Annotated in this window: 109 protein-coding genes and 2 tRNA genes (2 of these 111 cut by a window edge); 54 read left to right on the forward strand and 57 right to left on the reverse strand. The window is 57.9% G+C overall.

Annotated elements, in window-relative coordinates; genetic code table 11:
- Nucleotides 1–160: the 5' portion of a lipoprotein gene (locus QZ869_RS06080; protein WP_296017727.1), read on the reverse strand. Its footprint begins 35 nt before the window's first position; the window shows 160 of its 195 coding nt (coding positions 1–160); it begins with the start codon at nucleotides 158–160; its stop codon lies beyond the left edge, outside the window.
- Nucleotides 161–267: 107 nt separating this feature from the next.
- Nucleotides 268–1668 carry an argininosuccinate lyase gene (argH, locus tag QZ869_RS06085; protein ID WP_113273911.1) on the reverse strand — a complete coding sequence of 467 codons (1401 nt, stop codon included), beginning with the start codon at nucleotides 1666–1668 and terminating at the stop codon, nucleotides 268–270.
- Between the two features lie 22 nt (nucleotides 1669–1690).
- On the opposite strand from argH, the gene QZ869_RS06090 reads away from it, so the two are divergent.
- The gene (locus tag QZ869_RS06090) at nucleotides 1691–2359 is read left to right on the forward strand and encodes a TlpA disulfide reductase family protein (RefSeq protein WP_296103257.1); all 669 of its coding nucleotides are present in this window, start codon (nucleotides 1691–1693) and stop codon (nucleotides 2357–2359) included.
- On the opposite strand, the gene QZ869_RS06095 is transcribed toward QZ869_RS06090, so the two are convergent.
- The 7 genes from QZ869_RS06095 to QZ869_RS06125 form a co-directional block, all read right to left on the reverse strand.
- Nucleotides 2360–3241 carry a 3-hydroxybutyryl-CoA dehydrogenase gene (locus tag QZ869_RS06095; RefSeq protein WP_296017721.1) on the reverse strand — a complete coding sequence of 294 codons (882 nt, stop codon included), beginning with the start codon at nucleotides 3239–3241 and terminating at the stop codon, nucleotides 2360–2362.
- 163 nt (nucleotides 3242–3404) lie between these two features.
- Entirely contained in the window at nucleotides 3405–4334 is a 930-nt protein-coding gene (locus QZ869_RS06100) for an electron transfer flavoprotein subunit alpha/FixB family protein (protein WP_296099400.1), read from the reverse strand.
- A 23-nt stretch (nucleotides 4335–4357) separates the two neighbouring features.
- Nucleotides 4358–5104, reverse strand: coding sequence for an electron transfer flavoprotein subunit beta/FixA family protein (locus tag QZ869_RS06105; protein WP_296103259.1), 747 nt, complete (start codon nucleotides 5102–5104; stop codon nucleotides 4358–4360).
- 182 nt (nucleotides 5105–5286) lie between these two features.
- Nucleotides 5287–6063 (reverse strand): rhomboid family intramembrane serine protease, encoded by a 777-nt coding sequence (locus QZ869_RS06110; protein ID WP_296103261.1) that lies wholly within the window; start codon nucleotides 6061–6063, stop codon nucleotides 5287–5289.
- Nucleotides 6064–6092: 29 nt separating this feature from the next.
- The gene (locus QZ869_RS06115; protein WP_296103263.1) at nucleotides 6093–6680 is read right to left on the reverse strand and encodes a cob(I)yrinic acid a,c-diamide adenosyltransferase; all 588 of its coding nucleotides are present in this window, start codon (nucleotides 6678–6680) and stop codon (nucleotides 6093–6095) included.
- Nucleotide 6681: 1 nt separating this feature from the next.
- Nucleotides 6682–6879: a twin transmembrane helix small protein gene (locus tag QZ869_RS06120; protein WP_062423947.1), complete on the reverse strand. Its 198-nt coding sequence runs from the start codon at nucleotides 6877–6879 to the stop codon at nucleotides 6682–6684.
- A 169-nt stretch (nucleotides 6880–7048) separates the two neighbouring features.
- The gene (locus tag QZ869_RS06125; RefSeq protein WP_296103266.1) at nucleotides 7049–7882 is read right to left on the reverse strand and encodes an SDR family oxidoreductase; all 834 of its coding nucleotides are present in this window, start codon (nucleotides 7880–7882) and stop codon (nucleotides 7049–7051) included.
- A gap of 172 nt (nucleotides 7883–8054) precedes the next feature.
- Here QZ869_RS06125 and QZ869_RS06130 point away from each other — a divergent pair, with 172 nt between their 5' ends.
- The gene (locus tag QZ869_RS06130; RefSeq protein ID WP_296022426.1) at nucleotides 8055–8963 is read left to right on the forward strand and encodes a YihY/virulence factor BrkB family protein; all 909 of its coding nucleotides are present in this window, start codon (nucleotides 8055–8057) and stop codon (nucleotides 8961–8963) included.
- On the opposite strand, the gene gluQRS is transcribed toward QZ869_RS06130, so the two are convergent.
- Entirely contained in the window at nucleotides 8934–9815 is an 882-nt protein-coding gene (gene gluQRS, locus QZ869_RS06135; protein WP_296103268.1) for a tRNA glutamyl-Q(34) synthetase GluQRS, read from the reverse strand. The genes QZ869_RS06130 and gluQRS overlap by 30 nt on opposite strands.
- Nucleotides 9816–9869: 54 nt before the next feature.
- Here gluQRS and QZ869_RS06140 point away from each other — a divergent pair, with 54 nt between their 5' ends.
- Nucleotides 9870–10514: a DNA-3-methyladenine glycosylase 2 family protein gene (locus tag QZ869_RS06140; protein ID WP_296103270.1), complete on the forward strand. Its 645-nt coding sequence runs from the start codon at nucleotides 9870–9872 to the stop codon at nucleotides 10512–10514.
- A 99-nt stretch (nucleotides 10515–10613) separates the two neighbouring features.
- Nucleotides 10614–11171, forward strand: a complete 558-nt coding sequence (locus QZ869_RS06145) for an HNH endonuclease (RefSeq protein ID WP_296022431.1) — start codon at nucleotides 10614–10616, stop codon at nucleotides 11169–11171.
- Between the two features lie 24 nt (nucleotides 11172–11195).
- On the opposite strand, the gene QZ869_RS06150 is transcribed toward QZ869_RS06145, so the two are convergent.
- Nucleotides 11196–11714, reverse strand: a complete 519-nt coding sequence (locus QZ869_RS06150) for a disulfide bond formation protein B (RefSeq protein WP_296103272.1) — start codon at nucleotides 11712–11714, stop codon at nucleotides 11196–11198.
- Between the two features lie 229 nt (nucleotides 11715–11943).
- On the opposite strand from QZ869_RS06150, the gene QZ869_RS06155 reads away from it, so the two are divergent.
- Nucleotides 11944–12028 (forward strand) — tRNA-Leu (locus tag QZ869_RS06155).
- A 318-nt stretch (nucleotides 12029–12346) separates the two neighbouring features.
- Here QZ869_RS06155 and QZ869_RS06160 read toward each other — a convergent pair.
- From QZ869_RS06160 to QZ869_RS06185, 6 genes are all read right to left on the reverse strand, one after another.
- Nucleotides 12347–14296 carry an acyltransferase family protein gene (locus QZ869_RS06160; RefSeq protein ID WP_296103274.1) on the reverse strand — a complete coding sequence of 650 codons (1950 nt, stop codon included), beginning with the start codon at nucleotides 14294–14296 and terminating at the stop codon, nucleotides 12347–12349.
- Between the two features lie 421 nt (nucleotides 14297–14717).
- The gene (locus QZ869_RS06165) at nucleotides 14718–15770 is read right to left on the reverse strand and encodes a glycosyltransferase family 10 (protein ID WP_296103276.1); all 1053 of its coding nucleotides are present in this window, start codon (nucleotides 15768–15770) and stop codon (nucleotides 14718–14720) included.
- 235 nt (nucleotides 15771–16005) lie between these two features.
- Complete coding sequence (locus tag QZ869_RS06170; protein ID WP_296103278.1) at nucleotides 16006–16743, reverse strand: YrbL family protein; 738 nt, start codon at nucleotides 16741–16743, stop codon at nucleotides 16006–16008.
- A 173-nt stretch (nucleotides 16744–16916) separates the two neighbouring features.
- Nucleotides 16917–17870, reverse strand: a complete 954-nt coding sequence (locus tag QZ869_RS06175; RefSeq protein WP_296103281.1) for an acetyl-CoA carboxylase carboxyltransferase subunit alpha — start codon at nucleotides 17868–17870, stop codon at nucleotides 16917–16919.
- Nucleotides 17871–17933: 63 nt separating this feature from the next.
- The gene (gene xerD, locus QZ869_RS06180; RefSeq protein ID WP_296103283.1) at nucleotides 17934–18896 is read right to left on the reverse strand and encodes a site-specific tyrosine recombinase XerD; all 963 of its coding nucleotides are present in this window, start codon (nucleotides 18894–18896) and stop codon (nucleotides 17934–17936) included.
- 15 nt (nucleotides 18897–18911) lie between these two features.
- Nucleotides 18912–19064, reverse strand: coding sequence for a hypothetical protein (locus QZ869_RS06185; RefSeq protein WP_296037598.1), 153 nt, complete (start codon nucleotides 19062–19064; stop codon nucleotides 18912–18914).
- Nucleotides 19065–19351: 287 nt separating this feature from the next.
- Here QZ869_RS06185 and QZ869_RS06190 point away from each other — a divergent pair, with 287 nt between their 5' ends.
- Both QZ869_RS06190 and aroB read left to right on the forward strand, forming a co-directional pair.
- Complete coding sequence (locus QZ869_RS06190) at nucleotides 19352–19933, forward strand: shikimate kinase (RefSeq protein ID WP_296103306.1); 582 nt, start codon at nucleotides 19352–19354, stop codon at nucleotides 19931–19933.
- Nucleotides 19934–19937: 4 nt separating this feature from the next.
- Complete coding sequence (gene aroB, locus QZ869_RS06195; RefSeq protein ID WP_296080097.1) at nucleotides 19938–21068, forward strand: 3-dehydroquinate synthase; 1131 nt, start codon at nucleotides 19938–19940, stop codon at nucleotides 21066–21068.
- Nucleotides 21069–21098: 30 nt separating this feature from the next.
- Here the strand turns inward: aroB and QZ869_RS06200 are convergent, their stop codons facing one another.
- The gene (locus tag QZ869_RS06200; protein WP_296018031.1) at nucleotides 21099–21380 is read right to left on the reverse strand and encodes a BolA family transcriptional regulator; all 282 of its coding nucleotides are present in this window, start codon (nucleotides 21378–21380) and stop codon (nucleotides 21099–21101) included.
- A 111-nt stretch (nucleotides 21381–21491) separates the two neighbouring features.
- On the opposite strand from QZ869_RS06200, the gene QZ869_RS06205 reads away from it, so the two are divergent.
- The 4 genes from QZ869_RS06205 (at nucleotide 21492) to QZ869_RS06220 (ending at nucleotide 26266) form a co-directional block, all read left to right on the forward strand.
- Nucleotides 21492–22118, forward strand: coding sequence for a J domain-containing protein (locus tag QZ869_RS06205; RefSeq protein WP_296099438.1), 627 nt, complete (start codon nucleotides 21492–21494; stop codon nucleotides 22116–22118).
- Between the two features lie 63 nt (nucleotides 22119–22181).
- Nucleotides 22182–23171, forward strand: a complete 990-nt coding sequence (gene cobS / locus QZ869_RS06210) for a cobaltochelatase subunit CobS (protein WP_296018036.1) — start codon at nucleotides 22182–22184, stop codon at nucleotides 23169–23171.
- A gap of 157 nt (nucleotides 23172–23328) precedes the next feature.
- Complete coding sequence (gene cobT / locus QZ869_RS06215) at nucleotides 23329–25236, forward strand: cobaltochelatase subunit CobT (RefSeq protein WP_296037607.1); 1908 nt, start codon at nucleotides 23329–23331, stop codon at nucleotides 25234–25236.
- A gap of 58 nt (nucleotides 25237–25294) precedes the next feature.
- Complete coding sequence (locus QZ869_RS06220) at nucleotides 25295–26266, forward strand: esterase-like activity of phytase family protein (protein ID WP_296103631.1); 972 nt, start codon at nucleotides 25295–25297, stop codon at nucleotides 26264–26266.
- Nucleotides 26267–26269: 3 nt separating this feature from the next.
- Here QZ869_RS06220 and QZ869_RS06225 read toward each other — a convergent pair whose 3' ends face one another.
- The 4 genes from QZ869_RS06225 to ftsE all read right to left on the reverse strand — a co-directional run bounded on the left by QZ869_RS06225 (nucleotide 26270) and on the right by ftsE (nucleotide 29600).
- The gene (locus QZ869_RS06225) at nucleotides 26270–27058 is read right to left on the reverse strand and encodes a 1-acyl-sn-glycerol-3-phosphate acyltransferase (protein ID WP_296103307.1); all 789 of its coding nucleotides are present in this window, start codon (nucleotides 27056–27058) and stop codon (nucleotides 26270–26272) included.
- Between the two features lie 137 nt (nucleotides 27059–27195).
- Nucleotides 27196–27849 carry a YdcF family protein gene (locus tag QZ869_RS06230; RefSeq protein ID WP_296018041.1) on the reverse strand — a complete coding sequence of 218 codons (654 nt, stop codon included), beginning with the start codon at nucleotides 27847–27849 and terminating at the stop codon, nucleotides 27196–27198.
- Nucleotides 27850–27946: 97 nt separating this feature from the next.
- Nucleotides 27947–28948 (reverse strand): ABC transporter permease, encoded by a 1002-nt coding sequence (locus QZ869_RS06235; protein WP_296018042.1) that lies wholly within the window; start codon nucleotides 28946–28948, stop codon nucleotides 27947–27949.
- Nucleotides 28941–29600, reverse strand: coding sequence for a cell division ATP-binding protein FtsE (gene ftsE, locus QZ869_RS06240; protein ID WP_296018044.1), 660 nt, complete (start codon nucleotides 29598–29600; stop codon nucleotides 28941–28943). Before ftsE ends, QZ869_RS06235 begins: the two co-directional genes overlap by 8 nt.
- Before the next feature lie 198 nt (nucleotides 29601–29798).
- On the opposite strand from ftsE, the gene QZ869_RS06245 reads away from it, so the two are divergent.
- Both QZ869_RS06245 and hpt read left to right on the forward strand, forming a co-directional pair.
- Entirely contained in the window at nucleotides 29799–30470 is a 672-nt protein-coding gene (locus QZ869_RS06245) for a hypothetical protein (RefSeq protein ID WP_296103634.1), read from the forward strand.
- A 73-nt stretch (nucleotides 30471–30543) separates the two neighbouring features.
- Nucleotides 30544–31089: a hypoxanthine phosphoribosyltransferase gene (gene hpt / locus QZ869_RS06250; RefSeq protein ID WP_296103309.1), complete on the forward strand. Its 546-nt coding sequence runs from the start codon at nucleotides 30544–30546 to the stop codon at nucleotides 31087–31089.
- Nucleotides 31090–31151: 62 nt separating this feature from the next.
- On the opposite strand, the gene clpB is transcribed toward hpt, so the two are convergent.
- Both clpB and QZ869_RS06260 read right to left on the reverse strand, forming a co-directional pair.
- Entirely contained in the window at nucleotides 31152–33770 is a 2619-nt protein-coding gene (gene clpB / locus QZ869_RS06255; protein WP_296103311.1) for an ATP-dependent chaperone ClpB, read from the reverse strand.
- A gap of 301 nt (nucleotides 33771–34071) precedes the next feature.
- Nucleotides 34072–34431: a response regulator gene (locus tag QZ869_RS06260; RefSeq protein WP_062427616.1), complete on the reverse strand. Its 360-nt coding sequence runs from the start codon at nucleotides 34429–34431 to the stop codon at nucleotides 34072–34074.
- Between the two features lie 149 nt (nucleotides 34432–34580).
- On the opposite strand from QZ869_RS06260, the gene QZ869_RS06265 reads away from it, so the two are divergent.
- Both QZ869_RS06265 and QZ869_RS06270 read left to right on the forward strand, forming a co-directional pair.
- Nucleotides 34581–35045: a group III truncated hemoglobin gene (locus tag QZ869_RS06265; protein WP_296018052.1), complete on the forward strand. Its 465-nt coding sequence runs from the start codon at nucleotides 34581–34583 to the stop codon at nucleotides 35043–35045.
- Between the two features lie 145 nt (nucleotides 35046–35190).
- Nucleotides 35191–36294 (forward strand): TRAP transporter substrate-binding protein, encoded by a 1104-nt coding sequence (locus QZ869_RS06270; RefSeq protein ID WP_296018054.1) that lies wholly within the window; start codon nucleotides 35191–35193, stop codon nucleotides 36292–36294.
- 121 nt (nucleotides 36295–36415) lie between these two features.
- On the opposite strand, the gene katG is transcribed toward QZ869_RS06270, so the two are convergent.
- On the reverse strand, nucleotides 36416–38599 hold the full coding sequence (katG, locus tag QZ869_RS06275) for a catalase/peroxidase HPI (protein ID WP_296103314.1): 2184 nt from the start codon (nucleotides 38597–38599) through the stop codon (nucleotides 36416–36418).
- A gap of 388 nt (nucleotides 38600–38987) precedes the next feature.
- Here katG and QZ869_RS06280 point away from each other — a divergent pair, with 388 nt between their 5' ends.
- From QZ869_RS06280 to QZ869_RS06305, 6 genes are all read left to right on the forward strand, one after another.
- Nucleotides 38988–39773, forward strand: coding sequence for an amino acid ABC transporter substrate-binding protein (locus tag QZ869_RS06280; protein WP_296039347.1), 786 nt, complete (start codon nucleotides 38988–38990; stop codon nucleotides 39771–39773).
- Between the two features lie 111 nt (nucleotides 39774–39884).
- On the forward strand, nucleotides 39885–40565 hold the full coding sequence (locus tag QZ869_RS06285; RefSeq protein WP_296018060.1) for an amino acid ABC transporter permease: 681 nt from the start codon (nucleotides 39885–39887) through the stop codon (nucleotides 40563–40565).
- Complete coding sequence (locus QZ869_RS06290; RefSeq protein ID WP_296103317.1) at nucleotides 40562–41320, forward strand: amino acid ABC transporter ATP-binding protein; 759 nt, start codon at nucleotides 40562–40564, stop codon at nucleotides 41318–41320. Before QZ869_RS06285 ends, QZ869_RS06290 begins: the two co-directional genes overlap by 4 nt.
- A 197-nt stretch (nucleotides 41321–41517) precedes the next feature.
- Complete coding sequence (locus QZ869_RS06295; protein ID WP_296018064.1) at nucleotides 41518–42075, forward strand: TetR/AcrR family transcriptional regulator; 558 nt, start codon at nucleotides 41518–41520, stop codon at nucleotides 42073–42075.
- 89 nt (nucleotides 42076–42164) lie between these two features.
- Entirely contained in the window at nucleotides 42165–43298 is a 1134-nt protein-coding gene (locus QZ869_RS06300; RefSeq protein WP_296103636.1) for an efflux RND transporter periplasmic adaptor subunit, read from the forward strand.
- Between the two features lie 9 nt (nucleotides 43299–43307).
- Nucleotides 43308–46463, forward strand: coding sequence for an efflux RND transporter permease subunit (locus tag QZ869_RS06305; protein WP_296103320.1), 3156 nt, complete (start codon nucleotides 43308–43310; stop codon nucleotides 46461–46463).
- Between the two features lie 78 nt (nucleotides 46464–46541).
- On the opposite strand, the gene QZ869_RS06310 is transcribed toward QZ869_RS06305, so the two are convergent.
- Nucleotides 46542–47075, reverse strand: a complete 534-nt coding sequence (locus tag QZ869_RS06310) for a gamma-glutamylcyclotransferase (protein ID WP_112953097.1) — start codon at nucleotides 47073–47075, stop codon at nucleotides 46542–46544.
- Nucleotides 47076–47123: 48 nt separating this feature from the next.
- Between QZ869_RS06310 and QZ869_RS06315 the strand changes: the two genes are divergently transcribed.
- On the forward strand, nucleotides 47124–48125 hold the full coding sequence (locus QZ869_RS06315; RefSeq protein WP_296103323.1) for a DUF2125 domain-containing protein: 1002 nt from the start codon (nucleotides 47124–47126) through the stop codon (nucleotides 48123–48125).
- An 88-nt stretch (nucleotides 48126–48213) separates the two neighbouring features.
- Nucleotides 48214–49518 carry a hypothetical protein gene (locus tag QZ869_RS06320; protein ID WP_296103325.1) on the forward strand — a complete coding sequence of 435 codons (1305 nt, stop codon included), beginning with the start codon at nucleotides 48214–48216 and terminating at the stop codon, nucleotides 49516–49518.
- Nucleotides 49519–49540: 22 nt separating this feature from the next.
- Here QZ869_RS06320 and QZ869_RS06325 read toward each other — a convergent pair whose 3' ends face one another.
- The 6 genes from QZ869_RS06325 to QZ869_RS06350 all read right to left on the reverse strand — a co-directional run bounded on the left by QZ869_RS06325 (nucleotide 49541) and on the right by QZ869_RS06350 (nucleotide 54270).
- The gene (locus tag QZ869_RS06325) at nucleotides 49541–50122 is read right to left on the reverse strand and encodes a hypothetical protein (protein WP_296103327.1); all 582 of its coding nucleotides are present in this window, start codon (nucleotides 50120–50122) and stop codon (nucleotides 49541–49543) included.
- Complete coding sequence (locus QZ869_RS06330; RefSeq protein WP_296103329.1) at nucleotides 50109–50672, reverse strand: hypothetical protein; 564 nt, start codon at nucleotides 50670–50672, stop codon at nucleotides 50109–50111. Before QZ869_RS06330 ends, QZ869_RS06325 begins: the two co-directional genes overlap by 14 nt.
- Nucleotides 50669–51265, reverse strand: a complete 597-nt coding sequence (locus QZ869_RS06335) for a hypothetical protein (protein ID WP_296103330.1) — start codon at nucleotides 51263–51265, stop codon at nucleotides 50669–50671. Before QZ869_RS06335 ends, QZ869_RS06330 begins: the two co-directional genes overlap by 4 nt.
- A gap of 112 nt (nucleotides 51266–51377) precedes the next feature.
- Complete coding sequence (locus QZ869_RS06340) at nucleotides 51378–52307, reverse strand: prephenate/arogenate dehydrogenase family protein (protein WP_296103332.1); 930 nt, start codon at nucleotides 52305–52307, stop codon at nucleotides 51378–51380.
- Nucleotides 52307–53413: a histidinol-phosphate transaminase gene (gene hisC, locus QZ869_RS06345; RefSeq protein WP_296103334.1), complete on the reverse strand. Its 1107-nt coding sequence runs from the start codon at nucleotides 53411–53413 to the stop codon at nucleotides 52307–52309. The genes QZ869_RS06340 and hisC overlap by 1 nt, the downstream gene beginning before the upstream one ends.
- Nucleotides 53414–53496: 83 nt before the next feature.
- Nucleotides 53497–54270, reverse strand: coding sequence for a class I SAM-dependent methyltransferase (locus QZ869_RS06350; protein WP_296018084.1), 774 nt, complete (start codon nucleotides 54268–54270; stop codon nucleotides 53497–53499).
- 101 nt (nucleotides 54271–54371) lie between these two features.
- On the opposite strand from QZ869_RS06350, the gene gloB reads away from it, so the two are divergent.
- Nucleotides 54372–55142 carry a hydroxyacylglutathione hydrolase gene (gene gloB, locus QZ869_RS06355; protein ID WP_296103337.1) on the forward strand — a complete coding sequence of 257 codons (771 nt, stop codon included), beginning with the start codon at nucleotides 54372–54374 and terminating at the stop codon, nucleotides 55140–55142.
- Nucleotides 55142–55573, forward strand: coding sequence for a cupin domain-containing protein (locus QZ869_RS06360; RefSeq protein WP_296103339.1), 432 nt, complete (start codon nucleotides 55142–55144; stop codon nucleotides 55571–55573). The genes gloB and QZ869_RS06360 overlap by 1 nt, the downstream gene beginning before the upstream one ends.
- An 11-nt stretch (nucleotides 55574–55584) precedes the next feature.
- Here QZ869_RS06360 and QZ869_RS06365 read toward each other — a convergent pair whose 3' ends face one another.
- On the reverse strand, nucleotides 55585–56358 hold the full coding sequence (locus tag QZ869_RS06365) for a DUF3108 domain-containing protein (RefSeq protein ID WP_296103341.1): 774 nt from the start codon (nucleotides 56356–56358) through the stop codon (nucleotides 55585–55587).
- A 251-nt stretch (nucleotides 56359–56609) separates the two neighbouring features.
- Between QZ869_RS06365 and rpmB the strand changes: the two genes are divergently transcribed.
- Both rpmB and QZ869_RS06375 read left to right on the forward strand, forming a co-directional pair.
- Entirely contained in the window at nucleotides 56610–56900 is a 291-nt protein-coding gene (gene rpmB, locus QZ869_RS06370) for a 50S ribosomal protein L28 (protein ID WP_296018092.1), read from the forward strand.
- 193 nt (nucleotides 56901–57093) lie between these two features.
- Nucleotides 57094–57729 (forward strand): queuosine precursor transporter, encoded by a 636-nt coding sequence (locus QZ869_RS06375; RefSeq protein ID WP_296018094.1) that lies wholly within the window; start codon nucleotides 57094–57096, stop codon nucleotides 57727–57729.
- 103 nt (nucleotides 57730–57832) lie between these two features.
- Here the strand turns inward: QZ869_RS06375 and QZ869_RS06380 are convergent, their stop codons facing one another.
- Together QZ869_RS06380 and aspS are read right to left on the reverse strand one after the other, a co-directional pair.
- Complete coding sequence (locus QZ869_RS06380) at nucleotides 57833–58309, reverse strand: FUSC family protein (protein ID WP_296080154.1); 477 nt, start codon at nucleotides 58307–58309, stop codon at nucleotides 57833–57835.
- A gap of 5 nt (nucleotides 58310–58314) precedes the next feature.
- Nucleotides 58315–60102: an aspartate--tRNA ligase gene (aspS, locus tag QZ869_RS06385; RefSeq protein WP_296103343.1), complete on the reverse strand. Its 1788-nt coding sequence runs from the start codon at nucleotides 60100–60102 to the stop codon at nucleotides 58315–58317.
- Nucleotides 60103–60388: 286 nt separating this feature from the next.
- Between aspS and rnd the strand changes: the two genes are divergently transcribed.
- The 3 genes from rnd (at nucleotide 60389) to QZ869_RS06400 (ending at nucleotide 64318) form a co-directional block, all read left to right on the forward strand.
- Nucleotides 60389–61558, forward strand: a complete 1170-nt coding sequence (gene rnd / locus QZ869_RS06390; protein ID WP_296103344.1) for a ribonuclease D — start codon at nucleotides 60389–60391, stop codon at nucleotides 61556–61558.
- Between the two features lie 170 nt (nucleotides 61559–61728).
- Nucleotides 61729–62751: an adenylate/guanylate cyclase domain-containing protein gene (locus QZ869_RS06395; protein ID WP_296103346.1), complete on the forward strand. Its 1023-nt coding sequence runs from the start codon at nucleotides 61729–61731 to the stop codon at nucleotides 62749–62751.
- 205 nt (nucleotides 62752–62956) lie between these two features.
- On the forward strand, nucleotides 62957–64318 hold the full coding sequence (locus tag QZ869_RS06400) for an esterase-like activity of phytase family protein (RefSeq protein WP_296103350.1): 1362 nt from the start codon (nucleotides 62957–62959) through the stop codon (nucleotides 64316–64318).
- A gap of 76 nt (nucleotides 64319–64394) precedes the next feature.
- On the opposite strand, the gene ppx is transcribed toward QZ869_RS06400, so the two are convergent.
- The 4 genes from ppx to QZ869_RS06420 all read right to left on the reverse strand — a co-directional run bounded on the left by ppx (nucleotide 64395) and on the right by QZ869_RS06420 (nucleotide 70051).
- Nucleotides 64395–65918, reverse strand: coding sequence for an exopolyphosphatase (gene ppx, locus QZ869_RS06405; protein WP_296103353.1), 1524 nt, complete (start codon nucleotides 65916–65918; stop codon nucleotides 64395–64397).
- The gene (locus QZ869_RS06410) at nucleotides 65915–68119 is read right to left on the reverse strand and encodes an RNA degradosome polyphosphate kinase (protein ID WP_296018106.1); all 2205 of its coding nucleotides are present in this window, start codon (nucleotides 68117–68119) and stop codon (nucleotides 65915–65917) included. The genes ppx and QZ869_RS06410 overlap by 4 nt, the downstream gene beginning before the upstream one ends.
- A gap of 64 nt (nucleotides 68120–68183) precedes the next feature.
- On the reverse strand, nucleotides 68184–68897 hold the full coding sequence (hdaA, locus tag QZ869_RS06415) for a DnaA regulatory inactivator HdaA (RefSeq protein WP_296103357.1): 714 nt from the start codon (nucleotides 68895–68897) through the stop codon (nucleotides 68184–68186).
- Nucleotides 68897–70051 carry an AI-2E family transporter gene (locus tag QZ869_RS06420; RefSeq protein ID WP_296080211.1) on the reverse strand — a complete coding sequence of 385 codons (1155 nt, stop codon included), beginning with the start codon at nucleotides 70049–70051 and terminating at the stop codon, nucleotides 68897–68899. Before QZ869_RS06420 ends, hdaA begins: the two co-directional genes overlap by 1 nt.
- A 234-nt stretch (nucleotides 70052–70285) precedes the next feature.
- Here QZ869_RS06420 and purM point away from each other — a divergent pair, with 234 nt between their 5' ends.
- Both purM and purN read left to right on the forward strand, forming a co-directional pair.
- Nucleotides 70286–71359 (forward strand): phosphoribosylformylglycinamidine cyclo-ligase, encoded by a 1074-nt coding sequence (gene purM / locus QZ869_RS06425; protein WP_296039306.1) that lies wholly within the window; start codon nucleotides 70286–70288, stop codon nucleotides 71357–71359.
- Nucleotides 71356–72015 carry a phosphoribosylglycinamide formyltransferase gene (gene purN, locus QZ869_RS06430; RefSeq protein ID WP_296103361.1) on the forward strand — a complete coding sequence of 220 codons (660 nt, stop codon included), beginning with the start codon at nucleotides 71356–71358 and terminating at the stop codon, nucleotides 72013–72015. The genes purM and purN overlap by 4 nt, the downstream gene beginning before the upstream one ends.
- 67 nt (nucleotides 72016–72082) lie before the next feature.
- Here the strand turns inward: purN and QZ869_RS06435 are convergent, their stop codons facing one another.
- Nucleotides 72083–73021: a phytanoyl-CoA dioxygenase family protein gene (locus tag QZ869_RS06435; RefSeq protein ID WP_296103364.1), complete on the reverse strand. Its 939-nt coding sequence runs from the start codon at nucleotides 73019–73021 to the stop codon at nucleotides 72083–72085.
- A gap of 130 nt (nucleotides 73022–73151) precedes the next feature.
- Here QZ869_RS06435 and QZ869_RS06440 point away from each other — a divergent pair, with 130 nt between their 5' ends.
- Nucleotides 73152–74003 (forward strand): AraC family transcriptional regulator, encoded by an 852-nt coding sequence (locus QZ869_RS06440; protein WP_296099495.1) that lies wholly within the window; start codon nucleotides 73152–73154, stop codon nucleotides 74001–74003.
- Nucleotides 74004–74014: 11 nt separating this feature from the next.
- Here the strand turns inward: QZ869_RS06440 and QZ869_RS06445 are convergent, their stop codons facing one another.
- Both QZ869_RS06445 and QZ869_RS06450 read right to left on the reverse strand, forming a co-directional pair.
- Complete coding sequence (locus QZ869_RS06445) at nucleotides 74015–74632, reverse strand: NUDIX domain-containing protein (protein WP_296103366.1); 618 nt, start codon at nucleotides 74630–74632, stop codon at nucleotides 74015–74017.
- A gap of 12 nt (nucleotides 74633–74644) precedes the next feature.
- Nucleotides 74645–76795 carry a molybdopterin-dependent oxidoreductase gene (locus tag QZ869_RS06450; RefSeq protein ID WP_367115312.1) on the reverse strand — a complete coding sequence of 717 codons (2151 nt, stop codon included), beginning with the start codon at nucleotides 76793–76795 and terminating at the stop codon, nucleotides 74645–74647.
- A gap of 65 nt (nucleotides 76796–76860) precedes the next feature.
- Between QZ869_RS06450 and QZ869_RS06455 the strand changes: the two genes are divergently transcribed.
- Entirely contained in the window at nucleotides 76861–77709 is an 849-nt protein-coding gene (locus QZ869_RS06455) for a 23S rRNA (adenine(2030)-N(6))-methyltransferase RlmJ (RefSeq protein WP_296103371.1), read from the forward strand.
- Nucleotides 77710–77818: 109 nt separating this feature from the next.
- Here the strand turns inward: QZ869_RS06455 and QZ869_RS06460 are convergent, their stop codons facing one another.
- A complete protein-coding gene (locus tag QZ869_RS06460) occupies nucleotides 77819–78775 on the reverse strand; it encodes a lysylphosphatidylglycerol synthase domain-containing protein (RefSeq protein ID WP_296018121.1) in 957 nt (318 codons plus the stop codon).
- Nucleotides 78776–78980: 205 nt separating this feature from the next.
- On the opposite strand from QZ869_RS06460, the gene QZ869_RS06465 reads away from it, so the two are divergent.
- Entirely contained in the window at nucleotides 78981–79709 is a 729-nt protein-coding gene (locus QZ869_RS06465) for a ribonuclease (protein ID WP_296103374.1), read from the forward strand.
- Nucleotides 79710–79727: 18 nt separating this feature from the next.
- Nucleotides 79728–80321, forward strand: a complete 594-nt coding sequence (locus QZ869_RS06470; protein WP_296103376.1) for a glutathione S-transferase family protein — start codon at nucleotides 79728–79730, stop codon at nucleotides 80319–80321.
- Nucleotides 80322–80397: 76 nt separating this feature from the next.
- Here the strand turns inward: QZ869_RS06470 and QZ869_RS06475 are convergent, their stop codons facing one another.
- A complete protein-coding gene (locus QZ869_RS06475; protein WP_296018128.1) occupies nucleotides 80398–81048 on the reverse strand; it encodes an outer membrane protein in 651 nt (216 codons plus the stop codon).
- A 369-nt stretch (nucleotides 81049–81417) separates the two neighbouring features.
- Between QZ869_RS06475 and QZ869_RS06480 the strand changes: the two genes are divergently transcribed.
- The 5 genes from QZ869_RS06480 to QZ869_RS06500 all read left to right on the forward strand — a co-directional run bounded on the left by QZ869_RS06480 (nucleotide 81418) and on the right by QZ869_RS06500 (nucleotide 85633).
- Nucleotides 81418–82185 (forward strand): SDR family oxidoreductase, encoded by a 768-nt coding sequence (locus QZ869_RS06480; RefSeq protein ID WP_296103378.1) that lies wholly within the window; start codon nucleotides 81418–81420, stop codon nucleotides 82183–82185.
- Entirely contained in the window at nucleotides 82182–84224 is a 2043-nt protein-coding gene (gene uvrC, locus QZ869_RS06485) for an excinuclease ABC subunit UvrC (protein WP_296103380.1), read from the forward strand. The genes QZ869_RS06480 and uvrC overlap by 4 nt, the downstream gene beginning before the upstream one ends.
- A 102-nt stretch (nucleotides 84225–84326) precedes the next feature.
- The gene (pgsA, locus tag QZ869_RS06490; RefSeq protein ID WP_296018134.1) at nucleotides 84327–84914 is read left to right on the forward strand and encodes a CDP-diacylglycerol--glycerol-3-phosphate 3-phosphatidyltransferase; all 588 of its coding nucleotides are present in this window, start codon (nucleotides 84327–84329) and stop codon (nucleotides 84912–84914) included.
- Nucleotides 84914–85168 carry a molybdopterin converting factor subunit 1 gene (gene moaD / locus QZ869_RS06495; RefSeq protein ID WP_296039281.1) on the forward strand — a complete coding sequence of 85 codons (255 nt, stop codon included), beginning with the start codon at nucleotides 84914–84916 and terminating at the stop codon, nucleotides 85166–85168. Before pgsA ends, moaD begins: the two co-directional genes overlap by 1 nt.
- A 3-nt stretch (nucleotides 85169–85171) precedes the next feature.
- A complete protein-coding gene (locus QZ869_RS06500; protein WP_296103383.1) occupies nucleotides 85172–85633 on the forward strand; it encodes a molybdenum cofactor biosynthesis protein MoaE in 462 nt (153 codons plus the stop codon).
- A gap of 111 nt (nucleotides 85634–85744) precedes the next feature.
- Here QZ869_RS06500 and QZ869_RS06505 read toward each other — a convergent pair whose 3' ends face one another.
- Nucleotides 85745–88027: a heavy metal translocating P-type ATPase gene (locus QZ869_RS06505; RefSeq protein WP_296103385.1), complete on the reverse strand. Its 2283-nt coding sequence runs from the start codon at nucleotides 88025–88027 to the stop codon at nucleotides 85745–85747.
- A 231-nt stretch (nucleotides 88028–88258) separates the two neighbouring features.
- Here QZ869_RS06505 and QZ869_RS06510 point away from each other — a divergent pair, with 231 nt between their 5' ends.
- Entirely contained in the window at nucleotides 88259–89143 is an 885-nt protein-coding gene (locus tag QZ869_RS06510) for a DMT family transporter (protein WP_296020645.1), read from the forward strand.
- Here the strand turns inward: QZ869_RS06510 and QZ869_RS06515 are convergent.
- The gene (locus tag QZ869_RS06515; protein ID WP_296103387.1) at nucleotides 89138–90226 is read right to left on the reverse strand and encodes an ornithine cyclodeaminase; all 1089 of its coding nucleotides are present in this window, start codon (nucleotides 90224–90226) and stop codon (nucleotides 89138–89140) included. The genes QZ869_RS06510 and QZ869_RS06515 overlap by 6 nt on opposite strands.
- A 13-nt stretch (nucleotides 90227–90239) precedes the next feature.
- On the reverse strand, nucleotides 90240–91160 hold the full coding sequence (gene rocF, locus QZ869_RS06520; protein WP_296103390.1) for an arginase: 921 nt from the start codon (nucleotides 91158–91160) through the stop codon (nucleotides 90240–90242).
- Between the two features lie 132 nt (nucleotides 91161–91292).
- Between rocF and QZ869_RS06525 the strand changes: the two genes are divergently transcribed.
- Together QZ869_RS06525 and QZ869_RS06530 are read left to right on the forward strand one after the other, a co-directional pair.
- A complete protein-coding gene (locus QZ869_RS06525; RefSeq protein ID WP_296103392.1) occupies nucleotides 91293–91730 on the forward strand; it encodes an Lrp/AsnC family transcriptional regulator in 438 nt (145 codons plus the stop codon).
- Nucleotides 91731–91839: 109 nt separating this feature from the next.
- Nucleotides 91840–91913 (forward strand) — tRNA-Gln (locus QZ869_RS06530).
- A 136-nt stretch (nucleotides 91914–92049) separates the two neighbouring features.
- Here the strand turns inward: QZ869_RS06530 and QZ869_RS06535 are convergent.
- The 4 genes from QZ869_RS06535 to QZ869_RS06550 all read right to left on the reverse strand — a co-directional run bounded on the left by QZ869_RS06535 (nucleotide 92050) and on the right by QZ869_RS06550 (nucleotide 94314).
- Nucleotides 92050–92496, reverse strand: coding sequence for a hypothetical protein (locus tag QZ869_RS06535; protein WP_296103395.1), 447 nt, complete (start codon nucleotides 92494–92496; stop codon nucleotides 92050–92052).
- A 28-nt stretch (nucleotides 92497–92524) separates the two neighbouring features.
- Nucleotides 92525–92668, reverse strand: a complete 144-nt coding sequence (locus QZ869_RS06540; RefSeq protein ID WP_296103398.1) for a hypothetical protein — start codon at nucleotides 92666–92668, stop codon at nucleotides 92525–92527.
- Nucleotides 92669–92917: 249 nt separating this feature from the next.
- Nucleotides 92918–93415, reverse strand: a complete 498-nt coding sequence (locus tag QZ869_RS06545; protein ID WP_296103400.1) for a hypothetical protein — start codon at nucleotides 93413–93415, stop codon at nucleotides 92918–92920.
- 137 nt (nucleotides 93416–93552) lie between these two features.
- A complete protein-coding gene (locus QZ869_RS06550) occupies nucleotides 93553–94314 on the reverse strand; it encodes an SDR family NAD(P)-dependent oxidoreductase (RefSeq protein ID WP_296103402.1) in 762 nt (253 codons plus the stop codon).
- Between the two features lie 264 nt (nucleotides 94315–94578).
- Between QZ869_RS06550 and QZ869_RS06555 the strand changes: the two genes are divergently transcribed.
- The 9 genes from QZ869_RS06555 (at nucleotide 94579) to QZ869_RS06595 (ending at nucleotide 103935) form a co-directional block, all read left to right on the forward strand.
- Complete coding sequence (locus QZ869_RS06555; protein WP_296039753.1) at nucleotides 94579–95736, forward strand: transporter substrate-binding domain-containing protein; 1158 nt, start codon at nucleotides 94579–94581, stop codon at nucleotides 95734–95736.
- Entirely contained in the window at nucleotides 95733–96386 is a 654-nt protein-coding gene (locus QZ869_RS06560) for an ANTAR domain-containing response regulator (protein WP_296103404.1), read from the forward strand. Before QZ869_RS06555 ends, QZ869_RS06560 begins: the two co-directional genes overlap by 4 nt.
- Before the next feature lie 48 nt (nucleotides 96387–96434).
- Nucleotides 96435–97646 carry an urea ABC transporter substrate-binding protein gene (locus QZ869_RS06565; protein WP_296039869.1) on the forward strand — a complete coding sequence of 404 codons (1212 nt, stop codon included), beginning with the start codon at nucleotides 96435–96437 and terminating at the stop codon, nucleotides 97644–97646.
- Between the two features lie 80 nt (nucleotides 97647–97726).
- Nucleotides 97727–98599, forward strand: a complete 873-nt coding sequence (locus tag QZ869_RS06570; RefSeq protein ID WP_296039757.1) for a branched-chain amino acid ABC transporter permease — start codon at nucleotides 97727–97729, stop codon at nucleotides 98597–98599.
- 5 nt (nucleotides 98600–98604) lie between these two features.
- On the forward strand, nucleotides 98605–99687 hold the full coding sequence (locus QZ869_RS06575) for a branched-chain amino acid ABC transporter permease (RefSeq protein WP_296103407.1): 1083 nt from the start codon (nucleotides 98605–98607) through the stop codon (nucleotides 99685–99687).
- The gene (locus QZ869_RS06580) at nucleotides 99684–100403 is read left to right on the forward strand and encodes an ABC transporter ATP-binding protein (RefSeq protein WP_296103408.1); all 720 of its coding nucleotides are present in this window, start codon (nucleotides 99684–99686) and stop codon (nucleotides 100401–100403) included. Before QZ869_RS06575 ends, QZ869_RS06580 begins: the two co-directional genes overlap by 4 nt.
- Nucleotides 100396–101112: an ABC transporter ATP-binding protein gene (locus tag QZ869_RS06585; RefSeq protein ID WP_296103410.1), complete on the forward strand. Its 717-nt coding sequence runs from the start codon at nucleotides 100396–100398 to the stop codon at nucleotides 101110–101112. The genes QZ869_RS06580 and QZ869_RS06585 overlap by 8 nt, the downstream gene beginning before the upstream one ends.
- A 41-nt stretch (nucleotides 101113–101153) precedes the next feature.
- Nucleotides 101154–102152 carry an acetamidase/formamidase family protein gene (locus QZ869_RS06590; RefSeq protein WP_296103413.1) on the forward strand — a complete coding sequence of 333 codons (999 nt, stop codon included), beginning with the start codon at nucleotides 101154–101156 and terminating at the stop codon, nucleotides 102150–102152.
- Nucleotides 102153–102189: 37 nt separating this feature from the next.
- On the forward strand, nucleotides 102190–103935 hold the full coding sequence (locus QZ869_RS06595) for a nitrilase-related carbon-nitrogen hydrolase (RefSeq protein ID WP_296039765.1): 1746 nt from the start codon (nucleotides 102190–102192) through the stop codon (nucleotides 103933–103935).
- A gap of 893 nt (nucleotides 103936–104828) precedes the next feature.
- On the opposite strand, the gene QZ869_RS06600 is transcribed toward QZ869_RS06595, so the two are convergent.
- The 6 genes from QZ869_RS06600 to QZ869_RS06625 all read right to left on the reverse strand — a co-directional run bounded on the left by QZ869_RS06600 (nucleotide 104829) and on the right by QZ869_RS06625 (nucleotide 110941).
- Nucleotides 104829–105164, reverse strand: coding sequence for a putative quinol monooxygenase (locus tag QZ869_RS06600; protein ID WP_296103416.1), 336 nt, complete (start codon nucleotides 105162–105164; stop codon nucleotides 104829–104831).
- Nucleotides 105161–106102: an ABC transporter permease gene (locus tag QZ869_RS06605; RefSeq protein ID WP_112953155.1), complete on the reverse strand. Its 942-nt coding sequence runs from the start codon at nucleotides 106100–106102 to the stop codon at nucleotides 105161–105163. The genes QZ869_RS06600 and QZ869_RS06605 overlap by 4 nt, the downstream gene beginning before the upstream one ends.
- Nucleotides 106095–107669 (reverse strand): sugar ABC transporter ATP-binding protein, encoded by a 1575-nt coding sequence (locus tag QZ869_RS06610; protein WP_296039259.1) that lies wholly within the window; start codon nucleotides 107667–107669, stop codon nucleotides 106095–106097. The genes QZ869_RS06605 and QZ869_RS06610 overlap by 8 nt, the downstream gene beginning before the upstream one ends.
- Nucleotides 107666–108832 carry a Gfo/Idh/MocA family oxidoreductase gene (locus tag QZ869_RS06615; protein WP_296039256.1) on the reverse strand — a complete coding sequence of 389 codons (1167 nt, stop codon included), beginning with the start codon at nucleotides 108830–108832 and terminating at the stop codon, nucleotides 107666–107668. Before QZ869_RS06615 ends, QZ869_RS06610 begins: the two co-directional genes overlap by 4 nt.
- 121 nt (nucleotides 108833–108953) lie before the next feature.
- Nucleotides 108954–110075 carry a substrate-binding domain-containing protein gene (locus QZ869_RS06620; RefSeq protein WP_296039253.1) on the reverse strand — a complete coding sequence of 374 codons (1122 nt, stop codon included), beginning with the start codon at nucleotides 110073–110075 and terminating at the stop codon, nucleotides 108954–108956.
- A 38-nt stretch (nucleotides 110076–110113) separates the two neighbouring features.
- Nucleotides 110114–110941: a sugar phosphate isomerase/epimerase gene (locus tag QZ869_RS06625; RefSeq protein WP_112953492.1), complete on the reverse strand. Its 828-nt coding sequence runs from the start codon at nucleotides 110939–110941 to the stop codon at nucleotides 110114–110116.
- Nucleotides 110942–111129: 188 nt separating this feature from the next.
- Here QZ869_RS06625 and QZ869_RS06630 point away from each other — a divergent pair, with 188 nt between their 5' ends.
- A protein-coding gene (locus QZ869_RS06630; RefSeq protein WP_296103418.1) for an ROK family protein crosses the window boundary here: on the forward strand, nucleotides 111130–111938 show its 5' portion. It continues 547 nt past the right edge of the window; only the first 809 of its 1356 coding nucleotides appear in the window; its start codon is at nucleotides 111130–111132; the stop codon falls past the right edge of the window.

A 111938-nucleotide genomic window follows, 5' to 3' on the forward strand; every position in this document is an offset into this window, starting at 1 on the left:
GCGTCGTTTCCACCTTCTTGTCCGAGCGCTGGTTGCGCTGCTCGACTGGCGTGCTCGGCGCATCAAGATCGCCTTTGCGGCCGCAGCTGGAGAGAGCAAGGCCTGCGGCAAGCGCCACGCTGACCGGAATGATGAAACTGCGAGAGGTTTTAAAGAGCATGGACCCGTCCAAAGGAATTCTTTGCATCTCTGATAACGAAAAACAGGGCGCTTGTGCACCCTGTTTCTTGTGATGGTGGTGTAACGCTGGATTGATCGGTCGACCGATCAGTTGCGACCACGCCACCAGGCAATCTGCTTGCGGACCTCGGACGGCGCCGTGCCGCCAAAACTCGTGCGGCTTGCGACCGACGCTTCGACCGACAGCACGTCGAAGACGCTGGCGGTGATCGCAGAATTGATCGCCTGCAATTCCTCAAGCGAAAGGTCGGCCAAATCGCAACCCTTCTTTTCCGCAAGCGCCACGGCATGTCCGGTCACGTGGTGCGCATCACGGAACGGCAAGCCCGCTTCGCGCACCAGCCAGTCGGCCAGATCCGTCGCGGTCGAATAACCGGATCCGGCAGCGGCACGCATACGATCAGCCCTCACCTCCAGATCGCGGATCATGCCGGTCATGGCGGCAATCGCCAGTTCCAGGCTCTCCGCCGCATCGAAAACCTGTTCCTTGTCTTCCTGCATATCCTTGGAATAGGCGAGCGGCAGGCCCTTCATCACCGTCAGCAGCGCGACCAGCGAACCGTTGATGCGACCGGTCTTGGCGCGCACCAGTTCGGCGGCATCCGGGTTCTTCTTCTGTGGCATGATTGAAGAGCCGGTGGAGAAGGCATCAGACAGACGTATGAAGCCGAATTGGGGTGTGGACCAGATGACGATTTCTTCCGCCAGACGCGACAGATGTGTGGCGCAGATGGATGCGATGGAGAGAAACTCCAGCGCAAAATCGCGATCCGACACCGTATCGATGGAGTTGCGCGTCGGCTCGCGGAAGCCGAGGGCGTTGGCCGTCATGTGGCGGTCGATCGGATAACCGGTTCCGGCCAGTGCCGCAGCCCCGATCGGGCTTTCATCCAGATGCTCGATGGCGTGACGAACGCGGGCGCGGTCGCGCCCAAACATTTCGACATAGGCCATGCAGTGATGACCAAACGTAACGGGCTGGGCCGTCTGCAAATGGGTGAAGCCCGGCATGACCGTATCGGCATGTTGTTCGGCGCGGTCGAGAAAGGCTGCGATCAGCGCACTCAACATCGCTTCGGTTTTCTGAAGCTCTTCCTTGACCCAGAGGCGGAAATCGAGCGCCACCTGGTCATTGCGCGAGCGCGCCGTGTGCAGGCGACCGGCAGCCGGACCGATCAGAGTGGCCAGCCGCGCCTCGATATTCATGTGAATGTCTTCGAGCTTGCGCGAAAACTCGAACGCGCCCGCCTCGATTTCTGACAGGATCGTGTTTAGGCCCTCGATGATCTTGTCTTTATCTTCAGCCGAAATAATGCCTTTTGCAGCAAGCATGGTGGCGTGGGCGATGGAGCCACGGATATCCTGAGCGTAAAGCTTCTTGTCGAAGCCAATGGAGGCATTTATCTCTTCCATGATGGCTGAGGGACCGGAAGCAAAGCGTCCGCCCCACATCTGGTTGGAGGATTTCTGTTCTGCGCCGTCAGCCATTGTGCATGCCCTGGAGTATTCGATGACAGAAAAAAGACCTTTCAGACTTCCTTCCGCCAGACTTGTTGCAATTGCCGCCATCGCCGGCATTGTCAGCGGCGGGGGAGTGGTGTTGTTCAGGCATATTGGGTCTGAAGCTGAGGTTCAAGGGGCAGCGGTAGCGGACGCGGCTTTATGTGAGGGTGCCGGCAAGCGCATCGCATCCATAGAGCCGCTGCTGAAAGGCCAACTTGCGGCCATGGCGCCGACCGACAAGCCGCGCGTGATCCCGCTCTCGTTCAAGTCTCCCGAAGGCACGGCGATGACGCAAGCGGATCTCAAAGGCAAAGCAATTCTGCTGAACCTCTGGGCCACATGGTGCGTGCCGTGCCGGGAGGAAATGCCGGCACTGAACGCGCTGGAAAAGGAAGAGGGTAGCGATAAGTTCGAAGTAGTGACGATCAATATCGACACGGGCGAGGATGAAAAGCCGAAGGCCTTCATGAGCGAATACAAAATCGATTCGCTCAAACTTTATCGCGATAGTTCCATGGGCGTGTTCAACGTCCTGAAGAAAGAAGGCCTCGCCTTCGGCCTGCCGGCAACGCTGCTTCTGGATGATGACGGCTGCCTGCTGGCGTCCATGAACGGCCCATCTGCCTGGGACAGCCCCGACGCCAAGGCGCTCGTAATGGCCGTTACGCAGCCTTGATCAACGTGTCGGAACCGGTGTCTCACCACGGTAGTCGTAAAAACCTCGGCCGGATTTGCGGCCAAGCCAGCCGGCTTCGACATATTTGACCAGCAACGGGCAAGGACGATACTTGCTGTCAGCCAGACCATCATGCAGCACCTGCATGATTGAAAGGCAGGTATCAAGACCGATGAAGTCCGCCAATTGCAACGGACCCATCGGGTGGTTGGCGCCGAGCTTCATGGCCGTATCGATGGCCTCGACCGTGCCAACGCCCTCATAGAGCGTATAGATCGCCTCGTTGATCATCGGCAGAAGAATACGGTTGACGATGAAGGCTGGAAAATCTTCCGCAACCGTAATCGCCTTATCCAGCGAGCGGACATAGTCCTTGGCAGTCTCAAAAGTCTTCTCGCCGGTCGCAATACCACGCACCAGTTCGACCAGCTTCATCACCGGCACCGGGTTCATGAAGTGAATGCCCATGAACTGTTCGGGGCGATCGGTCGCAGATGCGAGGCGTGTGATCGATAGGGACGAGGTGTTGGTGGCCAGCAAGGCTTCGGGCTTCAGGACAGGGCAGACCTGCGCGTAAATCTTGCGCTTTACCTCTTCATTTTCCGTGGCGGCCTCGATGACGAGATCCATTGCGGCAAGATCGTTGAGATCGGAGGAGCCGCCGATCAGGCCGAGCGCCGATTTGCGCGTATCGTCCTCCAGTTTGCCGTTGGAGACCTGGCGCGCCAGATTGCCATTGATCGTGGCCAGCCCCGCTTCGATCCTGTCCTTGGAGACGTCGTAGATGTGGACCTTATAACCCGCGAGAGCAGAGACATGCGCGATGCCACAGCCCATCTGACCGGCACCGATAACACCGATATTCTTGATTGGGCCTGTCATGCGTATCTCTCCTGTTGATTTGTCTCAGCGCTGGTCACTTCGAAGCGCGTCTTGGCTCTTGAACCGGACCCGGTGGCGCTTCAGATTTTCGTTGTTGCGCATATTGCCACAAAACGAAAGCGGCGCGTCGGTAAAAACGCGCCGCTTGCTATCATTGCGGTGATCAGATTGCTTTTTCAAGCTCTGGCAGAGCTTCGAAGAGGTCTGCGACCAGACCGTAATCGGCCACCTGGAAGATTGGTGCCTCTTCGTCCTTATTGATGGCGACGATGACCTTGGAGTCTTTCATTCCCGCCAGATGCTGGATGGCACCGGAGATGCCGCAGGCGATGTAAAGCTGCGGAGCGACCACCTTGCCCGTCTGGCCAACCTGCCAGTCGTTCGGCGCGTAACCGGCATCAACGGCAGCGCGCGATGCGCCGACGGCAGCGCCGAGCTTGTCGGCAACCGGCAGGATGACTTCCTTGAACTTCTCCGAAGAACCGAGCGCGCGACCGCCCGAGATGATGATCTTGGCAGACGTCAATTCCGGACGGTCGGACGAAGCAAGCGCGTCCGAAACGAAGGAGGAAACGCCAGGGTTCTCGGCAGCCGAGACGGATTCGACGGAGGCAGAACCGCCAGCCTGAGCCGGAGCAAAGGACGCGGTCCGGACGGTGATGACCTTCTTGGCGTCGGTCGCCTGAACCGTCTGAATGGCGTTACCGGCATAGATCGGACGCTTGAAAGTATCGGCGGACACGACGTCCGTGATTTCGGAAATCTGCGCCACATCAAGAAGAGCGGCCACGCGGGGCAGCACGTTTTTGGCCGAAGCCGTCGCCGGGGCGATGATCACATCATAGGACGCGGCCAGCGAAACGATCAGAGCAGCCAGCGGCTCGGCCAACTGGTTGGCATAGGATGCGTCGTCGGCAAGCAGTACCTTGGAAACGCCGGAAAGCTTCGCAGCTTCATCGGCTGCAGCCTTGGCGCCTGAGCCGGCAACCAGCACATGCACATCGCCGCCAATTTGCGTTGCCGCCGTCAGCGTCTTAGCCGTCTGGTCGGAAAGGGTTGCATTGTCGTGTTCTGCCAGAAGAAGAATGGCCATAGTTTATCTCCCTTTCGCTTTCCTTAGAGGACGCCGTCAGCTTTGAGCTTCGACACCAGTTCGCCAACAGAACCGACCTTGACGCCTGCCTTGCGGCCAGCGGGTTCCTCGGTCTTCAAAACCTTGAGGCGCGGAGCAATATCCACGCCAAAATCGGCTGGCGACTTCTTGTCGAGCGGCTTCTTCTTGGCCTTCATGATGTTCGGCAACGACGCATAACGCGGTTCGTTGAGGCGAAGGTCGGTGGTAACGACTGCCGGAAGCTTGAGATCGACAGTCTGGAGACCGCCATCCACTTCGCGGGTGACAGCAACCTTGCCGTCGGACGGCTCGACCTTGGAGGCGAAGGTGCCCTGGCCCCAACCAAGCAGAGCTGCCAGCATCTGGCCGGTCTGGTTCGAATCATCATCGATCGCCTGCTTGCCGACGATAACGAGGCCGGGATTTTCCGCCTCGACCACGCCCTTCAACAGCTTGGCAACCGATAGCGGCTCTACCGTTTCGTCGGTTTCGATCAGAATCGCCCGGTCGGCGCCCATGGCCAGTGCGGTGCGGAGCGTCTCTTCGGCTTTTGCAGGACCGATCGATACCACGACCACTTCCTCGGCCTTGCCCGCCTCTTTCAGGCGCAACGCTTCTTCCACCGAGATTTCGTCAAAAGGGTTCATCGACATCTTGACGTTGGCAAGATCGACACCTGAACCATCCGCCTTGACGCGGATTTTCACGTTGTAGTCCACCACACGCTTCACTGGGACAAGAATCTTCATCGGCAGCCTTCTTTCAACTCCTGACCATTAAAGCGCGCGCGCCAACGGTCCTCCTGACAATCAAGTTGAGCCATGCATACGCATTTTTCCATCGAGTTCAACGGAACAATGCTCATGACGCCATGCACTGACGAGATACCTTACGTTGACGTCAACGTAAATACTCGCTCTCAGACTAATTTTCACGGAAACCCGTCGGATGGCCGTTCCGTTTGCGACACGCCCGCGTCTTGCTGCCCCCGATTTTTATGCTGAACCGCCCGCGGCGTAACCAGTGTCCGGTCGAACAGTGGAACGCCGCTTCGACGAAAGAAAACGACAAGGATCGCCCCCGTCACGATACCTCCGACATGTGCCGCCCAGGAGACGCTTTCCTCCGGGCTCAAGAGCAGCATGACGAATTGCTGGCCAACCCATAGTGCTAGGGGAATGAAGGCTGGAAGCGGCACCGGAATGCGCATGAAGACCAGCACCCAGACCCTCACACGTGGATGCAGCAGAAGATAGGCGGCCACCACGCCGGAAACCGCACCCGATGCCCCGATCAGCGGACCCTGGGACTGTGGCGCGATAAAGCCGTGAAGTAGCGCACCGGCGGCGGCGCAGGCAAGATAGAAGATCAGGAAGCCGAGATGGCCGAACGCATCTTCCACATTGTCGCCGAATACCCAGAGAAACACCATGTTCGAGGCGAGGTGCCAAAAGCTCAGATGCAGGAACGCATAGGTAAAGATCGTCGCATCCTTCGGCACCAATACCAGCGCAGGGTCGAGCGAAGCATAGTCGAAAAGAACGGCGGGAATGAAACCTAGCCCCAGCACCGCAGCGCTTGCCTGCTGCTCACTTGAAAATGCGCCAACGACCAGCCAGACGAAAATGTTGATGCCGATCAGCGACACCGTCACATATTGCAGTTTGATGTGCTTCAGCGAGTTCGCATCATGCAGCGGGATGAACATGGAATGCAACCTCCGCTCTTGCGCTCAACTCAGCGGTTCTTGCCCGGTACCCAGAGGACATCCGCCTTGATCGCGTCCGCATTATGATTGGCGAAACGCGCGGCAACGAAGAGGAAATCGGACAGGCGGTTGATGTATTTCAATGCCGCTGGGCTGACGATCTCGTCTTCCATCTTCGCAAGCTCCACCATACGGCGCTCCGCCCGTCTCGACACGGTGCGCGCCAGATGCAGATGCGCCGCCGCGGCCGAGCCGCTGGGCAGTACGAAGGAGGTGAGAGCCGACAGCGTGTCGTTCAAAGCATCGATCTCCTTCTCGATGCGGGTGACCTGCGATTCGACGATCCTCAATGGCTCGTAAGACAACGGCTTGCCATCATCGGGCGTGGCCAAATCTGCCCCAAGATCGAAAAGATCGTTCTGAATGCGAAACAGCATCGCATCGAGCTCCGGCAAATCGGCGGTATGTAGCCGCGCCATACCGATGACCGAATTTGTCTCGTCCACGTCACCATAGCTTTCGACGCGCAGATCGTATTTTGCCCGGCGCGGGCCCGAAACCAGCGCGGTCGTACCATCGTCACCGGTGCGAGTATAAATCTTGTTGAGCTTTACCATATCAGCGTCCACCTCCTGTGAGCCACAAGGTCAGCATGATCAAGACGATGGCAACCGCCTGCAAGATCAGCCTCAGCTGCATCAATTGGTTGGAACGGTTGGCGTCGGTGCCCTTGAGCATGTTGAACAGGCCGCGGATGAGAACCAGCACAACCAGCCCCATGACGATGACCGCAAGAACGGTGGTAAAGCTCGACATCTCGTTGCCTCCCTAGAGCATGATCCGCGCAAAACTATTCAGTGGCCTTGCGATAGCGGCATGCGACAAAACAAAATCGAAAGCATGAAGAGAGCGAATCTGCGGATCGCGACACGCTTCGGACTCCAAACCAACTGCTCCGGTTCTAACGGATGAAACGTCGACTTAGCTAGTCGAACTTGCGAAGAAGTCTGTAAAATAGAGAGGCCGGTAGAAGTCGCTTGAGTAACACACCCTGCTTTGCCGGAGCCGTTATGATGTAATGCGGTTTCGGACGGCGAGCCGTCAGCGCATGTCGTAGCTCCTTGTAGACGGCTTCCGGTCCAAGCTTATGCTTGTTAACCGGTCCGCTACCGTCCAACCGGGCGAGCTGTCTTCGGTATTCCTCGGCGTGAAAAGAGCTCTCAAGATCGATATTGGCCCTGATATGCCTCAGGGCGGTAGACGTAAAATTCGAGGCGATCGGTCCGGGCTCGATGAGGCTGACATGAATGCCACTACCCTCAAGCTCCATGCGCAGCGTTATCCCAAGTCCTTCAAGAGCGAATTTCGACGCGGTGTACGCGCCGCGATATCGATAAGGCACCAGACCGAGGATGGAAGAGCAATGGACGATTCGTCCCTTCCCTCGTCTGCGCATGAATGGAATCACACGGCAGGTCAGGTCATGCCAGCCAAAAACGTTGGTTTCGAATTGCTGGCGTAGAACCTCGACCGAAATATCCTCCACCGCGCCGGCCTGCCCATATGCCCCGTTGTTGAACAGCGCATCAATGCGTCCGTCCGTGCGGGATGCGACCTCATCGACCAGGGCTGCAATAGTCTCCGGTCTGGTATAATCCATAAGCAGCGCTTCGATGCCGAGCGCCTCCAGTTGCGCCATATCCTGCGTTCGGCGCACGGTGGCAAAGACCCGCCAGCCATCATGGTGAAGCGCGCCCGCGCAATGAGCGCCGATCCCGGTTGAACATCCGGTGACGATGATGACCGGCTTTTCAGACATGAGTTCCTCGACAATTCACGATGAAGATAAGGAAGTTTGCGTCCCGTTGAATAGCGCACAATTCTTTGCGGTGAAATGGAACCGATGGCCGGTCTCAGGCGCTATACAAATCAAAACCCATTTCCCATATTTCATTGCACCCTACGAATGAAATGCTGATCAAGGAGGTGACATGGCTGCTGCTTTAAGCCTCGCCCGCAAAGTTGCCTTCGACGCTTATATTCATTTTGCCGAGGATGACGGCTGGGCGATGGCAAGCCACGTGGCGCTGTCTGGCCTGCTGGCGCTTTTTCCTTTTCTGATTTTCGGCACTGCATTGGCCAGCTTTCTCGGAGCGGACCAGTTTTCAGAAACAGCCGTCCATCTCATTTTCGATACCTGGCCGGAAGCGATCGCCGGACCTTTGGCGGCGCAGGTACAGCAGGTTTTGACGATACCGCGCGGCGGACTTCTGACCATCTCGGTTCTTGCGGCGGCGTATTTTGCCTCCAATGGCGTGGAGGCGATCCGCATCTCGTTGAACCGGGCCTACCGCGTGACGGAAACACGCTGGTGGTATGTTACCCGTCTGCTCAGCCTCTTCTACGTGGTACTGGCCGTAGTCGTCTTTACCGGCATCAGCATCGTGCTGGTCGCCGTTCCCGTTGCATTGAAATTCGTCGAAACCCGCTCCCCGCTTTTGACCGAAGTTCTGCAGCTGGTGTCCAATCTCGGCCTCTATGGAACGATCGTCGTCCTGACTATGGGCCTCGTTGCCGCTCATCTTTGGCTGCCAGCGGGCCGTCGTAAACTTTGGGACGTACTGCCGGGTATTCTGCTGACGATGATTTTCTGGATCATCGGTGCTGCTATCTTTGCCTACTATCTCGCAACCTTCGCCAATTATGCCGCGACATATGCAGGTCTGGCCTCTGTAATGATCGTGCTGGTATTCCTTTATATGGTCGGGGTCATTTTCATGTTGGGCGCTGAAGTGAATGCGGCGCTGATGAAATACCGTGTGCGCCGGGTGGTGAAGGTCGGCATCCGCACCGGGAGCCTTAGACAAGCGCTAGAGGCCGACGAGGCGGCGGATATCTAACGGCGTATGCCCCTGCTGACGCAGGGTCGATAGCCCCGTGCTGCCTTCGCTTTTGGAAAGCTTGCGTCCATCCGGCCCCACAATAAGGCGATGGTGACTGTAGTCTGGCGCCGGCAGATCGAGAAGCCTCTGGATAAGTCGATGTACCGAGGTGGCGTGAAACAGATCCAGCCCGCGAACCACCTGAGTCACGCCTTGCAGCGCATCGTCGATGACGACAGACAGGTGATAGCTCGACGGCGCATCTGAACGCGACAGCACCACATCTCCCCATGCCCCGGGGTCGGCCTCGATCGTCCTTTCGCTTCCCTGCCCCAGTTCGTTCCAAGTCAACGGCTCACCGACTTTGGCTAGCGCCTTCTCCATATCGAGCCGCCATGCATGTTTCACCCCAGAAGCAAGCAACGCCTCTACCTCGTGTGGAGCCCGGCGCTTGTCCAGTGGCGGATAGAGCGGAGCACCATCCGGATCGCGCAGCCAGGCTGAGCCCGCTCTTTCGTAGTTCACCACGAAAGCCTTGATCTCGCCCCGGCTCATAAAAGCAGGGTAGACCAGACCCATGTGAATGAGCCGGTCGAGCGTTTCGCGATAGTGTGAGAGATGATCTGACTGCCGCCGGACGGGTTGCGGCCATTTCACCCCAAGCCAGGACAGATCCTCGTAGATCCCCTGTTCGAATGCAGGCGTGCAGCGCGTCAGATCGATATCTTCGATCCGCAGCAGGAACTGTTCCCCTTGTGCAAGCGCCATATCATAGTTCAGGAAAGCAGACAGCGCGTGCCCCAGATGCAGAGGCCCGTTGGGACTGGGCGCGAAGCGATAGACGGAATTTTGACGAAGAGGTGAAGTCATGATGCTTTCTGCCATGTTTGCCAGCCTGTTGTCATCGTGAGCTTCGATGACGCGATGAGGATCGTAAGCTCGATGGCGGATATCGAGGAAGGCATCGCAGCACTTCGTCTTGCCGACCCGCGGCTGGAGCCTGTGATTGCATGCGCAGGCGACATTCCTCTCCGCCGCACCGAGGCGGGCTTTTCCGGGCTTGCGCACATCGTGGTTTCCCAGATGGTGTCTCGCGCCAGCGCCGATGCCATCTGGCGCCGAATGAAGGCCGGCATGGCTGACGTCACGGCCGAGCATTTTTTGAGCCTGGATGAAGCAAGACTTTCAAGCTTCGGCCTATCGAATGCCAAGAAAGCGACGCTTCTGTCGCTGGCCGCCACCGTCGCCACGGGTGAACTCGACCTTGCCGGGATCACCCGCTTGGAAGCGTCGATCGCAATGCAGAAATTGACCGCGTTGAAAGGCATCGGTCCATGGACTGCGGAAGTCTATCTGATGTTCTGCGGTGGGCATGCAGACATTTTTCCAACAGGCGACGTCGCGCTTCAGGCCGCCGTGAGGCACGCATTCGCGCTCGATGTCCGTCCTGGAAAGGCAGAACTGACGGAAAGAGCGCGCATCTGGTCTCCGTGGCGGTCGGTCGCAGCGCGTCTTTTCTGGGCATATTACGCATCCGTCACGCGGCGCAATGCCTTGCCGATTGCCTGAAATCCGCCTTTCTTTTGACGCTTCATTTAGAGGCTTCACAATCCTGTAACAACGGACCTAATATACAGATGCAGATGCCGAATCGATCAGGAGAATCCCTTGACGATTGCAGTTTCACCACAGGCCCTGCCGGCGCTCGTACTGAACGCAGACTATAGGCCGCTGAGTTACTATCCCTTGTCGCTCTGGTCCTGGCAGGACGCGATCAAGGCAGTCTTTCTTGACCGTGTGAACATCATCGCGGAATACGATCAGGCGGTATGCTCACCGAGCTTCTCGATGCGGCTGCCGAGCGTCGTCAGCCTCAAGACCTATGTGCAGCCAACGCGAAATCCCGCCTTCACCCGCTTCAACGTGTTTCTTCGCGACAAGTTTGAATGCCAATATTGCGGATCGCGCGATGACCTGACCTTCGACCATGTCATCCCTCGCGCCCATGGCGGAGAGACGACATGGCATAATGTCGTGGCGGCATGCTCGCCCTGCAATCTGAAAAAGGGCAGCAAGCTGCCTAAGCAGGCAGGCATGTTCCCGCATCAGCATCCCTATCAGCCAACGGTTCAGGATCTGCACAATAACGGGCGGCTCTTCCCGCCGAATTATCTGCATGAGAGCTGGGTGGACTATCTCTACTGGGATACCGAGCTGCAGCCCTGATCTTCGAAGGACTGCAATTTCTCCTTATCGCGCGCTCTTACGGCTTGCACCCCAGAAAGCGATGCCCGCAAGCACCGCACTCGCAATCACATTCCATCCTGCGAAGGAAAGCCCCAGAACTCTAAGCGCTGCCTCGTTACAGGACGGCGCTTTGATGGCATTAAGATCACTCAGAAGATTGCCCGCATCTGTGGTGATCGATGGGGCGCCTGTGGCGCATGTTGTCGGGCCAGGCCAGAACCCCCATTCAACGCCGGAATGATACACACCAAGTCCAAGCCCAATCAGCATTGCAACACCGATCAAAACGAGCAGAACCCGCGTCAGCGCCACCGGCAGCTTGAAGACGCTGGCAATAATGGCGAGAATACCCATTGGAATGGCGTAATAATACGGATCACGCTGCAACAGACAAAGGGCGCAGGGCGTGTAGCCGCCAATATGCTGGAAACCGAGCGCCGATCCCACCGTGAAGATCATGCCCGCAGTGACGAGCACCGCCGAAACAGCACGGCTTTTTTCTGCTGAGGCTACATAGGTCATGATCGTCCTTCACAACTTCGGAGATTTTTGAAACCACTTGAACAGGTGGAAAATAAGGCGGGACCACCATCGCTCTAATCCAGTCCGCGCCGGACTGCAATCCTCGGAGCCGCCCAGTTTGAAGAGCCAAAACAAAGTTTCGTGAAACACACTTTTCAGCAAAAACAGGTTGACCAAAGACCCGCGGTTCGTATAGTCCGCCGGATACCAACCGACACGCTTCGGATTTGCCCCTTTGGCGGAATTGGTAGACGCGCCTGACTCAAAATCAGGTTCCGAAAGGAGTGCTGGTTCGATTCCGGCAAGGGGCACCAAACTTTTTTACGTTGCACGACTGAAGCAAGCTGTGAGCTGACGTCTTAGGTTTTCGGTCCACGCTGCCCAGTTGCGCGCGTTGGTTTAACGTTTGTTGCCCTCCCTACAGTCCGGCAGATTTACCCACCCGATAAGCAGAGAGCTCGAAATATATGGCAAAGTATGGAAACTACGGCCGAGGAGCTGAGCTCCGATGCTTTCCTCGACTTTCCTACTCCGCGCGACCGGTCAACATGCACCAAGTGTAAATTTCAAACCGCCGACTTTATCGTCTTCCCGGCCCGCTGACCACCCGGCCTTGAGACTTACGCCCACTGTCATTTTTCAAAAATTATATCGAGTTGGGGACCCAACGCGTTAGCAACAAGGCTGCGCGCCCCGACTTTTGACAAATGACCGTAATCGAAAGTAGTCAGTTCAAGTTGCCCGTCTTCATTCTCTACGTATCTTCGGCATCCAAACGGATTGCAGGAAGCATCGATTGCAGAAACATACTTAGCTCCGGAAGCGGAAACTGAACGGCGGTAATCCTCATCAAACTCGCGTAGTCCTTCCATTAGGCCACGATTAGAGTATTGGGCGAGGCTTGCTAAGTCTCTTGGAAAAACTCCTTGTTCTTGAGTTACAATATCAGGTAAAAACTTCTTCCAAACTGGGACTTGTCCCACGACGACGACATTTTGTCGCTTTGTGAGTTCAGCCAACGATTTAGAAAAGTCGCCAAAATAAGACGAGTAAGACCAACGCTCGTCTGTTGATGATTTCCCGCCGCGGCCGGACCACTCGTACATATATGCCGCCAACACAACGAGATCTGGCTTCCTGTTGTCTATCTCAGCGCGAACGGCTCGATTTATCTGCGCACATCGCTGTGTTGCTGTCTGAGATCTATTTTCGGGGAACTCCGTCACCACAGGCAAACAATATGCTGCTGTCATCCCCTTGAGTTCTACACCCTTGGAGGCCGCCCAGTCTTTCAAAGCTGGATATATCGCCGAAGCATGAGAGTCACCAATCAAAAGAACCTGACGCAATTTCGTATTTGTCGCTAGGTGGCATTTTTCAGCAAATTCGGATGCTTGCACCAGAAAGCACTCGTCTACCAACTGACCGTCGTTTGTATTTCGTGGTGTAATGGACGCTAGACGTTTGTCGTTTATTTGTTGAAGTGACGAAGAAGCAACCAAAAGCAAAACAACTACACTGAGCGCAAAGAGGAAGAATTTCTTTCTCCCGATTATTGTTTTACTTCTAAAGGGTGTCTCGATATAGCGCCAGGATATTAACGAGGCGCCTAACACCCCTACTAATACAAGCGCTTTTTGGATTGGCGTAGAGAATAATCCTGCCTCTTCCGCGATGACGAATGCTGGAAGATGCCACATGTATATACTGTAGCTTAGCAGGCCCGTAAAAACGGCTGCCCGGCAAGACATTATTTTTCCTATAAACGACTGACGATTTAGAGTGAGTGTGAGTGTCGCCGCCGCCAGCGATGGAAGGACTGAGTTTAAGCCGGGGTAAGCTAGCCCTTCATGGTACAAAATGACGCAAAGAATAAGCGTTGCGAAACCGATCCATGAAGTCAGATCCCGCTGTTGATTGCTTAGCTTTCCTAAGAAAGATTCGCCTAGAATAGCAACGCTTGCTCCTAAAAGGATTTCCCATATCCGGGCCCAAATCATATAATATGAACCGCTGGGTGCTGCAACGGTAAGAGCGCCAGAAAGTATTAAAAACAGCAACGTGGCACCCGCTAAAGCGTGGCCGAGCTGCGGTCTCCATTTAGAGTACACAAAACAAAAAATTATCGGAAATACAATATAGTACTTCTCCTCGATCGATAAGCTCCAAGTGTGGAGCAGTGGTCGCGGATAATCTATCGCGTCGAAATAGCCACCGGTTTTGCGGAAATAAACCTCTGCCTTTAATTCGAGTACTTTAGTAATACTAATTGCAAACCGGGAATAATCTCCTGGCGTTAAGATAAAAAAAGCTATTGGGACGCACGTGGCAATCACGCACAGCAGAAGTGGAAGTATCCGGCGCGCGCGGCGTTCGTAGAAGTCCGAAAAACTGAAGCGACCATCGATTAGGTCGGCGTAAATTTTTGCCGTGATCAGATATCCGCTGATTACGAAAAAGACATCAACTCCTACGAAACCTCCAGAAAAGCCTGGCAATTTTGCATGGAAAAACAGCACCGGCAGAACCGCAAGAGCGCGCAGCCCATCTATTTCCGGACGATAGCCTCTCGACATCAGCATGGTCTTCAAAAATCCAAATTAAGTTGCAAATCGCGATAACAATCGCTCTTCGACTAGGCAATCTCCGAATGCCGTAATCGTACCGAAACTTCCTTCAACCGCAGCTCCGCGCTCAGTGAACGACCAGCAAGAAGTTCCACGATGCGGTCACGAATCTCTCTATATGTAGTGGACGACGCCCACGTGCCCGCGCTAAGAGGAACGCCCAAGATCTCGCCTTTGGGAAGGCATTCTTGCTCTCTCAGATTGGACGAACTCAACAACTTGTTGAGGCTTCGCTATCCAAACTAGCGGAGCCGTTTTTAGACAACAAAAGCAGCAGCTGCGTTAATTTGGCGGAAGAAGCTTCTTAGCGTGGGACGTATTTGCCGGAATGGCCAGATCGAATTGGAAATGTTCTTTTTGCGGGTATTGACCAACATCAAAGGCGAAGTCCGCGCTTGAGAAGATTGAAAACCGAATTTGGTAAAAATTTCGAATATCCAGAGCTTCTTAAAAAAGCCTGCCCATGTAAGACGTATGTCCTCCATTCCGCTTCATCCATATTCTCTATAAATGCAAGCATGGCCGAATAAGATGAAAATTTTGTGCGATCAATGAAGCACTCGGGAGGAACTATCTCATTCACGTTAGGCGCACCCCAGTAAATTGGTACACAGCCGGCTCTGAAGGCATCAAATATTTTCTCAGTTATATATCCTGGAAAACCCCGTGCGTTTTCATAACAAAGATTGAACTTATACTTCGACATAATTAATTCTTTATTCGCAACGGGTCCCTTCCAACTTTTATATTGGTCTGACCAGCCGCGCCCATAGTGGTCAAAGTTTTCCAAGCAGGCATTCTCAAAAAACTTAATAGCTTCTATCCTGGCTGAGTAGAGTTCATAAGGATGGCTGGATTTCTTGTTGGCTGAAAAATTGCAAAGTAGCTTTCGTTCATTGAAGGCCATGGTTGGCGATGGCGAATTTGACCAGACCGGTTGTGGAAATACAAACTCCTTATAAGGTGCTCCAATTCCAATAAGATTTTTATTCCATGTGAAGACCGCCGCAAATAGATTTTGCAGTTTCTCATTATAGTTGTATGGTAATACCACCTCTGGTTCGTAAAGAATTACCGCCATTTTTGCTGACAACCCCGCCCTACGGCATTGTTGGTAAAATGACGGCTGTCTGAAAAAGGCTTTGAAGCGTCTTTTGATGCGACGGTCGAAGCTCAAAGGTTTGAATTCGATAGGCATGTTTTGAAAGATGACGAAGCTAACGTCTTTCAAATCACCTTTGTAAGAGGCGGGAGTCGCGAGTTCAAATCCAATTTCTCTAAAACGCGTCTGCACAATGTGCCAAATACTGTCGTCTTGGAGCAAATCTGCGGGCGGCATAAACATGTCGTCCATATCACGTTGCTGGGGATCGTATATTATGTATCTCAGCGTCATCCAGTTTTCCGACTTCGTAATGGTGTGGGTCATGCGGAGGTGCGTCCACAGTAACCAGCGCCAAAGCTAATTCCGCTCTGTTTAGTCTCGCATATTCAACGGGAAGGCAGATTTGTCTAGAAAAATCCGATCAGTAGACTGTGCGCATTACGGAGCGTCGCCATCGACCATCTCAAGATCGAAGTTGGTGCAACGGGCACATCAAGCTGGACCATTTGGACCGCACTTCTAGATTAAGAACGCGGGGGCGCGACGATCGCTTTGGTTCTCATCCATCAATCAACTGGCCATCCGAGATATCGATGCCCAAAACCGTACCTGCGAATACGAAGAGCAGAAGAACAGTCCGGTTGCTTAACGCTGACTTCATAAAGCGGTGCGCCACTTCCGCACGGATCGACTGGGCCAGCCGCTTCTTATAGCTCCTGTTCAGCCAGGAAAACCATGACCGGACGGGAAGGAAGGTCTTGTCTCCGATGCCGTCGATCAGGACGAGTGCACCGTTCTTCTCGTCAACGACGATATTCTTCAGGTGCACGTCCACGGCAACAATCTCGCTCTTGACCAGCCAGTCCAGGAATTCCGAAAGTGCAGCATCCGTCTGCTGGCTGTATTGCCCGCTCTCGATCGCATCCTGAAGGGTCACCGCGAGAGCACCGTTCCTCCGGCGCACAGCCTTCACGAGAATTCCCGTGCCCCTGTCGGTGGAAACGACGCCTGCAAAATGCTGGAGATGGCGCGCGGTTCTGGGGCCTTCCTGTGCGACCCGCTCATACTCCCTCAATTCGCGCCGCAGTGGCACGATGGCCTTATAAAAACGCCGCACTAAATATAGAAGCCGTATGTTCTGGAAGTAGCGGCGTGGCGGTATCTTTGTCTGCACCTTCACGAGCATGTTAGTATCAGGAAGAGCGTAGACCTCACGCGACATGCCGGACGCCAGCGGCTTTTCCAAAAGTCTTAACGGAGATCGGGAATTATCGGTTACCGACGCCGATATCGACATCACTGTCTCCTGTTGTCATAAATATTAAATATTCCTCATATTGCATATTATTGCGAGACAAAAGCTTCGTTTGCGAGAACGAAGGCCTGTCGCGTGGCAGCGTGAACCACAGATAAGCAAAAGGCGCACCGGGAGCGGCGCGCCTTCACAAGCAGAAAACAGGGTCGAGCGAATTACAGGCTGCGGCCGATATCCAGGAACTTCTGACGACGTTCGGCGCGGAGTTGGCTGCCGGTTTGAGCCGTCAGTTCTTTCAACGCAGTCTCAATCGTCTTTCCGGTTGCAGCAATGACACCCGCCGGATCGCGATGCGCGCCGCCGATCGGCTCTTTGATGATGCCGTCAATAACGCCGAGCGCCTTCAGATCATCGGAGGTGATTTTCATGTTGGTTGCGGCTTCCTTGGCGCGGGTCGAGTCGCGCCAAAGAATGGAAGCTGCCCCTTCGGGCGAAATCACTGAATAGATCGCATGCTCGAGCATGTAGACGCGATTTCCTGTGGCAATCGCGATAGCGCCGCCGGAGCCGCCTTCGCCGATGACAACGGATACGATCGGCACCTTGATGTTGAGGCACATTTCGGTCGAACGCGCGATGGCTTCCGCCTGGCCGCGCTCTTCAGCACCTACACCTGGATAGGCACCAGCTGTGTCAATCAAAGTGACAACAGGCAGGGAGAAGCGGTCGGCCAGTTCCAGAACGCGGATTGCCTTGCGGTATCCTTCCGGACGCGGGCTACCGAAATTGTGCTTGAGCCGCGACTTCGTATCGTTGCCCTTTTCCTGGCCGATGATGGCGACTGGCTGACCGTTGAAACGGCCAAGGCCTGCCTGGATGGCGGCATCTTCGGCAAATTTGCGGTCGCCGGCCAACGGCGTGAAGTCGGTGAAGAGCGCGCTCGCATAGTCGATAAAGTGAGGTCGCTGCGGGTGGCGGGCAACTTGCGTCTTCTGCCATGCGTTGAGCTTGGAATAGATATCCTGCATCGCGTCATTGACACGGGATTCCAGGCGCGAAATTTCCTCGGACGTATCTATGCTCTCATCTTCGGTGGCCAGTTTCTTCAGTTCGAGAATCTTGCCTTCCAGGTCCGAAATGGGTTTTTCGAAGTCGAGATAGCTGAGCATGAGATCCGTTTCCGATCGTTTTGCGCAAGGTTTGACCGGGGTCTCCCGGCGGTTCCGGTCGCTCTAATCAAGGTTTTTGCCCTGTTTGGCAAGAGGGTGGTGCGTTTGTACCAGTTCTTGAAGGCGTTCTTCCAGCACATGCGTGTATATTTGTGTCGTGGAAATGTCCGAATGACCAAGCAGTTCCTGCACGGCGCGCAGATCCGCCCCATTCTGCAAAAGATGGCTGGCAAAGGCGTGCCGTAACACGTGCGGCGAGACCGCCGATGGCGTCAAACCGGCACGGATGGCGATATCTTTCAAATCGCGGGCGAACACCTGACGCGGCAGATGCCCCTCCTTGCTGACGGAGGGAAACAGCCAGGGACTTTCTCCCTGCGACTGGTTCTTCGGTGCAAGCGCCTTGCGGCCCGCGTCATATTTTTCCATCGCGTCGATGGCTGCACGCGACAGCAGGACGACGCGATCCTTGTTGCCCTTGCCGCGGATCATCAGAAACCGGCCTTCGTGGCGCAAGACCTTGGCGGGAAGAGAGACAAGCTCGCTCACCCGCATGCCTGTGGCATAGAGAAGTTCCAGCAAAAGATGCATGCGGATGCGTGACAGTTGCCCCGGCCCTTCCTGTTCTGCCTCCTCAGCCGCCTGCGCAAGTAGCGCAGTCACGTTGGCGACGCTCATGGTCTTGGGGAGAGCGCGGCCTTTGCGCGGCGCATCGAGTATTCCCGTCGGATCGTCGCTCCGAACACCTTCCGAATAGAGAAATCTGTAGAATTGGCGAAGCGAGGACAGGCGTCTTGCTTGCGACGAGGCGGCAAAACCCTGGGTGGCGAGATGGGCAAGGTAGGCGGAAAGGTCCCCCGTCGTGGCCTCCGTCAAAGATGCCTGGCGGGAAGAGAGAAACTCCATCACGTCGGCAAGATCGCGCTCATAGGCGGCAAGTGTGTTGGTTGCAGCACCCCGCTCGGCGCTCATCATCTCCAGAAAGCCTTCAAGCCTTGCATGATCCTGGCGAGACATTCCAGCCATCGGGCTACCCGCTCCTCAAGGGGTTGGGGGATTCAAGCGTTCGGATGGAATGCGCACGGTTACTTCCCGCTCACGCGGCTTCACCAGCGTGACGAGCGACACCATGCTTCCGTAAACGATGCCTGCGATGGCCGCCAGGATGAAGATGAAACGGAAAAGGGTGGGCATTGTCACTCCGCTGCGCTTGGTCAGCCTTGCCTCTTAAAACATCTTGGCAAGGACATGGCGTCGCTGGCCTTGCGCATGACAATCGACGTCATCCGGTCAGGCGATTTCTCTCGCCTAAAGCGAGCCGTCATCTTTCAGGTTCGCGCTTTAGGCTTTAGGTACTTGTTTCATCGCATGTCGTTATCGCAAAACCGCTGCACACTTTTGCGCGACATGCTTATAAGGCGCGATTTGGCTTGACGCTTGGTAAACATTTGAAGATACCGAAGCCAAATGGGCCATCATACATGAGCGAAATCAACTTATCCGTTCCCCAGAGCTTAGGCGAGAAAGCACGCGCCGCACTCGGCAGGCGCAATCTCGTCTTTGTCGGGCTGATGGGTGCTGGCAAATCCGCCATCGGCAGGTCGGCGGCACAGCAGATGAGGGTCCCTTTCGTCGATACCGACGATGAGATCGAGCGTGTGTCGCGAATGACGATTTCGGAGCTTTTCGCCACTTATGGTGAGGACGAATTTCGCGCGTTGGAAACGCGGGTCATCAAGCGGCTTTTGCGCGGCGGTCCGAAGGTCGTCTCCACCGGCGGCGGAGCCTTCATCAACGAGAATACCCGCAGGCATATCAAGCGTGGCGGCGTCTCTCTCTGGCTGAAGGCCGATCTCGAAATTCTGTGGGAGCGCGTCAACAAGCGCGATCATCGTCCACTGCTGAAAACCGAGAACCCGAAGGCGACGCTCGCAGCGCTGATGGAGAAGCGGTATCCGATTTATCGCGAAGCCGATATCACCATCGAATCGCGGGATGTCCGCAAGGACATCATCACGACCGAAGTTCTTGAAGCCATCGCCAGCATCACCAGGAAAGCCTGATTCCATGCCCTCTGCCATCCAGACCGACGAGCGCCTTGTTCATGTTCCGCTGGGTGAACGCGCCTATGATATTCTTATCGGGCCAGGCCTGATTGGCCGTGCCGGAGGGGAAATTTCCTCACGGCTGAAGGGTAAGCGGGCCGCCATCATTACTGATGAGCATGTGGCCCCACTCTATCTCGAAACCCTGATGGACGGCCTGCAGACGGATGGTATCGAGGCCGTATCGTTGACGCTACCCGCAGGCGAGAAGACCAAGAGCTTCGAGCATCTCGTAACGGTGTGCGATGCGATCCTTGCCGCGCGGATCGAGCGAAACGATGCCGTCATAGCGCTCGGCGGCGGCGTCATCGGCGACCTGGCTGGCTTCGCCGCCGGCATTGTGCGCCGCGGTGTACGCTTCGTGCAGATTCCGACCTCGCTTCTGGCGCAGGTCGATTCCTCCGTTGGCGGCAAGACCGGCATCAACAGCCGCCATGGCAAGAACCTCGTGGGAGTCTTCCACCAGCCGGATCTGGTTCTGGCCGATACTGCAGTACTCGATACGTTGAGCCCACGCGAATTTCGAGCAGGCTATGCCGAAGTGGTCAAATACGGTCTGATCGACAAGCCGGAATTCTTCGCCTGGCTGGAGAAGAACTGGGCAGAGATCGAGACAGGCGGGCCTGCCCGAATCCAAGCGATCGCCACGAGCTGCCAGGCGAAATCCGACGTGGTGGTGGCGGATGAGAAGGAAAACGGCGTTCGCGCCCTTTTGAACCTCGGCCACACCTTCGGCCACGCTTTGGAAGCGGCAACGGAGTATAACAGCGAGCGCCTGGTCCACGGCGAAGGCGTTGCCATCGGCATGGTGCTGGCACACCAGTTCTCGTCTCGCATGAATCTCGCAAGCCCGGATGATGCAAACCGCGTCGAAGCCCATCTGAAGGCAGTCGGTCTGCCCACATCGATGAAGGATATTCCCGGCCAGCTTCCGCCGGTCGAAACGCTGATGGCGGCGATCGCTCAGGACAAGAAGGTCAAGGGCGGTAAGCTCACCTTCATCCTTACCCGCGGCATCGGCCAGTCTTTTGTGGCGGATGATGTGGCTGCGTCCGAGGTTCAGAGCTTCCTGTCGGAAAAGCATCCCGGCTGACGCCGCAGCGGCGATAGACGCGTTATCCGATCAGAACCGCGTCGGCTCGCCCGGCGCTGCGGCTTCGATGGCAAGTGCGTGCAGGCCGGCATCCAGTTCGGGCTTCAGAAGGCCATTAATTGCACGGTGGCGGTCCACGCGAGACTTGCCGGAAAACTGCTCGGACACTATCTGAATACGCATGTGCGTCTCGCCTGTGCCGGTTATATCCGGCTGGTGCCCGGCATGCATGTGACTTTCATCAATGACATTCAGGCGGTCCGGCGAAAATGCGTCTCGCAGCTTGTTTTCCATGCTTTGGCGCAAGGACATAGCATCCATCTCCTGATTGTCGCGTTGTTGAAGGGGCTCCCTAAAAGCCTGTAACATTCCGCTTTGTCAATTCTTGTTGTGTGCGCTTTTGCGCACCATAATCAGGATATCATGAAACTGGATTCGAAATATTTCGACCGCATCCGTACGCGTCGCAAAAGAGAGCAACCGCCGGAGGCTCAGGCCCCCGTGTGTCAGTGGGACGGATGCGACAAGCCTGGCAATCACCGCGCACCTGTCGGTCGCAATGCCGAAGGTCAATTCTTCATGTTCTGCTTTGAACATGTGAAAGATTACAACAAGGGCTACAACTACTTCTCCGGCCTGTCCGACAGCGAGATTGCCCGCTATCAGAAGGAAGCGATCACCGGCCACCGCCCGACATGGACGGTCGGGGTGAACAAGACCGCACGAGACAGCCCGCTTCACTCCACCCTGCGCTCAGGTGCGGCAAACGCGCGCATCCGGGATCCTTTCGGCTTCGCCAACGGTTTTGGCGAGGGCAAAGCAGGCGGGCAACGCGTCCAGCCAGACAGAAAGCTGAAAACGCTCGAGGCGAAGGCATTCGATACGCTGGGACTTGAGGCTGGCGCAAAGCAGGATGACATAAAACGGCGTTATAAGGAGCTTGTCAAAAAGCACCATCCTGATGCTAATGGTGGCGATCGCGGTTCGGAAGAGCGTTTTCGGGCTGTCATTCAAGCCTACCAATTGTTAAAGCAATCGGGTTTCTGCTAAGCCCTTTTGGTAATTGCCTTATGAAGATGTGGCCGGGTGGTTGCTACCCGCCTTGGAGACGTGATGAGCAAAATTGACCTTGATATTACCAACCTTCCGGATACGACTGTTTCTGTCCGTGAGGTCTTCGGTATCGATACGGATCTGCGGGTCCCGGCTTACAGCCAGGGTGACGCCTATGTGCCCGATCTAGATCCCGACTATCTTTTCGACCGCGATACGACGCTGGCGATCCTTGCAGGCTTTGCTCATAACCGACGTGTCATGGTGTCTGGCTTCCACGGCACGGGTAAATCCACCCATATCGAACAGGTCGCAGCGCGCCTCAATTGGCCCTGCGTGCGCGTCAACCTCGACAGCCATGTCAGCCGTATCGATCTCGTCGGTAAGGACGCCATCGTCTTGAAGGATGGCAAGCAGGTAACCGAATTCAAGGACGGCATTCTGCCCTGGGCCTACCAGCACAATGTCGCGCTCGTCTTCGACGAATACGATGCCGGGCGCCCGGACGTCATGTTCGTGATCCAGCGCGTTCTGGAATCATCCGGTCGCCTGACGCTGCTTGACCAGAGCCGTGTCATCCGCCCTCACCCGGCATTCCGCATTTTCGCAACCGCCAATACGGTTGGCCTCGGCGATACGACTGGCCTTTACCATGGCACGCAGCAGATCAACCAGGCGCAGATGGACCGCTGGTCTATCGTCACCACGCTGAACTACCTGCCGCATGAGCAGGAAGTGAACATCATCGTCGCAAAGGTAAAGAGCCTAGACAACGATAAGGGCCGCGAAACCGCATCGAAGATGGTGCGCGTTGCCGATCTCACGCGCTCGGCCTTCATCAATGGCGATCTCTCCACCGTCATGAGCCCGCGTACCGTTATCACCTGGGCAGAAAACGCAGAAATCTTCGGCGATCTCGCTTTCGCTTTCCGCGTCACCTTCCTCAACAAGTGCGATGAGTTGGAGCGGACGCTGGTGGCAGAACAGTACCAGCGCGCCTTCGGTGTCGAGCTCAAGGAAAGTGCTGCGAACATCGTTCTCAGCGCCTGATCCTTCCAGCGAAAGCCGGGAAGATAGCTGGAGCGGCCTTACGTGAAACCACGCTCGGCTTTGCGTTTGAAGTTGCTCCCAATGCATGAAGACGAAGACGCTTCCGCGCGCAAGGCATAATGCCTGCGCGGAGCGTTCAGAATCGACAGGAAAGACCATGGCAGCGCGCGGCGACAATTCGAGACCCAAATCCGGCACGGTGATCGACACTGAACCGTTGCGTCAGGCCATTACTGGCTGCGTGCGCTCAGTGGCGGGCAGCTCTGAAGTCGAAGTGGTCTTCGCCAATGAGCGCCCGGGTCTTGCCGGCGAGCGGATGCGTCTGCCTGAAATCTCCAAGAAGCCGACGGCGCAGGAAGTGGCGATCACCCGCGGGCTTGGTGATTCCATGGCGCTTCGCCTTGCGTGCCACGATAGCGATGTGCATGCGACGATGTCGCCGCAGGGCGCCGATGCACGGCAGATATTCGACGCCGTCGAACAGGCGCGTGTGGAGTCCATTGGCGCGCTGCGCATGCCCGGCATGGCGAACAATATCCGTGCGATGAACACGGAGAAATATGCCAAGGCCAATTTCGGCACCATCAACACCCAGGAAGACGCGCCGATCGCCGAGGCTGTGGCCCTTCTGGTGCGCGAGAAGCTGACGGGGGAGAAGCCACCGGAAAGTGCTGGCAAAATTCTCGATGTCTGGCGTTCCTTCATCGAAGACAAGGCGTCCGGTGATCTGAAAGACCTGTCCTCCGTCATTGAGGATCAGAAAGCCTTTTCCAAGCTTGTGCGCAAAATGCTGACATCCATGCAGATGGCAGAGGATTTTGGCGACGAGAATGACGAGCCGGAATCGCAGGAGGCCGAATCCGACGAGGACCAGCCGCGCAGCAACGAGCAGCAGGAAGAGCAGGTCGAGGAAGAGGCCGGCTCCGATGCAGCCCCTGCCGAAGAGAGCGAAGCCTCTCAGGAGCAGATGGAAGACGGCGAGATGGATGGCGCAGAGATGTCGGAAGACGAAATGTCCGACGATCTCGACGATGAGTCAGAAACGCCCGGAGAGACCCGCCGTCCCAATAGCCCGTTTGACGATTTCAACGAGAAGGTGGATTACCGCATCTTCACCCAGGAATTCGACGAGGAAATCCACGCCGAAGAGCTTTGCGACGAAGCGGAGCTTGATCGTTTGCGCGCCTTCCTCGACAAGCAGCTGGCGCATCTTCAAGGAGCGGTCGGGCGCTTGGCGAACCGTCTGCAACGCCGCCTGATGGCGCAGCAGAATCGCTCCTGGGATTTCGATCTGGAAGAGGGATACCTCGATCCGGCTCGGCTCGTACGTCTCATCATCGACCCGATGCAGCCGCTTTCTTTCAAGAAGGAACGCGATACGAAATTCCGCGACACGGTCGTTTCGCTCGTCATCGACAATTCCGGCTCGATGCGAGGACGCCCGATCACAGTCGCCGCAACGTGTGCCGATATTCTGGCGCGCACTCTGGAGCGTTCGGGCGTGAAAGTCGAAATCCTCGGCTTCACCACCAAGGCCTGGAAGGGCGGACAGTCGCGCGAGCAGTGGCTGGCTAATGGTAAGCCACCTTCGCCCGGCCGCCTCAACGATCTGCGACACATCATCTACAAGAGCGCCGATGCGCCCTGGCGCCGTGCGCGAAACAATCTCGGTCTGATGATGCGCGAAGGCTTGCTCAAGGAAAACATCGATGGCGAAGCGTTGATGTGGGCGCATAACCGGTTGATCAACAGGCCGGAACAACGCAAGATCATGATGATGATCTCCGATGGTGCGCCGGTGGACGACTCGACCCTTTCTGTCAATCCGGGCAACTATCTGGAGCGGCACCTGCGCGCCGTGATCGAACAGATCGAAACGCGTTCCCCGGTCGAGCTTCTCGCCATCGGCATTGGCCACGACGTCACGCGCTACTATCGTCGCGCCGTGACCATTGTCGACGCGGACGAATTGGCTGGCGCCATGACCGAGCAGCTGGCGGCTCTTTTCGAAGATAAAAGCGCAAGCTCGGCCAAGTCCTCCGGCAGGATGCGCCGTGCGGGATAAGACACGTCTTGGCGGGGGCGTTCGCCCCCGTCGATCTTCGAGGTCGATCCTTGCAGCATTGGGCTTCACACTCGTCGGTCTGACCCCGGCTACAATTGGTGCTTCCGCACCCGATCTACCTGTCACAGCCACACCGATCCGGGATTTCCTTCTTGGATCGACTGAAAAGCGCTTCGGTAAACTGGAATTTCTCGGCGGCATGACACTTCGATCATCCGATTCCCAGTTCGGTGCGATTTCGAGCATCCGCTTCCGGCCCGATCAGCGCAGTTTCGTCGCAGTTTTGGACACCGGCCACTGGATGACCGGAGAAATCCAGCGCGATGTCACAACAGGCGCACTTTCCGGCGTCACGCATCTTCGCATCGACCCGATGCTAAACGAGAGCGGCAACACGGCTCGTAAAAAAGTGGACATGGATGCCGAGGGATTGGCGCTTCGCGGCGACCGGCTCTATGTCAGCTACGAACAATTCCACCGGATTGGCATTTATCCGGATCACGATCTGGCCGAGGCGAAGCCGCGGGGTCGGCTCCCCCACCTCATTCCGAACAGCGAGCTTCGTCGCAATGGCGGACTGGAGACGCTTGCCGCCTCGCCGGAAAACTCACCCCTGAAAGGGGCCCTGGTTGCCGTGGCGGAAGACAGCATGGATCAAGATGGTGACCTCTTCGCTGCTATTCTGGAAGGACCGTTGAAGGGCCTTTTTTCCGTAAAGCGGCATGGGTCTTTTGCCGTGACCGACGGAGCTTTCTTACCCAATGGCGATTTGCTTCTATTGGAGCGACGCTTCAATCTGAGCGAAGGGATCGGTATGCGCATCCGCCGCATTGCTGGCCAGGATATTCGTCCAGGCGCCGTCGTGGATGGCGAAACGTTGACCGAAGCCGGGCCATCCTACCAGATCGACAATATGGAGGGCATGGATGTATTGGTCCAGCAAGATGGATCGACGCACATCATCGTCGTGTCCGATGACAATCGCTCTTTCCTCCAGCGCAACCTGATGCTGGAATTCAAGCTGGACTGATTTTCAGCCCCTAGAAAAACCGAGCTCGGCCAGCCGCTTTTGCGCCGTCGGCGGCATGGGTAGGTCTGGATTGCTGCGCGCCGTCTCGATCAACAACTCGTCGCTTGCCCTCTCCGTGACCTCGATCAATGTCTTGAAAAAGGTATCGGGATCGAGACCAGGCTGGATCGGGGGCAAGATGCGCACCTTGAAATGGCCGGGATAGCGCATGGTGGAGCGGCGCGGCCAGAAGAGGCCTGGATGCATTGCAACGGGCACGACAGGCACTTTAAGATCGCGGTAGAGACGTGCAATACCATAACGATATTCCGGTTCTGCACCGGGAGGACGCCTCGTGCCCTCGGGATAGATGATAAGCTCACGGCCCTTGGCCATCTCCTCCTTGGCACGGTCCATGACCTTCAGCATCGCCTTGCCGCGCGCTGCACGGTTGACGGGTATCATGCGCTGCTTGGCGACATACCAGCCGAACAGAGGAATCCACATCAATTCGCGTTTAAGAATATAGACCGGGTCTTTCAGATTCGGCAGCAGCGCATAGGTGTCCCAGAAAGACTGGTGCTTCGGTGCGAAGATGCAGCCGGTTTGAGGAATGTTTTCAAGGCCATCCACTTCGAATGTCGTTCCGACGATCGTCTTCATCAGCCAGTGGTTGGACCGTGCCCAGTTCTTCGGAATCTCATAGGCGAGCTTGCGCGGTACGATGAAATAGATCGGCGTCAGCACGATCATCCGCACGATCAAATTGAGGTAAAAAAGCGTATTGAACAGAACCGAACGTAGTCTGAGCATGAACCTGGCGTCTCCGGGCGCTCGGGCCGAAGACGGGTGCCTCTTCAGCCAGCGCAGATGGGCAACGCCTACACGAAATTCGTGCTGCGCAGCAAGAGCTATCCGCCGCAACGCCTGAAACATAGCCCATCAGGCCCTCAATCGCGAAGCCCATTGCCCTTGCCGATGCCGGTCAGGTCGCGAAGGGCGGCGACGACGAATTTCGCATATTCATACATCATGGTCCGTAAAACATCCGGATTGGCGAACCAGTTTGTGCGGCTCAAATCAGAGTTGATGACCGGATAGGCGATGAATTCGGTATCGGGACTGGCGCTTCTCAATTCATGCAGGCTGCGATGCATGTGATAATTATTGGTGACGACGACGATGGAAGTATAGCCCTTATCGCGTATCCACCCGGCGGCCTCATTGGCATTGCCGATGGTGTCGATCGCCTTGTAGCCCATGTCGACACAGCAGGCGAAGAGATCGGGAGAACTTTGCGTCATCTTCCTGATCTGCGCGCGCGTCGTCGAAGGGTTGACACCGGAAATGAGGAGCCGCTTGCCTACCTTGTCGCGCAGCAGACCGACCGCCTGATCGATCCGCTGATATCCACCGGTGAGCACGATGATCGCATCGGCCCTTGCGCCTTCCGGCGGACGCATGGTCGCAACGGAATCGGCGAACCAGAGAAAGCCGCCAAACACGGCGCCCGCAGTCACGACAAAAACAAGTATGGCGATACGCACGAAGCGGCGCAGGCGACCGCGCCGCGAAAACAGACGGTTTCGCGGCGAATCATCCATATGATCGTGCCGGTCTATGCGACTCATTTCCATGGGTTACCATATGCACGGACTATGGCAAGGAACAGGCGGTTGTAGCCCGCCTCACCATCAGCGCCTATAAGCCCTCGCTCTTCGACGGGTCTGAGCGGATGCGGTCTATTTCGTCAATCGTGCGGATGACTGTCATCCGCGCCGTTACAGTCGTCAGCAGAGAAATGATGATCATGGTGGCAAGGATACCGAGATAACCTTCGAAGCCGACGGAAAAGGTGCCGAACAAGGCCGTTGCCTGATCGCTTTGCGGCGTGGCGAGCGAACGCGATTGCCAGAAGCCTGCAGCAAGAAACACCAGCGCGGCCACCGCGCTGCCAGCACCCGATCCTTTAAGACTGATCTTGAGAAAATGTTTCTGGAATTCGCGCGCTACGAAGCCGCTCTCCGCGCCGACGAAATGTAGTACTTCAACGATATGCCGATTGCCGGACAGTGCGCCGCGTGTGGCAAAGATCACCGTCAGCACCATGGCGGTAAAGACGAGCACCAGCACACCTACCCCGATCATTACGGTGGTATGGGCCATGGAGACCAGACGATCCACCCAGGTGCGGTGGTCGTCCAGAAAGGCTTGCGGGATCTCGGTTTTCAGCATTGCCCGCATGGCTTCGAAATCCGGCGGATTGTTTTCATCGATGGTGATGATGACAAGACGCGGCACCGGTAATTCGGAAAGATCGAGCCCCGAACCAAGCCATGGCTCCAAAAGCCGGCTTGTCGCGGCATCGTCCATGATCGTGCCTTCGCGCGTGCCGACGAAACCCAGCGCAAGATTACGAGCCTTGTTAAGCGCCGCGTTCATATCGAGCCCCTCTTCAGGCTTGATTTGAATGGTGATCTCACGCGAGATCTGGCTCTGCCAGCTACCCGCGGTGGCGCGTACCATGCTCACGGCACCAAGCGTCAGACAGGCGAGGAATGCCATGATGGCGATGACGACGATCAGCGCATTGCCTTGAATGTTGGACTGCGGAAGAATCGGCGCCATAGGGCGGATGCGCATCTGCGGCGCGCTTTGCGGCGGCGCTTTCGGATTCGGCGTCTTACGGGTCATCTCATTCATAGATGTCTAGCCGCCCTTCGGTCAAAATCATCCGGCGAGCATCGACCTGATCCATCAAAGCGAAATCATGCGTTGCGATGACGACGGCAGTCCCCAGCCTATTGAGTTCGAGAAAGAGGTTGAGGAGCCGCTTGGCCATCGGCGGATCGACGTTACCTGTCGGCTCATCGGCAAGGAGAATTTCCGGCTGGTCCATCAATGCGCGGGCAATGGCCGCACGCTGCTTCTCACCACCGGAGAGAATGGCGGGAAGAACGTTGACGCGCTCTCCAAGTCCAACCCACTTCAACAACTCGATCACATCATTGCGATAGGCGCTCTCATCCTTGCCGCGAACCCGTAAGGGCAACGCAACATTCTCATAGGTCGTGAGGTGGTCGAGAAGACGGAAATCCTGAAAAACGATACCGACACGCCGGCGCAGCATGGGAAGTTCGCTACGCGGTATGCGCGAAATATCCCGGTTGAACATGCGGATGTGACCCCGCGTCGGCTGCAGCGACATCAGCAACAAACGCAGCAGCGTCGTCTTGCCCGCACCCGATGGGCCGGTCAGAAACTGGAAAGAACCTTTGGGAATATCGAAGGTCATGTCCCTTAGAATTTCAGGTCCCATGCCATAACGCAGCCCGACATTTTCGAAATGGATCAACGTTTTTCCAGTCTCTTTCTCTTCCGACCCGGCACCGGCTCCGCCGCTTCTTAGCGCCAACTGCAAACAGCCGGAAGCCCGGCACGATGCAAGCAATCTTTGCGAAGCGTTAACCAATTAAATTTACGACTGGACAAGATTCCTTTCAATGCCTGGTAACACCCGGGCTGAAAACCTGACCAAGGGAACTCCATGGCTATGTTCCGTCCATTCCGCAACCACACGGCACATGATTACGACCTTTTGATGCCGGACATGCCCACCCCTCGCCCGAAGACCGGCAGGAGAGTGCAGCATGAGACGATCGATGCCGAGTTTGTGACGGTAAAGGAAACGCTTTACCGTGACTATGGAAACGATAATCGCCGCGCCGTTTATCAACAAGGCAAGGTAAAGCCGGTCGGCGCGGTCGACACGTTTCAAGCGATGATCGCATGGGTCGATCGCAAGCTTTCCTCACTTTCCGTCGATGGATACTCGGCGGTGGTCGCCGCCGCAGCGGTCGGCATGTTCATACTGTCCGGCGGCTTTTCGGTTGTTCCTACGCAGCATCAAGCCATCGCCGCCTTGCCGGAACCGCTGGCCATCAGCCACGTTAGTATCACGCCACAAGACGCTGGCGGCATGGAAGTGCTTGTCATCAACGGCATCGTCGAAAACAGCACGGCCGACATTCAGGAAATTCCTGCCATCCGAGCCGATCTCTTCGCGGCAAAAGGCGAGAAGGTTGCCAGCATGTTGATCGAGCCTCCCGTGAAAGAAGTCGGCCCCCGCCTCAGCCACGGCTTTTCGGCAAAACTGCGCTATCCCGGTGGAAAAACGCCCGAAATCAAGCTTTCCTTCGTCGAAACGGATGCGTCCGCGCGCTGACTGTGCTACCGCACGCGCTTCATTCCACCCGCCGGCAAACTGTCGCTGGCTGCGAAGCAATGCAGGAGAAGATATGCCCGTCGTCCGTGGAAAAAACATCGAGCCGCTTTACACCGCCGACCAGATCGCCGAGCGCAACCGCGACATGGCAAAGCATATTGCTCAGGGACCAACGAAGGACCTGCTGGTGATCGCGGTGCTGAAGGGCTCCTTCATTTTCGCCGCCGACTTGATCCGCGCACTGCACGACAGCGGCCTTGCCCCGGAAGTCGAGTTCATCACACTGTCCAGCTACGGCACCGGCACGGTTTCGCAGGGCGTGAAGATCGTCAAGGATATCGACAGCGACGTGAAGGATCGCGACGTTCTTCTTATCGACGATATTCTCGAATCCGGCCGCACACTCCGCTTTGCCAAGGAACTGCTTTTCGAGCGTGGCGCTCACAACGTGTCCATCGCAGTGCTGCTGGACAAGAAGGTCAAGCGGAAAGAAGATCTGGAGGCAGATTTCGTCGGCTTCGAATGCCCCGATTACTTCGTCGTCGGCTACGGAATGGATGTGGCTTACGCGTTCCGCGAACTGCCTTTCGTCGGCGTCGTCACTGGCGACGCGGAATAACGCTTTCTCTGTTCAGGGGACAGTGAAACGAAAAAGGGCTCCCGAAGGAGCCCTTAATCATATCAGGCGGCGTCTGCCACGCCATCATGCGCCGAATTTGGCCTGACCTTGAACAGCAGCCTGTCGGTACCGGAGGTCACCTTGACGGTAGAACCATCGGGAACCTCGCCACCCAGGATCATTTCGGCCAGCCTGTCCTGAACGGACTTCTGAATGACGCGCTTCAACGGGCGCGCACCATAGGCGGGATCATAACCCTTGTTGGCGAGCCAGATCCGTGCATCCTCGTCCAGATCGAGCGTGATCTTGCGATCGCTCAGCAACGATACGAGGCGGCGAAGCTGGATATCGACAATCGCACCCATTTCATCGCGATGCAGGCGATGGAAGAGAATGATATCGTCGATACGGTTCAGGAACTCGGGGCGGAAATGACCGCGCACGCGTTCCATCACCATTTCGCGGACAGAGTCGACCGTGTCGCTGTCACCCATCTGTGTCAGGAACTCAGAACCGAGGTTCGAGGTCATGATGATGATGGTGTTCTTGAAATCGACCGTGCGGCCCTGACCATCGGTCAAGCGACCGTCATCCAGCACCTGCAAGAGCACGTTGAAGACGTCCGGATGCGCCTTCTCGATTTCGTCGAACAGAACGACCTGGTACGGACGGCGGCGAACCGCTTCCGTCAATGCGCCACCCTCTTCATAGCCGACGTAGCCGGGAGGCGCACCGATCAGCCGGGCAACGGAGTGCTTCTCCATATATTCCGACATGTCGAGGCGAACCATCGCGGTTTCGTCATCGAAAAGGAAACGTGCCAAAGCCTTCGTCAGCTCCGTCTTACCCACACCCGTTGGGCCGAGGAAGATGAAGGAGCCGATGGGACGGTTCGGGTCTTGTAGGCCGGCACGCGCACGGCGCACTGCCTTCGATACAGCCTGAACCGCTTCACCCTGGCCGACCACGGACTTGCCGAGTTCGTCTTCCATGCGCAGCAGCTTTTCACGCTGACCTTCCAGCATCTTATCGACTGGAATGCCGGTCCAGCGAGAGACGACGTGAGCGATATTGTCCGCGGTCACCACTTCCTGCACCATGGAGGCGGTACCGCTGCCATCGCGCTCTTCCGCCGCAGCCAGTTCCTTTTCCAATCCCGGAATGATGCCGTAGGTCAACTCGCCTGCACGCTGGAACTGACCGTTGCGCTGGGCAATCGCCAATTCGTTGCGAGCTTCGTCAAGTTGCTTCTTCAGATCCGCTGCGTGGCCGAGTTTCTGTTTCTCAGCCTGCCAACGGGCCGTCAGGGCATCGGCCTTCTCTTCAGTGTCGGTCAACTCATCTTCGAGCTTCTTCAACCGATCAGCAGAGGACGCATCCGTCTCATGCTTCAAGGCTTCGCGCTCGATCTTGAGCTGGATGATACGACGATCCAGTTCGTCCAGTTCCTCCGGCTTGGAATCAACCTGCATGCGAAGACGCGATGCGGCTTCGTCCATCAAGTCGATTGCCTTGTCTGGCAGGAAGCGATCGGTGATATAGCGGTTGGAAAGCTGAGCCGCCGCCACCAGAGCCGAATCCGAGATGCGGACCTTATGGTGCTGCTCATATTTTTCCTTCAGACCGCGCAGAATCGAGATCGTATCCTCAACCGTCGGTTCATCGACGATGACAGGCTGAAAGCGCCGGGCAAGGGCCGGATCCTTCTCCACATGCTTGCGATACTCATCCAGCGTGGTTGCGCCGACGCAGTGCAGTTCGCCGCGGGCAAGGGCCGGCTTTAGAAGGTTCGACGCATCCATCGCGCCATCTGCCTTTCCGGCTCCGACCAGCGTGTGCATTTCGTCGATGAAGAGAATAATGCCGCCGGCTTCGGCCTGAACCTCGTTCAGGACAGCCTTCAGACGCTCTTCGAATTCGCCTCGATATTTTGCACCAGCAATCAGCGCGCCCATGTCGAGCGCCATCAGCTTCTTGTCTTTGAGGCTTTCCGGCACGTCACCATTGATGATGCGTAGCGCCAAGCCCTCGGCAATCGCCGTTTTACCGACGCCCGGTTCACCAATCAGAACGGGATTGTTCTTCGTACGGCGCGACAAGACCTGGATCGTGCGCCGAATTTCGTCATCGCGACCAATCACCGGGTCGAGCCTGCCTTCGCGTGCTTCCTCCGTCAGGTCGCGAGCGAACTTCTTCAGCGCGTCGAAGCCCTGTTCGGCATTGGCACTATCTGCCGTTCTACCCTTGCGGATATCGTTGATGACCTGATTGAGCGCGTGCGCCGTGACACCAGCCTTCTTCAACGAAGCGGATGTCGACGCAGAGGTTTCAATGGCGAGAGCCTGAAGCAAGCGCTCGACAGTCACGAAGCTGTCGCCTGCCTTCTTGGACAGATCTTCTGCGGTTGCAAACACCTTTGCGAGCGGCGCCGTCAGCGAAAGACCGCCATTACCGCCGGAAACCTTGGGGAGTTTTGCAAGTGCGGCATCATTGGCAAGCCGTGCTTCCTTGGCGTTACCGCCCGCACGTTCGATCAGCGAGGACGCCATGCCCTGGTCGTCGTCGAGCAGCGCTTTCAGGACATGTTCGGCAGCAAACTGCTGATGGTTCTGCGCCAGCGCATAGGTCTGGGCGGATTGAAGAAATCCGCGCACGCGCTCTGAGTATTTTTCAATGTTCATATCGTAACCTCCTTTGCCGGCCTGCCCGCTTTCGGCACAGATCGGAACGTTGGGATTGGAGCCCCCGTAAGCGGCAGACCCCTTTTTCGACATCGTACGTTTTGGATTTGCAGATGCCGTCAAGCCTTGGCGAACATTATCGCCTCGGCTTCCTTGACAAGGATATGGTGGGTGTTTTCATGCCTTTAAAGAGCGTGCGGCAACTGCGCATGCAAAAATCTGCGGCCTGTAAAAAGGCAAAGAGCGAGAGCCGCAGAAGCGACAGGTTCAAGAACCCGTCGCGCGCAAAGTGGTTTATGTGTCAGGCTGCGAGAGCGCGGGCTACGGCAAGACGGATGTCCGGCAATGCGAAGGGTTTGGGAACCACATCAATGATCTTGGTGACGAGATCGTCAGCGCGTTCACGCTGTTCGGCGTAGCCAGTCATCAGCAGGATCTTGAGGTTGGGATATTGTGTGGAGGCGCGATGGGCCAGTTCGATACCGTCCATGACAGGCATACGGATATCGGACAGCAGAAGATCGAAATCCTGCTCGCTCAATTTTTCAAACCCTTGTTCGCCATCGGCGGCTTCATGGGTTTCATGTCCATCCAGGCGAAGCGCCCGGGCCACGAATGTACGCAGAGCGTCTTCGTCTTCGGTAATCAGAATTCTGGCCATCTTCCATTGCTCCTGGTATTCATTCCAGCGAGCCCAAACTCGGTCATTTCCCTTTGCAATAAGTAAATGACGGCGAGGCCACCGGTGGCATGGTTAACAACCCATGCCATATTTGCGTTCCACCCAATCCGAGGCAGAACCGATAACTGATGAGTGAAGACCTGCAAGCAAGAGCCGCACACAGCATGGCAATGCAACAACGTGCGCAAGAGGACATGGCTCGCATGGGTATCGACGTCGCGTTCATCTCCCAGCTGGTCGAGACTTTCTATATGCGTGTCCGCGAGCATGAAGCGCTGGGACCGGTCTTCGACAATAAGCTTGCCGGTCGCTGGCCGGAGCACATGGAAAAGATGAAGAGCTTCTGGTCTTCCGTAGCCTTCAAGTCGGGCGCCTATGGTGGAAAACCGGTCCAGGCGCATGTGGGTGTCAGCGGCATGAGCGCCGATCTCTTTCCTCAATGGCTGACACTGTTTTCACAGACGCTGGATGAGATCGCACCTACGTCAGAAGCGCATTGTTGGTTCATGCAGACCGCTGAGCGCATCGCCAGAAGCCTGACCCTTTCCCTCTTCTACAACCCCGCCCTCGACGACCCCGCACGCAAATCCTGACGGATCGCTGATCTCAACCTGCGGTTACCCGAGGCTGGCCGAAATATCACCACTATTGTCTTGAAGGCTGCAATCGGACGTGGTTATTACATCGGCGGGAGGCGTACCAAGCGGTTCGCCGAAGCTTCAGTCAAGGCAATCAGTAATGGATCGCAGATCGTTTATCAGAAATGCAGGCGCTGCAGGCGCAGGCGTCACCGCAGCAGCACTCGCCGCACCCGCAATCGCGCAGGAAAACCCGCAGATCACATGGCGCATGACCTCTTCCTTTACCAAGGGGCTGGATATTCTCTTCGGCGCGGGGCAGCTGGTTGCTGACCATGTAAAGGAAGCTTCAGGCGGCAAGTTCGTCATCCAGCATTTCGCTGGCGGCGAGATCGTCCCGGCCCTCCAGGCAGCAGATGCAGTCAGCGCTGGTACGGTCGAGATGGCCCATACCTGCTCCTACTATTATGTTGGCAAAGATCCGACATTCGCGCTCGGCACCGCAATTCCATTCGGCCTCAATGCCCGCCAGACCAATGCCTGGTTCAATCAGGGCGGCGGCAATGACCTGCTGAACGCGTTTCTTGCCAAGCACAACATCTACTCCATCCTGCTCGGCAATACCGGCGCACAGATGGGTGGCTGGTTCCGCAAGGAAATCAACACCATCGATGACCTGAAAGGTCTGAAGATGCGCATCGCCGGTCTCGCCGGTCAGGTGATGCAGAAGGTGGGCGTTACACCACAGCAGATCGCCGGCGGTGATGTCTACGCAGCTCTTGAAAAAGGCACGATCGACGCAACCGAGTTCGTCGGCCCCTATGACGATCAAAAGCTCGGATTCTACAAGGTCGCAAAGTATTATTACTATCCGGCCTGGTGGGAGGGCGGCCCTGCGGTTCACGCCTTTATCAATCTGGAGAAGTTTAATGGCCTTCCGGAAAACTACAAACGCATTTTGAGAGACGCCTGCGCCGCCGGCAACGCCTATATGCTGGAGCGTTACGACACGCAGAACCCGAAGGCTCTGAAAGAGCTTGTGGCTCAAGGCGCAATCCTCCGTCCCTTCAGCCAGGAAATCCTTGATGTCTGCCACAAGGCAGCGGTTGAGACATATGCTGGTATCTCAGCGGTCAATGCAGACTTCAAGGCGATCTACGAAAGCCAGCAGGCCTTCAAGAAGGATGCCTATCTCTGGGCACAGATCGCTGAATATACCTATGACACCTACATGATGATCCAGCAGCGCAACGGCACGCTCTAAGCGTTATCTGGGCAGAACTACGAAGCCATCCGACGCGTGCGGATGGCTTTTTCCTTTTTCAGAACAAACGAAAAGGGGCGCGACTTTCATCGCGCCCCTTCATATGTCCTGTCTTCTGAATTCAGACGAGATCGAAGCGGTCGGCGTTCATCACCTTGTTCCAGGCGGCAACGAAGTCCTTGGCGAACTTCTGACCGGCATCGGCAGAGGCATAGACCTCGGCGAAGGCGCGCAGCTGCGAATGCGAACCGAAGATCAGATCGACGCGGGTACCCGTCCACTTGACCTCGTTGGTGTTCCGATCGCGGCCCTCGTAAATGCCCTTTTCTCCAGCGACCGGCGCCCACTGGGTGCTCATGTCGAGAAGGTTGACGAAGAAGTCGTTCGTGAGAACTTCGGGACGATCGGTGAAGACGCCATGTTCCGGCTTGCCGGCGTTGAGAACACGAAGGCCACCCAAGAGCGCCGTCATTTCAGGACCGGTCAGGGTCAACAGGTGCGCACGGTCGATCAGTGCTTCCTCCGCCTTCATGAACTGGTGGCGCTTCTCGTTGACGTAGTTGCGGAAGCCATCGATGCGTGGCTCGAGTGCGGCGAAGGAGGCAACATCGGTCTGCTCCTGCGAGGCATCGGCGCGGCCAGGCGTGAAAGGTACGGTTACATCCTGTCCGCCAGCCTTCGCGGCCTTCTCGATTCCGGCAGCACCTGCCAGCACGATGAGATCGGCAAGCGATATCTGCTTGCCGCCCGTCTGAGCCGCGTCGAAGTCACGCTGGACGCCTTCCAGAACAGACAGAACCTTTGCCAGCTGCTCAGGCTGGTTGGCCTCCCAGTTCTTCTGCGGCTCCAGGCGAATGCGTGCGCCATTGGCACCGCCACGCTTGTCCGAACCACGGAAGGACGAAGCAGACGCCCAGGCAGTGGAAACCAATTCCTGAACCGAAAGACCGGTCGCCAGAACTTTTGCTTTCAACTCGGCAATGTCCTGATCGTCGATCAGCGGATGGTCGACGGCTGGAACGACGTCCTGCCAGATCAGGTCTTCGGCGGGAACCTCCGGACCAAGGTAGCGAACCTTCGGACCCATGTCGCGATGGGTCAGCTTGAACCATGCGCGAGCGAAAGCATCGGCAAACTGTTCCGGATGCTCCAGGAAGCGACGCGAAATCTTTTCATATTCCGGGTCGAAACGCAGCGACAGATCCGTCGTCAGCATGGTTGGCAGCTTCTTCTTCGACGGATCGAACGCATCGGGAATAGACGGCTCTGCATTCTTCGCCACCCACTGCTTTGCACCAGCCGGGCTCGTGGTCAGTTCCCACTCGAAACCAAAGAGGTTTTCGAAGAAGAAGTTGCTCCATTGGGTCGGCGTCTGCGTCCAGGTCACTTCCGGTCCGCCGGTAATGGCATCCTTGCCGACGCCGGTGCCGAACTTGCTCTTCCAGCCGAGACCCTGGTCTTCAAGCGCGCCACCTTCCGGCTCTGCGCCGATCAGCGACGGGTCGCCGGCACCATGCGTCTTGCCGAAGGTGTGGCCGCCTGCAATGAGCGCCACCGTTTCTTCGTCGTTCATCGCCATGCGGGCAAAGGTCTCGCGGATATCGCGGGCTGCGGCAACCGGATCCGGATTGCCGTTCGGGCCTTCCGGGTTGACGTAGATGAGACCCATCTGCACCGCGCCGAGCGGTTCGGAGAGCTGGCGCTCGCCGCTATAGCGCTCATCGCCGAGCCATGTGCCTTCCGGACCCCAATAGAGCTCTTCCGGCTCCCAGACGTCTGCGCGACCGCCGGCGAAACCGAAGGTCTTGAAGCCCATGGATTCGAGCGCGACATTGCCCGTCAGGATCATCAGGTCGGCCCAGGAAATCTTGTTGCCGTATTTCTGCTTGATCGGCCACAGAAGGCGGCGCGCCTTGTCGAGGTTGGCATTGTCCGGCCAGCTGTTGAGCGGCGCAAAACGCTGCTGGCCCATGCCGGCACCGCCGCGACCATCGGTGATGCGGTAAGTACCGGCGCTGTGCCAGGCCATGCGCACGAAGAGACCGCCGTAATGACCGAAGTCGGCTGGCCACCAATCCTGCGAATCCGTCATCAGCGCATGAAGATCGCTCTTTACGGCATCAAGGTCGAGGGACTTGAACGCTTCCGCGTAGTCGAAGTCCTTGCCCATCGGGTCAGACAGGCTGGAATGCTGGTGAAGCTTCTGGATATCCAGCTGATCGGGCCACCAGTCACGATTGCCTCTTCCACGCGGGGAAGAGTGTGCGACGGGACATTTGCCCGCGCTGGCGTTGGGATTGTCCATGATGTTCTCCTGCTTTGCTAAATCAAATCATCAAATTCAATGAGGAGCGGTTGCGGAAATAATATGACCCGCCTTTCGTCGCGCTATCATCCCATCTTCCTGGCTTGAGCCAGCGCGGCGCTCCTCGCGGTCCATGTCTTAGCCAATAGATGTGATAGTTTTAAGTTGGATTTACCGATTGCGTTGATAGGAAATTGTTATCGACACCGTCTGTAACTGCGACTGGGCGGTATTGTCTGTGCATGTCGCAACGAGATGGAAAAATGCAGCAAAAATATTCTCCACCGCCGCATCTTTTTGAATGTTTCTGCCGTTTAATGCGTCACGCTTTATGGGATGAGACATCAACCGGAGCGATGTTATCCGGAACACAGGGAAAGGAATACCAATGGGCTTGTTCAAAACAATCGTGACGACGGCTGTAACCACGGTTGCGCTGCACGCCGTAATGATCTCTCCTTCTGCAGCAGGAGAAAACCTCGATCAGATCAAGTCCTCCGGCGTCATCAAGATCGGCACCGAAGGTACCTATGCTCCCTTCACATTCCACGACGCCAGCGGCAAGCTTGTCGGTTTCGATGTCGAGGTTGGCCAGGCCGTTGCCGAGAAGCTTGGGGTGAAGCCGGAATTCATCGAAGGCAAGTGGGATGGCCTGATCGCTGGTCTTGATTCCAAGCGCTATGATGCCGTCATCAATCAGGTTGGCATTACAGAGGCGCGCAAGCAGAAATACGCCTTCTCCGAGCCTTACATTGCCTCGAAAGCCGTGCTGATCGTCAGCGACAAGAACACCGACATCAAGGGCTTCGCTGACCTGAAGGGCAAGAAGTCGGCACAGTCCCTGACGAGTAACTTCGGCAAGCTTGCCACCGAAGCGGGGGCTGACCTCGTCGGCACGGATGGCTTCGACCAGTCCATCCAGCTGGTTCTGACCGGCCGCGCCGATGCGACCGTCAATGACAGCCTGTCCTTCCTGGATTTCAAGAAGAAGCAGCCGCAGGCCCCGGTGAAGATCGTGGCTGAAAAGCCGGATGCCGACTACTCGGGCATCATCGTCCGCAAGGGCGATGATGAACTGGTTGCCGCAATCAACAAGGCGCTCGCAGACATCAAGGCTGATGGCACCTACAAGAAGATTTCCGACACCTATTTCGGTCAGGACGTCTCCAAGTAAGCGCTTTCTAAATAGCGGACGCGCCGCATCTGCTATATTCTGCTAACATTGATCATTCACAGACGAAGTCCGGCCAGCGCCGGGCTTCCTTTTTGTTTTGAGGGTTTCTTCGTGCCGCACTGGCTGCAATTGATGATGGATTCACTTCCCACGCTTCTGTGGGCCGGGGTGAAGTTCACGATACCGCTGACCCTGCTATCCTTTGTCCTCGGCCTGGCACTTGGGCTTGCAACCGCGGTCGCGCGGCTGTTCGGGCCGACACCGATTGCTCTGCTCGCCCGCTTTTATGTCTGGGTGATCCGAGGCACGCCGCTTCTCGTGCAGCTTTTCGTTATCTTCTACGGTCTGCCGAGCATCGGCATTCTTCTCGATGCATTTCCCGCAGCGCTTATCGGCTTCACGCTGAATGTCGGCGCCTATACGTCCGAGATTATTCGTGCCGCTATTTCGTCCGTGCCGAAAGGACAGTGGGAAGCCGCCTTCTCCACCGGCATGAGCTGGCGCCAGGCCATGCAGCGCACGATCCTGCCGCAGGCTGGACGCGTTGCGGTTCCACCTCTGTCGAACACCTTTATCTCGCTGGTCAAGGATACCTCGCTTGCGGCAGCCATCACCGTGCCGGAACTGTTTCAATCCGCCCAGCGCATCGTCGCTACGACCTACGAGCCGTTGATCCTCTATATCGAAGCAGCCCTCATCTATCTTGCGCTGAGCTCCGTTCTGTCAGCTCTTCAGGCGCGACTTGAGACCCGCTTTGCACGATATGGCGGCATGATGGAGAGCAACCGATGATCGAACTTAACAACATCGAAAAGCGCTTCGGCGATGCGGTTATCCTCAAGGACATCTCACTCAGCTTTCCAGAGGGCAGCGTGACGGCCCTTGTCGGTCCTTCGGGCGGCGGCAAGAGCACGCTTTTGCGCTGCATCAACCTGCTTGAACTGCCAACCGAAGGCATGGTACGCATCGGCGCGGACAGTGTCTCCTTCCAGCAGGGTCGCAAGGTTGCCTGGCAGGACATTCAGAAGATCCGCCGCCAGACAGGCATGGTATTTCAGAACTTCCAGCTCTTCCCGCACAGAACCGCGATCGAGAATGTCATGGAAGGCCTGCTCGTCGTGCAGAAGTGGCCGATGGAAAAGGCGCGTGCGAGAGCGATGGAGCTTTTGACAAAGGTTGGCATGGCGCACAAGGCGGATGCCTGGCCTGCGAACCTTTCCGGTGGCCAACAGCAGCGCGTCGCCATTGCCCGCGCTCTCGCTCCCTCGCCGAAGGTCCTACTCTGCGACGAACCTACTTCAGCGCTCGATCCGGAATTGTCAGCCGAAGTGGTCGAGGTACTGGGGCAATTAGCGCATGAAGGCACCACCATGGTCATGGCAACCCATGATCTTCGACTTGCCTCGACGATCGCTGGCCTTGTCGTGTTCCTGGAAGCCGGAAAGGTGGTTGAGACCGGCACCTCCGACGCCATTTTCCGCAGCCCGCAACAAGAAAGGACTCGTCGCTTCGTTTCCTCCATCAATGCGGCTCAAACACTCTCTTGATGCTCAACTCTGCGTGATAGCAAGGCAAAGGCGAATATACGGAAGCCGCGCATATTGAGAGATTCCTGTCCATAAGCCATTATATTCTCAGCCACATTAGAATTGTATTCTCTTCCACATCTTCCGCTTGAGCGGGTATCAAAAACTGCTTGATTTTAAAAACGAACGTTCGTACTTAAATTTTCAAAGGACGTTCCATGGCTAGAACCCGTAAAATCAGCACCGACGATATTCTTGATGCCGCCGAGCGTGTTGTCATGCGGGACGGCGCGGCGGGCCTTTCTATCGACGCGGTGGCGCAGGAGGCCGGTGTCAGCAAGTCGCGCGTGGTCTACGACCACAAGTCCAAAAGTGCGCTTCTGGAAGCTCTGATTGACCGGCACATGTCTGCCGAGGAAACGCGCATCCGCGAAGCCGTCGGCTCGCACAGCGAGGCCCCTCATCCCGAGCTTTTTGGCCGGATCAGCCTTGCAGAAGAGGCCCCGGACGATATCGATCGAGCCGTGTGTCTTGCCATTTCCGCCGCGATGTCGAGCGAGGAAAATGTTCATGAGCGCATGCGGGGATGGACGAAGGCCGACCTTGAAGCCATGAAAGTCGGGCCGCGTCCGAAAGCGGCTCTTCTCGCCTACCTTGCCCTGACGGGTCTCTGTTGCATGGAACTGTTTGATTTCCACCGTTGGGAGACCAGCGAGAGACACAACATCCTCGACGGCATCAAAGACATCTACGCTTCCCTACCCGATAAAAAATGACGATCGCTCGATAGCGATGAAGACGAGGACTTTATAAAATGCTGAGCAGAAAAGCTTTGCCACGCCTTGCAAGCCTGTTCCTTGGCGGCATGATCATGCTGTCGGGACCGTCGCTGCACGCGCAGGAAGGTGGCATGCAGATGCCGCCGCCTGCGGTCGGCGTTCTTGAGTTGAAGACCCGCGCCGTGCCCGTGGTAAACGAGCTGCCGGGTCGGGTCGCCGCAACGCGTGTGGCGGAAGTGCGCGCCCGCGTTTCCGGTATTCTTCTGGAGCGCGTCTTCCAGCAGGGGACGCTGGTGCAGAAGGACGATGTCCTCTATCGCATCGATCCAAAGCTCTTCAAGGTTCGAGTGGAAAGTGCCCAGGCGGCGCTCCAGCGCGCCCAGGCAACGCAGGCCAATGCCCGCCAGCAGCTTGAACGCCAGAAGACGCTGCGCGAGCGCAATGTCGCGACCGGCATCGAGTACGACACCGCCGCTGTAAACCTGGCGCAGGCGGATGCCGATGTCGCACTTCAGCAGGCAGCACTCGATGAAGCCAAGATCAATCTAGACTATACCGAAGTTCGTGCGCCCATCACCGGCATCATCGGTGCGGCACTTGTGACCGAAGGCGCGCTGGTAACGGCGGATGGAACCCAGAACCTTGCGCTCATCCAGCAGATCGATCCCATCTACGCCGACTTCACGCAGTCGGCGCAGGACATGCTGGCGCTGAAGCGCGCTGTCGAAGATGGCAAGCTCGCAAGCCCCGCACCGGATCAGGCCAGCGTGCGTCTCGTCTTCGATGACGGCACCGTCTATGCAGATGCCGGCCGCCTGCTCTTTGCCAGCGCCAGCGTCGATGCCACCACCGGTCAGGTGACGCTGCGTGCGGAATTCCCCAACGCCAAGCGCAACCTTCTGCCCGGCATGTATGTGCGCGTGCGCATCGAACAGGCCGTGCGCCAGGACGCCATCACAATTCCCCAGCGCGCCGTTCTTCGCAACGCCGAGGGCAAGCCCATGGTCTATATCGCCAAGGATGACGGCACTGCCGAAGCCCGCCCGATAGAGCTTGGGCAGGCTCTCGACACCGAGTGGGTTGTCGAGAAGGGCCTGTCAGCGGGTGAGAAGATCATCGTCGATGGCGTGCAGAAAGTTCAGCCGGGCGGCAAGATCGCTGCAGAACCCTGGCAGCAGCAACAGCCTGACGAAGCCGCAGCGCAAGCGCCGAAGCAGTAAGGTCACCTCATGGCACAGCTATTCATCAGACGGCCGATCCTTGCCTGGGTCTTTGCGCTTTTCATCTCGATTGCCGGCATTATCGCCATCCCCTTCCTGCCGATTGCGCAGTATCCGAAGGTGGCGCCGCCGCAGCTGACGATCTCCACCAGCTATCCCGGCGCCTCGCCGCAGGAAATCTATCAAGGCGTGACCCGTCTCATTGAAGACGAGTTGAACGGTGTCGAAGGCCTGATGTACTTCGAATCGACGTCGGATACGTCGGGTCAGGTCTCGATCAACGCCACGTTCGAAGCCGGAACCAACATCAACCAGGCATCGGTCGATGTGCAGAACGCCATTCGCCGTGTAGAAGCCCGCCTTCCAAGAGCCGTCGCCTCTCAGGGCGTGACCGTTGAAGAAGCCTCCTCCGGCTTCCTCATGTTCATTACGCTTACCTCCACCGATGGCACGATGGACGAGGTGGGGCTTGGCGACTATCTCAACCGCAACGTTCTGGGTGAACTGCGCCGTATCGATGGGGTCGGCCGTGCGCAGCTCTTCTCTGCCCAGCGCGCCATGCGCGTTTGGATCGACGCCGACAAACTCGTTGGTCTCAACCTGACGGCCGCCGATATCAACAACGCGATTACCGCCCAAAACGCTCAGGTCGCCGCCGGTCAGATCGGCGCCGCCCCTAACCCCGTGTCCCAGGATCTGACGGCGACGGTTCTCGTCAAGGGTCAGCTGACAGACACGAAGGAATTCGGCAACATCGTTCTTCGCGCCAATCCGGATGGCAGTTCGGTCCGCTTGAAGGACGTCGCCCGCATCGAACTCGGTGCGGAGACCTACAACTTCTCGAGCCGTCTGAACGGCCAGCCAAGCGCTGCCGTCGGTATCCAGCTATCATCGACCGGCAACGCGGTCGCCACCTCGAAAGCGGTGACGGCCAAGCTTGAGGAGCTTTCCCGCTTCTTCCCGTCAGGCGTTGCCTATAGCGTTCCCTATGATACCAGCCCGTTCGTTTCGGCGTCGATCGAGAAGGTGCTTCATACGCTGGTCGAAGCCATTATCCTTGTCTTCGTGGTGATGTTCGTCTTCCTCCAGAACTTCCGCTACACCGTCATCCCGACATTGGTTGTTCCGGTAGCGCTGCTCGGCACCTGCGCCATCATGTATGCGACAGGCTTCTCCATCAACGTGCTAACGATGTTCGCCATGGTGCTTGCCATCGGCATTCTCGTCGATGACGCCATCGTCGTGGTCGAGAACGTCGAGCGCATCATGGCCGAAGAGGGTCTGTCGCCGAAAGCCGCCACGCAGAAAGCCATGCGCCAGATCACCGGCGCCATTCTCGGTATTACGCTGGTTCTCGCCTGCGTCTTCATTCCGATGGCATTCTTCCCCGGATCGACGGGTATCATCTACCGCCAGTTCAGCTTGACCATGGTGGTGTCGATCCTGTTCTCCGCCTTCCTCGCCCTGTCGCTGACCCCAGCGCTTTGCGCCACTTTCCTGAAGCCTATCCCCAAGGGGCATCATGAAAAGCGCGGAATTGGCGGCTGGTTCAACCGCAAGTTCGACAGCCTGACGAATGGCTATACGAAGACAGCAACGGCCACTGCCAAGCGAGCAGGCCGGATGATGGTGATCTACCTGGCGCTGGTCGCCGGTCTCGGCTACCTCTTCATTAGCCTGCCAAGCGCCTTCGTCCCGGATGAGGACCAGGGCTTCCTGATCGTCGATATCCAGGGTCCGCCAGAGGCCAGCGCAAACCGTACGCTCGCCTCCATCAAGCAGATCGAGACCATCTTCAAGGCGGATCCTGCCGTGAAGGACATCGTCGCGATCCAGGGCTTCAGCTTCTCCGGTAACGGCGCAAACGCTGCCCTTGCCTTCGTGACATTGAAGGACTGGAGCGAGCGTGGTGCAGGCAATTCGGCGCAGGATATCGCCAACCGTGCCAACATGAAGCTCTTCGGCCTCAAGGATGCGACGACCTTTGCGCTTTCGCCTCCGCCCATTGAAGGCTTCGGCACGTCCGGCGGCTTCTCCTTCCGCCTGCAGGACCGAAACGGCATCGGCCAGGCGGCCCTTTCTGCCGCAGCAGCAGAACTGATGCAGAAGGCCGGCAAAAGCCCGATCCTCACCGGCATGCGTATTGAAGGTCTGCCGGATGCGGCCCAGGTGCTGCTGGTGATCGACCGCGAAAAAGCCAACACCTTCGGTGTGACATTCGCGGACATCAACAACACCATCACTGCCAATCTCGGTTCGTCCTACATCAACGACTTCCCCAATGCCGGTCGTATGCAGCGTGTCATCGTGCAGGCACAGGATCGCGACCGTCTTCAGGTGGAAGATCTGCTGAAGCTCAATGTCCGCAACGCAAGCGGCGGCATGGTGCCCCTGAGTTCCTTTGCAATCGCCCAGTGGCAAAAGGGTTCTCCGCAGGTGGTTGGCTACAACGGCTATCCGACGATCCGTATCGCCGGCGCTCCGGCGCCCGGCAATTCCACTGGCGCCGCCATCACCGAGATGGAACGCATCGCCTCGGAACTTCCGGCCGGTATCGGCTACGAATGGACGGGCCAGGCGCTTGAGGAGATCAAGTCGGGCTCGCAGGCACCATTCCTGTTTGGCCTCAGCATTCTCTTCGTCTTCCTGCTTCTTGCGGGTCTATACGAAAGCTGGTCCATTCCGCTCTCGGTCATGCTGGTCGTGCCGCTCGGCATCATCGGCTCGGTGCTGGCCGTCATGGTTCGGGATATGCCGAACGACATCTACTTCAAGGTGGGTCTGATTGCCATCATCGGCCTGTCGGCAAAGAACGCGATCCTGATCGTCGAATTTGCCAAGGATTATTATGCGGAAGGCAAGTCACTGCTGGATTCGGCGGTACAGGCTGCACGCGTCCGCTTCCGCCCGATCATCATGACCTCGCTTGCCTTCACGCTCGGCGTCGTACCGCTGGCGATCGCGACCGGCCCTAGTGCGGCAAGCCAGAACGCTATCGGCACCGGCGTTTTGGGCGGCATGATCTCGGCTACAATTCTTGCCGTCTTCTTCGTGCCCGCCTTCTTCGTCTTCGTCCTGACGCTGATGCGAACCAAGCGGCCTGTAGCGGAGCATGACGAACACCGCGAGGCACCGCCACCGGCGTCCGAAGCGCATTCATCCTGACGAAGATTGAAACACAAACGCCGCGGATCGAAATATCCGCGGCGTTTTATTGTCCGATCGTGCAAATCCCGGTTGGAACTACGTCGCTTCGGCTCCATCCCCAACATGAGCAGCGATCTTTTCCAGAAGTGCATCGCGAATGCCGATGGCCTTCAGATGCTCCACCGTGTTGAAGACATAATCGGCATTGGGTCCGGAACTGCCTTCAGCCGTGCGGATGATCGAGGCGGCATCATCCACCTCCAGTCCACCGACATATTGCGGGTGGCAAGGGTCTGCCACGTAGGTCAGCGCGTTCAGCCGTCGACCGTCCTCAAGGCTCACCATGATCAGGCGCTCCTTGTAGACATTCGTCACCAGTTCTCGCTCTCGCAGGTAATCGAGCACGGGCTTGCGGCCCGACGCCTTGACCCGGAAAGCCACGCCAAGGCAGGAGCCGCCGCGCTCAAGACCCAGCACCAGACCCGGTCTTTCCTCCGTCCCGCGGTAATGGTTGGAGCGAATGCAGAGCGCTCGCCTGTAGCCGAACAACCGCGCCCTCTGACGCTCCTCAAACGGGAAGCCGGGGTTCCACATCAGCGAACCGTAGCCAAAGACCCAAAAATCGTCCATATCGCACGCCAAATCACTATTCGAAGCCGCTCAGCATTGGAGATCATCATGGCAACGTCAAGCCAATCCCGCACAGGCAGAAAATTCCTTTTTCTCGGGCTCGGCATCGTGCTTGTCATCGCCATCTACACGGCTGGCTGGTTTTATGCGGCCAAGCGGCTGGAAGAGACTGTGATCAAGGCCATCGCGCCGGGCGGCACCTCCAGCATTCAGGGCGAATGCACCGATATGGCCTTTCGCGGTTATCCCTTCCGCATCGGCCTCTTTTGCTCAAAAGTAAATGTCGAAGATAAAAAAACAGGTGTTACGACATCCTTCGGCGCTCTGCGCTCGGCGGCACAGGTCTACGCGCCGGGCCATATCGTCTGGGAGCTGGATTCGCCAGCTGAAATTCGCACACCGCATGGGCTGACCGTTTCGGCGCAATGGGCGGATTTACAATCAAGCCTCGTGACCAAGCTGAAGGGCATCGATCGCACCTCGCTGGTTATTGATGGGTTGAAGGCGCAGGCTGTCTCTTCCGTCACCAACCAGACCATCGACTTCGATGCAGCAAAGACCGAAGTCCATCTTCGCCAGAACGGTGCTGATCTCGACGGTGCCATAACATTGAACGACGCTGCGACAGTCGTTCAAGGCTGGCCGCAGATTCTGCCACGCCTTAACGCCATCGCCGACGTGACGCTTGCGGGCAAGGCCGGCATGATCGACGGCAGCGACACGACCGGGCTTTACGGCGCAAGCGGCGAGCTACGCCGCGTCATGCTCGATATTGGCGAAGGTCGCATCATGCGTATCAGCGGCCCGTTTGCCTTTGACGATCAGGGTTATCTGTCGGGCAAATTCAAGCTGGAAATCGAAAAGCTGGGCGACTGGGCCGACAATGCCAAGCAGGCCTTTCCTCAGCTTCAATCGACCATCGACACCGCCCGCAAGCTTCTCGGCGCACTGGCTGGCGGCGGCGACCGCACATCCGTCGATCTCGTGGTCGATCGCGGCCGCGCCACCGTCAGCGGCTTCATTCCACTCGGCAAAATTCCGCCGATCTGACAAACCAACAGAGCACGACCGGCTCCCGTCATACCGATTGATGGGCGCAGGTCAAAGTGTCCGGTTTGAAACACACGCTGATAGGCAGATGCAGCAATCTCTGGAGTCGATAAAGCCGTCTGAAACCAACCCGCTGCGTGACTGCGCGGCGGCTCTGCATCTGACGCTCATGCTCTTTGCACGCTTCTGGCCGCAACTCATGGCGCTGTGGTTGATCGGCTTCTCGGGAGGCCTCGCGCTGACTAATCTCGCCGCTCTCGTTGGTCGGTGGAATGCACTGGCGGGCCTGTGTCTGTTATCGCTGGTCGTCCTCTTAAAGTTGGTCATCATCGTCGCGCTGTTCGAGACAGTCCGGCGTGGGCTTCCAACGCTCCACGCCGCTTCCGCTCAGAATGATCGGGGCGCGACAGAGCCGGGCGTGGCCAGGAAGACGAACTTCGTCACCGCGCTGGCACTAACGCTCGTTCCCTTCTTCGCCTTCTATGCCGCCTGGGGTTTCCTCGCCGACACGCTGCGAGATTATGCAAGGCTCTCCTTCGACCTCTTGCTGTCAGGCGAAACCGCAAAGCTGCTGGAGGTCACGGGTGGCGCCTGGCTCGTCGTTTCCGTCGCGATTGCCTGGGCCATCAGACGCTTTGCGAAATTCATGAGCAAGCGATCGAAGTCGCCCTTATGGCCGATAGTCATCGTTATCTGCGAAGCGAACTGGGCATTCATCGGTATCTTTGTCATTTCCACTTGGCAGGACGACATTCGCAACTGGTTCACGCATCTGCCGGACGTCATCGGCAACCTCTTGACGATGCTGGACCCAGTACCCGGCGCCATCGCGCAGGATCTCGCTGCGCCCGCTGAGTTTGCCGACACCTCATTCAGCCAACGTCTACAATCTGTCTTCCTCTATGCGCTCTATCCGGCTGTCTGGCTGACGATCGCAGCACTTATCTATGGCTACGATATCAATGGCGAACATCCGCTGCCGGCCCGCGGTCTTTCTGCCGCAATCTCCAGATGGCAAGCGCTACCGAAGTTTTTGCAGGACTTCGTCGCTCACTTCATCGCGGGCACGTTGAAGCGCTACCGAACCCTGGCGGAAGGCGTTGGGCTGGCGCTCAGCTCCGGTTTCGCTTTGACCCTTTGTGCCATTCTCTCCTACCGCCTGCTCGATTTCGGCTCGGGATGGGCATGGTTTGGGATCTCAAGATGGATCGGTCCGCAGGAAACGGCGCTCTGGCCAGTCATCGCACAATGGATCTCCTTGCTTTTCGGCACGCCCAGCGATCCCGGGGAGGGACTGCTGGTCTCACCTCTGAAAATCTGCGTGCTTGCCGCCACGCTCGAAATCGGCTTTGCGCGAGGCCGTGAATGGCGGGCACGCACGCTGGACGTCTAGGCCTGCTTTCGTCTGAGTGTCCCTATCGCGCACCTAGACGAAGCGGAATGGAAAGTGCGGTGGGGCGGGACGGGGCGAAACTGATGCGCGCCGAAAGCCGACCTGCAACCGGCGCAGGCACGAGGAATTTCTCCTCGATCAAGGTGTTTTCGCCTTTTGAAAGCGGTGTCAGCGAGGCGAGGCCGCAGCCATTGATCGGTGTTGCCTTCGGATCGAGTTCGCGACTGACATTATTGGACAGTGTGACATCCAGCGGCAACCACCGGCGTCCTTCGCCATCGACCAGACTGATCTGACACTGGGACCAATCTTCCCCGATGTCTTTCACCGCCGTTGCGCTCAGCCGAAGGATGACCAGCCGTCGTTCCCCGGGAAGCCGAAGCGGCGTATCCTTGCCATCGCCCAGCAGACGCGCCGCCTCAACCTGCCATAGCGCTCCGGCGTAGATGCGATCGCCTGCGTTGCCGACGATCTCAATTTCACTACGGCGTTGATATTCCTGAAAGCTGCGCCAGGCGCTCAGCGAGAAAGCCAGCACCACCAGGGCAGGCAGGCTGATAAACGAAATCCACCACAATGTGCGTTCGCGATCAGCGCCCATCATTGCCGATCTCCAATGCCGCTTGGGAGACAATCTTGTCCGCATCAATAGCGATATCGAGCTGGTCGCTGAGTTGCGGGAAATATTGCCTGGCCAAGAGTAGCGACATTCGTGAGGTCTCCGCCTCCGGCAACTCGAAAACGAATATGCCAGACGTCGGCAAGCTAGGTTGGATGGTCTTGGTCGACAGGGCGCCCGGCACACCGTCCACCCGCGTAGACTGCCTGTATGAGCGGCCGGATGCGCCGACGATTGTCGCGGCCTGGAGGGGCAAGGTCTCGGCCGATGCAGCAGCGTCCACTGCGACGACAAGCCAGACACCCGAGGTGCTGCGCTCCACCTTCCGTCCGAAGCTCTCATAAGAGAGCAACTTGGCCTTGCGAACCTGGGAGACTTTACCACTGAACGCGCGCCCGGAGACCGTTTCCCCCGCATGTCCGCGCGTGACGATCGGACCTGTCAGCATGGCGTAGGATGGCGTCGTTTCCTTCAGCGCTATCAGGGCGCCCACCGAAAGTGCGACGAGAGCGCAGTAAAAGACCGCGCGGATCATGGTGCTTTCTCGACGGATGCGCCACCGGACAATGGTAGGACGACCCTCGCGACGGGGCCTTTCGCAAACCAACCTGGTGCCGCATAGAGGTTATCGCGCGGACGAAAAGCCTCACCCTGAACCGAGAGGTCGAGTGAAGATGGCACCGGACCATCGGCGGGAAGTTCCCACACGGCTGTAACCATCTCTGGCATCACCGGCTGCAAGTCGCCCAGCAGGTCACGATCCCGATCGAGATAGAACGCCGGTCGCGGTGCATCCTTAATGTTGTCGAGCTTGATAAGGTCGCCATAGATGTTTGAGCTTTCTGCGGACAGGTTCTCAAGGCGCATTTCGACAGCAACTGCCTGTTTCCTGGGCGTGACCTTCAGCCCGTTCGGCGTGAGCGCGATGCTACGAGCAGATTCCAGCGCCACTTGCCAACGCCCGGCATCGATAGTCTTTTTAGCTTCCACCACCGGGACAAGCTCGCTCTCGCGCCGCTCATACATGGAATAACCAAGCGACAGGCCAGCGGCAACAAGACCGCCCGCCCCTGCAATCAGTTTCCGCAGACGCCCTCTTCGAGCCTGTGTTTCAGTGTTCCCCACCATTGCCGATCAGCGATACCCGCCCTTGTGAAGTCTACTCCAACATCCGCTGAAGACGCGAACCCAAAGTCTTCAACGCAATTCAGGCCCAAGAATGACGCCGGAAATGCAGATCCTATTTCTTCTGGTCAAGCGTATGACGGCCGAAGTCCGGCGCATCGACGTCCTGGCCTGCCTGCACGATGGAGCGGCGAATATCGCGGGTGCGGGAAAAAAGTTCAAAAAGCTTGTCGCCCTCGCCCCAGCGGATCGCACGCTGCAGATAAGCAAGATCCTCCGAAAACCGTGCCAACATTTCAAGGATCGCATCCTTGTTGTGCAGGCAGATATCGCGCCACATGGTGGGGTCGGACGCAGCCAATCGGGTGAAGTCGCGAAAGCCGGAGGCCGAATATTTGATGACTTCCGATTCCGTCACCGTCGAAAGATCGTCCGCCGTGCCAACGATATTGTAGGCGATGATGTGGGGAAGATGCGAGACGATCGCCAGCACCTTGTCATGGTGCTCTGGGCCCATCTCATCGACCCGTGAGCCGAGCGCCAACCAGAAGCCTTTCAGACGATCAAGAGCTTCAGCATCCGTACCCGGCAGCGGCGTGAAGATGCACCAGCGATCACGGAAGAGACCAGCAAAACCGGCATCCGGGCCGGACTTTTCCGTACCCGCCAGCGGGTGGCCGGGAATGAAGTGAACATGCTCAGGCATATGCGGCGCCATCTGGGCAATCACGGATGCCTTCGTCGATCCGACATCGGTCACGATCGCGCCTGCCTTCAAATGCGGTGCGATCTGCTTTGCCACCTCTTCGGATGCGCCAACGGGAACCGACACGATGATGAGATCGGCGTCCCTCACCGCATCGGCGACCGAAACGGTATAAGAGGTGCCGAGTTTCAGTTCCTCAGCACGCTTCAGCGTTTCTTCCCGGCGTGTGGAGACGACGACCTCGCGCGCAAGTCCAAGTTCCTTGATATCGCGGGCAATCGACGAGCCGATGAGGCCAATGCCGATCAGCGCGATGCGTTCGAACAGAATGCCTTCCATCACGCCTGACCCATAAACTCTTTGAGCGCTGCGATGACGCCGAGGTTCGCCTCTTCCGAGCCGACTGTCATGCGAAGAGCATTGGCAAAGCCATAACCACGCACAGCACGTAAGATATAGCCACGGCGGCTCAGGAATTCGTCGGCATCGGCTGCGCGCTTGCCGTCCTCATCTGGGAAATGAATGAGAACGAAGTTGGTAACCGACGGCGTGACCTTCAGGCCGAGTTCGGTAAAGACCGAGGTCAATCTGTCAAGCCACAGCAGGTTATGCGCAACGGCCTGCTGCATGAAGGCCTGATCGCGAATGGCTGCAGCGCCAGCGGCAATGGCAGGCGCGTTCATGTTGAACGGACCACGCACACGATTCAGCGCATCGATGATGGCAGCCGGGGCATACATCCAGCCGACGCGCAGCGCTGCCAGACCATAGACCTTGGAGAAAGTGCGGGTCATGACGACGTTGGCATTGCCGGAAACCAGCTCAAGGCCGGCTTCGTAATCATTCTTGCGCACATATTCGGCGTAAGCCGCGTCAAGAACCAGAATGACGTTCTTTGGCAGGGTGGCCTGGAGACGGCGGATTTCCGAGACGGGAACATAAGTGCCGGTCGGATTGCCAGGATTGGCGATGAACACCATCTTCGTGTTCGGTGTCACCGCATCGAGGATCGCGTCGACATTGACCGTGCAGTCGGTTTCTTTCACGGTGATTGGCTTGGCACCCGCACCCATGATCTGGATCTTGTAGACGAGAAAGCCATGCTCGGTGATGATCGCCTCGTCACCCGCGCCGAGATAGACATGGCAGAGCAGGCCGAGCAGTTCATCGGAGCCATTGCCGCAGATAATGTTGGCCGGGTTCAAGCCGTGCACATCGGCGATCGCCTGGCGCAGCGCCACCGCCTGACCGTCCGGGTAGATTTCCAGATTGGAGGCCGCCGCCTTGAACGCCTCGATGGCGTTGGGACTGGCGCCAAGCGGCGTTTCGTTGGAGGAGAGCTTATAGACCTTCGCAACACCATCCACATGCTCCTTGCCCGGAACATAGGCGGCGATGTCCAGTATGCCTGGACGCGGAACAGGTTGGTTAAGCTCTGCACTCATTTCATCGACCTTCGAAAAAGCGCCGGGAAATCCGGCCTGACAATGCCGAAGGCATTAGACTGGAAGCAGCCCGTTGTCGAGTATCAGCGCGGCTTTTGCTGTTTCCGACCCTGCGTCAATGTGGTTCGGGTACTAGGCACGCCTTGCGGCGCCAGTACCGGGACGAAGACGCGGCGGGACGCACGCTGAGTCACCGGAAGACCCTGATAGAGCCGCTTTTGCGCCTCGACTATGATGACGCCGGAAAAGACCGGCCATAGCCTGCGCCCGATCGTCTCCATGTAGCGGCGAAACTTCAACACGGACCGCACCTTGGACGGCGGGAAGAACAGCGCTTCGGCAGAGGCGCCAGGGGTAAAGTTCGTTTCGCGCAGAAGGGCCGTCAACTGGCTGCGGGAATAGGGGCGTCCGGAACCGAAGGGCGTATGCTCCATGCGCGCCCAAACGCCACGCCGATTGGGCACCACGATAACCAGACGGCCGCCGGGCGCCAAAACGCGCCAGAGTTCCTTGAGAGCCTCGCGCGGATTTTCGACGAATTCCAGCGAGTGGATCATCAACACGCGGTCGATCGAGGAATCGGGCAGCGGCAGTTCCTCGTCGAAGACAAGAGCTGTGGAGGAGAGTTCGCCCGCCGGCCAGTTCACCGCGCCCTGCCCTGCGGGCATGAAGGCAAAGGTGCGTTCGGTGTCGTGGCGGAACCGATCGAGAAACGGCACCGCATAGCCGAGCCCGACGAGGCGCTCATCCGGAAGCGTCGGCCACAGCGTCGACAGCGCCATGGTGATCGCCTGTTCGGCAGAACGGCCAAGCGGGGAATGATAAAATTCGCGCAGATCGACGATATCGGTGTTCATCGCTGGAATGTAGCGGGTCGCGAAAGGACTTCAAGCTTGGACTTCAAGCGCGTGTCACCTAAATAGAAGAGACAGGTTTATTGCGAGATAGGGAGCCGACCATGAAGCCGCTGGATATCGAAGTCTTTCCATGCCGAAGTGACAATTTTGGTGTGCTGCTGCATGACAGCGAAAGCGGAACGACGATTTCCATCGACGCGCCAGAGGAAGCGCCGATTCTGGACACTCTCAATCGCCGCGGCTGGCAGTTGACCCACATCTTCACAACCCACCACCATCAGGATCACGTGGATGCCAACCTGGCTTTGAAAGAGCGCTTCCACTGCGAAATCCGGGGGCCGCATGACGAGGCGGTTGCCATTCCCGGTCTCGACAAGACCGCTGCCGACGGCGATGAATTCGAGATTGCCGGGCGTCGCGTGCAGATCATCTCCACGCCGGGACATACCGCCGGACATATCTGCTACTATCTTCCAGATGACGGCCTGCTCTTTGCCGCAGACACGCTGTTTGCCATGGGCTGTGGGCGCCTGTTCGAGCGCCCAGCCGCCGATATGTGGCACTCTTTCCGAAAGCTTATGGCGCTCCCGGATGACACCCAAGTCTACTTCGGTCACGAATATACGCTCTCCAACGCCCGCTTTGCTGTGACGGTCGATCCCGAGAACGAAGCACTGACGCGCCGCCTGAGTGAAGTCGAAGCATTGCGCAGCGAGGGCCGCTTCACCATTCCGACGACGATAGCGCTCGAGAAGCAGACCAACCCCTATATGCGCGTGGCTGACGCCAGCATTCGTGCTCATCTTGGCTTGGAAGGTGCGACTGACGAGGATGTCTTTGCTGAGATCAGAGCCCGCAAGGACAAGTTCTGATGGCGGTAGAACAATCCGCTGCTGCCATCATCGCCGCACTCAATCTGGAGCCGCATCCCGAAGGTGGCTTTTATCGCCAGACGTTTCGCGATCCCGATGGCCCGGAGCGCGGTCATTCGACGGCGATCTATTATCTGCTCGAAAAGGGCCAGCGATCGCACTGGCACAAGGTGATCGACGCGGTTGAAATCTGGCACTATTACGCCGGCTCAGCCCTATCGCTTCATGTGTGCGAAGATGGAAAGAATGTCTCGACCGTGCGGCTTGGGCCAGCGGTGCTGGACGGTGAACAACCGCAGGCGATCGTGCCGGCAAACTGGTGGCAGGCAGCGGAAAGCCTTGGCGAGTTCACCCTCGTTGGCTGCACCGTCGCACCCGGCTTCGTTTTCGACAGCTTTGTCATGGCAGAGCCCGGCTGGGCACCGGGTTAATCGCCTGCCCGTCAGCCGCCATACTTTGTCGCAGTGATATAGACCTGACCGACCTTTGTCGGGATCCGGGCATAGACCGGCGCATAGAGATCCATGCTGCTGGCCTTGGCGAACCAAACCTCCATGGAGATCGACTTCAGATATTCGATATCCTTGCGGCCCTTGCGGAAGCCGGATTTCGGAACATAGCGCATGTTGCAGACGACAGCATCGCCTGAGAAGCCATTGGTCTTGAACGGTTTCGTTCCACTGGAACTCAGCACCAGATCGAGACGCGACTCACCATCATAGATCGGCAACCGGCTGGGGCAGATACGGCCGCCAACCGGGAAGATCAGGCCGGAAATCGGATCGAGCACGGAACGAAGATCGCGATCCTTCACGTCCACCCAATTGTCCGGCCGCGCCTTAGGTGCCGGATTGACGGTCGTGGAGGTGACGTTGCCATTCCGATACTGCACATCATAGGTGCGGGTGCGCTTGCCGTCCTTATACACCAGCGAATATTCGTTGGCCTGCATGCGGTTGCCGCGCTTGGCGCCAGAGACAGTCGTCTTGCCGGAAATATCCTTGAGCACGCTGGCAATGCCCGCCGAACTGAAAGAGCCGGAAATCGAGTATGTCGAGCCGTTCATCTTCGTCGAAAAGTTGGCGCGCGCGATCGGCAACGGTCCGAGCGCGATTGAGTATTCGCTGTCATGGCGCGATTCGGCGGCCAATGCGGGCGTAAGGCCGCAAAGCAAGAGCGCTGTCACGGCAAAAAGTCTTTGTGAATGGACGATCATAGAGATATCACCTCGGCAACGGCGAAAGCCGTGCATTTCCGGCGATCATATACGCTGACTTGTGGCAATAAAAAAGCGGGAGCCACAGCAAAACCGGTGAAATCGCGCACAAAAAGGCGCGAGCGGCTTGACTGCACGGACGGCTCTGACTATAGAACCGCAACTTTCCAATCATCGGCTGTTGGATTGCGAACCGGATTTTGCCGGAGAGCAGACTGATAGTCTTACAGTGACAACGAATAGGTGTACCCATGTCCCGTGTATGCGAATTGACCGGCAAGGGCGTCCAGACGGGCAACAACGTCAGCCACGCCAATAACAGAACCAAGCGCCGGTTCCTCCCGAACCTTTGCCAGGTTACTCTGATTTCCGATTCTCTCGGCCAGCGTTTCCGTCTGCGCGTTTCCGCAGCCGCTCTTCGCTCCGTTGAACATCGTGGCGGCCTCGATGCCTTCCTTTTGAAGTCTGACGAAAACGAGCTCTCGATGCGCGCCCGCCTGCTGCGTCGCCAGATCGCAAAGAAGACCGCTGAAGCCGCTTAATAGCCGCTCAAACGTCTATCCTTTTCAAAAGGCTTGAATGGCTCTGCCGCTCAAGCCTTTTGTCTGTTTTAGGGGTAGCGGATGCCTTTGCGTCCAGCTTCCCTGTTTTTCGCGCAAGGCTGCATCGCTGTTTGAGACGGCTCGCCGCTTGCATATGTTCGCTCCAACTGGTGGCATCACCCAGGATAAAAAAATGCCTTATCTGCGCCAAACATTTATCTATGTGCTGCTGATGACCCTCGTCGTCGTCGCATCGAATATTCTCGTTCAGTATCCGCTGTCCGGCACGCTCTTCGGCATCAATCTTGGTGATCTTCTCACCTGGGGTGCTTTCACCTACCCTGTCGCCTTTCTGGTCACGGATCTGACCAATCGGCAGTTCGGCCCCTCCATTGCGCGTCGCGTCGTGCTGGCCGGCTTCATCGTTGGCGTCACGCTATCCTTCTGGACCTCGCTGCCGCGGATCGCGATTGCTTCCGGCACCGCTTATCTGATCGGCCAGTTGCTCGACATTTCGGTGTTCAATCGTCTGCGTCGCCAAAGCTGGTGGCGTGCGCCGCTGGCAGGCTCCATGTTCGGCTCCGTACTCGATACCGTGCTGTTCTTCTCGATCGCCTTTGCAGCGAGCTTTGCCTTCATTGGTCCGAACGATGCCTTCGCCATCGAGAATGCGCCGATCCTTGGCATCTTCTCAACTGAAGCCCCGCGCTGGATCTCCTGGGCGCTCGGCGATCTGTCGGTGAAGGTTCTCGTCGGACTCGTCCTCTTGCTACCCTACGGCGCTCTGATGAACACGCTCAAACCCATGCCGCCAGCACGCTCGATCTAAGCCAACCGTCGCTACATAAAGTCTTGGATTTCGAAATAAAGCAGTGAAGGCTGATCGCCTCCGCTGCTTTATTTGATTTACAGCCAGCGGCGCCAGAAATGCTCTAAAACTTCAACCGCTCACGGAAGAACACGAGCGCGACGATGAGGCCTGTCGAGGCGCCGATCAGCACGTCGAGAAAACGGGCAAGGCCCGCGACCTGTGGCCCCATCAACAGCACAAGCATGGCTGATGCGCCGGCCTGTATCGGCACCACAGGCGCCATGCCGAAGGCAGCAGCGATCATCATGGCGACGAAGGTGGCTGACGCCATCCGGACCGCCGCAAGATCTGCCGGGATCATCAGCGCAAGCTCGCCCACCAGAATGCCGACGGTGACGCCAACAATCAGGCCTAAACCCTGACGGATCTGGCTTGGAATGCCCGGCGCCAGACAGATCAGCGCGCTGATCGCAGCGAAGACGGGCTGCTGATGGCCGAGCAAATATCGTGAGGCCCAGAACGCAAAAGCGGCAGCCAGGGCTGCCGCAAGTGCACGAGTGAATGCTGATTGGAGACGCTCGGCGATCTGCCTGAGCATATCGCTTAGTCCTTCTTGGACGGAACGACGCGCAAAGCCAGTTCGCGAAGCTGTGTCGGCGTCGCAGGCGACGGCGCGTTCATCAGCAAATCCTGGGCCTGCTGGTTCATCGGGAACAGCGTGATTTCGCGCAGGTTCTTTGCACCGACCAGCAGCATGACCACACGGTCGATACCGAAAGCACAACCGCCATGCGGAGGTGCGCCATACTGGAAGGCACGGTAAAGACCGCCGAAGCGCTCTTCCACGTCGCTCTGCGACAGACCGACCTTTTCGAACGCCTTGACCATCAGTTCCGGAGACTGGTTACGGATGGAGCCAGACGCAATCTCGAAGCCGTTGCAGACGGCGTCGTACTGGTAGGCCTTGATCGACAGCGGATCCTGACCGTCCAGCGCTTCCATACCGCCCTGCGGCATGGAGAAGGGGTTGTGGGCGAAGTCGATCTTCTTGTCTTCTTCGTTATATTCGAAGAAGGGGAAGTCGACGATCCAGCACAGCTCGAAACGGTCACGATCAACGAGGTTCAGTTCCTCACCGGCGCGGGTGCGGGCTTCACCGGCAAACTTGTAGAACTTGGCAGGATCGCCCGCCACGAAGAAGCAGGCATCACCGGCTTCCAGGCCAAGCTGCGTGCGCAGTGCCTCGGTGCGTTCCTCGCCGATATTCTTGGCGAGCGGACCGGAGCCTGCGATCTTGCCGTCCTCTTCCTTCCAGAAGATGTAGCCGAGGCCTGGCTGGCCCTGGCCCTGTGCCCAGGCATTCATGCGGTCGCAGAACGCGCGGCTACCGCCGGTCTTGGCAGGGATTGCCCAGACTTCGACCTTCGGGTTCGACGCGATCATGTTGGCGAAGACCTTGAAGCCGGAACCGGCGAAATGATCGGTCACGGCCTGCATGACGATCGGGTTGCGCAGGTCCGGCTTGTCGGAGCCGTATTTGCGGATCGCTTCGTCGTAAGGAATGCGCGGCCATTCTTTTGTGACGGGTTTGCCTTCGGCGAACTGCTCCAGAACCGATGTCATCATCGGCTCCATGGTTGCCCAGACATCTTCCTGCGTTACGAAGCTCATTTCCACGTCGAGCTGGTAGAACTCGCCCGGCAGACGGTCCGCACGCGGATCTTCATCACGGAAGCAAGGCGCGATCTGGAAGTAGCGGTCGAAGCCTGCCACCATCAGAAGCTGCTTGTACTGCTGCGGCGCCTGCGGCAGAGCGAAGAACTTGCCTTCGTGAATACGGCTCGGCACGAGAAAGTCGCGCGCGCCTTCCGGCGAGGAAGCCGTCAGGATCGGAGTTGTGTATTCGGCAAAGCCAGCCTCGGCCATGCCATTGCGCATGGCGGAGATAATCTGGGTGCGCTTGACGATGTTCTTGTGAAGAGTATCGCGGCGAAGATCGAGGAAGCGATACTTCAGGCGAACGTCTTCCGGATAGTCAGGCTCACCGAAGACCGGCAGCGGCAACTCCTTGGCCACACCCAGCACTTCGATCTCTTGTGCATAGAGCTCGATTTCGCCGGTTGCCATGCCCTTGTTGACGGTATCGTCCGAACGCGCCTTCACGGTGCCATCGATGCGGATCACCCACTCGCCGCGCACAGTCTCAGCCGCCTTGAAAGCCGGGCTGTCGGGATCGGCAACCACCTGGGTAATGCCGTAATGGTCGCGAAGGTCGATGAAGAGAACGCCGCCATGGTCTCGAACGCGATGCACCCAACCGGAAAGACGGACGGTCTCGCCGACGTGAGACTTGCGAAGAGCGGCACAGGTGTGGCTGCGGTAGCGATGCATGATTGTATCCTGAAGAAGCGTGTCATGGCCTCTGGGGCCGACTTTCGAAATTTGGCGGAAAAGCGCATGGCTGAACCGATTTGTCAAGGAAAAGCGCCACGCACGAGGCTTTGCCGCCCGGCCAGAACTTACTGCCGAACGCCAAAGAGAGGCGGATAAGAAGAAAATACGGCACGAGATCGACGATTGGCGGGGCAAAAGCGTGGAGTAAAGCCGCCTCTGATATTGACATGCGGCGCCCAAAGGGAAAGTAAGACGGAGTGTTTTCCAGGACTGGCCAAACGTAATGATTGAAACGACAGCAGCACTCGCCGACGCTTGCAAGGAGCTGGCGAAATCGGAATTCGTCACCATCGACACCGAGTTTCTCCGCGAAACCACCTTCTGGCCGCAGCTCTGTCTCGTGCAGATGGCAAGCCCCACGCTCGAAGTGCTGGTGGACCCGATGGTGAAGGGTATCGATCTGACGCCGCTGTTCGAACTGATGGCCGATCCGAATGTGGTGAAGGTTTTTCACGCCGCCCGCCAGGATATCGAGATCATCTATCATCTCGGCGGCCTCATCCCCCATCCGATCTTCGACACGCAGGTCGCAGCCATGGTTTGCGGCTTCGGCGATTCGATCTCTTACGATCAACTGGTGCAGAAGACCAAGAACGTCCAGATCGACAAGTCCTCCCGCTTTACCGATTGGAGCCGCCGTCCGCTCTCGGAAAAGCAACTGGATTATGCGCTGGCGGACGTCACCCATCTGCGCGATGTCTATATGGCGCTGAAGTCGCAGTTGGAGCGCGAAGGGCGCTCATCCTGGCTGAAGGAAGAGATGGATATTCTGGAAGCGCGCGAGACCTATGACATGCATCCCGACGATGCATGGCTGCGTCTGAAGTCGCGGCTTCGCAAGCCGACCGAGCTTGTCATCCTGAAATTCGTTGCAGCCTGGAGAGAGCGCGAAGCACGCTCGCGCAACGTTCCGCGTTCGCGCGTGCTCAAAGACGATGCGATTTTCGAGATCGCTCAGCAGCAGCCGAAGGATGCGGAAGCGCTGTCACGCCTGCGCACCGTTCCAAAGGGTTGGGAGCGCTCCACCTCCGGCACGGCCATCATCGAGACGGTCAATGCGGCACTAGCCCTCCCCAAGGCCGACATGCCGCAGGCCCCGCGCCACAGCCATTCGCCGGAAGGCTCGGGTGCCGCCGTGGAACTGTTGAAGGTGCTCTTGAAGCTTTCGGCGGACAAGCACGGTGTCGCCGCAAAGGTGATCGCCAACAGCGAGGATCTCGACAAGATCGCATCCGAAGGCGAAAAGGCAGAGGTTCAGGCGCTCTCCGGCTGGCGTCGTGAACTCTTCGGGGAGCCCGCTTTGAAGCTCATCCGCGGAGAAGTCGCCCTTCGCTTTGCAGGCAAGAAGGTCGAGGCAGTCGAGATGCCAGCGCAGGGTCAGGCCACCGAATAAGGTGAAAAGCGGGGATCGTGCAAAACTGCCACAACCGCGCCTCTTCATGATCGATCGCTTGAACATCTCTTTTGGCGGCACCTGATCCGCATTATGATCCCGCACCGGGAGGAATCGACCTGCTCACTTGGGAGGAAGTGACACCCAATCCCCTCAGTTAAGGGCAGATGATGAGAAAAATTCTGGCGATGCTGGACTATGTCGTGCTGTTTCTGGCGGTTGCCGGAAGCGGCGTGGTCTATGCATTCCTCGAATATGGCGGCGGCGCATTTATTGGGGCAACCTACGCCCTATTCGCCTGCGCGCCGATTCTCGCCTTTGAACGTGGCCAAATTCTCCCGGGCCTTTCTAAAAAGATCAGCATGCTGCCGACTCCCGCTTATATTGCGGTCGGCATGGTCGTCTATGTCATCCTCGTCTTTTGTGGATTCGGTCTCGGCGGCACCATTCTGTGGGCGACCGGCGTTCTTCCCACAAGCTGGGCGCGCGCCGTGCATGCGGAAATGCAGACGATGGTGTTTACGCTGGGTGTCTGCGCCATCATCGTCTTCATCATGCGAGTGCGAGAGCTCCTGGGACGCGACATCTTCATAGACCTGATCCTGGGACGCTATCGCAGGCCGGTCAGCGAAGAACGCGTCTTTCTCTTCATCGATCTCGTCGGTTCCACCTCCTTTGCCGAGACCCATGGAGACCTCAAGGCACAGGAGTTTCTAGGGGAGCTTTTCTCCGCCTATGCCGCTCCGGTCAGGAAACATGGCGGCGTCATCGACGACTATATCGGCGACGCGGCGATCATCACCTGGCCCTATCATCTCGCGATCCGTCGTGCGGCCTGCATCAACTGCGTCTTCGATATCCTGTCGCAAATCGAAAGCAGCCGTGCGACCTGGATTGCCCAGTTCGGTACTGTACCGAAGCTTCGTTTCGCCATTCACGGCGGGCCGGTGATCACCGCCGAAATCGGCGTGGACCATCACAAGATCACCTATTTCGGCGATACGGTGAACACGACGGCACGACTGGAATCGCTGAGCAAAATGCTTGGCCACCCCATTCTGATCTCATCCGATCTTGCCCATCAACTTCTCCTGCCCAAGGGCATCAAGAGCGAGTATCTCGGCGAACATGCCGTCAAAGGTCGCGGTCAGACGCTCGGCGTCTGCGCGCTCACCCGCCAGCCGGCGCTGTAAGAAACAAAAGCCGTCATCAAAGCTTCAAAGTGATTTTGTGCGCCTGTCACAAAGCCCGCCTATCGGTCCATTGCTCCTCCACAGCATCGGCCCGAAAATCGGAATCGATTTTCGGAAAGCACGATGCGTAGATCCAAAAAGTTAGAGCGTCCTTTGTGCGTCCTAAACGAAGCACGCCGCTCTATGCAACAGACAGGTATGCTCCATGAAAAAAATCCTGCTTTCTTCAGTTGTCTTCCTCACGCTCGGAACCCTCAATGCGCTTGCCGCTGAGAAAGAGTTTCCGGCAAAGCTCGTATCGCAGGCCGTTCTGCCAGCCAATACGATCATCCCGGCACCGGCCGATGCTCCGGAGTTTTTGAAAAGTGCAGGCAAGTTCACCACGCCAGACCGCAAACGTGCGGACGGCCTCGGCACTGTGCCGGGCAAGGACGGCGTTCGTCAGACTGGCCTCTCCATGCCGTTCGACGGTCAGGCGATGCAGGGCTTTTCCGGCATCAAGGCGATGGACGATGGTACCTTCTGGAGCCTCTCCGACAACGGCTTCGGCTCGAAGCTGAACTCCAGCGATGCGATGCTGATGCTTCACCACCTGAAATTCGACTGGGATGCCGGCAAGGTGAACGCGCTCGAAACGGTCTTCCTGTCCGATCCCGACAAAAAGGCACCCTTCCCGATCGTCATGGAAGGTTCGGATAAGCGCTACCTGACAGGCGCGGATTTCGACGTGGAATCCATCCAGCCGGTCGCGGATGGTTTCTGGGTCGGCGAAGAGTTCGGGCCCTATATTCTGAAGTTCAGCCGAGAAGGCAAGCTGACGGATGTGATCGCTACCAAGGCCGGTGATATCGAAGTCAAATCTCCCGACAACCCGATGCTGGCGCTCCCTGGCAACCCTACCCAGAAACTTCCCGCCTTCAACCTGAAGCGCTCCGGTGGCTTTGAAGGCATGGCGATGTCAAAGGATGGCACGAAAATTTATGGCCTGCTGGAAGGCCCGCTCTACACCGCTGACGGTCAGGTCGAAAAGACGGAAGACGGTGCAACTGGCCTGCGCATCATTGAGCTCGACGTTGCCTCCAAGGCGTGGACCGGTCGCACCTGGCTCTATCCTCTAGCAGAAGGTGGCGAGGCAATCGGCGACTTCAACATGCTGGACGACAGCACTGCGCTGGTGATCGAGCGCGACAACGGTGCCGGTACGTCCGACAAGGCCTGTGCCGACCCGAAGAAGCCGGAGCCGAACTGCTTTGCAGCACCTGCCAAGGTGAAACGCATCTACAAGATCGAGTTCAACGACGCCAATGTCGGCAAGGCCGCCCGGAAGATCGGCTACATCGATCTGATGAAGATCGCCGATCCCGACACGAAAGCCCGGCAGGGCTCCGAGAACGGCATCTATACCATGCCTTTCGTCACCATTGAAAACGTCGACCGTGTCGATGCCGAACATATCATCGTCGGCAACGACAACAACCTGCCCTTCTCGGCCGGTCGTGCGCTGGACAAGGCAGACGACAATGAGTTCGTCATCCTGGACGTGAAAGACCTGCTCGACGCGAAGTGACGATTACGAGCGTCGCCCTCTCGGCGGCGCTCTCTCCCTTCAGCGAACCTTATTATCCGCGCTAAGTGTTCACAGATTACTCGAAAACGAAGGCCAGCCGCTTTCCCGTCAGCTTCGCCAACTGCTGCAGGCGTCCGTCCAGCCGCTCGCCGGCGAAATCGCAATACTCATGCGGCACGACGAATTCCAGATCGAGATCCGGGTTATCCGACTTGCGGAACCGCAGGTGATCCACCACGCCCGGCATGGAGGCCGAGAAGAGGTAGACGACACGGAGCAGCCCACCCAGTAGTTTGGCAAGCTCTAGCAGCCGCGGCCCGGCCATGTCGGCAAGCGACTGCGTCGTGCCGTTATCGTTCAGGCCTTCGAAGCGATAATAATTGGCGAGCGCAATAAAGGCGCGGCCTGGATGGGTGATCGACACGAATGATGAATGAGCAATGACGTTCAGAGCTTGTAGCCCGCGGTAATCCGGATGGGCGCGCCAACTGATATCCGCCAGCAAGCATGCCGCCTGCCGGTATCGTCCTTCTTCTTCCGTTTCATCGATGCCGAATACAGGGACCGTTCTGCCTGTCCAATCGGCAAGTTCACGGGCATGCTCGGGAGACCGGGCACGCAGAACCGCGAGTTCGTCGGCTGCGACCAGCAGCGGGTCCGCCGTCTTGTCCGTCTCGGACAACAGCGAGTAAAGATAGCCTTCACGCACGCCTTGCGCCGAGAACGCAATCTTCGCCGGCTTCATGGCTTCAAGCACTTCACGCATGGCAACCGCGCCAAATGGCAGCAGCGATCGGCGGTTCTTGGAAACTGCCTGCCAGGCCGGATCCTTGCTGTCCTTAGAGGCGATGACCTCATTTAAGAAGTTGAGCATCTCCTGAAGCGGAAGCTCATAGCCCTGCATCATGTGCAGGGGGTAATGGGTGATCTCCATATGGAGCTTGGCGATGTTGCGCCATGTACCGCCGACGGCATAGAAGGTGCGGCCTTCGCCGGCCGCCAGCAAATCGGCACTCTTCTTGACCTGCTTCTTGGCAAAAGCCGTCGCCTTCTCGAGCGAGCCTCCTGCCTGTTCGGAAAGCCTCAAACCGCCGAGCGGCAGCGTGATACCCTTGCCGCAGGTGCTTCCCTTGATGTCGATCAGTTCGAGCGATCCGCCACCTAAGTCGCCGGCAATGCCATCGGGATCGTGAAACCCGCTGATGACGCCATAGGCCGAATAGAGAGCCTCACGCTCGCCGGAGAGAACCTCGATCTCGCAACCGAGAATCTCTTCCGCATCGCGAATGAAGTCAGGTCCGTTTTCGGCTTCTCGTGCTGCTGCAGTGGCCAAGACATGCACCTGGGTGGCCTGCGCCTGATCGGACAACGCGCGAAAACGGCGCAACGTCATCAGCGCTCGCCTTACGCCTTCATCGTCCATGCGCCCGGTCAGCGCCAGCCCTTTGCCCAGACCGCAAAGTACCTTTTCGTTGAACAGCACCACAGGCGCGCGCGATAGACCTTCATAAACGACAAGGCGAACCGAGTTCGAACCGATGTCGATGACGGAAACGGGGGCAAGGCCGACGAGCCGCCCCTGTGCTTCTGATCGTGTCATTCAGCCTGTTTCTTGCGGGAAGAGATCAACCCGGCAATCAGTTTTGGCGCACTGGATTTCAAAGCTTCACCACGTCCGGACAGGCTGGGATTGGTCATGAAATAGTGCTGCGCGTTGAACGGTTCCTCGCCCTTGCGCACCTCGATACGCCTGGACGTTCCGTCGGGAAGTATCTCGTAGCTCTGCTGGTTGTCAATGAGATTGCCGAGCATGATCTGTGAAAGAACCTGTTCATGCACAGTCGGATTGACGAGTGGCACGAGGGTCTCGACGCGTCGATCTAGGTTGCGAGGCATCATATCGGCAGAACCGATATAGACCAGCGCCTTGTCCGACGGGAGGCCTTGGCCATTGCCGAAGCAGAAAATGCGGCTGTGCTCGAGGAAGCGACCAACGATCGATTTGACGCGGATATTGTCAGAAAGACCAGGGACCTGCGGGCGAAGGCAGCAAATGCCGCGCACGACCAGATCGATCTCCACACCCGCAGCGCTTGCCCGATAAAGCGCATCGATGATTTCCGGGTCGACCAGAGAATTCATCTTCATCCAGATCGCAGCCGGCGCGCCGTTCTTGGCATGCTCGATTTCGTCGTTGATATGCTTCAAGATGCGCGGGCGCAACGTATAGGGCGAAACCGCCAGCTTCATGCCCTCTTCCGGCTCGCCATAGCCAGTGATGAAGTTGAAGATATTGGCCATGTCATGGGCGATCTTCGGATTGCAGGTGAAGAAGGACAAATCCGTGTAGATCTTCGCCGTCACCGGATGGTAGTTGCCAGTACCGAGATGGCAATAGGTGCGTAGTTTGCCATCTTCACGGCGCACAACCATAGACATCTTCGCATGGGTTTTAAGCTCGATGAAGCCGAAGACGACCTGCACGCCGGCGCGCTCCAGATCGCGTGCCCAGCGGATATTGGCCTCTTCGTCGAAACGCGCCTTCAATTCGACGAGCGCCGTCACCGACTTTCCGAGTTCGGCGGCATCGATCAGAGCGCGAACGATCGGGCTGTCATTGGAGGTGCGGTAAAGCGTCTGCTTGATCGCCAGAACGTCCGGATCGCGCGCCGCCTGCAGCAGGAACTGCACGACGACGTCAAAGCTTTCGTAAGGATGGTGAACCACCATGTCCTTTTCGCGAATGGCGGCCAGGCAGTCGCCCATATGTTCGCGAACACGCTCCGGGAAGCGAGCGTTGTAGGCTTCAAATTTGAGATCTTCACGTGGTGCTTTCGCCAGTTCCGAAATCGTGTTGAGCGCAAGCAAGCCCGGCAGGACGGCCACGCGGTTTTCCGGAACGTCCAGCTCCTGGACAACGAATTGGCGAAGCGACTGCGGCATTTCGCTATCGGTTTCAATACGGATCACCGAACCACGGCGGCGACGCTTCAGCGCGCTTTCGAAGTAGCGAACCAAATCTTCGGCCTCTTCTTCCAGCTCAATATCGCTGTCGCGGATGATGCGGAATGTGCCGAAGCCCTTGACGGTGTAGCCCGGATAGAGCCGGTGGATGAAGAGCCCCACCACATCTTCGAGCGTGATGTAACGGATCGCCGTCTTGTCATCCGGCAGGCGGATAAAACGATCAAGTGCGGTTGGCAGGCGCAAAAGCGCCGTCATCGGCTCGCGCCCATTGACGCTTTCCAACTGGAGCCCCATGGAGAAGCCGAGATTGGGAATGAAGGGGAAGGGGTGCGCCGGATCGATGGAGAGCGGCGTCAACACAGCGAAGATACGTTCCTCGAACTCGTTTTCCAGCCATGCGCGGTCTTCGTCCGAAAGCGCTGGCGGACGAACGATATACATATCTTCTTTAGCAAGATACTGCTGCAGAACGGCAAGCGAGGCTTGCTGCTCCATCTGAAGATTGTCGATTTCCTTGAGGATTTCCTCAAGCTGCTCGGCTGGCGTCTTGCCATCAGGCGTCTTCATGCTGATGGACTGGCGCACCTGCCCTTCCAGACCGGCAACGCGCACCATGAAGAACTCGTCCAGATTGGCGGCGGAGATGGAAAGAAAGCGCAGTCGTTCCAGAAGCGGATGGGCGGGATTCAGCGTCTCTTCCAGAACGCGGCGGTTGAACTGCAGCCAGGAAAATTCGCGGTTCACAAAGCGACTGGGGCTCTCCCAGAGATTTTCAACCTCCGTTGCGGACGCCGAGTTGTTACCTTCCAACTCTTTCTGCACAACCGAATCCATCAAATCGCCCACCCCTGATAAGTTTCAAAGCCCGTATAACAGTTTGACGACGGAACTATGACAGTCAATCGTCTTGCGAAGCCGCTCCCAGTTCAGTGAGAACCTCCGCCGCCAGCGACCGGCTGATCCGTGTACCACGAGAGAGCGCCAGCCGGTCGAGCCGCTCGACGAGGATCTGCGCGGTGTCGAGGGACCGTTCCATTCGCGCCACGATATAACTGACGAGTTTGTCATCCATATAAAGCTGGCGATCGGCGAAGAGCTTCATCAGCACCTGCGCCAAAAGGTCCTCATCGGGCTCGCCGATCTCCACAACCGTTGCCGCCTTCAGCCGGGAGCGTAAGTCCGGCAGTAACACGGGCCAGCTGGCGGGCCACTGTCTTGTCGTGATCAAAAGCGACGTCCCGTTTTCCCGCACGCTGTTGATGACGTGGAAAAGCTCGGTATCGTCGAAGCCGACGCGGTCGGCATCTTCAAACAAGACGGGCGCCTTCTCGGCAGCGCGTGCGGCATCCGACCCCAGCTGAGGATTAATCGCCACGGCACCACTGGTGTTTCTCCAGATCGTGGCAAGGTGCGATTTGCCAGACCCGGGAGGGCCAGCAAGAATGACGACCGGTGACGGCCATTTCGGCCATTCATCGACGATACTGACGGCGGCATCCAATGGAGCGGCGACCAGCAAATCCTCGCGACCCGTGGCGCTGCTATGAGAGAAGGCCAGCGGCAACTGTTCGGCTTTGGGCCGGAACGGGCCGGGCTTATCACTTTCGTTCATCAATCAGCTCTGGAATCGATCTGCGCGTCGATCTTCTGCGAAGGCACCACATCGGGTTGCCAAGGCAGATTGGCTGCGCGTCCATGATAGAGATCGCTCTCCAGATAGCGTGACAGAGCGAAGCGGACAAGAACGCCGACGGCTGCCGCGGCCGGTACCGCAACGAGCAGGCCGACGAAGCCGAAAAGCGCGCCGAAAGCGAAGAGCGCGAACATCAACCACACCGGATGCAGACCGACGCTGCTACCGACGAGCTTTGGCTGCAGGATATTGCCCTCGATGAACTGTCCGGAGAAGAAGACCGCAAGCGTCAGGATCACATAGAGATAGTCCGGCCAGAACTGGACGAGCGCGACGCCGAGAGCCAAAACCAGACCCACCATCGAACCTATATAGGGAATGAAGCTGATGGCGCCAGCAAACATGCCGATCAGCAGGCCGAAGTTCAGACCGACGAGCGACAGGCCAACCGCGTAGTAGACGCCAAGGATGATGCAGAGCGAGCCCTGCCCGCGGATGAAGCCGGCGATGGTCGAATCCATATCACGCGCGATCTGACGAACGGTTGCAACATGATCGCGCGGGACCCAGCTGTCGACCTTGTCAATCATCCGGTCCCAGTCCAGGAGCAAATAAAAGGCGACGACCGGAGTTACGACCAGAAGCGAAATGACGTCGATCAGCGATTTGCCGGAATTCCAGATCTGCGTCAGCAAGGTGCCGATGAATCCTGCCCCTTCGGCGAGAAGCTTGGAGAAGTTCTCCTTGACCGTGTCGATCTGCGCGCTGACCCACGACGGCAACAGGTTCGTATCCGCTCCGGCGATCAAATTCTGCAGCGCCGAGATGTAGGACGGAATACGGCTGATGAAGTCCGACGCCTGCGCCGCGATCAATGGAATGATGATGATCAGCGAAAGCGCAAACAGGAGCACGAAGGAAATCAGGATGAAGATGCTCGCCATCATGCGGCTTAAGCCACGGCGCTCCAGCCAGTCGGCAACCGGGTCAAGGAAATAGGCGAGCGCCATGCCTGCAACGAAAGGCAACAGAATGGAACTGAACACCATCAGGAAGACGACAAAGACGACGAGCGCACCCAGCCAGAAAAATATCTGGCGTCTTAGATTGATGCCTCTGATCTGTGGCTGCATCTCGTTTTCCTTCGCGGCAAGTGATGCCTCATAACGCACTGCAACGAGATAGGATGCCCCGGTGGGAGAGGTCAAGGGTGACGACAGGTGGTCAGACACCTCAACAGCGCATTGCTTAAGGCCTCGACGCGGGCAAAAAGGCACGAAAAACGTCGGCTGCAGCGCTCTTATGCTTGCATCGACACCCGTCTCATGCGAATGGCGAGCCCAAGAAAACCAGCGGAGACGAGAGCCATGAGCCAGTCGGGCAAGAACGGTCTTACCTACAGTGATGCAGGCGTTGATATCGATGCCGGAAACCTGATGGTCGAGAAGATCAAGCCAGCGGTTCGCTCCACCCGCCGCCCGGGTGCGGATGGCGAAATCGGCGGTTTCGGCGGTCTGTTCGATCTGAAAGCTGCGGGCTTCACCGACCCTGTTCTGGTTGCTGCAAATGATGGCGTCGGCACCAAGCTCAAAATTGCGATCGACGCGGATTTTCACGACACCGTTGGCATCGATCTCGTCGCCATGTGCGTCAATGATCTCGTGGTTCAGGGTGCAGAGCCGCTCTTCTTCCTCGACTACTTTGCCACCGGAAAGCTCGACCCAGACCAGGGCGCTGCCATCGTCAATGGCATTGCCGCAGGTTGCCTGGAATCCGGTTGTGCGCTGATCGGCGGCGAGACGGCTGAAATGCCCGGAATGTATTCCGATGGCGATTATGATCTCGCAGGCTTTGCGGTTGGCGCTGCCGAACGCGGAAAGCTTCTACCAGCTGGCGATATCGCCGAAGGCGACTTGATCCTTGGCCTCTCTTCATCGGGCGTTCACTCCAACGGCTTCTCGCTGGTGCGCAAGATCGTCTCGCTGTCCGGCCTCGGCTGGGATGCGCCCGCTCCTTTTGCCGAAGGCAAGAAGCTCGGCGAGGCTCTGCTCACGCCAACACGCATCTATGTAAAGCCGCTCCTGAAGGCGATCCGCGAGACGGGTGCGCTGAAGGCACTGGCCCACATCACTGGCGGCGGTTTCCCGGAAAACATTCCGCGCGTACTGCCAAAGCATCTAGCGGCGGAAATCGATCTCAACTCCATCGAAGTGCCTGCGGTATTCTCCTGGCTCGCCAAGACCGGCGGCGTTGCGGCAAATGAAATGCTGCGCACCTTCAACTGCGGCGTCGGCATGATCGTTGTCGTTTCCGCCGAGAATGCCAAGACGGTGACAGATGCCTTGACGGCGCAAGGCGAGACTGTGTTCCCGCTGGGACGCATGGTGGCCCGTGAAGAGGGCGCGCATGGCACGATCTACAAGGGTACGCTCGGACTATGAGCCTCAGTGCTCCACGCAAGCGTGTCGTCGTCTTCATTTCCGGCAGCGGTTCGAACATGGTGGCGCTGGCACAAGCCTGCCAAGCCCCTGATTTTCCCGCAGAGATCACCTGCGTCATCTCCGACAAGCCAACGGCAGGCGGGCTTGCCAAGGCGCAAGGCTTTGGCATCCCGACGCTGGTTTTTGAGCGCAAGAATTATGCGAGCAAGAGCGAGCATGAGGCCGCAATCCTGGCAGCACTCGGCGAGCTTGCGCCCGATATCATCTGCCTCGCCGGCTATATGCGCCTGATCTCCGGCGAGTTCATTGCGCCTTATGAGGGTCGGATCATCAATATCCATCCCTCGCTCCTGCCGCTTTTCCCCGGCCTCCATACCCATCAACGCGCCATCGACAGCGGCATGAAGATCACCGGCTGTACAGTGCATTTCGTGACTGAGGGCATGGATGAGGGACCGGTCATCGGCCAGGCCGCCGTGCCTGTTACCGCTGGCGACACGGCGGACAGCCTCGCCGCCCGCGTTCTGACGGTTGAGCACAAGCTTTATCCGCTGTCACTTCGTTTGCTGGCTGAAGGCAAAGTGCGGATGGAAGGCGGGAAGGTCGCCCGGAGCACAGACAGCAGTTCCGAACTCCAGACGCTCATCTCCGTCTAACTGAGGTTGTTAGCCGGAAGTCGCGACCGGGTCGCCATCCCATATGGAAGGCGACCCCGCAGCATCCTCACCAGCGCTGCAACCCAAGCAGCTTTTCACCCAGCGGGTTAAGTTTTGCCGTCTGTGCATTGTGCTTTTCCCACTCGCGGGGGTCACCAGGAAAAGCATCTCGGCGCGGGTGATCGCGTTCCTTCCACAGTCGAATTCGCTCCAGTCGTGCTTCCTCGTTATCGAACTCGGCAGGATGCATAGAGATATATTGTGCCATGCGCACTCGGTCATCGGAGTGGTTCGGTCTGACGCCGTGCGCCAGAAGCGAATTGAAGATCATTAGATCGCCCGGCTCCATGTCGATATTGACGATCGAAAGACCGGTCATATCCGGGTGCATCGGGTCACGATCCTCAGGCTGCGTCTCCACCCACTCGTCAAAATGCTCGAAAAGATACGGGACGCATTGGAAGCCTCCGACATCGCCGTCCTGCTTCTGGAGACTGAGCACACCTTGAACGCCGATCGGCAAGGGGCGGATGGATGTATCGACATCCCAGTGGATGAAGCCGTTCGGATTGCCCTTCACTTTTTTGGGTGGGTTGAGATTGGCCCGGTCGATGGTGACCCACAGGTCCTCCCTATCCCAGATATCGACGAAAATATCATAGACGCGCTGCTCCATACGGTTATCCCAGAGATGCTGATGGTTATAGATCTCCAGCATGCCGGTATTGTTGAGCTCCTTCATCTTGTGTTCGCGCCGTTGCGGCGCGTACCAGGTGGAAGGATCTTTCGGATCCTTCTCGTCGAAGCGCCAAAGCAAATCGACAAGTCGCTCCACATTGGCCGCAGGCACCGCCTGACGGGCAATGATATAGCCCTTGGTGATCCAATGCTCCCAATCGGCCTGCGATAAAACCCGTAGCGGCAAGGTTTTTTGGATATCCTTAAGCTGCGTTGTAGCAGTCGTCGTCGGATGGCTGTCGCGTTTCAAAGCTGCGCTAGTCTGCATTTTCCTCTCCCATCGAAATCTCCCTGAACAACAGGCGATGGATGGAGACTAAGCGCTGCAAGATATTGGTGTTGTCGAACACTGGCCAATTTCGATACTATTCTGGCGTCTCCAGCCCGATGAGTGCGCAATGCGGTCATATCTCGAACACCTACTCCTGCCGCCCGGCTCATCCTGGAGCAGGCTCAACAGGCGTCTCGACGACGGTATTCCATTCGAGTGGCATCACCATCCCGAATTCGAACTGACACTGACGCTGAACTCCCGCGGTCAGCGCTTTATCGGTGACCATGTGGATCGCTACGACGACGGCGATCTCGTTCTCATCGGACCGAACCTGCCGCACACATGGGCATCCCGAGATAGAATCCGGGAAGGCGAACCGCATACCGCACTCGTCTTCTGGTTCAGCCGTGCATGGATTGAGCAGTTGACGACCGAAACGGTGGAGTTGCGCCCCATCCGCCGCCTGATCGACCGCGCTGGCGGCGGTCTTGCTTTCGATCCATCCATCGGCCTGTCGCTGGCGAAGGACTTCGAAGCCATCTATTCCAGGCCGCCAGCCCAGAGCCTCTTCGGCCTGCTGGACATTCTGCTGCGCATCTCCGCACTCGAGGCGCAACCACTATCAGCAACGGCGCCACCGCAGGCAGAGGCCAGTCGCGAGCGGATCGATCGCGTTCTGCAGCACCTTCATCAGTCCTATCAGCAGCCGTTGCGCATGGAAGATCTCGCCGAGATTGCCGCACTCAGCGTTTCAGGCCTGCATCGGCTCTTTCGCAAGCACACGCAGCTCAGTGTTTCGGAGTATCTGATCGGTCTGCGGATCGGCGAAGCCTGCTCGCGTCTTTCGGCGACGAACCAGCCTATTCAATTCATCGCGGCAGAAGTAGGCTACGCGTCGCTCGCCAACTTCAATCGGCAGTTCCGCCGTCTGCGCGGCATGTCGCCGCGCGCGTACCGCGCATCGTTTCAGCGTTAGGCAAAGTCAGTTTATAAGCTCGTTCGATTAAGCATCGCCCATTGCAGCATGATGATCGTCTTGGAGTCGGTGATCTCCCCTGTTGCGATCATGCCATAGGCAGCGTCGAGGGACACGGTCAGAACTTCGATGTCCTCCCCCTCGTTTTCGAGACCGCCACCCTCTCCCGCCTTCTCGTCCAGATCGACGCGGGCGTAGAAAAGGCTGACCTTTTCGGTCAAAGTGCCGGGGCTTGCATAGGCATCGAAGAGGTAACGCGGCGCACTGACGGCATAACCCGTCTCTTCCATCGATTCGCGGCGAATAGCCTCGTCCGGCTGATCGCCGTCCGTGAGACCGGCGGGGATTTCCAGCATGAAGCTTGGATCGCCATTCACGTAAGCGCCGGGGCGGAACTGGCGCACCAGCACCACTTCCTCCCGCTTTGGATCAAAAAGCAGGATGGCCGCCGCCACGCCATGATCATGGACTTCGCGATGGATGCGGAACACCCGCCCATCGCGAGCCGTCTGTTCGAAGATCATCGTTTGCAGGTGGATGAAGTTTCTCCAGACCGTCTGCTGTTCGATGAGCCTGACGCGTGCTTCGTCATCGACGTGCGAGACTGGAATAGCGGTGGACTGCGTCATGGAAAACTCCTGTCAGGCTTTCTTGAGCCACACCTTGTTATCGTGGAACGCCGCGCCGCCGTAAGGAGCAACAGCATCGGCACCCGTCAAGACATTGATGCCCTCGCCGTCGAGATGTGCTTTGTTGGGCCATAGCCCTTCAGCGATCAGCACGCCGGGGCGAGCGCCATCGACGATTTTGGCGTGGATGCGCACTTCGCCGCGCCCATTGCCGATCTGCACCACATCACCTTCCGCGATGTCGAGCCGCAGAGCGTCGACGGGCGAAATCATCAATTCGGGACGGCCTTCCTTTTGCACCGAGGTCTTGGTTTCCGCGAAGGTCGAATTCAGGAAGTTGCGGGCCGGAGACGTGGCAAGCCGGAAAGGATGTTCCGAGTCCACCGTTTCGATCACATCGACCTGATCGGGGAATTTTGGAAAGGCGTCGGCAGGCCCCATGACGCCGATATTTTTCGGCGGCTTGTTGGGGGAAGGTCCGTTCTGCCAATCCGGGCTGAAACGGAACTTGCCGTCGCCATAGCCAAACCCTTGGAGATAATGCGCGATGTCGAATTCAGGCTGCGCATCGATCCACTTCTCCTCAGCCAGATTGTCAAAGCTGCCCCACCCACTCGCTTGAAGAATGGTCTCGACATGCTCGCGCTCACTGAGGCCAAAGCCCGGCATATGGTCGACACCAAGACGCTTGGCGAGTTCTTCGATCACGAAGAGATTGGTGCGTACCGTCTCCGGCGGTTCGACCAGCTTGGGCCCAAGCAGTATGTGGTTCTGGCCACCAGCGCGATAGAGATCGTCGTGCTCAAGGAACATGGTCGCTGGCAGAACGATATCGGCAATCTCAGCCGTTTCCGTCATGAACTGCTCATGCACGGCAACGAACAGGTCCTCGCGCTGGAAGCCTTGGCTGACCAGCCTTTGTTCGGGGCAGACATTGGCCGGGTTGGTATTCTGGATCAACATCGCCGTCACCGGTCCGCCGCCGCGTAGTGCATCGGAGTCGCCGGTCAGGATACGACCGACCTGCGACTGATCGAGCTGGCGGACATTGGGATCGGCATAGGCCGTTCCCATCAATTCCGCCTTGTTCAGCCGGAAGATATCGCCATTGTTGTGGAAAGCGCCGCCGCCCTCATATTGCCATGAGCCGAGAACCGTAGCGATCGACAGTGCAGCATGCATGGCAACCGCACCGTTACGCTGCCTCGCAAAACCATAGCCCAGACGGAAAAAGCTTTTCTTCGTGGTGCCCACGAGCTTAGCGAAAGCCTCGATCTCCTCCACCGAAAGCCCGGTGATCTCTGCGGCCCATTGCGGCGTCTTCGACGCAAGATGCGCTTCCAACCCTGCCGGATCGTCGGCGAATTTTTCCATGTAGGCGCGGTCGGCATAGCCATCGCGGAAGGCGATATGCATAACCGCACAGGCGAGCGCGGCGTCCGTGCCAGGGCGCACGACAAGCTTCATATCTGCCTGCTTCATCGTCGGATTGTCGTAGATATCGACAACGACGATCTTAGCACCGCGTTCCTTGCGCGCCTTGACCGCGTGGGTCATGACATTGACCTGTGTAGCGACAGCGTTAGTGCCCCAGATCACGACGACATCGGCTTTCGCCATCTCGCGTGGGTCCGGCCCGCGAAGCGCGCCTGTGCCCATTACATAGCCGGTCCAGGCCATATTGGTGCAGATCGAGCCGAAGAAGCCGGAATATTTCTTCGCATGACGAAGCCGTTCGATGCTGTCGCGCTGGACCTGCCCCATGGTACCAGCATAAAAATACGGCCAAACGGCCTCGGCACCATGCGCAGCTTCCGCCTTGATGAAGGCATTGGCGATCTCGTCCAGCGCATCGTTCCAACCGATCTCCTGCCAGTCGCCAGCGCCTTTCGCGCCCTTGCGACGCTTTGGCGTCAGCAACCGGGCCGGATGATAGATGCGCTCGGAATAGCGCGCCACCTTGGCGCAGATCACCCCCGCCGTGTAAGTGTTGGCATTGGCGCCACGCACACGGCCTATGCGGCCATCAGCGTTGATATCGACCTCAAGCGCGCAGGCGCTCGGACAGTCATGCGGACAGACGGTGTGGCCGGTGCGGGTCGCTTCGGTCACGGCTTTGGCGGAAATCGGGGTCGCAACATTCATGGATTTTCTATATGGCATGTCAAAGGTCGCCAAAAGGGCGAAGTGACGCGCATCAAGATAATTCATAAAAGGCATCGCCCCAGATGAACTACCGGCACATCTACCATGCAGGCAACTTTGCCGATGTTCTCAAACACGCCGTTATGGCGCGGCTCGTCCGCTATCTGCAGAACAAGGACAAGGCGTTCCGCGTTCTGGATACCCATGCCGGCATCGGCCTCTACGATCTTTCCTCCGAAGAGGCGCAGAAGACGGGTGAGTGGCAGACCGGCATCGGCAAGATACTGGACGCCGATCTTCCGGCAGACGTCGCTGAACTGATGGAGCCTTATCTCTCAGCCGTTCGGGAATTGAACCCGGAGGGCGGGCTCAAATACTATCCAGGCTCCCCAAAGCTCGCCCGGATGCTGTTTCGTCCGCAGGATCGGCTTTCAGCCATGGAACTGCACCCGGACGATTTCCGTGCACTGTCACGCCTGTTCGAAGGTGATTATCAGGCGCGCATCACCGAACTTGATGGCTGGCTGTCGCTGGGCGCGCACTTGCCGCCGAAGGAAAAGCGTGGACTCGTTCTGGTCGATCCGCCCTTCGAAAAGGAAAACGAGTATGAGCGCCTCGCGGATGGTTTGCACAAGGCGTACCGCCGCTTTGCCACAGGCACTTATTGCCTCTGGTATCCGCTAAAAAAGAACGCGCCTATCAAGGACTTCCACGAGCGCCTGCAATCCTATGAGATTCCCAAAATGCTCTGTACCGAGCTGTCTGTCAGAAGCGACCGGCTTGAGGGCTTGAGCGGCTCTGGCCTGATTATCGTCAACCCACCCTACACGTTAAAGGATGAGCTGCACGTGATGCTGCCAGTGCTGAAGTCGATCATGGCGCAGGACCGATACGCCTCGCATCGCGCCTTCTGGCTGCGCGGCGAAGAATAGAGCATATCGCGCAAAAGTGTTCAGCGGTTTTGCGATAACGGCATGCGGCAGAAGACGGAGCTAAAGCGGAAGGAGCGAATCTGAAAGATCGCGGCACGCTCTAGAAACGCTACTTCTGCTGCAACCGTCTTTCCTCCCGCTCGGCGGCAGCAAGCTGTGAGCGTTCGAAGAACAGGATGACGAACAGCCCGATGACGAACGGGATGATCAGGTAGAGAAGGCGGAAGACGAGAAGTGCGGCGATGACGTCTGCCGGGTTCATATCCGGCAGGCCCATGACGAAGACGAGCTCTAGCACACCCAGCCCTCCCGGCGCATGCGAGATCAGTGCGGCGGAGAAGGAAATCAGGAAAATCCCCAGGATCACCATGAAGCCTGGGTTGCCCACCTCAGGTAGCGCGAAATAGATGATACCGGCCGCGCCGATCAATTCGATCGGCCCGATGACCAGCTGCTGCACAACGAGTTTCGGTACCGGGTAAAACAGTGTGAAAGAGCCGATCTTTAGCGGCTTCAGCTTCATCAGGCTGCCGAGAATGTAAAGCGCGACGATTGCGAGCAGCAGGATTCCGGTGGTGCGCGAGGCTTCCACAGGCAGGACATCGACGAAACGCTCGGTGATCTCCGGCTCATAAACCAGGATGAATCCGACCAGCATGATCGTGCCGATAAGGAAGGTAAAGGAGCAGAGCGCAACGAGAATTCCCACTTCCGCAGCGCTCAGCCCTTTGGAGGTATACGCGCGGTAGCGTACCACAGCACCGGAAAAGACCGACGCACCCACATTGTGGGAGAGGGCATAGGTGGTGAACGATGTCAAGGTGATGAAGAGCCAGCCGACCTTGCGTTTGAGGTGTTGCAAGGCGATGCGGTCGTAACCGGCAAGAGCTGCATATGCAACCAGCGTACAGAGCCCCGACATGAGCCAGTGATGCGTATTGATGGCAATCAGGCTATCCCATACATCATCGAGCGAGAGATGGCGCAGTTCCTTATAAAGCAGCCACACGGAAAAGCAGATCGTCGCAATCCCGATGACAGGCCAGAGATACTTTTTCATTTTCATGCGGACATGCCCAGGCTCAATCCTCCCTCCGGCAGATGCATTACGCCGGATTCGATAAGCTTATTCACTATACCAACTCCGGTTCAACACGAAGGATGCCGCAGAGATGATTTTTTGGCAGTCTATTTGCCATAGGGGGAAGATGATATAAAACCCGAAACCCGTTCAACACATCGTCATCCTTGCCAGAAAGACACCGTCCTCGATGAAACAGTATTTCGGTTTTATCGCACTTGGCGCCCTGTCACTGGCAGCAGTTGGGTGGCTTATCCTCGGCCAACCTCAGCCTGCACCCGGTCCTGTGGCGCAAGGAACTGAAACCCGCCCATCGCCGAACTCAAGCACAAAAACAGAAACCTCAGAATCCGGTTTTGATTTCTATGTACTCTCGCTCTCCTGGTCTCCGGCCTTCTGCGCCAGTGACGCTGGACGCAATAGCCATCAGCAATGCGGCGCGGATCGGAAGTTCGGTTTTGTGGTTCACGGGCTTTGGCCGCAAAACGCTCAAAGCTATCCGGAATTCTGCGGGGCCGACAAACAGGAGCGCGTTCCTGACAACCTCGGGCGAAGCATGTTCGATATCATGCCGTCCATGGGGCTCATCGGCCATCAATGGCGCAAGCACGGCAGTTGCAGCGGCCTGACCCAGAAACAATATTTCGATAAGACCCGTCATGCTTATGATCGCATCAAGCTCCCCGCCGACATCTCGACCGGCGATCAGAGCAAGCGGCTTTCCGCCGACGCCATAGAGACCGCTTTTGTGAATGCCAATCCGGGCATGACAAAGGGTGGTATCGCCATCAGTTGCGACGGACCGCGACTGGAGGAAGTGCGGATCTGCCTGTCAAAGGATCTGTCCTTCCGCGACTGCCCTGAGGTCGATCGCCAGGGTTGCCGGTCAAACGTCGCAGAGATTATCCCCATCCGTTAGTGAAACAGGAAAAATGCAATGGAACTGCTATTTGCTCCGGCCTCCCCTTATTCCGCCAAGGTGCGCATGGCGGCGCGCTATCTTGATATCGGCATCACCGATGTTCGCGTTGACACCAATGCAGAGCCAGCAACGTTGATCGACAACAATCCGCTCGGCAAGATCCCCGTGCTCTTGCACGAGGGTGGCTCCGTCTATGACAGCGTGGCGATCATGCATTATCTCGATCGCGTTTCCCGTGGAAAGCTCTATCCTAAGAAACATACCAAGCGCACCGAAGCCGAGATCCTCGAAGCCCTTTGCGACGGTGTGATGGACTGCCTGCTGGCGATCGTCTACGAAAAACGCTTCCGACCGGAGGAGAAGGTCCAACAGGAGTGGATCGATAAGCAATGGCGCAAGGTGGTGAAAGCGCTTGATTACCTGAACGATAATCTGCCGAAGACCGGCAAGAAATTGCATGGTGGCCACTTCGCACTGGCTGCGATGATCGGCTATCTCGATCTGCGCTTCTCTGGGCAATGGGCGGATGGCCGCAAGCGGCTAGCGGATTGGCCGGAAAAGTTCGGCAAGAAGTTCAAGCAATACACGGAGCTAAAGTCCGCTGGCTGATCGTGGAGTTTTCCTTGGTATAAAAACAGAAAAGCCGGGGCGCGAACCCCGGCTTTTCCGCATTATGCCTGACTGATCAGAACTTGACGCCAATACCGGCCTTGACGCTGTGGTCATCGAAGCCGCGCGAGACGTTGCCACCGTTGATGGCGAAGTCCTTGTCCTGGTAATCAGTGTAACGATACTCAAGACGTGCCGTGATGTTGTCGGTGACGAGAGCTTCAACACCGGCACCAACCGTGTAGCCGAGAGCCGTCTTGTCGTCCTTGCTGCCGGTGACAGTGTCACGCAGTTCGTTGTTCGATACTGCAAGACCACCCGTACCATAGATCAGGAAGGGGTTCATGTCGTAACCGACGCGAGCGCGCAACGAGCCATTGAGCTTCTGCTTGCCCTGAAGGTTGCCGCCGGCAGAGCCCTTTTCATCGCCATAAGCGAGATCGGCTTCACCACCGTATACGATCTGGCCGTTCTGCCAGTTGTAACCGCCGTAAACGCCGCCGCCGAAACCGTCAGCATCGCGACCGTTGTTGCTGCCGCTGAAACGACCCCAGTCGTAGTTCACGGTACCACCGAGATATGCGCCAGACCAATCCTTGATCGGTGCGGGCTGCTCAACTGCGACCGGCGCCTGCGGAACTTCATTTACCGCATCGGCTGCCTGTGCTGCCGAGAAAGCTGCCGCGGCCATGGTAGAAGCCAAAAGTGTTGCAACGATAGTACGCATGCCATTCTCCTTTTCAAACCCGCGGGGGCACTCAAACACTCGGTCCCAACGCGGTACAAAACAGTTAGTTCCCTGCCCGTCTGGAAATGCAAAATGATAGGGGAATGAGGAAATCACAGAGCCAAAATGTGAATTGATTGAGGCACAGCCGTGACGGAAATTGGACGTTGCCAAAAGGACACAGAAATCTATTAAGGATAACGGATCGTTAATTTAAGCAAAGCGCGTTTTTACTTGTGTTTACATCAAATTAAGCTGGCAAAACTCGTGCCTGATAAATCTGTATAACGCCATTCGGATGTGGGCAAACCTCACGGTTTCGATTTATATCTACAGGTAAATGTGGAATAAGCAGAGCACGGGTCCGCTTTGACAGAGACTATACCGAAGACCGTCTTGATCACGGGCGCAGCGCGCCGCATCGGCAAAGCCATCGCCGATTACCTTGCTTGCGAAGGGTTTGCGGTGGCGATCCACGCACGCTCTTCTTTGGCCGAAGCCGAAGAGTTCGCTAACGATTTACGGCGAAAAGGTGGCAAAGCGGTCGTCTTACAGGCCGACCTCATGGATTGCGCCTCCACCGCCGAATTGATGGAAAAGGCAACAAAAGCCCTTGGACCCGTGGGTGTTCTCGTCAACAACGCCTCTGTTTTTCATAAAGACGAGGCCGAAACCTTCGACGCCGAGACCTTCGACGCGCATTTTGCCGTACATGTGCGCGCGCCGTCTATCCTCTCAGCCGCATTTGCAAAGCAACTGCCGCAAAAGCATTCCGGTCTGATCGTCAACATCATCGACCAACGCGTGTTGGCGCTCAATCCGCGGTTCTATTCCTACACATTGTCCAAGGCAGCGCTTTGGGCCGCAACGCAAACACTGGCGCAGAGCTTTGCGCCACGTATCCGGGTCAATGCCATCGGCCCCGGCCCGACGTTTAAAAATGAGAGACAAAGCCCCGAGGACTTTCAGGCGCAGGTCGACGCCCTTATATTGAAGACAGGTCCGAAGCCCGACGAGTTCGGGCGGACGATTCGCTTTCTTTACGACACCCCCTCGATGACCGGCCAGATGATCGCACTCGACGGGGGCCAGCACCTTGGCTGGGAAACCCCGGACGTGGCGGAGATTAATGAATGAACGGAAAGAAGCTGCCGGATGGCGGTGTTCTCTTCGATGAAACCGACGACGATGAAGACGATATTGCACCGTCCAACGGCGAGACCGCCGGGGAGCGGGACAATGCAGGTATCGACTGGAACGCCGGATGGAAGAACGAGTCCGGCTTGAAGGGCATGGATCTGATCGGCGAGTTCGTCAAACACCTGCCGAACAATCCCGGCGTCTATCGCATGTTCAACGAGGCTGGCGATGTTCTTTATGTGGGCAAGGCGCGCTCGCTGAAGAAGCGTGTCAGCAACTATGCGCAGGGCCGGGTGCATTCCAACCGCATCGGCCAGATGGTGCGGCTGACGACTCACATGGAATTCGTCACAACTCGTACCGAAACTGAAGCCCTGCTGCTGGAAGCCAATCTCATCAAGCGCTTTCGTCCGCGCTTCAACGTGCTTCTGCGCGACGACAAGTCATTTCCCTACATTCTGATCACTGCCGACAACCGCGCGCCCGCCATCTTCAAACATCGCGGTGCGAGAGCGCGCAAGGGCGCCTATTTCGGTCCCTTCGCCTCTGCCGGTGCTGTCGGTCGGACCATCAACTCACTACAGCGTGCCTTTCTGATCCGCACCTGCACCGACAGCGTGTTCGAGAGCCGTACGCGGCCTTGCCTGCTCTACCAAATCAAGCGCTGCTCCGGCCCTTGCACCCACGAGGTCAGCGATGAGGCTTATGCAGAGCTCGTACAGGAAGCCAAGGACTTCCTCTCTGGAAAAAGCCAGAGCGTGAAATCCACCATCGCCCGACAGATGAACGAGGCCTCGGAAGATCTCGATTTCGAACGCGCCGCCGTTTATCGCGACAGGCTGGCCGCATTATCGCATGTGCAAAGCCACCAGGGCATCAACCCTGCAGGCATCGACGAGGCGGACGTCTTCGCCATCCATCACGAAGGTGGTGTTTCCTGTATTCAGGTCTTCTTCTTCCGCACAGGACAGAACTGGGGCAACCGCGCCTATTTCCCCAAGGCCGATCCGTCTTTGCCGGGCTCGGAAATTTTGAATGCATTCCTCGCCCAGTTCTACGATGACAAACCGGTGCCAAGACAGATCCTCTTGTCTGAAAGCGTAGACGAGCAGGAATTGCTGGCGGCAGCCTTTAGCGAAAAGGCCGGGCACAAGGTCGTGCTTTCAGTGCCGCAGCGCGGAGAAAAGAAGGATGTCATTGACCATGTACTCGGCAATGCGCGCGAAGCCCATGGGCGCAAGCTTGCCGAGACCTCGTCCCAGGCACGTCTTTTGAAGGGCTTTGCCGAGACGTTCGGTCTGACCCAGATCCCGCGCCGTATCGAGATTTACGATAACTCCCATATCATGGGCACCAACGCGGTAGGCGGCATGGTGGTGGCCGGGCCAGACGGCTTCGTCAAAAACCAGTATCGCAAGTTCAACATCAAATCGACTGACATCACGCCGGGCGACGACTTCGGCATGATGCGGGAAGTGATGACGCGTCGCTTTTCGAGGTTGCTCAAGGAAGAGGGCAAACCCGACCGCAGTCAGCCGGTTTCGCCGGAGGATGCAGCAGATATGCCCTTCCCGACCTGGCCGGATGTCATTCTGATTGACGGCGGTCAAGGACAGATGACGGCAGTGCGTTCCATTCTCGACGAACTCGGCATCCGTGACTGTGTGACAGCGATCGGCGTTGCCAAGGGCGTTGACCGCGATGCAGGACGCGAGCGCTTCTTTACCGATACGCGCAGCGACTTTTCGCTGCCGCCGCGCGATCCCGTTCTTTACTTCGTCCAGCGCCTGCGCGACGAGGCGCACCGTTTCGCCATCGGTTCGCACCGGGCGCGGCGCAAGAAGGAGATGATCAAGAATCCTCTCGATGAGGTCAGCGGCATCGGACCGGGTAGAAAGCGTGCGCTTCTCCAGCATTTTGGCACCGCCAAAGCCGTCTCCCGCGCAGCGCTCAGTGACCTGATGGCCGTGGGAGGCATTTCAGAAACTGTTGCAAAACAGATTTACAATCACTTCCACGAGAGCGGCCGCGAGTGACCGGGCGGCTTTTGCCGCCGCCCGCTAAAAAAACACAAAGAGGTGTTGACGCTTCCACCTCGGAGCGTCATCAACGCTTTGATATCGATAGACAGGTTTTCCATGGCTTCGCGTACCTACAACATCCCGAACCTTCTGACCTATGGCCGGATTCTGGCCGTACCGGTCATCGTTTTGTGTTTCTTCGTGGAAGGAAAACTTGAGAGTTCGGATTTTGCACGATGGACCGCGCTGTGGCTTTTCATCATCGCCTCCATCACCGATTTTCTTGATGGTTATCTGGCGCGTATCTGGAACCAGACGTCCAATATCGGCCGCATGCTGGACCCAATTGCCGACAAGTTGTTGATTGCCTCGATCCTGTTGCTTCTGGCGGCAGACGGAACCATTGCCGGCTGGTCGCTTTGGGCGGCGATCACCATCCTCTGCCGTGAAATCCTGGTGTCGGGACTCCGCGAATATCTCGCTGCGTTGAAGGTTTCGGTGCCTGTGACGCGCATCGCCAAATGGAAAACGACGATTCAGATGGTGGCTATCGCCTTCCTTCTAGCGGGCCCGGCAGGCGATACGATCCTGCCCCACACCACCGAAATCGGCATTGGCTTGCTGTGGATAGCCGCGGCGCTTACGATCTATACCGGCTACGATTACTTCAAGGCGGGGCTGCGCCACATCGTGGATGAAGAGTGATGACCCATGTCGTTTACTTTGCCTGGGTGCGTGAGAAGATAGGGAAGTCGGAAGAGGATATCGATATCCCCGCTGAGGTGAACACCGCGCGCGAGCTGATCCATTACCTGAAAAGCCTTGGCGAAGAATACGAAGCTGCGTTCGAATATCCGAATGTCATTCGTGTCGCGGTCAATCAGGAACATATCGAACATCACGAAAGCATTATCGGCGCGCGCGAAATCGGTATCTTCCCGCCCATGACGGGTGGCTGATCAATGGGTGTTACCCCGACCATCCGCGTGCAGGCCCAAGACTTCGACACCGCGGCGGAAGCCAAACTGCTCAGCAGCAACGACGCTGGGATCGGCGCCCTCGTTACCTTCACGGGTCTCTGCCGCGATGAAGGTGGCGCTCTATCTGCGCTGGAGCTGGAACATTATCCCGGCATGGCGGAAGCGGAAATGATGCGCATCGCCACGCTCGCCATAGAGCGCTTTGACCTTCGAGGACTGACCGTCATCCATCGCTATGGCAAGATCACCACCGGCGACAATATCGTCCTTGTCATCGCTGCCTCGTCCCACCGCCAAGCCGCCTTTGACGGCGCCAATTTCGTCATGGACTATCTGAAGACCGCCGCCCCCTTCTGGAAGAAGGAGCACGCGACGGATGGGACTGCGGGCACTTGGGTGTCGGCAAAAGACGCCGATGAGAGCGCCAAGGAAAAGTGGCGTTAAAGATCTCGCCCCCCCAAGTCTCATCACACCCCCCGGGTCATCACTTGGAACTGTCTCAGACTTCGCAGATGACAAGCCTGAGACGTGACTGCTGGCGGTTTGAGCTGCTCCCTACTTCGCCACCCTGAGCAAGCGTAGCGCATTCATCGTCACAAGCACCGTTGCGCCCGTATCTGCAAGGATTGCCGGCCACAGACCTGTGACGCCGATGATGGTGGTCACGAGGAAGACAGCCTTAAGACCGAGCGAGATCGCAATATTCTGATAGATGTTGCGCATCGTGCGTCTGGAAAGATCGATCATCCTCGCCACATCGCCAACTCGGCCATGCAGGATCGCTGCATCCGCTGTTTCCAGCGCCACATCCGTTCCGCCACCCATGGCGATGCCGACATCGGCAGCAGCAAGAGCGGGCGCATCATTGATGCCATCTCCAACCTTGCCGACAACAAAGCCCTGGCCCTTCAATTCACCGACGATACGCTGTTTGTCTTCCGGCAGAAGGTCAGCACGCACTTCGATGCCGAGCGCTTTGCCGATAGCACTTGCCGTGCGAGCATTATCGCCCGTCAGCATGACGACCTTGACGCCCGCATCCTCCAGCGCCTTCAGACCATCCGCGGCATCCGCACGTGGCTCATCGCGCATGGCGATTGCACCCGCAAGCTTGCCATCCACAATGAGCACCGACACTGTCTTGCCTTCATCATTGAGTGCCGTGATGGTGTTCTGGTGCGCGAGTGGAATATCGACCAGCGCGGATGCGGCTTTCGGCGATACAAGAAAGACCGAGTGTCCTTCCACGGTTGCCGAGACGCCCTTGCCGCCCAGCGCCTTGGCCTCACTCACGGACGGCACCACGATCTGGCTTACCGATGCCTTTTCCAAGATGGCAATCCCAAGCGGATGGCTGGAGCCCGTTTCGAGCGCGGCGGCCAGACGCAGGATCTCAATTTCTGACAACTCGAACGATACGATCTCCGTGACCTTAGGCTTGCCTTCCGTCAGCGTACCCGTCTTGTCGAGCGCCACCGCCGTCAAGCGGCCGAGCCCTTCCAGGACAGACCCGCCTTTCAACAACAAACCTCGGCGAGCGCCCGCCGAGAGCGAGGCGGCGATGGCGGCAGGGGTAGAGATAACCAGTGCGCAAGGGCAGCCGATCAGGAGAATAGCGAGCCCTTTATAGATCCACTCATCCCAATTCGCCCCCCAGAGAAGCGGCGGTGTAAGGGCCACAAGTGCTGCGACGGCCACGACGCCCGGCGTATAATATTTAGAGAAGCGATCGATGAAGCGTTCGGTTGGCGCTTTGCTTTCCTGCGCCTCCTCCACCAGCTTAACCACGCGTGCGATGGTGTTATCGGCAGCGGCTGCCGTGACACGGACCCGCAATACGGCATCGCCATTGACCGTTCCAGCGAACACGCTGTCATCGGCATTCTTTTGAACCGGTACGCTCTCACCCGTGACTGGAGCCTCGTTGATGGCGCTATCGCCAGACACGATGACACCGTCTGCCGATATGCGATCACCCGGACGAACGAGGATAATCGCGCCGATCTGCAGGCTTTCGGCTGGCACCTCATTGGTTTTGCCCGCCTCTTCCAGCAATGCAGTTTTCGGAACCAGAGCGGAGAGAGACTTGATGCTGTCACGAGCCTTTCCGGCTGCCACACCTTCCAGCAATTCGCCCACCAAAAAAAGGAAGACGACAGCCGCCGCCTCTTCCGTGGCGTTGATCGCCAGCGCGCCGACGGCAGCAATGGTCATCAGCATTTCAATAGAGAAAGGCGTGCCGGCAAGCGCTGCCATGACGGCTCGGCGCGCAATCGGCACCAAGCCAACCAGCATGGCTGCGGCGAAAGCATAAAGCTGGATGGGCGGCACAAGATGACCGATCACATAAGCCGTGACCAGCGAAGCACCCGCCAACAGCATTGCGCGGCCTTTCTTGCCCTTCCACCATGGGCCTTCGCTCGCCCCATGGTCGTGGCCATGCAATCCCTCTACAGCGGCGGCACGATCGATATGATCGTGCTTGCCATGTTCACGGCTATCGTGGTCGTGAACCTGACCGCAATGCGTATGATCCTCGTCATCCGCATGATCATGCGCATGACCGCCACAGCAGGCCTTATGACGATCCGGCGTTGTCATATTACCAGCTTGGCCTGCCACCAAGCGCTCTACAGAATAGCCAAGACCACGAACCTTCTTCCCGATGGCGTCAAGATCGCTCGTCTGATCGTGGCGAATGCTCATCGTTCCCGCGGTGACCGAAACCAAGACATCTTCCACGCCCTTCATCCGCCGAACGGCTGTATCGATCTTGCTCGCGCAAGATGCGCAATCCATGCCGCCGATCCGAAATCTGGTCTGTAAGTCAGTGCTCATCCGATGGGTCCCTTTCATGCTGCACACGTCTTACGACCTCTAGCCACTAGAGCTACAAGAGCAAAAATGAGATTTATGCGCAGCATTCGTTGCAGAGCGCGCCGCACATACAGGAGCGAGGGAACGGAAGAGATTCAATCGGACCTTTCCGCCCCGTCATTTTTCGTTAGATTGTTCGGTGATCAGACTATCGGCATGTCCTCCCTCCCGCCGATATGCCGAGAGAGAGCGATGCCCAGCCAATCCACCGGACTTCTTTACGCCCTTGGGGCATTCACAATATTTGCCGTGCAGGATGGCATTTCCAAACATCTCGGCCAGTACTATCCGCCCGTCTTCGTCGTGATGGTGCGATACTGGGCGTTTGCGGTCTTTGCCGTCATCCTCGCCGCACGCTCTCGCGACGGGCTGAAGGCGACCATGCAGTCCAAACGGCTTTGGTTGCAGATCAGCCGGGGTGTGCTGCTGGCCGCCCAGATCGTTCTTTCGATCTTTTCGTTCAAGCTGGTGGGCCTTGCCCACACCCATTCGATCTTTGCCTGCATTCCTCTGATCGTCGCGGCACTATCGGTGCCGATGTTGGGCGAAAAAGTGGGGTGGCGACGATGGTGTGCCATCCTCGTCGGCTTTGCCGGTGTTTTGATCATCATCAATCCCGGCGAAACCGGCATCGACCTGACGCTGCTCTTGACCTTTGTCGCCGCGTTCATGCTGGCGCTCTACAGTGTCCTGACCCGGCTTGCCAGCCGCGACGATACGTCGATGACCAGCTTCTTTTACACAGGCGTCGCCGGCGCGGTAGCGCTGACCTTCGTTGGCCCGTTCTATTGGGTCAATATGGCGCCGCATGACTGGCTTTGGATGCTTGCACTCTGTATCACTGGCATGAGCGGCCACTACTTGCTGATCCGAGCCTTCGAAGTGGCCAATGCGGCAACGGTGCAGCCCTTCTCCTACTATCAGCTTGTGCTGGTCTCCATCGTCGGCGTTACGATCTATGGCGAGGTGTTGACCGCCCATATGGTCGTCGGCGCCATCATCGTTATCGCAGCCGGTCTCTTCACCATCTGGCGCGAGCAACTCACCGCCAGAAAACGCCGACTTCAAGGACTATGACAGTGCGGCCTGCTTGTTCGTATCAGTGACGGACATCGCCGCTTCGCATCGAAGCAGCATGCCATAAAGATCGCGCGGCTCGTCCGGATCGGCGAGAAGGTCCAGTTCATCGAACAGGCCGGTTTCCATCAGTTTGGAGCGCACATAGCGCAGCGCTGAAAAGTCCTCGATGGCAAAGCCGACACTATCGAAAAGCGTGATCTGTCGCTCATCTGTGCGACCGGCAGTCCTGCCCGCCACAACCTGCCACAGTTCAACGACCGGATGATCCACGTCCAGTTGCTGGATTTCGCCCTCGATGCGAGTCTGCGGCGGATACTCGACGAAGATATCCGAGCGCAGCAGAATATCGCGGTGTAATTCCGTCTTGCCGGGACAATCGCCCCCAATTGCGTTGATGTGAACCCCCGGGCCGACCATATTATCCGTCAAGATCGTGGCATACTGCTTATCTGCGGTAACCGTGGTGATAATATCGGCGCCCTCGACAGCCTGCTCGGCACTGTCACAGATCGTGATCGAGAAGCCCAACCCGCGTAGATTGGCCTCGCATTTGCGGCTGGCATAGAGGTCGATGTCATAAAGTCGCAAATGATCTATACCGAGAATTGCCTTGAACGCGCGCGCCTGAAACTCGCTCTGTGCACCATTGCCGATGATGGCCATGGACCGCGCATCCGCTCTTGCCAGATGCCTTGCGGCAACCGCCGAGGTGGCAGCCGTTCTAAGCGCTGTCAGGATCGTCATCTCGGACAGGAGCATCGGGTAGCCGTTGCCGACATCGGAAAGAACGCCGAAAGCCGTAACCGTCTGGCGACCCTCACGGGCGTTCTTCGGATGGCCGTTCACATATTTGAAGCCGTAAAGCGTGCCATCACTCGTCGGCATAAGCTCGATCACGCCCTCGCGTGAGTGAGAGGCAACACGTGGTGTCTTGTCGAAGCTCTCCCACCGCAGAAAATCCTCTTCGATGACGTCCGCGAGTTCACGCAGGAAGGTATCGATACCCACTTTCAGCACCAGCCTCATCATATGGTCGACGCTGACGAAGGGAACGACGTTGAGTTTTGCCATAGCGGTCATGATCCTCTCCTCCTCACCCTGCACGCGTGGGCCGATCGAGAACACGCTTGCCCATCAGGCTTGCGGTCAAATCCACCATAAGGGTTGCGGTGCGCCCACGCTCATCCAGAAACGGGTTGAGCTCGACGAGATCGAGGCTGCTGACGAGACCACTATCGTGCAACATCTCCATCACCAGATGCGCCTCGCGGAAGGTCGCCCCGCCGGGCACCGTGGTGCCAACTGCTGGCGCAATCGACGGATCTAGAAAATCGACATCGAAGCTGACATGCAGCATCCCGTTGGCAGCCTCGACCCTGGCAAGGAAATCTCTGAGCAGGACCGCCACGCCATGCTCGTCGATCATGCGCATGTCATGCACTGTAACACCGGAATCCTTGAGCGCCGCGCGCTCGGCCGGATCGACGCTTCGAATTCCGATCATGCAGACATTGCCCGGATCGACGGGGTGTGTGAGCGGCGGGAAATACCCTTCAAAACCAGTTCTGCCGGTGTAATAGGCGACAGGTGTGCCATGCAGATTACCGCTACGTGTCGTTTCAAGCGTATGAAAATCGGTATGCGCATCCAGCCAAAGAACGAAGAGCGGACGTCCTTGCTCGGTAGACCGGCGCGATAGCCCGGCAACCGTGCCGGCAGAAAGCGCGTGGTCGCCGCCCAGGAAAATCGGCATGGCGTCCGCGCTTTCCCGATAGGCAGTTTCAATCAGCGTTTCGGTCCAGGCGACTGTTTCAGACAAATGATGTACGGCCGCGTTCGGATGCTGAAGATCGCGCAACGGTGCGGGCGCCACATTGCCAAGATCGGTAACATCATGCCCAAGCTCCTCAAGCGCGGCTTTCAAGCCAGCAATGCGCAAGGCGCTCGGTCCCATCTCGCATCCCAACTGCCCTGCACCAATCTGCAGAGGCACTCCGATCAACTTGCAGTTCATCGCTATCTCCAGCTTTCGAAACCTTGAGACATGACACCACATCAAGGTGGCAGAATGAACAGCACTGATTGGCAAATTTCTCCAATTGGCTTATCATTATGTTCAATGAACCTGCCATATAAGGCTATCCGTATGGATCATCTCGACGAAAAGCTCATCACCCTTCTGCGCCACAACGGCAGACGAAGTATATCGGACCTTGCGGTTGAAACCGGCGCTTCGCGCGCCACCATACGCGCCAGAATGGAAAAGCTGGAGCAAAACGGCGCGATCATCGGCTACACCGTGATCCTTCGGGCGGATGCAGTAGCGAATGCAGTAAGCGGCATTATGATGATAGAGATCGAGGGCCACGTCACCGACCGCGTCATCCGCGCCCTTGGCGGCATCTCAGAGGTTTCCGAAATCCATTCCACCAACGGGCGATGGGATCTGATCGTCGAACTGAGCGCGGCAACGCTAAGCGAATTCGACGCTGTGCTGCGCCGCATACGCCTTGTTCCCGGCATCACCGGCAGCGAGACCAGCCTGATCCTTTCGACACAAAGGTCCACGAAAGCAAGGCTTTGATACGGCCGAAGAATAAGCTTTGGGAAAAATGCATTTTTCGGCTTGCATAGCCAACCAAATCATCTATATGACGACCCACCAAACGAAAGCGCCCGGCGCTCTTCGAAGTTGGGGAATAGTTCAATGGTAGAACAGCGGACTCTGACTCCGTCGATCTTGGTTCGAATCCAGGTTCCCCAGCCAATTCTCCCTAAAAGCCCTTAATTCCTTGATTTTCCAGTCGTGCCGGATATCGTTTTGGCATCATTGGCGACCTGATGCCCAAAACTGGTGCCCAGAGGTGATGCCCACGCACGCTGCCGCGAATGCCGACAACCCGTCAGCGTTCGATCTGGACCACCTCGCTCGGTTTGGAGAGGAATTGACAAAAGAGGTGCAAGAAAGGTTGGCGGCTGCCCAAGCGCGGCAGAAACCGAAGATGACCCCTGACGAGCTTTTCCTCGCGCTCGCAAAGAGGGGCTTTGAGGAAGATGTGGTTGTTGGCACAGCCGCACTTCCGGTTGAGGAATACACTCGCGCCTTGAAGTCCCATGAGGACGAGGCGTTTTCGGATATAATCAACGGCCTGCGCCAATATCTCACCGTCGGCAATCCGAACGAATATCTCCATACCATCCTCGACAAGGCAGCGGTCGCCTTGCGCCAAATCGCGGGCGAAAGTGCCATCAATAAACGCCGCGCCATGCGCCTTGGGATCATCCAGCGTCTCGATGCGAGAGAACAAGCGGCAGCCCAAGCCAAGGTGGCGGCTGAGATTGCGGCGCAAGTCTCACATAGGCCGGAGATAATCAGCATCACCACAATCCCGGCGTCCGCCCCGTCAGATAGCCCGCCCCCGCCAGCAAAAGAGTCACGAGCACGGCGACAATCGCGAAACGGCCGTGAGCGCCAGCCTTAATGCCGAGGATTTCGAGGAAGAGAGAATCATTGGGTTCCATAGCCGGTCCTTTCACCAAAAGAATAAAGTGAAGAACATCGGGCTGCTTGCTGCGCAAAATATCATATCTTGGACGCGCCACAAGGGGTTATACCGAGTCGGCGCCGAGGCTGGTACAGGACTCGGCCCACCTGCACACTTGAAACTGCTGTCAAATTTATTTTCGAGTCTGCTAAGCCGTTTAAACTCTGAGCTTCAGAGGCACCTTCAGCGTCCGTTGTCCAGCGGCGCTACTCACCAGCGCGATTTGCTATAGCTCTTTTGCGGCAGCGTGAAAGTTCTTGCACAGGCAGAGGGGTCGGGATGGAGATTCTCTCGTGCAGTCAAGCGCATTTTTCAGCGCGGCGACATCATAGAGAACGCGCGTCACTTCGAGGAGATTCGCCCAAGAGCTGGAAAACGCCTCGAAGGCCTTCTGCGCGAACGCAAGACGACGACAAAACCAGATCGGTCCAATTGCCTCATGCTCTTCCGCGAAGAAGTCCGATGATTTGCCTCTATGATTGATATTGGGGCGCCAGCGGTCATCACGTGGCGATTGCCAGACGCCGTCTTTACCGCCAAAAGCGGATATTATTTCCGTTCCGCGCCCCATATTGACTGATGCCCAAAGCCAGGGCAAGAAGGTGGCATCCACGGTCGCTCGCGGCAGGAAAACAGAGGGAATTTCAAGGGCATTTCTATAAGCCTCTGAAATCATGTGAGAATCCAGGTCTCCCAGGCAGGCCAGTTTGGTCGGATTTTCCAATCCAAATCTGCGAACATCTCCCGCATAAAAAAGCGACGCCTTATCAATAACTTGCGCGATCGCGGCCGCTTTTATCTATGCGACCTGTCGTGTTCGCAGCAGGCTAGAATATTGGCTGGGGACCCACACTGATAGTATCAAAGCTGCACCCCGCGGGTGAGTGCGCCATCGACCACCAGGTTCGTGCCGTAGATGAAACTTGCCGCGGGACTGGCAAGAAACGCAACAGCATTGGCGATCTCCTGCGGCGTTGCCATGCGCCCTGTCGGGTTCAATGCCAGTGACGCGGCAAACAACTCCGGATTGTTCTTCTCGATAGTCTCCCACACACCGCCTGCGAAATAGGTATTGCCGGGAGACACCGTGTTGGCACGGATGCCCTTGGGCGCCAGCGAGTAGGCTAACCCTTGCGTGTAATGGGTCAGTGCGGCCTTGAAGGCACCATAGGGGCCGGCCGCGAAATCGATCTCCCGGCCCGAGACGGATGCAATCGTAACAATCGACGGTGCCTTGCTTTTTTCAAGATAGGGCATCGCCGCATTGATCAGCCTGACGGTGCCCATAATGTCCACGTCGAAGCCCTGCTTCCAGCTCTCCTCGTCATTGCCGATCGACAGCGCACTGACATTCGCGATGATGATATCTATGCCGCCAAAAAGAACGGCTGCCTGCCGCACCCAGGACGAGATGGCACGGCCGTCCGCGACATCGACGCAGCCACCCAGGGTAGCAATTCCTTTTTCCGAAAGACGCGCCGCGACAGTTTTTACCTCGTCGGCATTGCGGCTGCAGATCGCCACATCCGCCCCCTCCGAGGCCAGCGTTTCGGCAATCTTCAGCCCGATGCCACGCGTTCCACCCGTCACCACGGCCCGCAGGCCTTTCAAACCCAAATCCATCTGCTTCCCTTTTCTCGGCTGTCTCGCAGCGCCTATACGCGCATAGGATCCGCCCCTCTTTCGCAATGCGTCAAGACGGATTCGGCACACGAAAAAATTTGAAATGGGCTGCTTGACATAGCACCGGCAAACAGTCAGCTTAATTACGCGGCGCCAAGCAAAGATGCTTAAATTTGCGCCAAAACTGGGAAATCCGTCTCATTGCATGGCAACGGCGCCGCCTTCAGCGAAAGTTGAAAGGTCTAACATTGTGGCTGCCGGAACATGATCAGGGAATACCCCGTCGGACTGCTGTTTTCCACTACAGGCTCATACTCCACCGTTTGCAGATCGATGCTGAACGGCGCGAGGCTTGCCGTCGAACAGATCAACCAGGACCCGGACTTTGGCGTCAGGTTGATGCCGATCGAACGCAATCCCGGCTGCGATCTGGCGGCCTATGCCCCGGCGGTCGAAGAGATGATCGGCAAAGGGGTCAGGAACCTTGTCGGCTGCTACACATCGTCGAGCCGCAAGGAAGTCATTCCGGTCTTCGAAAAGCGCGACGCGCTTCTGTGGTACCCGACCCATTACGAAGGCTTCGAGAGTTCGGCCAACGTCATCTACACCGGTGCCGCACCGAACCACCACATGCTGCCGCTCGTCGATTATTTCACCCATCACATCGGGCGACGGGTGTTCTGCGTCGGATCCAACTATATCTGGGCCTGGGAAAGCAACCGCGTTCTGCGCGAGGAACTGGCGTTGCGGCGCGGCACCGTGGTCGGCGAGCGCTATCTCGCAGTAGGCGAGACGGATTTCGACAGCATCATCCAGTCGATCTTTACGGCGGATCCGGACATCGTCTTCAACTCGCTGATCGGCGAATCGGCCTACGCCTTCTTCCGCGCATTCCGCGCCGCCTGCAAGAAGCGCGGCATCGATCAGGCCGGACGTTACCCGGTGGCCAGCTGCAACCTGTCCGAACCGGAGCTGGAGAGCATCGGTCCGGATGCGGTGGCTGGCCATCTCAGTTCCAGCGTCTACTTTGCCTCGATCGATACGCGCGAAAACCGTCGCTTTGTCGACAGATACAACGCCGCCTTTGCCAACGAGAAGGTCCCGTCCGCTGAGGCGGAAGCCGCCTACACGGCCGTCATTCTGCTGGCACAGTCGCTTCGCGAGGCAGGCAGCGATTGCCTTCAGAGCGTCAAGTCCTGCGCTGCGCGGCAACGTTTCACGGCACCGCAGGGAGACGTTGCGATCGACCCTGCCACATTCCATGCGTATCTGACGCCGCGCATCGGGCGCTCCAGGCAGGATGGCCAGTTCGATATCGTCTACGATGCAGGGTGCCCCGTCGCACCCGATCCATACCTGATCAACTCCACATCCACGCTTGAGGCTGCGTCACGCCGCCCTACCCTGAGGATCGTGTCATGAGCTCCAACCGCTACGTACAGAATTTTCGCCAACGCCGAGCGCTTCTTCTGAGCAACGATCAGCGGGCAACGGAGACCCTGTCGACAATGATGACACGGCTCGGCATGGCATTCGAGCCACTGTCACCGGCACATGGCGAGTTCCGGACCATGCTGAAAGCCGCGGATTCACAGCGCGACGTGCTGTTCCTCGATGGTGATCTCAATCTTTTTCCGGAGATGGGCCAGGGCACGGAAACTGATCTGCCGCAGATCCCGGTCATCGGTCTGGTCGGCATCGAGGCGCCAAGTCGCTTGCGCACCCTGATGCAGTGCGGCTCGACCGCCTTCCTGTCCAAGCCTGTCCACAGCGGCTCGATCTTTTCCGCGCTCTACCTGGCCATCAACACATTCGAGCAGAAGGTAGATCTGCGCCTGTCGATCCAGGAGCTCGAAAGGCGCCGACGGTATCGCCGATACGTCGTCAAGGCGGTGACGATGGTCATGAAAACTCATTCCCTCGACGATGAGGGAGCGTTCGCCGTGCTCCGGAAGGAGAGCATGCGCGCACGTCTCAGCCTGGAAGCCTATTGTGTAGGCGTCGTCCAACGAAGCACGGCGCAAACCATTGACGACAAGGAACCTGACAAGAAGCAGGCCGTCGCCGACTAGCCACCCACCTCCATGGAGAACAGAATGATGAAGACGCTTAACGGCGCCATGACGGCGCTTGGCATGATTTTGCTTTGCTCCAGTGCGGCGAACGCCCAGGAGCCGATAAAACTCGGCGTACTCGAAGACCAGTCCGGCGACTTTGCTGCCGCCACGATCGGCAAGGTCCACGGCATCGAGCTGGCAGCCGAAGAGATCAACGCAGCGGGCGGCATTGCCGGCCGACCTTTGGAACTGGTGATCTACGACACCCAGTCCGACAACACACGCTATCAGGAATTCATGCGCCGCGTGCTTCAGCGCGATAAGGTGGACGCGGTCTTCGCCGGTTTCTCATCCGCCTCCCGCGAGGCCTACCGGCCGATCGTCAACCAGTTCGATGCGCTTGCCTTCTACAACAACCAGTATGAAGGCGGTGTCTGCGACGCCAACATGATTGTCACCGGCGCAGTCCCGGAACAGCAATTTTCGACCCTTCTGCCCTACATGATGGAGACCTACGGCAAGAAGGTCTACACCATCGCCGCCGACTACAATTTCGGCCAGATCTCGGCCGAATGGGTGCGCAACATCGTCAAGGAAAATGGCGGGGAAATGGTCGGCGAGGAATTCATCCCGCTCGGCGTCTCGCAGTTCTCGCAGACCATCCAGAACATCCAGGCCGCCAAGCCGGACTTCATCGTGACGCTTCTGGTCGGCACCGCCCAAGCCTCCTATTACGAGCAGGCGGCCGCCGCGAACGTGAACCTGCCGATGGGGTCGTCCGTCAATGTCGGCCAGGGTTACGAGCATAAGCGCTTCAAGCCGCCGAGCCTCGCCAACATGTATGCCACGGTCAATTGGATCGAGGAGGTCGATAACCCAGCATCGAAGGCCTTCGTCGAGAAGTGGCACAAGAAGTTCCCGAACGAGCCCTATATCAACCAGGAAGCGGAAAACTCTTATCTCGCCCTCCAGCTTTACAAGCAGATGGTCGAGCGGGCCGGCGGATCGACCAAGAAGGACGACCTGCGCAAGGTCATCGCCCAGGGTGACGTCTGCTACGACGCGCCGGAAGGCAAGGTCTGCCTTGACCCGAAGAGCCAGCACATGTCGCACACGATCTACCTGGCCAAGGTCAATCACGACCACTCGATCAGCTTCCCCAAGGTCTGGAACGACATCAAGCCCTACTGGCTGGGTGAGGCAGGCTGCGATCTGACGAAGAACGATCCAAGCGCACAGTATACCCCGTCCAGCCCGCCGCCGGCTGCAAACTAATCCTCATGCGGCCGGGCTCGGTCCGGCCGCATTTCTCAACGTTTCGCAGCCCCCATGCAGATGCAAGGAACGCCCTCGCCATGACCGTTCTCTTTTCTCTTTTCAGCTTTGCCTATCAGACAGGCGACGCCTTTGCCTTCTTGGTTCTCTCGGCCTGCGGGCTGGCGATCATCTTCGGCATGATGGGCGTGATCAATCTGGCCCATGGCGAATTCATCATGTGCGGCGCCTATGTCTGCTCTGCGGCGGCGCGGGCGGGCCTGCCGCTGCCGCTCGCCATTGTCTGCGGTGCGCTGGCTGCCGGCATGGCCGGAATGGTGATCGAGCGGATCATCATCCGCCCCCTTTATGACCGCCCTATGGATACGATCGTTGCCACTTGGGGCGTTTCGATGATCGTCACCCAGGGCACCCTGATCCTTCTCGGGTCCACCATGCAAGGGACCGGCACACCGTTCGGCAGCTTTGCCGTCGGCCCCTATTCCTATTCGATCTACCGTGTCGTGCTGATGGCGGCGGCGCTAGCAACACTCGGCCTGCTGTGGCTCGGCTTTACCAAGACCCGCTTCGGCGTGCTGGCAAGGGCCACGATCCAGGTCCCCCACATCGCCCAAGCCCTCGGCGTCAATACTGGCCTTGTCTACAGCCTCACCTTCGGCCTTGGCGCCGCATTGGCCGGCCTTGCCGGGGGACTTTACGCCCCGACCATGACCCTCGTACCCACGATGGGCGCAGCCTTCGTCGTCGAGGCATTCGTTACTGTTGTCGTCGGGGGCGCCGACATCTTCTTAGGCACCGCGCCTGCCGCCCTGATCCTCGGTGCGGTGAAGGCCGCGCTAACCTCCTGGCAGGGCCAGCTCGCCGGCCAGATCGGCCTCCTCGTCGCCGTCATCATCGTCATCCGCATCCTGCCGCGCGGTATTTCCGGCTGGATCCTTCGTGAGAGAGCCTGACACCCATGCAAAAAGCCAATCTCTTGTCGAATGCACTGAGGCTGTTGCAGGGACCGCAGACCTTCGGCCGCGGCAAACCATTCTGGACCGTGTTCGCGGTGGTCGTGGCCCTCGCCTGCGCCTACCCGCAGTTTGCCGACGGTTATGATGTCGGCAACAACGTCTATTTCTTCAACTGGGCATTCATGGCTCTCGGCCTCAGCCTGATCTGGGGCTATGGCGGCACCCTGAGCTTCGGCCAGACGGCTTTCTTCGGCGTCGCCGGTTACACATACGGAATCATCTCGATCAATTTCGGCGATGCCTACGGGCTGACGCTCTTTGCTTTGATCGCGTCCGTGGCGACAGCTGCGATGCTGGCGGCGGTTCTCGGCTACTTCCTGTTCTTCGGCCGCATCAGCGGCGTCTTCCTCGGCATCGTCACACTATCGGTTACACTGGTCCTGGAACGTTTCATGGCGCAGACCGCCGGTCCGGAATGGCAGATCGGAACTGCACGGCTGAACGGCTATAATGGCATGGGCGGAATGCCGTCGCTCACCATCCCGTGGTTCGACGGCGATGTCGTGCTCTTTCCCGACATCCAGCTCTATTACGTTACGCTGGGACTGCTGATCGTCTGCTATCTCGGCCTGCGCATTCTGGTGAACTCGCGCTTCGGCAATGTTCTGGTCGCCATTCGCGAAAATCCGCAACGGGCCGAAATGCTGGGCTATGACATTCGCGTCTATCAGCTCGTCACCTTCGTCATCGGCTCGGCGCTCGCCGGTGTCTCCGGCGTATTCTATACCTCCTGGGGCAACTATATCACGCCCGCCTCAATGGGCATGACGGCGGCAGCCCTGCCAATCGTCTGGGTTGCTGTCGGCGGTAGAGGTGACCTCACCACCACCCTGATCGGTACCGTAATCGTCCTCGCCGGGTTCCAGGCCCTGACCATCCATGGCAGCCAATATGCTCTGGTCGTGATGGGCGTGCTGCTGGTGCTGACCGTGCTGATCGCCCCGCGTGGCCTGATCTTCGGAATTTTTGCCCTTGCTTCGGGTCTGTTCAATCGCAAGCCAGCCGATCGCGGAGAACAGAAATGACTATTCTCGAGACACGCGACCTCAAAAAATGGTTCGGTGGCCTGCATGTAACGGGTGGCATCAACTTTGCCCTTAAGCAGGGTGAAATCCATTGCCTGATCGGCCCGAACGGCGCCGGCAAGAGCACCTTCTTCCGCCTGATACTCGGAGAGCATCTGCCGACCAGCGGCCAGATCCTCTACGAAGGCGCCGAGATCACCCGGGCGAAGCCGTTTGAACGCATCCGCCGGGGCATCAGCGTCAAGTTCCAGGTACCAGGCATATTCAAGGCGCTCAGCGTGCGACAGAACCTACAGATCGCTCTGCAGCATCATCGCCATCCCTCCGAACTCAATGACGAGATCGATCGGCTGCTCGACTTCCTAAAGCTGACGGAAGCTCGCACCCAGCTTGCCGGCAACCTGAGCCACGGCCAGAAGCAGTGGCTAGAGATCGGCATGGCGGTCGGGCTGAAACCTCGCCTCCTGCTGTTAGATGAACCGACGGCGGGTATGACCCCCGACGAGACGGCCGCGACCGGGGAAATGGTCCAGGCTCTCAACCGGGACGGCGTCACGGTGCTCGCCGTTGAACATGACATGGCCTTCGTCCGCCAGATTGCCCACAAGGTCACGGTCCTCCACTTCGGCAAGATCTTTGCGCAGGGCACGATCGACGAGATCGTCGCCGACGAGCGCGTGGCGGCCATTTATCTCGGAGACACCGCCCATGCGTAGCGAAGTGCTTCTCAATACGGTCGGCCTGTGGTCGGGCTATGGCGGAAAACCGGTTCTGCAAGGCATCGACATAGATGCCCGCGAGGGCGAGATCGTCGCGGTCATAGGCCGCAATGGCGTTGGAAAATCGACGCTTATGAAAAGCCTGATCGGCCTTCTTCCCCGCGACAAGGGCTCGGTTGTCTTCCGTGGCTCCGCAATCGACACGATACCGGCCTACAAACGGGCGCGGCTGGGCATCGGCTATGTGCCGCAGGGACGCGATGTCTTCCCGCGGCTGAGCGTCATCGAAAACCTGATGGTCGGTGAACAGATCAGCGGTAAACGTGCAACGGCAGACGACATCGAGAAAGTCTTTACCTATTTCCCGATCCTCAAGGAGCGCCGAAACCAGCCAGCCGGTACGATGTCCGGCGGTCAGCAGCAGCAACTTGCGATCGGCCGTGTGCTGATTGGCAAGCCGTCGCTGATCCTGCTCGACGAGCCGTCCGAAGGCATCCAACCGAACATCGTCCAGGAAATCGCCCGCATCATGGTTGAGCTCAATAGAACGACCGGCGTGACCGTCGTCTTCGTCGAGCAGAATATCGAGATGATCCGCGCGATGGCACAGCGCTGCTACGTCATCGACAAGGGGCGCATTACACACGAGATCATGCCGGAAACGTTGGAGGACCGCGATGCTGTCCGCCGCTATCTGGCCGTTTGATATCCGAAAACAGCAAATTGAGCGAATAAAGGAGCCCACCCATGAGCTGGTTCGACGAAACGATCATGGCCCGCAAGGGCGTCGCCAAGGGCAAGGTCGGCGAGACCTACAGCATTACCGAGGAGAGCCAAGGCAAGTACCACTACGTCTATGGTGCCTATGTCGATCCGGTGCTGACGGTCGATCCGGGTTCGGTGGTCTCGGCTGAAACCCACGATGCCTTCGAAGGGGCGATCAAACACGAGACGGACATCCCGTCCCAGATCCTGAATTTCCCTTTCCTCAACCCCCAGAATGGTCCCATCTATGTGAACGGCGCCGAAAAGGGCGATTGCCTCGCCGTCTACATCAAGAGCGTCGTGCCGCGCGGACCGCAACCGCGCGGAACCACCGTCATCATGCCGGAATTCGGCGGTCTGGTTCCGACAGCAGATACGGCGATGCTGACCGCGCCTCTCCCCGAGCGTGTCCGCAAGCTGCATGTCGATGCGCAGACAGGCGTGAAGTGGAGCGACAGGATCACGCTTCCCTATGAGCCCTTCATCGGCACGATCGGTACCGCACCGGAAATCGAAGCGATTTCCTCGCTCGTTCCCGACTACTATGGCGGCAACATGGACCTTCCGGACATCTGCCCCGATACGGTGATCTATCTGCCGGTGAACACCAAGGGTGCCTATCTCTACCTCGGGGATTGCCATGCCGCGCAGGGCGACGGCGAACTTTGTGGCGTTGCCATCGAGCATCCGACCGTGACCACCGTTCAAGTTGACCTGATCAAGGGCTGGACCATCAAGACACCACGCCTTGAGAACGACCGCTTCTACATGACGATCGGCTCGGCACGGCCGATGGAAGATGCGACCCGTAGCGCATACCGCGAGCTGATCCGCTGGATGGCTGCCGACTTTGGGTTCGACGAGATCGACGCCTACATGCTGCTGACCCAATGCGGTCGCGTGCGCCTCGGCAATATGGTCGACCCGAAATACACGGTCGGCGCCTCGGTCCTGAAATCGATCGTCGGCATCGCTGCCTGATCGACCCATTGTTGCGGACCGCCCGATGGAGATTTTGATGACAGCCTCGTTCAAGGCAGCAGCCGTGCAATTCGAACCTCATTTCGGTGAGAAAACCCGAAATCTGGAGGCGCTGGTGGCGCTCGTCGAGGAGGCCGCCAGGAACGGCGCGAGACTAATCACCACGCCGGAAATGGGGACCACGGGTTATTGCTGGTATGACCGAACAGAGGTCGCCCCTTTCGTCGAGACGATTCCGGGTCCGAGCACCGACCTCTTTGTGGAGCTGGCCCGCAGACACGATTGCTACATCGTCATCGGCCTTCCCGAAGTCGATAAGGAGACGAACCTCTACTACAATTCGGCAGCGCTGATCGGGCCGGAAGGCCTGGTCGGCGTGCATCGCAAGACCCATCCCTATATTTCCGAGCCCAAGTGGGCGGCATCCGGCGATCTCGGCCACAAGGTGTTTGAGACGAAAATCGGCCGCATCTCCATGCTCATCTGCATGGACATCCACTTCATCGAAACGGCACGGCTGGCGGGTCTCGGCGGAGCCGACGTGATCTGCCACGTCTCCAACTGGCTGGCCGAACGGACGCCGGCACCATACTGGATCAGTCGGGCCTACGAGAACGGCTGCTATCTGATCGAAAGCAATCGCTGGGGTTTGGAACGCGGCGTCCAGTTTTCCGGCGGTAGCTGCATCATCGGGCCAGAGGCTGAAATCCTCGACGTGGTCGATGGCGGTGACGGCATTGCCTACGGCATTATCGATCCTGCACGGTCACGCCAAAGGCAGGTCGCGGGCGAGCCGGTTATGCAGCAACGCCGGCCCGAGCTTTACATGGAGTTGATGACAAATACGTTTGCTTGGAATCCGAGGGAGTTCTTCCGCCTGTATGGGCATAAACCACTTGCAGACGGGCGTCTCGGTCGCATTGCCGTCGGCGAATTCACGCCGTCATCCGATATCGACGCCAACCTGACATTGATGGTGGGCTTGGCCGAAGACGCGAAGGCACAGGGGGCAGAGCTCATCGTCTTCCCGGCTTTTGCGTTGACCGGCCTCACAAACCACAGAGAAACGGCAACGTCGAATTCACATCCGGCGGTACAGGCAATCGTTGAACTATCCGAGCGGCTGGATATCTCCATCATCGCCGGCTATGCGGAGGCAAGCAATGAAGAGCGGTTCTGCAGCGCCGTCATCGCTAGGCCAGGTATGCCCGCGGCCACGTATCGCCAGATTCACCTGACCGAGCATGAGCATGCATGGGCAACACCGGGTGACGAATTTTGCGTCCTCGATCTTCCACTCGGACGGGTAGGCGTCATGATTGGCCACGATGCAGCCTTCCCGGAGGCCGGCCGCATCCTGGCGCTCAGGGGCTGCGACCTGATCTGCTGCCCCTCGAGCATCAGTGATGGCTTCCATCTCGGTCATGCGGGGAGTTCTGTCAGTCAGCCTGATCCGATTCCCGCTGGCCCCGACCCGTTGCACTGGCACCATTACCGGGTCAGGGCGGGCGAAAACAACTGCTACTTCGCATTCTCCAATACCAAGACAGCAGGCAACAAAACGGCAGGGCTGAGCGGCATTTTCGGCCCGGACACTTTCGCCTTTCCCAGGAAGGAAGCCATCTTGCAAGATGGCTATCTTGCTGTCGCGCCTATTGATCTGTCGAGTACTCACCCGACCTATCCGACCAACGTCGCGCGCCGGAAAGACCTAGTCCTCATGCGTCAGCCACATCACTATCTGCCGCTCGTGATGCCTGATGTGAAGACTGATACTCAATAGCAATCGGGCCTCTTGAGAGGTCATTGCCGTCCCCTCAAAGCTATGAACCAAGAGAGCTGGTACGACTGAGAGCCTGTTCAATCATCGCTGGCGGTCGCTGGGTTGAGCGGAGGGCGGCAATCAGATTCTTTGTATTTTGCAACAAATACAGAGAGATCTAATGGCCTTGACAGCCGTCATCCGGAGTCACCTTCACAGAAGCGCATGAGCTACGCAAGCGATCCGACAGCGGGGAACGTGTGGCCGCCTGACTATGAACTTAAATTCCGTGAACGGAAATAATTGCCGCTCGCCTGCCCTGTTGACTGATGCCCAAAGCCAGGGCACAAAGGTGGCATCCACGGTTGCTCGCGATGGGAAAATATAAGGAATTCAAAGGCTGATCTGCTAAGTCATTGAAATAATGTGAGAATCCAGGTCTCCCAGGGAAGTCGTTTTTGACCAATTTTTCATCTAAATCGGCGAACATCTCCCGCACGGAAAAGTGGCTTCCTTTCAATGAGTTGGGCGATCCCGGCCGCAGTCATTGGAGCATCCGTCGCATTCTAAGGCGGCCAGAAAATGGGCTGGGGATCCGCACGCAACGGGGCCAGGATCTGACTGTCGAATATTGCGTTGGAAAAAGACCACGCTTACGTTGAGACAGGTATTGTCGTCGGCTATCTGCTTCATCGCGGACTTCTTGCAATGAGGCCGACCGTTTGCCATCTATCCAGAGGTGTACCTCACATTGGTCCGATGTCGATAGCTACTTCTCCGTCCCCGCAAACCCTTCCGGCACATCGCCGCGGAAATTGACGGGCGTATCTGTGTAGTCACCGATATAGTCGGTTTCGACATTCGCCACTATGGAAGAAGACAAGGGAGCCAGGAGACCCAGGCCGCTTTTAGCCTTAATCAAGGAGGCCAATGCCCTGAATGCTCGCTAATGTGGCCGGGTTGCCGATCATCCGCAGGTGTCGGATCTCGACCGGCTTTGCCAGCAGTCTGTCTATCTGCGATAGAAGCGGTACGAGATGCGGCATTTTCATGTGCTGGTCGAGATGCTCTTGGCTTCTCCAGTTCTCGTAGAAAACGAAGACACAGTCATCTGCCGCATCCACATGGAAGTCGTAGTTGATGCAGCCGCCTTCCGCCCGTGTCGGGGCTACCTGACGACTAAGGATAGCCTGTAGCTCATCCCGGTATTCGGGGCGAGCCGTTACGGTTCCGATAATGGTGATGGTCATGATGCCGACTTCTTCTGGCTGAGGGCGACGGCCAGGATGATGATGCCGCCGCGGGCGATCAACTGCTGGCTGAATTCCAGACCCATCAGAATGAGGCCGTTGTTGATAAGCCCGATCATCAAGGCCCCGACGATGGTACCGACCACGGTACCCTTCCCGCCGAACAGGCTGGTGCCGCCAAGCACCGCCGCTGCGATGACCGAGAGTTCGTCACCCTCGCCAAGCTGGAAGCGGCCTGATTGCAGACGCCCTGCATACAGCATGCCTGCCAGAGCCGCCGCACAGGACGACATTACCAGAACCTTGAATTTGATGTTGCGGGTATCGATACCGGAATAGCGTGCAGCGGTTTCGCCGCCGCCGGTCGCGAGCACACGGCGACCAAATCCTGTGCGCCGCAGCACCATATGGCCGATGACGCCAAGCACGAGCATCCACACTAGCAGCACGGGAATCCGACCAAGATTGCCACCGCCGAACAGCCACGAATAGCCGGGCGAAAGGATCGGAACCGCAGCGGTCGCGGAAATCCACATGGCGACGCCCTTGGCGATGCCCATCATCGCCAGCGTCGTGAGAAAGGATGGAATGCCGATGCGCGTGGTCAGCCAGCCGTTGAAGGACCCGACCGCTAGACCTGTGGCAATCCCTGCCAGCACGCCTGCAAAAGGTCCGCCGACGGCTATCGCCATGGCGACGGTCACCGTCGTCAGGCCTGCCACCGCGCCGACCGAGAGATCGATCTCGCCCGCCGACAGCACGAAGGTGATGGCTATTGCCATGACAGCGATCATCGCCGTCTGGCGTACGATGTTGAGCAGATTGTTGGCTGTCAGGAAGCCCTTGTCGTTCAGCGTCACCGCGAACACGACAAAGATGGCGATGAAGCCGATATAGATGATGTTCTGGCGCCAGTTGGCGGCGAAAGCCTTAAGCATTGATCGTCTCCTGGGCTGCGAGCGCCCGCTGTATTTCGGTCTGGAGCTTTTGCTCCGCTGCCTGCAGGCGATGCGCCGGGTCGTCCACCGCCACTGCCGGATCGTCGAAAGCCTCGCGGGGAAGGTCCGAGTGAACGCGTCCATCCGCCATGACGAGAATGCGGTCGCAAGCGGTCAACAGTTCCGAAAGCTCCGAGGAGATCATGATGATGGCCTTGCCGGAGGCGGCAAGATCCCGCACCAGACGAATGATCTCCGACTTCGAGCCTATGTCGATTCCGGCTGTCGGTTCGTCGAGAATGAGTATGTCGGGATCTGTGGCCAGCCACTTGCCGATCACCACCTTCTGCTGGTTGCCGCCGGATAGCGTGGCCACCGCGTGGTCGCGGCTCGCCGTTTTGATCGAAAGCCGCGCAATCTGCCTGTCCGTGAGGTCGACCACGGCCTTGCGGTCGACCACACCGGCACGCGACAGCCGTTCGATGACCGCGAGCACCATGTTCGATGCCACCGAATGCGCAGGAATAATGCCCTGGGTGGCCCGCGCCTCTGGAACCAGCGCCACGCCGTTGTCGATCGCATCGCCGGGCTTACGGATCGAGACCTCCCTGCCCTTGATGCTGATCGTCCCGCTTGCAGCAGGATCGATACCGGCGAGCAGCCGCGCAAGCGAAGACCGTCCAGAACCCAGAAGCCCGGCCAGGCCGAGGACTTCGCCGGCGTGGAGCGCGAAGGACACAAGCTCAGGCTTGTGCGCACCGCTGAGATTGCTGACCTCCAGCAGGACCTTTCCCCTGACGGAAGAGCCGCGCACGACGTCCGAAAGTCCTTTCGAGCGCTTGCCGACGATATGCTCGATCATGGTGTCGATCGGCAGCTCGGAAAGCGGCGCGGTGACGACGTGCCGGCCGTCACGCAGAATGGTGGCGCGGTCGGCGATGCGGGCGATCTCGTCCATGCGGTGGCTGACATAGATGATCGCGACACCCTCGGCCTTCAGCTTTTGAAGGAAGACGAAGAGGCGTTCGACGTCGGAGACCGCGAGCGCCGTCGAGGGCTCGTCCAAAACGAGAACCTTCGCATCCTGCGAAATCGCCTTGGCGATCTCGGTCAACTGCTTCTGGCCGGCACCGAGATCGCCGACCAGGGCGCGGGGATCGACCGAGACCTCAAGCCGCGCAAAAAGTTCAGCGGCGCGGCGCTCCGCGTCCGCATCGTTGATCAATCCGGTGCCGGTGCGGCTTTCACGCGTCAGGAACACGTTCTGCGCCACCGTCAGCGTCGGGATAAGGCTCATTTCCTGGTAGTTCATGGCAATGCCGGCGTCACGTGATTCTTCCGGCGTGTGAGCCGTCAATGCGCGTCCGGCGACGACGACCGTGCCCTGATCAGGCCGATGAACCCCGTTCAGTATCTTCAGGATCGTGGATTTGCCAGCGCCGTTGCCGCCCAACAGGGCATGAACCTCGCCGGGCAACACCTCGAGATCGACGCCTTCAAGGGCGCGGACGCCCCCGAAGGATTTCGAAATGCCTGTCATCCGAACGGCTGCGGCGCTGTCGTTCATCCCACCTTCTCCCATACACCCGACTCACCGGAGCGGATGAAAGCATCCGCGACAAGTTCGGTCAGCAGGCCGTCTTCAAAATTGGGGCTCGGCTGCTTCCCCTTCGCGATCGCCTGGAAGAAGTCGTAGCACTCGACGATCTTCGTTTCCGAATATCCGATGCCAAGGCCGGGGATCGGCCAGAGACCGCCACCATAGGGGTGCGCCGGACCGGTATACACGGTGCGGAAGCCGCGCGCATCAGCCGGGTCGTCCGCAAACATGACCTGCAACTCGTCACGGCGTTCGTAGTTGAAGTGGATCGAGCCCTTTGTACCGTGGATTTCGAGCGTGATGAAATTGTTGCGCCCATAGGCATTGCGGGTCGCCTCAAGGCTACCGATCGCACCATTGGCAAATTTCAGCATGGATACGACTTCGTCGTCCACATCCACGTCGCCACGTTCAGCGTCGGCCGCTTTTTCCGCCGCACCAAGTTTGTCGATACCGCCCTGTTGAAGCGGACGGGTCTTGTTGTAAGTCGTGGTCAGCGCGATGACCTCCGCAATCGGCCCTACCAGATAGTGCGCGAGATCGACCACATGGGTGCCGATATCGCCGACCGTGCCCGAGCCTGCGATCTTCTTCTGGAAGCGCCAGGAAAGCGGTGAATCCGGATCCGCCGACCAGTCCTGCAGATAGGTGCCACGGAAATTGAGGATGCGACCGATCCGACCCTCATCGATGTACTTCTTCGCCAGAGCAACGGCTGGGGTGCGACGGTAGTTGAAGGCCACCATGTTGATCACGCCGGCTTGTTTGACCGCTTCGGCCATGGCGCGGGCTTCTTCCACGGTGCGAGCCAACGGCTTCTCGCAGATGATATGCTTGCCGGCCTTTGCCGCCTCTATGGCGATCTCAGCGTGGACATTGTTTGGCGTGCAGATATCGACAACGTCAACATCCGGCCGGTTGACCGTGGCGCGCCAATCCGAGGAAGCTTCCTCGAAACCGAAGCGTTGGCGGGCTTCCTCGGCCATGCCGTCCGTCACATCCACTACCACCTTGCGGTGCGGGATCGCCGGAGCCGGCCAAAAGAACATCGGCATAGCGGCATAGGCCATGGCATGCGCCTTGCCCATGAAGCCGCCGCCAATCATGGCGACGTTCATCACTTTCGTCATCGAGGTATCTCCTAATTTGGTGCAGCCACACGCTGCTCAACATGCCGGCAGGATCAGCGATCGCCTTACCGGGGCTCTCCTGGCGCGGCGCGGTTTTTCCGCACCGCGCGCTATAAGCGATTTAGTTGCCGAGGCTGGACTTGACGTTGGCGGTCGCTTCGGTCGAATAGACCGTCTTCCACGCATCTAGCAGGCTGTCGCGGGTGACAGGCAGAGCCGGCAGGGCGACAAAGGCTGGGGCCGTCTTGCCCAGAAGGGCATAGCCGGCAAGTTTGGCTTCCACGACGCCCGCATCATAGGGACGTTGGGCGCCGAGGCCCTTGACGAAACCGTTCTGCGCCATCGAGATCGCCACGTTTTCGCCGAGGTCGATCGTGGTGATGATCAGGTCGTCCCGTCCGGCATTTCGCGCTGCGGCGATGACGCCTTCGGCGGGCACGTCCCAGACCGCCCAGATGCCCTTGACGTTCGGGTTGGACGTCAGAATTGCGCCGGCGGCCTTTTCTGCGTCACCGGAGAAATCCGGGCCGCCGATGCCCTGCTCGGCTACGATCTTGATATCGGGATAGTCCGACGCGATGGTTTTCTTGAAGGCGTCATAGCGCTGCTTGGTAACGAAGAAATCCGCAGCGTGGAACACCAGGCCGATATCGCCCTTTCCACCGAGTGCCTTTGCCATCAGATGGGCGGAGGCAACGCCATTACCGTAATTGTCGGCGGAGACGACGGAGACATAATCCTTGCCAGCCTTGAAGCCGGCAGGCACATTATCCATGAACACAAGCTTTGTGCCAGCATCCGCTGCGGCCTTGTAGGCCGAGGCCGTCGAAGTCGGATCAGTTGGGATGGAAACGATGATATTCGGCTTCTGCGCCATGATGGTTTCGAGGTCGGCCACCTGCTTCTCGGGCTTGAAGCCGGCATCGGTCACCGCAATGACCTTTATGCCCATAGCCGCGAACTGCGTCTGCAAGCCGTTGATCTGGGCGCGAGACCAGTCGTTGCCGCCATAATGCATGACGATGGCAGCCGTGGCACCCATTGCCTTGATCTTGGCGAGTTCCTCTGCAGTCAGCGAGACGCCGGAGGCAGGTGACGGGTCTTCACCCGACGGCCCCTTCGACAGGACCGACTCCTGCAGCTTGGCAAGCGCGGCATCGGGATCGGCAGCGAATGTAGGCGCAGCAACGGACAGCACTGCCGCGATGGCCGCGGAGCACAAAAGAATGCGTCTGGTAATCATGGTTTCCTCCCGTGGATGGGGCACAGCCCCGGTGGCCTTCAATCCGTCTTGAGATCGGCCGATTTCAGATAAGTCATACTGGCACGAGCGCCCTCCAGCGGATCGGTCCAGGCATCGAGTTCCGCGCAGATCCAGCCGGCGAAGCCGATCTCGCGCAAGGCGGCAATAATGCCGTCGGTCGGTACGTCACCACGATCAAGAGGCGTGAAGGCAAACGGCTCGCGCTGCAAGCCCTTGAGGTGGACATAGGAAATACGGGACGCATGATCGCGTATAAGCTGCGCAGGATCGCCGCCTGCTGCTGCGAGATGCGCCGTGTCCGGGCAGAAATCGATACCCGTCAGGCCGAAGATCTTTGCGACCTCCTCCGGTCCCTCCACGATTGTGGAGAGGTGGGGATGATAATGGCCGCGCAAACCGTGTGCGCTCGCAATTTCCCCTACCCGATCAAGCGCTGCCGCGAGCTTGTGAAAATCCGCCTCCCGCGTTCCGTCGAAACGCTTTGCGCCGCCGCCGACAACGAGATGCGGAGCACCGAGTTCGGCGGCCCGTTCCGCAGCGCGCGTCACGCGGGCCAACTCCTCTGGAAGGATATCGTCGAAGATGAAGTTTCCACCAGCATATGCGGCGACAAGGCTCAAACCATTGTCGGACAGCAGGGCACGCATATCCGCCGTGGAGAAATCGAGCAGGTTGCCATCGAAAAGCTCCACACCTTCATATCCTGCCGCTGCAATATCGGCGAAGGCACGCCGCATGTCACCGAAGGTTCGGTAGGAGAGCTGTGTAATCGAGGTGACGCCAACGGCACTTCCGCCGAGCTCCCCCCAGCAATTGGCATGATAAGCCAGCTTGCAACGCTCCATGGTCATCTCCTCCTCAAGACATTTCCACCTTATATCGCCTTGATTGCGCCCTTAAACCACTCATGTCAACATTTAAAATGCATTTATCGGTAAACTTATGCTGTTTTAATACAAAAGTTTGTTGTTGCACGTCTCAAGGTGAGGATTTATCAAGGCTTATCCGCTTGGTTCGGGTGAAAGGAATAGACATGCCTGCTACGGCGAAGATGGACGCCGGTATGCACCCGCGACGAAAGGGGCGTCCGCGCACCGCGGAAACGGCTGCGCCCAGCCTTGTGGAAATTCTTAACCTGGTGCGCACGGAAAAGGCTACGACCCGTCAGGAACTGGAGCGTGAAAGCGAACTCGGCCGCGCCGTGGTGGCAGATCGCCTGGGGACGCTCGCCGAACTCCGGCTCGTTGATGAGAGCGAGCTTGGGACGGCTACAGGCGGTCGGGCGCCGCGGCTCGTGCGGTTTTCCGCAAATCGCGGCAGCATCCTCGTCGCCACCCTCGACCAGACTGCGCTTGGCGTCGGCCTTGCCGATCTCGGCGGCCATCTGAGGATGGAACATCACGAGGCAGCGGACCTGACGCAACCTGTCTCTACGCTGCTCGACCGGCTCACCATGCTGTTTCGCTGGATCCTCGATATGCAGCCGGACGCCGGCGAGCTATGGGGCATTTCCATCTCGGTGCCTGGCGTCGTGACCGACGCTGGCGAAAGCTTTTTTCAGAATGGCACGCCCCCGGTGCTGCCGGGATGGGAGAGCTTTCCGCTGGTCGAGAAACTGGTCGAGGGATTCGACGTTCCCGTCTGGCTGCGGTCCAGCGTCGAGACCATGACCATGGGTGAATTTCACTCCGGCGCTGGCGTCGGCCACCGGGCGATGCTGTTCGTCAAGATCGGTAAACGTATCGGCGCCGGGCTGGTCAGCGACGGTGCGCTGTTCCGGGGCGCACAAGGCGCGGTCGGCTTGATCGGCTCCGTGCCGGTGAGTTCGGGTGATAGGCACGG

The organism is uncultured Agrobacterium sp., assembly GCF_913777885.1.
GTDB lineage: Bacteria > Pseudomonadota > Alphaproteobacteria > Rhizobiales > Rhizobiaceae > Agrobacterium.

Excerpts from the sequence above, each read along its gene's own strand:
- argH (WP_113273911.1), bottom strand. The coding sequence starts at position 1,668 with ATGGCTGACGGCGCAGAACAGAAATCCTCCAACCAGATGTGGGGCGGA.
- QZ869_RS06090 (WP_296103257.1), top strand. The coding sequence starts at position 1,691 with ATGACAGAAAAAAGACCTTTCAGACTTCCTTCCGCCAGACTTGTTGCA.
- QZ869_RS06095 (WP_296017721.1), bottom strand. The coding sequence starts at position 3,241 with ATGACAGGCCCAATCAAGAATATCGGTGTTATCGGTGCCGGTCAGATG.
- QZ869_RS06100 (WP_296099400.1), bottom strand. The coding sequence starts at position 4,334 with ATGGCCATTCTTCTTCTGGCAGAACACGACAATGCAACCCTTTCCGAC.
- QZ869_RS06105 (WP_296103259.1), bottom strand. The coding sequence starts at position 5,104 with ATGAAGATTCTTGTCCCAGTGAAGCGTGTGGTGGACTACAACGTGAAA.
- QZ869_RS06110 (WP_296103261.1), bottom strand. The coding sequence starts at position 6,063 with ATGTTCATCCCGCTGCATGATGCGAACTCGCTGAAGCACATCAAACTG.
- QZ869_RS06115 (WP_296103263.1), bottom strand. The coding sequence starts at position 6,680 with ATGGTAAAGCTCAACAAGATTTATACTCGCACCGGTGACGATGGTACG.
- QZ869_RS06120 (WP_062423947.1), bottom strand. The coding sequence starts at position 6,879 with ATGTCGAGCTTTACCACCGTTCTTGCGGTCATCGTCATGGGGCTGGTT.
- QZ869_RS06125 (WP_296103266.1), bottom strand. The coding sequence starts at position 7,882 with ATGTCTGAAAAGCCGGTCATCATCGTCACCGGATGTTCAACCGGGATC.
- QZ869_RS06130 (WP_296022426.1), top strand. The coding sequence starts at position 8,055 with ATGGCTGCTGCTTTAAGCCTCGCCCGCAAAGTTGCCTTCGACGCTTAT.
- gluQRS (WP_296103268.1), bottom strand. The coding sequence starts at position 9,815 with ATGACTTCACCTCTTCGTCAAAATTCCGTCTATCGCTTCGCGCCCAGT.
- QZ869_RS06140 (WP_296103270.1), top strand. The coding sequence starts at position 9,870 with ATGAGGATCGTAAGCTCGATGGCGGATATCGAGGAAGGCATCGCAGCA.
- QZ869_RS06150 (WP_296103272.1), bottom strand. The coding sequence starts at position 11,714 with ATGACCTATGTAGCCTCAGCAGAAAAAAGCCGTGCTGTTTCGGCGGTG.
- QZ869_RS06160 (WP_296103274.1), bottom strand. The coding sequence starts at position 14,296 with ATGCTGATGTCGAGAGGCTATCGTCCGGAAATAGATGGGCTGCGCGCT.
- QZ869_RS06165 (WP_296103276.1), bottom strand. The coding sequence starts at position 15,770 with ATGACCCACACCATTACGAAGTCGGAAAACTGGATGACGCTGAGATAC.
- QZ869_RS06170 (WP_296103278.1), bottom strand. The coding sequence starts at position 16,743 with ATGTCGATATCGGCGTCGGTAACCGATAATTCCCGATCTCCGTTAAGA.
- QZ869_RS06175 (WP_296103281.1), bottom strand. The coding sequence starts at position 17,870 with ATGCTCAGCTATCTCGACTTCGAAAAACCCATTTCGGACCTGGAAGGC.
- xerD (WP_296103283.1), bottom strand. The coding sequence starts at position 18,896 with ATGGCTGGAATGTCTCGCCAGGATCATGCAAGGCTTGAAGGCTTTCTG.
- QZ869_RS06185 (WP_296037598.1), bottom strand. The coding sequence starts at position 19,064 with ATGCCCACCCTTTTCCGTTTCATCTTCATCCTGGCGGCCATCGCAGGC.
- QZ869_RS06190 (WP_296103306.1), top strand. The coding sequence starts at position 19,352 with ATGAGCGAAATCAACTTATCCGTTCCCCAGAGCTTAGGCGAGAAAGCA.
- aroB (WP_296080097.1), top strand. The coding sequence starts at position 19,938 with ATGCCCTCTGCCATCCAGACCGACGAGCGCCTTGTTCATGTTCCGCTG.
- QZ869_RS06200 (WP_296018031.1), bottom strand. The coding sequence starts at position 21,380 with ATGTCCTTGCGCCAAAGCATGGAAAACAAGCTGCGAGACGCATTTTCG.
- QZ869_RS06205 (WP_296099438.1), top strand. The coding sequence starts at position 21,492 with ATGAAACTGGATTCGAAATATTTCGACCGCATCCGTACGCGTCGCAAA.
- cobS (WP_296018036.1), top strand. The coding sequence starts at position 22,182 with ATGAGCAAAATTGACCTTGATATTACCAACCTTCCGGATACGACTGTT.
- cobT (WP_296037607.1), top strand. The coding sequence starts at position 23,329 with ATGGCAGCGCGCGGCGACAATTCGAGACCCAAATCCGGCACGGTGATC.
- QZ869_RS06225 (WP_296103307.1), bottom strand. The coding sequence starts at position 27,058 with ATGCTCAGACTACGTTCGGTTCTGTTCAATACGCTTTTTTACCTCAAT.
- QZ869_RS06230 (WP_296018041.1), bottom strand. The coding sequence starts at position 27,849 with ATGGATGATTCGCCGCGAAACCGTCTGTTTTCGCGGCGCGGTCGCCTG.
- QZ869_RS06235 (WP_296018042.1), bottom strand. The coding sequence starts at position 28,948 with ATGAATGAGATGACCCGTAAGACGCCGAATCCGAAAGCGCCGCCGCAA.
- QZ869_RS06245 (WP_296103634.1), top strand. The coding sequence starts at position 29,799 with ATGTTCCGTCCATTCCGCAACCACACGGCACATGATTACGACCTTTTG.
- hpt (WP_296103309.1), top strand. The coding sequence starts at position 30,544 with ATGCCCGTCGTCCGTGGAAAAAACATCGAGCCGCTTTACACCGCCGAC.
- clpB (WP_296103311.1), bottom strand. The coding sequence starts at position 33,770 with ATGAACATTGAAAAATACTCAGAGCGCGTGCGCGGATTTCTTCAATCC.
- QZ869_RS06260 (WP_062427616.1), bottom strand. The coding sequence starts at position 34,431 with ATGGCCAGAATTCTGATTACCGAAGACGAAGACGCTCTGCGTACATTC.
- QZ869_RS06265 (WP_296018052.1), top strand. The coding sequence starts at position 34,581 with ATGAGTGAAGACCTGCAAGCAAGAGCCGCACACAGCATGGCAATGCAA.
- QZ869_RS06270 (WP_296018054.1), top strand. The coding sequence starts at position 35,191 with ATGGATCGCAGATCGTTTATCAGAAATGCAGGCGCTGCAGGCGCAGGC.
- katG (WP_296103314.1), bottom strand. The coding sequence starts at position 38,599 with ATGGACAATCCCAACGCCAGCGCGGGCAAATGTCCCGTCGCACACTCT.
- QZ869_RS06280 (WP_296039347.1), top strand. The coding sequence starts at position 38,988 with ATGGGCTTGTTCAAAACAATCGTGACGACGGCTGTAACCACGGTTGCG.
- QZ869_RS06290 (WP_296103317.1), top strand. The coding sequence starts at position 40,562 with ATGATCGAACTTAACAACATCGAAAAGCGCTTCGGCGATGCGGTTATC.
- QZ869_RS06295 (WP_296018064.1), top strand. The coding sequence starts at position 41,518 with ATGGCTAGAACCCGTAAAATCAGCACCGACGATATTCTTGATGCCGCC.
- QZ869_RS06300 (WP_296103636.1), top strand. The coding sequence starts at position 42,165 with ATGATCATGCTGTCGGGACCGTCGCTGCACGCGCAGGAAGGTGGCATG.
- QZ869_RS06305 (WP_296103320.1), top strand. The coding sequence starts at position 43,308 with ATGGCACAGCTATTCATCAGACGGCCGATCCTTGCCTGGGTCTTTGCG.
- QZ869_RS06310 (WP_112953097.1), bottom strand. The coding sequence starts at position 47,075 with ATGGACGATTTTTGGGTCTTTGGCTACGGTTCGCTGATGTGGAACCCC.
- QZ869_RS06315 (WP_296103323.1), top strand. The coding sequence starts at position 47,124 with ATGGCAACGTCAAGCCAATCCCGCACAGGCAGAAAATTCCTTTTTCTC.
- QZ869_RS06320 (WP_296103325.1), top strand. The coding sequence starts at position 48,214 with ATGCAGCAATCTCTGGAGTCGATAAAGCCGTCTGAAACCAACCCGCTG.
- QZ869_RS06325 (WP_296103327.1), bottom strand. The coding sequence starts at position 50,122 with ATGATGGGCGCTGATCGCGAACGCACATTGTGGTGGATTTCGTTTATC.
- QZ869_RS06330 (WP_296103329.1), bottom strand. The coding sequence starts at position 50,672 with ATGATCCGCGCGGTCTTTTACTGCGCTCTCGTCGCACTTTCGGTGGGC.
- QZ869_RS06335 (WP_296103330.1), bottom strand. The coding sequence starts at position 51,265 with ATGGTGGGGAACACTGAAACACAGGCTCGAAGAGGGCGTCTGCGGAAA.
- QZ869_RS06340 (WP_296103332.1), bottom strand. The coding sequence starts at position 52,307 with ATGGAAGGCATTCTGTTCGAACGCATCGCGCTGATCGGCATTGGCCTC.
- hisC (WP_296103334.1), bottom strand. The coding sequence starts at position 53,413 with ATGAGTGCAGAGCTTAACCAACCTGTTCCGCGTCCAGGCATACTGGAC.
- QZ869_RS06350 (WP_296018084.1), bottom strand. The coding sequence starts at position 54,270 with ATGAACACCGATATCGTCGATCTGCGCGAATTTTATCATTCCCCGCTT.
- gloB (WP_296103337.1), top strand. The coding sequence starts at position 54,372 with ATGAAGCCGCTGGATATCGAAGTCTTTCCATGCCGAAGTGACAATTTT.
- QZ869_RS06360 (WP_296103339.1), top strand. The coding sequence starts at position 55,142 with ATGGCGGTAGAACAATCCGCTGCTGCCATCATCGCCGCACTCAATCTG.
- QZ869_RS06365 (WP_296103341.1), bottom strand. The coding sequence starts at position 56,358 with ATGATCGTCCATTCACAAAGACTTTTTGCCGTGACAGCGCTCTTGCTT.
- rpmB (WP_296018092.1), top strand. The coding sequence starts at position 56,610 with ATGTCCCGTGTATGCGAATTGACCGGCAAGGGCGTCCAGACGGGCAAC.
- QZ869_RS06375 (WP_296018094.1), top strand. The coding sequence starts at position 57,094 with ATGCCTTATCTGCGCCAAACATTTATCTATGTGCTGCTGATGACCCTC.
- QZ869_RS06380 (WP_296080154.1), bottom strand. The coding sequence starts at position 58,309 with ATGCTCAGGCAGATCGCCGAGCGTCTCCAATCAGCATTCACTCGTGCA.
- aspS (WP_296103343.1), bottom strand. The coding sequence starts at position 60,102 with ATGCATCGCTACCGCAGCCACACCTGTGCCGCTCTTCGCAAGTCTCAC.
- rnd (WP_296103344.1), top strand. The coding sequence starts at position 60,389 with ATGATTGAAACGACAGCAGCACTCGCCGACGCTTGCAAGGAGCTGGCG.
- QZ869_RS06395 (WP_296103346.1), top strand. The coding sequence starts at position 61,729 with ATGAGAAAAATTCTGGCGATGCTGGACTATGTCGTGCTGTTTCTGGCG.
- QZ869_RS06400 (WP_296103350.1), top strand. The coding sequence starts at position 62,957 with ATGAAAAAAATCCTGCTTTCTTCAGTTGTCTTCCTCACGCTCGGAACC.
- ppx (WP_296103353.1), bottom strand. The coding sequence starts at position 65,918 with ATGACACGATCAGAAGCACAGGGGCGGCTCGTCGGCCTTGCCCCCGTT.
- QZ869_RS06410 (WP_296018106.1), bottom strand. The coding sequence starts at position 68,119 with ATGGATTCGGTTGTGCAGAAAGAGTTGGAAGGTAACAACTCGGCGTCC.
- hdaA (WP_296103357.1), bottom strand. The coding sequence starts at position 68,897 with ATGAACGAAAGTGATAAGCCCGGCCCGTTCCGGCCCAAAGCCGAACAG.
- QZ869_RS06420 (WP_296080211.1), bottom strand. The coding sequence starts at position 70,051 with ATGCAGCCACAGATCAGAGGCATCAATCTAAGACGCCAGATATTTTTC.
- purM (WP_296039306.1), top strand. The coding sequence starts at position 70,286 with ATGAGCCAGTCGGGCAAGAACGGTCTTACCTACAGTGATGCAGGCGTT.
- purN (WP_296103361.1), top strand. The coding sequence starts at position 71,356 with ATGAGCCTCAGTGCTCCACGCAAGCGTGTCGTCGTCTTCATTTCCGGC.
- QZ869_RS06435 (WP_296103364.1), bottom strand. The coding sequence starts at position 73,021 with ATGCAGACTAGCGCAGCTTTGAAACGCGACAGCCATCCGACGACGACT.
- QZ869_RS06440 (WP_296099495.1), top strand. The coding sequence starts at position 73,152 with ATGCGGTCATATCTCGAACACCTACTCCTGCCGCCCGGCTCATCCTGG.
- QZ869_RS06445 (WP_296103366.1), bottom strand. The coding sequence starts at position 74,632 with ATGACGCAGTCCACCGCTATTCCAGTCTCGCACGTCGATGACGAAGCA.
- QZ869_RS06450 (WP_367115312.1), bottom strand. The coding sequence starts at position 76,795 with ATGCCATATAGAAAATCCATGAATGTTGCGACCCCGATTTCCGCCAAA.
- QZ869_RS06455 (WP_296103371.1), top strand. The coding sequence starts at position 76,861 with ATGAACTACCGGCACATCTACCATGCAGGCAACTTTGCCGATGTTCTC.
- QZ869_RS06460 (WP_296018121.1), bottom strand. The coding sequence starts at position 78,775 with ATGAAAATGAAAAAGTATCTCTGGCCTGTCATCGGGATTGCGACGATC.
- QZ869_RS06465 (WP_296103374.1), top strand. The coding sequence starts at position 78,981 with ATGAAACAGTATTTCGGTTTTATCGCACTTGGCGCCCTGTCACTGGCA.
- QZ869_RS06470 (WP_296103376.1), top strand. The coding sequence starts at position 79,728 with ATGGAACTGCTATTTGCTCCGGCCTCCCCTTATTCCGCCAAGGTGCGC.
- QZ869_RS06475 (WP_296018128.1), bottom strand. The coding sequence starts at position 81,048 with ATGCGTACTATCGTTGCAACACTTTTGGCTTCTACCATGGCCGCGGCA.
- uvrC (WP_296103380.1), top strand. The coding sequence starts at position 82,182 with ATGAACGGAAAGAAGCTGCCGGATGGCGGTGTTCTCTTCGATGAAACC.
- pgsA (WP_296018134.1), top strand. The coding sequence starts at position 84,327 with ATGGCTTCGCGTACCTACAACATCCCGAACCTTCTGACCTATGGCCGG.
- moaD (WP_296039281.1), top strand. The coding sequence starts at position 84,914 with ATGACCCATGTCGTTTACTTTGCCTGGGTGCGTGAGAAGATAGGGAAG.
- QZ869_RS06500 (WP_296103383.1), top strand. The coding sequence starts at position 85,172 with ATGGGTGTTACCCCGACCATCCGCGTGCAGGCCCAAGACTTCGACACC.
- QZ869_RS06505 (WP_296103385.1), bottom strand. The coding sequence starts at position 88,027 with ATGAGCACTGACTTACAGACCAGATTTCGGATCGGCGGCATGGATTGC.
- QZ869_RS06510 (WP_296020645.1), top strand. The coding sequence starts at position 88,259 with ATGCCCAGCCAATCCACCGGACTTCTTTACGCCCTTGGGGCATTCACA.
- QZ869_RS06515 (WP_296103387.1), bottom strand. The coding sequence starts at position 90,226 with ATGACCGCTATGGCAAAACTCAACGTCGTTCCCTTCGTCAGCGTCGAC.
- rocF (WP_296103390.1), bottom strand. The coding sequence starts at position 91,160 with ATGAACTGCAAGTTGATCGGAGTGCCTCTGCAGATTGGTGCAGGGCAG.
- QZ869_RS06525 (WP_296103392.1), top strand. The coding sequence starts at position 91,293 with ATGGATCATCTCGACGAAAAGCTCATCACCCTTCTGCGCCACAACGGC.
- QZ869_RS06540 (WP_296103398.1), bottom strand. The coding sequence starts at position 92,668 with ATGGAACCCAATGATTCTCTCTTCCTCGAAATCCTCGGCATTAAGGCT.
- QZ869_RS06550 (WP_296103402.1), bottom strand. The coding sequence starts at position 94,314 with ATGGATTTGGGTTTGAAAGGCCTGCGGGCCGTGGTGACGGGTGGAACG.
- QZ869_RS06555 (WP_296039753.1), top strand. The coding sequence starts at position 94,579 with ATGATCAGGGAATACCCCGTCGGACTGCTGTTTTCCACTACAGGCTCA.
- QZ869_RS06560 (WP_296103404.1), top strand. The coding sequence starts at position 95,733 with ATGAGCTCCAACCGCTACGTACAGAATTTTCGCCAACGCCGAGCGCTT.
- QZ869_RS06565 (WP_296039869.1), top strand. The coding sequence starts at position 96,435 with ATGACGGCGCTTGGCATGATTTTGCTTTGCTCCAGTGCGGCGAACGCC.
- QZ869_RS06570 (WP_296039757.1), top strand. The coding sequence starts at position 97,727 with ATGACCGTTCTCTTTTCTCTTTTCAGCTTTGCCTATCAGACAGGCGAC.
- QZ869_RS06575 (WP_296103407.1), top strand. The coding sequence starts at position 98,605 with ATGCAAAAAGCCAATCTCTTGTCGAATGCACTGAGGCTGTTGCAGGGA.
- QZ869_RS06580 (WP_296103408.1), top strand. The coding sequence starts at position 99,684 with ATGACTATTCTCGAGACACGCGACCTCAAAAAATGGTTCGGTGGCCTG.
- QZ869_RS06585 (WP_296103410.1), top strand. The coding sequence starts at position 100,396 with ATGCGTAGCGAAGTGCTTCTCAATACGGTCGGCCTGTGGTCGGGCTAT.
- QZ869_RS06590 (WP_296103413.1), top strand. The coding sequence starts at position 101,154 with ATGAGCTGGTTCGACGAAACGATCATGGCCCGCAAGGGCGTCGCCAAG.
- QZ869_RS06595 (WP_296039765.1), top strand. The coding sequence starts at position 102,190 with ATGACAGCCTCGTTCAAGGCAGCAGCCGTGCAATTCGAACCTCATTTC.
- QZ869_RS06600 (WP_296103416.1), bottom strand. The coding sequence starts at position 105,164 with ATGACCATCACCATTATCGGAACCGTAACGGCTCGCCCCGAATACCGG.
- QZ869_RS06605 (WP_112953155.1), bottom strand. The coding sequence starts at position 106,102 with ATGCTTAAGGCTTTCGCCGCCAACTGGCGCCAGAACATCATCTATATC.
- QZ869_RS06610 (WP_296039259.1), bottom strand. The coding sequence starts at position 107,669 with ATGAACGACAGCGCCGCAGCCGTTCGGATGACAGGCATTTCGAAATCC.
- QZ869_RS06615 (WP_296039256.1), bottom strand. The coding sequence starts at position 108,832 with ATGACGAAAGTGATGAACGTCGCCATGATTGGCGGCGGCTTCATGGGC.
- QZ869_RS06620 (WP_296039253.1), bottom strand. The coding sequence starts at position 110,075 with ATGATTACCAGACGCATTCTTTTGTGCTCCGCGGCCATCGCGGCAGTG.
- QZ869_RS06625 (WP_112953492.1), bottom strand. The coding sequence starts at position 110,941 with ATGGAGCGTTGCAAGCTGGCTTATCATGCCAATTGCTGGGGGGAGCTC.